Consider the following 115343-nt stretch of genomic DNA (forward strand, 5'->3'; position numbering starts at 1 on the left):
CAAATCCGACTGTCATCATCCATTCGATACTCAAAGCGACCTGGATTGAGAGTCTCAATCACTCGCCGAACTGATTCTTCTGCATTGTCTTGAATGTACTGCATATAGTTCTGTACCGTTTCAAGCCCATAGGCGTGAACAATGCGACGAAGTTCTTGTACTCCTCGCTCATTCGCTGCAATTTGAGCTTGCAGATCGGCTAAGTTCTGAACCGAATTACGAACTGGATAGGGATGATTCGTAAATACTTCTAGTAGTTCTGCTTCTAGAAAGCGTCCTTGATCTACGATTTGTAGATTATCGAGAAGGATGCCTTCTTGTTCGATCGATTGACTATGCGGTGGCATCGAACCGGGTGTGATACCGCCAATATCCGCATGGTGCCCGCGTGAAGCCACATAAAACATCGGAGTAGAGCGATCGGCCACAAAGACTGGAGTGATGACTGTGATGTCAGGTAAATGAGTCCCGCCATTGTAGGGATTGTTGGAAGCATAAGCATCTCCAGGCTTGAGAGTTGTGCCTCTTGCCTGAATGAGACTACTCACACTTTCACTCATCGAGCCTAAATGTACGGGAATGTGCGGTGCATTGGCGACCAGTTGCCCAGAGTGATCAAAGATGGCACAAGAGAAGTCGAGCCGCTCTTTGATGTTGACGGAATAGCTTGTATTTTGCAGGGTGATGCCCATTTCTTCTGCGATCGCACGAACCAGATTGTTAAAAATCTCCAGCATCACGGGATCAGGCATCGCAGCAGGCAATGAGAGAGCAGCACCTTGAGTCTCTTCTACCTTGCTCAAAATCAGATAGTTCTGCTGCGTCAGTTCCGCACACCATCCGGGTTCAACGACGTTTGTTCCTGTGGGTTCGAGAATCAGGGCGGCTCCTGTAATGCGATCGCCCGGTCTGAGATCTTGACGACGATAGACCGGAGTTTGATGCCGAGCCTCTTTGGTGTAAATCGGAACGGTTGCAATTGCGATGAGTGGCGTGATTCTCTGATCGGAGAGCAACGGTTCTGCGATTGGGTTTGCGTGGGCGATGGCTTCGACAGAAACTGCCTCTACAATCAAGCTTTTTTCGGGCATTGAAAAGCCATAGCGCTGCTCGTAAATTGCCTCAAATTGCGATCGCATTGCTTCGACTTGATCGAAATCAACGCTCAATGCAGAATCCGTCCCTTGATAGCGCAGCCTTGCTTTGAAGACCGTTTGAATCTGATCGGCACTCACGCCCTGAGCAATAATTTCTGCTCGACTGTCTAAATCGAGTGCGGCTAAAGCTTTTTCTAGTTCAGGCATCTTCGTTTCGTCCAGATTCGCTTCGATCGCGCGATCTTTCAACGTTCGCACATCGGCTAACCCAATCCCGTAAGCGGATAAAACGCCTGCAAACGGATGAATGAAAATCTTGGTCATGCCCAATGCTTCTGCAATCAAGCAGGCATGTTGTCCACCTGCTCCCCCAAAGCAACAGAGCGTGTACTGGGTCACGTCATAGCCGCGTTGAACGGAGATTTTTTTAATCGCATTTGCCATTTTGTCGATCGCAATTGCCAGAAAGCCAGCCGCGACCTGTTCATCGGTGCGATTGTCCCCGGTAGCCGTCCGAATTTCTGCACTGAGCGCTGCAAATTTTTGTTCAACGATCGTGCGATCGAGCGGCAGATTTCCTTCCACTCCAAACACCTGCGGAAAGAACTCAGGCTGAACTTTTCCTAGACGAACATTGCAATCGGTCACGGTTAGCGGTCCACCCTTGCGATAGCACGCAGGACCCGGATTAGCACCCGCCGATTCAGGTCCAACTCGATAGCGCGACCCATCAAACCGCAGGATTGATCCCCCTCCGGCTGCGACCGTGTGAATCGACATCATCGGCGCACACAGTCTAACTCCTGCGACTTCAGTTTCTAAGGTTCGCTCGTACTCGCCATTGTAGTGAGACACATCGGTGGAAGTGCCGCCCATATCAAAACCAATAATTTTGTCAAACCCTGCTGTGGTACTGGTTTTCACAGCCCCGACAATGCCCCCCGCAGGGCCTGAGAGAATACTATCTTTCCCTTGAAATCGCGCTGCTTCAGTCAGTCCACCATCTGATTTCATAAACTCTAGCTTGGTTGTCGAGCGAGGCAATGCCGTGCCCACTTGCTCGACATAGCGCCGTAGAATCGGAGAAAGGTAGGCATCGACGACAGTTGTATCGCCTCGACGAATCAGCTTCATCAATGGACTGACTTCATGAGAAATAGAAACCTGCTGGAAGCCTACTTTACGGGCGAGACCTGCAATCTGTTGTTCGTGTTTTGGGTAGCGGTAACTATGCAGTAGTGCGATCGCAACTGCCCGAATTCCATCTTGGTAAGCCTGTTGAAGAAGAGTGGTCAATCGCAGTTCTTCCTCAGAGGTGATGGAGACCAGTTCTTCTCCTTGTGCCGTGTAGCGTTCTTGAACCTCAATCACTCGTTCATAGACTCGCTCAGGTAAAACGATCTGACGCGCAAAAATATTCGGTCGATTTTGATAGCCGATCGCGAGCGCATCCCGAAAGCCTTGAGTCGTCAGCAGTAAAGTTCGCTCTCCTTTGCGCTCTAGTAGGGCGTTCGTCGCAACTGTCGTGCCCATTTTTACGACTTCAACTGTTCCCGGCGGAATCGCGCGATCGCTCGATAGTCCCAGGATGTCTCGAATGCCTTGAATCACGGCATCTTGATACTGTTCGGGCTGCTCTGAAAGTAGCTTATAAATAATAATCCAGGAGCGATCGGCAAGGGGAGTGACCTGGAAGCGACCCGCAATCATTGAGAGGCGATCGACGATTCCTTGATCATCGGTCACTGCAACTAAATCGGTAAACGTCCCCCCTCGGTCTGCAAATACTTTTAGCATAATTGCCTCGACTAACCCATTGAGTTTAGGTGTTGCTTGTATTTTAGGATTGCCATATCCTACAGGATGAAAATTGAATGACAAAATATCTTTTAGGATATAGTTGACAATGCAGTTTCAAGAACTCAGCGAGATTGAGCTTCGACAGATTTGCTACTTCATGGAAGTTGTGCAGAACCACAACAACTTCACCGAAGCAGCAAAGCGCATCGGCATTAAGCAACCACCACTGAGCAAGCGGATTCAGGCGCTAGAAGCATTTCTCAGCCGCAATCAACCGAATCCAGTGAAGTTATTCGATCGCAGCAAGCGTCCCATCGAGTTAACCGAAGCAGGTCAAGTCTTTCGTTCTGAAGTGCAGCAAGCATTGAGGCATCTAGAGCAAGCAATGTCTACTGCCCGACAAGCGAGCCAAGGAAAGATTGGACGATTAAGCATTGGAATGAATAATGCCATTGCCAATACAACTTTGCCTGAAATTGTGCAAGCCTTCGCCCAACGGTTTCCCAATGTAGAACTAGAACTGCATGAGATCACGATCCAGCAAGAAGTTCAGATGCTGAAGCAGCATCAATTGGATGTCATCTTTCAGCGTTTTTCGAGTTTTGAAGAGACCGATCCCGCATTGAGCGTTCAGCCGATTCTGGAGGAATATTTTGTCGTGGCGCTACCCATTCATCATGTGCTGGCAAATCAGCCGACCGTTCCATTGACGGCGATCGCAAATGAATCGATCCTCTTACCTTCCCTGGATGTGCTGCCTTTTTATGAAAAAATCATCACGCTTTGCCGCGAGGCAGGATTTGAACCGAAAATTAATCCGACCGTAAGTGTAACAGGTGTCGTCACTCTGCTCAGCCTCATCGCATCAGGGGTTGGCGTGTCTATCCTGCCCAATCATGTACAAACGCTCCAGCGAGAAGGTGTCGTATATCGAGCGATCCAGAATGCAACGCTGAACCGACAGATCGCGATCGTGTGGCGACAAGAGGATTCATCGATTGTTTTACGTCAATTTCTCAAAGTCGTACAGGAGGTCATGAATTTGTCGCTGCAAGATTCTTGGTAATCCAGGCAAGTCATCCAAAATCGAGCGGTGGAGTCGTGCTGCATAACGCTCGATCGTCTTCCCTAACAGTACAGTGTAGTCCAGACAGGAAGATTTCCATGAACGCTCGTACCCTTTTGAACTTGGCTTTGTCTATCGCGATCGCAACTCCAATCGCACTGCCTGCATCGGCTGAAGTCGTTATCTCTAGCACAACTTCAGTCACGAGATCCCAACAAGGCGCATTGATTCCTCAAACTGCCGGGGTAATTATTAAGCTGCCAGGAGCAGTCAATGTGGATGTTGGACAAAAGCAGGACTTTCCGCTTACCGTTCCGCTCGCGCAGCCGTTGATGGATTTGCAAGGGAATGAAGTCGTGCCAGCGAATACACCCGTTTCTATCAAGCTGAAGCCCGAAAATGGTGGAGCGCGAATTGTCGCAGAGGCGATTGTTGTACGGGGTCAGATTGTTCCGATTCAAGCGACAACTGCGATCATTCCAGGAACCACGATCGAACAAGTCAGCGGCGCAGAACGGGCACGCGAAAATAGCGGCATGATGGGCAATTTATTTGGCTCAGTTTTGGGTGCGACCGCTCGCAGCAGCCGCAAAGCAGAAATGTTTGATCAAGGAGGCATGATTGGTGGTGCGATCGGCATTCTCAGTGGGATGAGTTCTCCAAAGAACATTCGAGTCGTGCAATTGCCCGCAGATAGCGTGTATGTTTTATCACTGCAAGCACCGATTTCATTACCAATGATCGCGATCGCTCCACAACCTGCACCCCAAGCAGAACAGCCAGAATTTAACTTTCGTAATAGTTCAGAATATCATCAAGGAATTGAGAGTGTGATCGCTGGATTCAAGCAAGGAAAGCTGTCTCAGGCAGAAGCGCGTCGCGTTATTGCGGCAGTCGATCACTATGCAACCCATCAATTAACCCCAAAACTTTATCCACTTGCAGGCTTACGTCGCCAAGTCGGGCAACTGTTCGATTATACTTACGCAATTGATCAAAAATGATCAGGTGCTGTGTCGCGATCTACTCTTTGAAATACTTATCCTATGCCTCGCGCTGTTAATCGTTCAACGGTTTTAGAAACTGGACAAGCTAAACTTTGGATCTTGCTGATTGGGATCAATCGATATCGAGATTCAAGACTGCCCTCTTTACAATATTCCGCGATCGACTGTCAGGGTCTCGCCGAAGCCTTAATTGATGCTACGCAGGCATTTCCTCAGCGATCGATGCAGATCCGACACGATTTTGGGGTGCCAGCGACGCTCCAGCAAGTTCGAGACAGTTTAGCGGCGATCGTGGAATCTGCTCAAAGCCGGGATACGGTGCTGATTTACTTTTCTGGGCATGGGATTTTAGAGGACGAACAGCCTGTCCTATGCTTAGCTGATACTCAGAAAGATGACTTGCTCAATACAGGGTTGAGTATTGCTGAGCTTTTAGAACAGCTAGGTCAGTGTCAAGCTCAGCAGCAGATTGTCTGGTTAGATGCGTGTCACAGTGGAGGCATGACGCTCAGAGGCGCAACACTTCCTAATCCAACGGCTCAGATGATGGGATTGCTCGGACAGCGCGCGGTGCAAAGTCAGGGATTTTATGCGTTGCTCTCTTGTGATCAGTCTCAGCAGTCTTGGGAGTTTCCAGAGTTGGGGCATGGCGTATTTACTTACTTTCTGATGCAAGGATTACGAGGCGCGGCAGCAGATGCCAGTGGCGCGATCGATGCAGATGGATTGTATAAATATGTTTATCATCAGACGCTTCAGTACATCGATAAAAGCAATCAACAACTGCGATTGATCAATCAGCAGAAGCGAGGACGCGGTGAAACGCACTTACAGCCTGAATATCCCTTGCAAACTCCGAAGCGAATCGTTGAGGGGTTTGGGCAGTTTACGTTAGGCGTGAAATCGACCTCGATCGCGCTTTTGCCTTCTCGACAAGCCATCATCATTGATGTGTTGCGCGATCATCGCCTGACTTTGCAATTTAGTAAGTTGCTCAGTAGTGTGGGTGGGTTTGAACTGGTGTATCAATCGAGCGATTGGGAAACGGTGCGATCGCAAATTCAATTCAAGCTCGAAACCCCCGAAGCAACAAGCGTTTTAGTCTACATCCGTGGCAGAATTGCCATCGTGCAAGATGAGCCTTGTGTGATTTTGGGAGAAGGAGAGCGGATTACGCGATCGTGGTTGCGAACGGCTTTGCGTCAGAGTGAAATTGCTCAGCAGATTGTGATCCTCGATTGTCCTGGGGCAGATACTTTACCAGAGTGGGTTGAAGAATTACGACGAGAGCAAGGGCAATGTTTGATCGCAGCAGCAGCGCCTCGGAATGAACCGGAACTATTTACGCGATCGCTGATTGAGACGTTAAATCGCGCCGAAAATCAGAGCGGCTTTCCTGTTGCAGCTTGGATTACTCAGCTTCAATTAGCGCTTGCAGGCAAGATGTCGCTGCATGTCTGGTTATCGGGCACTCAGGGCGTAATTGATATCTTTCCAGAACAGCAGACAGTCAAACCTTCAGAGATTGGAGTGTGTCCGTATCGAGGGCTGCAAGCGTTTAGCGAAGACGATGCAGAGTTCTTCTATGGTCGGGAAGCTCTGACTCAGCAGCTTTTACAAGCCGTTCAGCAGGATGCTTGCCTCGCAGTCGTCGGGGCTTCGGGCAGTGGAAAATCTTCGGTTGTGCAAGCCGGATTAATTGCACAGTTGCGACAAGGAAAGCGAATTCCGGGAAGCGAACAATGGTGGATTGGGCGGATGCGTCCGGGCGATCAACCGTTTGAGTCATTGGTGAAATGCTTGGCACAACCCGGAGAACAAGACCAGATCGAAGGCTTGATGTATCAGGGAACAGAAGGCTTTGTGCAATGGTTACGAACTCGCACTGAGCCGATGGTGTTACTGGTGATCGATCAGTTTGAGGAGATATTTACGCTGGCTTCAGACTACGATCGTCAGGATTTTCTCAACATCATTTTAGAAGCGCTGGAATATACTTCCGATCGCTTTAAACTGGTGCTAACGCTGAGAGCCGACTTTGTAGCCGCCGCATTGGAAATTCCTAAACTTGCCGCGATCCTACAGCGATCGAGCATTTTGGTTCCGCCTTGTTTGAGTGATGAAGACTATCGGCAAGTCATTGTCCGTCCCGCTGAACAGGTTGGCTTAAAAGTCGAGCCGAGCTTAGTCGAAGTCTTGCTCCAAGAGCTTGATCGCACCCCCGGAGATTTACCACTGTTAGAATTCGTTTTAGAACAACTGTGGCAGAAGCGCAAAACAGGAGAATTAACCCTCAAAACTTATCAGTCTGAGATTGGAGGCTTGCAAGGCGCGTTAGAAAACAAAGCACAAGCAACTTATGATCAGTTGCGTACTGATGAACAAGACTGTGCGCGCTGGATTTTTCTATCGTTAACTCAGTTAGGCGAAGGGACAGAAGATACGCGCCGTCGAGTTTTGAAAGCAGATCTCGAAGTTGCAAAATATCCGCCGAATTTAGTCGATCGCACGTTACACGCGCTCAGTGATGCCAAATTAATTGTCATTAACACCGAAGAACTGCCGACGAGTCGAGGAGAGTTAACGACAACTGAAATTCCGCCTGTAGTCACGATCGAAGTGGCTCACGAAATTCTCATTCGTCATTGGTCTACCTTACGCTGGTGGCTGACTGAGAACCGCAAACGGCTGCAAGTACAACGCCCAATCGAGCAATCCGCGATCGATTGGCATAGCAACAATCGCCCGTCTGATCTCCTGCTGCGAGGAATGCGCTTAGCAGAAGCAGAAGAACTCTATGTGAAATACACCGATGAACTGACGCGAGAAACCCAGGAGTTTATTGCAGCCAGTCTTGATGCGCGGCAGGGCGAACAACTTGCACTCAAGCGCCGTTTGCGTCGCGCTCAGCAGGCAATTCTCGCGATCGCATCTTTAGCAATTGCAGCGATCGGTTTCGGAAGCCTCGCTGCTTGGAACCAGCGGAATGCTCAAATTCGTGAAATTCAAGCGCTCTCAGCCTCTTCAGCAGCCTTATTAAACTCAAATCAGCAGCTCGAATCACTAGCAGATGGAATCAAAGCAGGACACCAATTACAACGACTCGATCGACCTTGGAATTTTCTACCTTTCGATGTGAAAACGACTGCGATCGCAACGCTGCAACAAGCAATTTCTCAAACTCAAGAATCCAATCGTCTCGAAGGTCATGCTCAACAAGTCAATGATGTGCAGATGAGTGCAGATGGGCAGCTCATTGCAACCGTGAGCAATGATAATGTAGTAAAACTTTGGTCACGGGAAGGGGCAGCGATTCAAACGCTAACAGATCATCGCGATCGCGTTTTAGCTGTGACATTCAGTTCTGACAATCAACAGATTGCAACGGCAAGTGCTGATAGAACCATCAAAATTTGGAATCGGGATGGAAAATTAATCCACACCTTGAATGGACATCGAGACTGGGTGACTGATGTGCAATTTAGCGAGAATGGTCGATCGCTGATTTCTAGTAGCCGAGATGGAACCATTAAGCTCTGGAACTTGGATCAAAAGAAAGAAGTTCAGACCTTTAGAGGGCATCGAGGATGGGTGAATCAAATTGCATTCGGACAAAGCGATCGCCAAATTCTCTCTGGCGGTGAGGACGGAACGATCAAGATTTGGGAAGTTGGAAAATCTGGAGCGATTAGGAGTTTTAATGCTCATCGAGAGCGAGTGACGAGCGTGAGCATCGCTCCAAATCGGCAATCGATTCTCAGCAGTGGCGACAATCTAGCAAAGCTTTGGACATTGAGCGGCAAAGAGATTGCTACTTTTGAGGGACATCGCGATCAGGTGAATACAGCCATTTACAGTCCTGACGGGCGGACGATCGCGACTGGCTCCATCGATCAGACCATTCGACTCTGGAATTTAGAAGGCGCACTGCTCGCAACCATTCAAGGGCACGGTGCAGCCGTAATGAATCTCAGTTTTAGTCCGGCTGGAACTCAGCTTTTAAGTGCCAGTGCAGACAAGACTGCGCGAGTTTGGCAAGTCAGTACGCTCGCAAAATTGAATACTGGATTTTCTGCCTTAGCAGTGAATGGATCGATGATTGCGATCGCGACTCCAGACCAAACGATTCAAGTCCAACAAGACGGCAATCTTCGCATTCTCAAAGGTCATACGGCTCCCATTACTCAACTTCGGTTCAGCGGCGATACCTTAATCTCAGCGAGTGCAGATAAAACCATTCGGATTTGGAATGCCAAAACAGGCGAACCGATCAAAACGATTGCCGCACATGGCGATCGCGTCACTGCCTTGAGCGTTGATCACGCGCGTAAGACCTTTGCTTCAGGCAGTGCCGATAAAACCATCAAGATTTGGTCAATAGATGGCAATGCGATCGCAACGTTGCAAGGTCACACCGATGAAGTAACCGCCCTCAGTTTTCTTGCAGATGGACGCTTAGCTTCTGGCAGTATCGATAAAAGCATTCGATTGTGGAATGTGGATCAAAAAACCTCAACGGTGCTTGGAGAACATCGATTAGCCATTTCTGATCTCGCTGTAAATGGTGATACTCTAGCTTCAGCCAGTTGGGATAATACGATTCAGCTTTGGTCAATCCAAGAAGCCCGCTCAAAATATACGCTGATTGGACACAACAACGGAGTGACCTCTTTAAGCTTTCACAATTCAGTACTCGCATCAGGCAGTAGTGATAGCACAATTAAGCTCTGGAATGCGGAAACTGGGGAATTGATCAAAACCTTAAATGGCACTCAGGATAGGGTTGCGAGCGTGGCATTTCAGGGCAATACTCTGCTGAGCACAAGCGATCGAGCCGGATTGACGACTTGGGATTTCGATTTAGAGCGCTTGATGAAGCAGAGTTGCGATCGCGTGCAGTTTTTTGCGCGATCGCACTCTGATTTAGCGAAGCTATGTAATTGATAGAGCAGTCCTAAGTAGATGGACGTGATTAAGTATCAGTCCAGCGCGTCCTCTCACTTCGTTGCTCACCCGCCCCGGAATGAATTCGGGGCTAACTCTGCGAAGTCCACTGAACTGGACTAACAGCCAATCGCAACGTCTTCTTCAGTGGGTTTCAACCTACTTCGCACAGCTAGCCCGAACTTCCAGTTCAGGGCGAGACGCAAACGCAGCGACTATCTTGCGACTATCTGCTTAAATTGGTAAGGAGTAGGATGTTTGTTGCCTTGCTAGCTCCCCACTCCCTACCTCTTACAAAATCTGCGCCGAATCATACAACTGACGCAAAATCGTACTAATCTTCTGCCCATACTGCGGATCAGCCGACCATCTCCCGGTCAATTGTTCAATCAAGGGCGCAATTCCGCGCGTCACAAACCGAAATCGCGGAGTGACTACATCCTGCACCAAAGGTTCTGTACTCGCATACGCTTTCAATAGCTGAATATGCGCTCTTACCCCAATTTGAGCATTTGGGAAACTTGCTCCTTCAGGTCCTCCACCCACATCACCTAATCCAGCGAAATTATTCTGAGATGGCTTCACATCCCCGCCAAATCGTAAATAATTGGTCTCTAGTAACATCTGACTAAAGGCAATATCATAGTTCACCCCTTCGATCGCGCCTTCTTGACGATACAAATCCGCGATCGTCGGAAACTGTGCGACCGCAGCTTCATTATTTCTTCTCAGGAACGTGATGAGTTGCGAACTCAAAGTATTGCCATTGCCCATAATGCGATCGAGCGATCCCGCACAGACCCGCAAAATCGATCGCAACGTCACCGTTCTTGTCTTCGCATCCCACCCGATCACAACATTAAACTTTGCCAAATCCGTCGCTCGAATAAAGACGACTTGACGATAGTTAATCCGAGAAATCCCCGGTTCTTTGGACAAATCAAGCCCTAAGCGATCGATAAGATCCAGTGGCACAAAAGAATTTCCATTTACCAAAATTCCTTTCTCACCATAAGTCTGACCATTCAGATTAATCGCAATTTCTGGATACTGATTCGGATCAGGCGGTAAAGCAGTTCCTCGCACCCAAGCCACTAATCCATCCGAAATGCCCAGCGACACATCTCGACGCTGATTTTGAATAATAAAGCGATCGTCTGGATTCGTCAGAAACCCGATCGTCATTAGCAACGATCCACAATTGATTTGACGACAAAAGGGCAGACTCCCTAATCCCGTATCGGTGTCGGGTCGTGCGCCTCGACTAGGAAGTTGCGGCACACGACGAATTAAAGCTTGTAAAAGCAATTCGGCATTGCGTCGTCGCTGATCATTATTCGCAATGAAGTAGACCGTCGAGCCGCGCACACTGGGATTACTGAAGGCATCGGCTCGAATTTCTAGGGCAACATCATCTCTCCGGGCGCGCGCATTAATCCAGTCAATCGCTTGTGCAGCACTCAGCGCATCCGGGACAGATAAAACTTCGACTCCGCGCGATCGCAATTCTGTGACGATCAAATCGCGCGTCAGAATCATTTCTCTGGCTTCGGTTGTCCCGGCAACGACTGCACCCGGATCTGTGACTCCATTGATGCGATTGCCATGCCCTGCGGAAATAAAGATACGTCCCATCAGCTTTACGAATAACGAATTTATAGGTTGAATCGTCAGTCGCCCATTTTATCTCTTTTTCAGGGAATGACCCATTTCCAAGGAGATTGCGATCGCGGTTTATCCAACTGATTGCAGGTGCGATCGCACTCGTCACCGATCAAAGCTCACTCAAATGCTTACTCATTCGTCCTTTGCACTTCTCCTGCGGGTTGCTTCGGCTTTCCGCCTGAATTTCGCACATTCACAACCTTCCCTAATAAATCAAACCAAAACGGCGCACCCATCGCGATCGCAATTCCGCTCACAATCCAGCCCGACAACATCCGTAAAACCCCGAGCGGGCGATTGACCATAATCTGCGCGACCTGCAACGGAACTGGCGCATTCGATGATTGATCCGTATTCAAACAGCCCTTATACAAATTGTCCCATTGCGCCTTGAGCTGATTCGCTTCAGTATTTGCGACATCTTGAGGGGGTGCAGACGAGATTGCACTGGATGGACAGCCCAACTGTCGCCCGAGATTACTCGAATTCCAGCTAATCGGAAACGAAATCTCTCGTAACACTGCATCCGTCTCATTCTTCAACTCCTCAAGCTGAGCCGAAAACCTCGGCGATCGCTGAGCATCCAAATTCAACTGCGAAGCTCGCTCAGTGACTAATCGACGCAAACTATCATCACTCGACAACCGATTGAAAATATGAAACGTATCCGAGTTCGTCGCCGCCGCTAATGTTAACCCAATGAGAATCGCCACCCCTTTTGCATTGCGTTTATACACGCCTGAAGCCCGCGACATCGAGCGATCGAACCAGACCGAAATCTCATCGCGAAACTGATTGACCTGATTTTCCGCTTGATCCACGCGAGCCTGCGACCGTTTTGCCAAAATCGCAATGCTCTCTTTTACAGAATCCGGCAGACGGCTCAACCCATTGCGAATCGTTTTATAGGTTTGATAGTCCTCATACAGTTGCCGTTCTTCGGGCGTGAGATTGGCGAGTGCATTCGCTAGGAAAATTTGCTGCAAATCATAGTCTAGATCCTCGAATTTTGTCGGGTGATCCAGAGCGTTCGCATCCAGTCCCAATCGATAGTCGTTGATTTGCGTCTGAATCGTTGAATTGACTTGAGCGTCAATCGGACGAGCTTGATTCGCAATCCGATCGTACGCTCTCGCCACTTCTTGATGAGTACTACTGCCTTGATGCACCAAGTCTGCAACTTCTGCAATGCTCGGTTTCAACCCACCAGAACTGAATGCTCGCTCATAATTCTGACCAAACACACTCGCCTTGTACGACTGTAATCGCCGGACAAACAGTGCCGTTTCTGGAGACGATTGATCGAAGTTTGCACAGGCTGCAATATACGCATCTAAGCTTTCTCCTAAGCGCTCGACACTCGTTTCTAAGGTCGCTGTACGCACCCGATACGCATTGAGAATTTGATCGTACTCTTCGACAAGCACCCGAAAATTTTGATCAGCACTGAGGCTCGATCGCTCTGATTTTTCCGCGATCGTGCGAATGGCTCCCCGCTCCCACCCATCTTGGAATTGATCATCATCCGGCAATCCCACCTCGCCGAATTCATTGACCCAATAATGTCCTACAATCCGGTGAACGAATTTCTCAAACCGCACCTCGGACAGTTTATCCACCATAGAAGTAATGCCCAACTGCTCAATCAGCGAAGTCGCAAATGTCTCTGGTGCAATGTAAGACGGTCCCGAAGATTGATTATGACCAAACGCGCCAGGTCGATTGCCTGGAAACAGGATTCTGGTAAGTTTCCGAAATGCTTGAGGCACCGCTCCTTTCGCTGCTTGATTGACGTTTTTGAGCAAGGGATCATCATAGAGTCGTCCGACCAAATCCTTGACTCGCTGTTCTTCGGGCGTATTAATCCCGCCTCCTAAGAGTACTTCGATCGAATCTTTCAAATGTTTTGCCCGCCATTGCAGCACTGTTGCCAGTAATTCTTGTAGTTCTGAAGCTAGCAGACTCAGAATTAAGTAAGTAAAGATTAATCCAATAGCAACATCTAAAACAAAAGGTAAATTCATCGATCCAGTTCTCCCTGACGCTGAGTGAAGCGCCTAACATCATACACAGAGCAGTGAAAGTGTAGCGATTTCTTCCTTTTATCTCGTAAAAATTAAGAAAAACATAACTCTGGTATTGCGAATTGGTTACGATTTCTGAATCTTGACCTGATACGCTTAAGGGAGAAGGCGCAGGATCGGGACATGAAACGTCGATCGCTACTACAAGCAGGTATTTTTCTCGGAGTCTGGGGAGCCAGTTCATGCACTCGGACAGCACAAGTTCTCGCTGCGCCGACTGCTCGAAAACTCGCGCTTTTAGTGGGAATTAATCAATATCGCAATGCGGCACTGAATGGCTGTTTGACCGATATTGAATTACAAAAAGAATTGCTGATTCATCGCTTCGGATTTCAGCCCAATGACATTCTGACTTTAACGGATCAGCAAGCAACGCGATCGCGCATTGAAACAGCTTTTATAGAACACCTCATTCGACAAGCCCAACCGAATGATGTGATTGTTTTTCACTTTAGCGGCTTCGGAAGTTTACAAAAACTCGGCACAACGGCAGATGACATTCAGCCAATTTTGATCACAGCCGATGAACCGCAAGATAACGTAATCGCGAACGGAATTTCTCAAGATACTCTGCTGCTGCTTTTGCGATCGCTGCCGACTCAGCAAGTCACCACGATCATTGATGCGGGTTATCTCTATCCGGGCTATCCTTTGCGGGGAAATTTGAAACTGCGATCGCGATCCAGCGATCCAGCGACTCAATTGATTGACGAAGAAATCGAATTTCAAGAACGGCTACTTGCTAATACAAAACTCGATCGCACTCGAACAAAAGTGCAATGGCGATCAGGACAGATGCCAGGAGTGGTTCTATCTGCTGCCGATGCTCAACAATTTGCGACAGAATCCCCTTGGAATGGATTTAGTGCAGGACTGTTTACTTACGCACTGACGCAGCAACTCTGGCGATCGATGCCCGAAACCACGCTGAGAGTCGATCTTAGAGGAGCCTCCGAACTGATTGCAAGGCAGTCTGATGCCAAGCAACAACCCATTTTAATCGGGCAAAAAAGCCGCGAGCGACCGCTCAAACCTTACCAAGTGCCCATAACTCAACCGTCCGCTGATGGAGTTATTACCGCGATCGAAGACAATGGCAAAATCGCATACTTATGGCTCGGAGGTTTACCTCCCCAGGTTCTAGAAGCTTACAGTCTGGGCGGATTATTCAGGACAGATCACTCAGTGCTTCAAGTGTATGAACGCAATGGATTAGTAGCGAAAGCGAAAGCGATAGAATTTCCTGTGCAAGTCGGTCAACCGATTCGAGAAGCGATCCGAACTTTGCCGAAAGATCTGAGCTTAGCGATCGCGATCGATGCGACCTTAAATCGAGTCGAGCGAGTCGATGCCGTGAGTGCTTTTTCGGGACTGCCAAGAGTTGTAGCAGCGATCGCAGGCGAACAAGCAGCCGACTATTTATTTAGCAAAGTTGAAGAACCGACACAAGTTGCTTCACTGACAACAGAAGCGATGAAAGGAACGATTTCACCCGCTGGATATGGATTATTTTCACAAGGGCGAGAAGCGATTCCAAGTACAGCAGGCGAGTCTGGAGAAGCCGTAAAGTTAGCAGTCAAAAGGCTTACGCCACAGTTGCAAACGCGCTTAGGTGCAAAGTTACTCAGCTTAACAGCGAATTCAGATTCATCTCAGCTACCCGTGCGCGCGACTCTCGTCAATGCTGACGCAAAGATTGCCGTCCAGCAGACGAGCCGGGTTGCCGAGCCTGCGAGTGATGTCGTGCCTTCTAATGGAAAAGTTCTCTCACTTCCAATTGGGACTTCGATTCAGATCCGGCTTGAGAATCATGATGCTGAATTGATTCACTTTCTCGTTCTAGGATTAGACAATAATGGAACGGGTGTAGTACTCAGCCCAAGAGAAAATGAGCAAGTAAAATCCACGATCGCTCCCGGCGAAACCTTCACCCTGCCTCAAGCTCAATCCGATTGGATTGTACGTTTGCCCGCGGGTCTATCTGAAGCTTATGTGATTTGTAGCCGTACTCCATTTCAGCAAACTGAAGCTTTAGTAGGAACTCGAGAAAAGTTTATCCGCTCTCTTCCCAATTTCCTTGATGTTGCTCAAGCAGTGCTACAAGATGTGCATCAAGCAAGTAGTACAATCCCTGCAATTACGCCTCCTGAACTCTTCGCTCTGAATGTCAATGCATGGGCAACGTTTCGCTTCTTCTATCAGGTGGTTTAGAGAATAAAATTCAGCGTGCGATCGTAAATAGGCAATTTTGCGAATCAACATTGATGCAGTTCTGGAATACGATCGCAGTAAATTGAATCTAAACTTCGATTTCTGAGTTTCCTTCTACTTCATTCATCGTTATGCAAATGCAACGCGTATTGTTATCTTTAACGGCTGCTCTTGGAATTGGGTTCAGCCTCAATTCCTGGTTTCAAGCTCCCACAGCAGCACAATCTTCTAAAGTTGCACAAAATTCAGAGTCCCCCTTAGAAACACTCCCAAACGTCGATAACATTCGCTTTCGCGCGCTAACTTATCAGCGATCGCAAACTCAAAGTAATTCAGCAATAGAAGCAGCGATTCGCCGAGAGCTTTCTGGAGATGTAGCTGACGTTCGCTATCTTTATAACTCGATCGATTTAGATGGCGATGGTCGCGATGAGAAAATTGTATATTTAGTTTCTCAATCGACCTGTGGCACAGGCGGCTGTACAATGCTGATTCTCAAACCAGCAGGAAACGGTTACAGTTTGCTTTCGCGACATACGATCGTCAATTCTCCGATCGTTGTAAGCAACACCCGCACAAAAGGCTGGCGCGATATTATTCTGTTCGTTGCAGGTGGAGGCATACAACCGAGCTATCGCAGCTTAAAATTTAACGGTTCTACTTATCCGAGCAATCCTTCAAGTGCTCCAAAATTAGCTCCTAGCACGATCGTAACGGGAACTGCTCTCATCTCGAATCAGATTCGCCCAGGCGTTGGCATTCCGCTCACGGCTCAGACAGGAACACCTCAACTGACACCTCAGCAGCAAGCTTCGCTGAAGTCTTTGAAAATTGCGATCGCAGTTCCAAGCTCTGTTCCTGCTGGCTATACGGTGAGCAAAGTGGATGTGAAACCTTGTGCAGGTAGATGCCGATTTGGGCCAGACTATGGCATCGTTTACCGCCATGCACAGCAGGATAAATGTTTTGCGATCGAGGCAACGGGTGGCGGAGTGGGTGGTGTACCTGGAGGGTATGAATTTCCAGTAGAAACGAAGCTTTTCGGGCGAGTCTCTCTGCTGTTTGGTGAGCAAACTGGAGACTTTAAAACCCCATCCGCTCAGCAGCTTTCTACACCTCAGCCCAATTTACTCAATGATTGGGCGACTGCACCAGGTTCGACTTCTCCGTTTTATCGAATTCTTGGTGCTGATTTTGTTCGTCGAACCTACTACGGTGGCAAAACAAATCAATGCCGAAATACGATTACTCCAAATGAAGCGGCAGGAATTTTACGATCGCTGTCCTGGTTAAAGTAACGTTTTGACTCACTGAACCAATTTCGCCAAGCTGCGCTTCTGAGTGTCCAATAATTCATCGACTAAAACGAGATTCATTGTTCTCGGAAGCGCCTGCTAGAGTATTCAAACAGCTTTTTGTCCATTGATCCGATCTGCCCAAAGCTGATTCTGATCTACACTGAGCACAATCCGCCGATAAAACTCGTTCTCAAGCTCCAAAGTCAAATATCGTCCCAACCGTGTCACATACCAAAACTCTTTACCCCGATCGGTATAGTAAGTTCCCGCCTTAATCACCCCTGGCAAAAACGTCCCTGGCATCCTAACATCCGTCCAGCTATGTCGAGGCTCCTCAGTTGATACCTGAGTAATATGACTCAACGGAATGTACAAATCCGCATTAAAGTAAAACGCCCAAATACGTTCCCAACCATCAAGATCGATTTTGAACTGATCATCTGAAATAGATAATTGCATAGCTTTTACTGCGAGGATGTTCTAAAGATATCAAAAGACTTTTCGCTCACATTGCCATCCCACCCCGGCATAGAATTTCGGAGCTAGTAAAACGAAGCCTCCTAACCGGGACTAACCAAAAGATTGAGCGACCCAGTCCTTTTAAGGACTTCGCACCGTTAGCCCTGGAATTCTATTCCGGGGCGGGTGAATGCGTCTCAACGACGACTTTCTAAATCATCCTCTTAAACTGGTTCATAAAAGACCGATCGATAAAATCCTTCGCCCACCACACCCACGGAGCGCGCCACCCAACGCTCCCATAAGATGCCACTGCAACCCTGTCTCCCGTTCCAATCAAACTCAGATAGCGTTTCTGAGGACGATAAGGCTTCAACGCCCGGTTTTCCAACGTAGCAGAGAGATTGTGATACAAAGGCTTGCCCTGCCTCACCGCAAATACCCCTGCCTTCGGTCGATCGTAGTGCATCATTGTGGCAATATCACCCGCTGCAAACACCTCAGGATGAGACACCGACTGTAAAAATTCGTTCACCAAAACGAATCCTTGCGCGTCTACTGCCAGCCCAGACTGCTTGACCCAAGGCGCAGCCGAGGCATGAGTCACCCAAACCGTTGCATCACAATCCGTCGCACGTTCCACAGCTTGCCCAACGTGAAGTTGAATCCCTCTCTGCGTCAAAATCTTTTGAAATTGCTGCCGCACCCAAGCGTTATGACTTGGCAACAACTCGCGATCGCGTTGAAACAAATGAATCTTTAACTCAGGCATCTTCGCCTGCATATTCAACGCCAACTCGACCCCGCCTGTTCCACCGCCTACGATCGCCACACTCTTACCGTCAAACTGATTCCACCATTTGAGAAACTGAGCAATCGGCTTTGCCCCAATTCCCGCCGCTCCTGCTGGCATCATCGGCGTACTGCCAATATCGAGCGACACGAGATCAAACTCAACCTCTCCTGCCTCACATAAGACTTGATGCCGAGCCAAATCCAACCCAATTGCGCGATCGATTCTCAATTCAGCCTTAGCGAATTCACACAGCGATCGCAAATCGATATGACACTCCTCATACGAGTAGAAGCCTGCTACATGTCCCGGCAACAGCCCTGAATAAGGCGTATTTTCTGCCTCACTAATCAACGTAATTTCGACATTAGACAGCGGATGCAATCCGAATTGTCGAAGTGCGATCGCGTGACTATGTCCTCCTCCCACCAAAACCAATTTTTGCATTCCGGTAATTTCTTCAGGTTAGCGATCGACAACCGCGAGAACGCCCACGTATAACTACTAATTTTTACGAAAAATCCGTTAAAACCGATAGCTCAAACGGCAGATAAAACCGTGCGCTCCGTAAACTCATGGCTATTCTGTATAAATGTAAACGACTGGGGTATCCGTATGAGCAAACGACACTGGATGATGAGCGCTGCAACCGGAACAGCACTCTTACTCACAAGTTGCGCGACCAACCGTACCAATACTCAATCTACACCGCCCACCCCCCAAGCCTTCCCGCAACCTGTCGTACCCGCCAAATCGCTCACCCTGCCTCCGGTCAAAATCGCAGGCATGATTCCAACGACCAATAGCAAACTCCCATTAATGCCCGTTGCTGTCGGAAGCAATCGCGATCCCTTCGCAGCGCCTCAAATGCCAACCGACCTGAGAGCCACGATCAAACCAGCCCACACAAAAACGATCGCAGCAAAATCCTCAACCATCAGCACTTCACCTGCCGTTGCTTTACCTCAGCCTCAACCCATTCGGCTCACTTCTACCCCGATGCCTCCGCTCTCAGTCGGCACACTGCCGACCGTCCAACCTGCTCTGCCTGTGATCCCACCCCCTCCTATCTCTCGCCCAAATTTGGCAGACGCGATCGTCTTAAGCGGCGTGATTCAAACTGGCTCAAACATAAGCGCGATCGTTCAAGATACCGACGGAACCTCGCGCTATGTGCAAGTTGGAGAACGCCTCGCAGGTGGAGAAGTGACGGTAAAACGAATCAACCCAAATCCGGCAGGAACTCCCTCGATCGTCTTCCTGGAAAATGGCAAAGAATGGGTCAAATCCGTCGGCAGTTCAGAAAGCTCGATCGCACTTTAGAACTTGCAGAATTGCTACATTGGAGAAATCTGTGATTGCAATTAAAATCGTAGATTCACGATGCAACGATTACTGCGGAAATCGCCATGAAGCTTTCTAAAAAGACACTCGAACAGCGACTTGACCATGTTTACGATGTAATTATTGTAGGCGGCGGAGCGGGTGGACTCTCTGCTGCAATTTATTTACAACGCTATCGGCTGTCGTGTCTGGTGATCGAAAAAGGTCGCGGTCGATCGTTCTGGATGCAAGAACTGCAAAATTATCTCGGTCTGCCCCCTGGCACTCCTGGTCGCACCATGCTCCAGCAGGGGCAAAATCATTTTCTCTCGCTAAATGGCGATTACCTCATGGGCTTTGTCGAAGAGGTGCAAGATGAAGGAGAAACCTTCGCTGTCAAAGTCAAAGTCGGCAAACAAGATAGCATTCACCCAGTTTTTCGCTCTAAATATGTGATTGCTGCGAGTGGGATCATCGACCACTTGCCCAAGCTCGACGATATGCAGAACGTATTCGACTACGCTGGGCACAACCTGCATGTCTGCATGATCTGCGACGGTTGGGAAATGGCGGACAAAAAATGTGGCTTGTTTGTCGGCAGCGAAGGCGCGATTAACACCGCATTTGTGTTGAATTGGTTTACGCCTTACATCACCGTTTTTACCCAGGGCTTATTTGAAGTCAGCGACGAGATGCGAGAAAAATTAAAATCTCACGGATATCCACTCATCGAAACGCCGTTAAAGCGATTCGTTGGACATGATCATGAGATGACAGGCGTAGAACTCGCGGACGGACGGACGATCGAATTACAGACGGGCTTAGTGGCAATGGGTTCGCATTATTACAATGCCTACTTAAAAGGGATTGAACTCGACTGGAAAGGCGGAAACCTCCTAACTGACGACATGTGTAGGACATCGCATCCGAGAATTTTTGCACTGGGAGATTTAAAAGAGGGATTAAATCAGGTATCAATTGCGGTTGCAGATGGTACATTGGCGGCAACTGCAATTTGGCGAGACATTCGTCGATCGTCTCCTCCGCGATTATGGGAGGAAAACCTTAACGTCATAACCCAAGAGGGAGTACCTATCTCGTGATGCAACTTGACGCTTCTCAAGCTCAGCAAATCTTTGCTGAAAATGCCCGTCTCCAAGAAGAACTGCAAATGCGCGATCAGCTCGTGCAGCAGCTCTCGCAGGAATTATTCCGCCTGGTTAAAGGCAATGCGAGTGCGCCCATCCCCGCTTCAGATGAGCCGTCCGATCGACAAGTCGCTGAAGTCCGGGCGCTACGCGAACAGCTTCAGACCGTAGAGGAACAAGTCACGTTCTACCAAGAGCAAATTACGCAACGCGATGAAGAAATGCGCCAGTTACGGCAAACGGCTCAGGAATTAACTGAGCGATCGAAGATGCTCGAACAAGTCGTGCAAGAATTGCCTAAAGTGTATCGGCAGAAATTTGCCGAGCGGATGCAGCCTGTGCGAGAAAAGGTGGCAATGATTCAGCGCGAAAATCGTCAACTTCACGCGGAACTCCAAAGCGTCAATTATCGCTTAGCTGTACAAAATCGCAGAAATGGGCATCTCGATTTGCCGAGTTTTCCGCGCGGTGAAGGTGAAATTTCACTCCCCACGTTTGGGAATGCTTAGATCAAGAATCTCTAACGCATAATCGAACAACTAAGCCCCCACAAGTTCAATCTTGCGAGGGCTTTTTGCTTAGAATGATTTGCTGGAGTGAGGTTTCGACTTCGCTCAACTCGCGCAGACATTGGATCTAGAGCGATTGAAAGCGCCGAACGAGGTCGAAACGCAATGAATAAATTGATTCTGATAAATTAAGCGACTTGTAGCACTTCTTGAACCCGACCGAAAGAATGCTCGATCGCTTCATAATTTTCAAAAATCGAAAACGCCTGATCCAATTGCGTAATCTCAAAGACTAACCGAGTCGAGGGACGCAATCCACATAGAACAAGCTGCGTACCTGACTGTGTCGCAACTTTTAATCCTGAGACCAACGAAACTAACCCCGAACTATCAATAAACTCGACACGCGACAGGTCGATCACCCAAGCCTTATATTGCCGAGGTGCGAGGGTTCCCAACTGTTCGTGTAATGCTGCGCCACCCACTGCATCTAATCGACCTTGGGGCTGTAGCACAACCTCTTCGTGCCGCTCAATTAACGCCATTTCCAATCCCCACATAACTTTCGTTCACTCTCACGTTTATGCTTTGTCCGACAGACTTGATCGGCGCAAGGCTGGTTCCTTCGATAAGTAGTTGTACGCATTACTTAGTGCTTCAACTATAAGGAGTCTGTTTCCGGATGCGCCAAACGACTATCGTAGTTTCATCGAATCTTTATTTTTCTCAGTATCTCAGCGCAATTTTAATAAAGATTTCCCGATTGTTATAGAAAAATACGGATGACAGTTGTGAAAAGATGCTATCGACGCTCCCCTGAATCGCCAAATTGGAGAAACTGTCGATCGATTGATTGACACTTGAGGCGAAACCACGTCAAGATCGAAAGAAGATGAAGGTTTGTAAAGGTTATTGCAATGTCACTTGACTTCATTTCGCCGGAAGCGATCGAGCAGATTGCTCAGCAGTATGGTTATTGGGCGATTTTTTTCGGGATTTTGTTAGAGAATTTAGGGCTGCCCATTCCCGGTGAAACGGTGACGCTTGCGGGTGGCTTTTTGGCAGGAAGCGATCAGTTAAATTATTTCTGGGTAGTGGGCGATGCAGCGCTCGGCGCAACGATCGGTGGCAATATTGGCTACTGGATTGGGCGTTACGGCGGTTGGGCATTGCTGGTCAACTTGGGCAAAGTGTTCCGCATTCAAGAGACTCAAATCGAAGAACTAAAGCGTCAGTTTGGTGAGAATGCTGGCAAGGCAGTTTTCTTGGGTCGATTTGTGGCATTGTTGCGGATTTTTGCCAGTCCACTCGCTGGAATCGCAGAAATGCCCTACTGGAAGTTTACGCTGTACAACACTGCCGGAGCGCTGACTTGGGCAACGGTCATGGTGTCGTTGTCGTATTTTGCGGGTCAGGTTTTCCCCCTAGAGAAGCTGTTTACGCTGGCTTCTCAGTTTGGATTGGTGGCACTCTTGCTCGTGGTGGCTTGGCTCGTGGTTCCGTTTTGGTTGGAGTCTCGGAAATCGAAACAGTTGGTGTCTGAAACGCTAGAAGCCAATGCGCTGCCAACGGTATCAGATGACTCTTCTCAAAGCCAGTAATCTTGTTCAAGTTGCATGAATTTGCGGGAGCCAAATTTGGCTCCTTTTTTGTGGCTTGATTTGAGCGATCGCTTTAGGAGAGTTTCAGGCTTTAATCATTGACGAATTCCTCTCAAAATGAGAGTATTAAATAAAGGATCTTTATTTAATTGAACTTCACTATTTATGAAAAGCTTCTATTACTTGAATGCATTTAATCCACATTCGCAATTTACGCGCTGAGACTGAACGTTATCCAGATGTCACTTCTCAGATAGAAAGTTGGTATACCACGGTCAAAAAAGCAACTTGGCAAAACTTGGAAGAAGTTCGCTTGATCTACCGGGACGCTGAATCTGTCGGGAACTTCACGGTCTTTAATATCAAAGGGAATGCTTATCGTCTTATCGTTTCCATCGACTACGAAGACGGAACGATTTTCTATAAGTACTTCCTCACACACTCCGAATACGACAAGGACAAGTGGAAGAATGACCCTTACTTTTGATGTAGAAAAATACAGCCAGCTTCTCACCCAATCGACTCCTCAAGTTATCGAAAGTCCTGAGGAGTACGATCGCATTATCACGATCGTAGAGAATTTGCATTTCAAGAAAGGTAAGTCCGCTGAGGAGCGTAAGTTATACAAGCTCCTCGTAGCACTTGTCGAACTTTACGAAACTGAACATTTTCCGATTCTGGCTGCCACACCTCGCGAAGTTCTGTTACACATTATGGAAGCGAGCGGAACTCGTCAAGCCGATCTGGTCGGGGTGCTTGGTTCTAGTGGTGTTGTCAGCGAAGTGGTGAATGGCAAGCGGGCAATTAGTAAGGCTCAAGCCAAAGCGCTAGCGGCACGATTTAGAGTGTCTCCTGATCTCTTTCTTTAAGTGAATCGTGCAAGTCTGAGAAAACTTGATTTGCGCGATCGCCTAATGTAGAATAAGAACTCCTCGGGCGATTGGCACAGGGGTAGCGCATTCCCTTCACACGGGAGAGGTCACTGGTTCAAATCCAGTATCGCCCATATTTTAGAAACGAGTTTCGGAGAGAAATTTCACTATGAAGCCGGAAGTCGCGATCGCAATTCTCTATCAGCATCAGACTTTCCTGCTTCAACTCCGAGATAACATTCCAAACATTGCTTATCCAGGACATTGGGGACTGTTTGGGGGACATTTAGACCCAGGCGAGACTCCTGAAGTGGCAGTCGTTCGAGAATTGCAAGAAGAGATTTGCTATACAGCGACGGATCTCGTGAAATTTGGAGTGTACGAAGACGATCGAGCGACTCGCCACGTCTTTGCGGCTCCACTGAGCGTGGATGTTGCTGAACTCAAGCTGATGGAAGGTTGGGACTTGGGGCTATTTACAATCTCAGAGATTCAGCAAGGAGAGCGATTCAGCGATCGAGCCAATCAAATTAGACCCTTGGGCGCAATTCACCAGCGAATTTTGCTAGACTTCATCAATGCAAAAGGGTGAGATGATTTCACATCATGGATTTGGTGCGACTACAAAAGGCGCTTTCGGTCGAAGCTGATCGCGGATTTAATGATCTGGAGGGCAATCAGTTCCGCTTCAGCGAATTTTTGCATCTCACATTGACCGAAGGGACTCCCGCACTCCCGGCAGCTGAGCAAGCACGCTGTCAGACGATCGCGAATCAATTCGCGAAATATTCCGATTTAGAATTTTCACAACGCCAGCATTTAGTTGCTGAAACTCGACGCTTCCTCTATCAAGTCAAAAAATCTGAAGAAAAACCGACGGAGAAAGCCTCGACTAAACCCACTGCAAAAGTTACTCCGAAAGTTACTCCGAAACCGATCGAAGTCGCTACACAAGACATTCCGCTGACACAAGCTATTACTTATCTGCCAGGAATTGGTCCAAAAAGTGCCGAAAAGCTTGCCAAACTTGGACTTTACTTTGTTCGCGATCTACTTTACTACTATCCGCGTGATTATATTGACTATGCTCGCCAAGCCAAAATTCGCGAACTCAAAGTCGGCGAAACGGTCACAATCGTCGCCATTATTAAAAGCTGCAACTGTTTCACCAGTCCGCGAAATAGTAAGCTGACGATTTTAGACTTAAGCATTCAAGACTCTAGCGGTTCGATGAAAATCAGCCGTTTCTATATGGGGAGCCGTTTTGCAAGTCGCGGCTGGCAAGAACAACAGAAAAGACTATATCCGAAAGGAGTCTCGATCGCGGCTTCTGGCTTAGTCAAACAGACAAAATATGGCATTTCACTTGAAGATCCAGAGATCGAAGTGTTGGATCAAGAAGGCGAAACCCTTGATTCTTCAAACATTGGGCGGATTGTTCCGGTCTATCCCTTAACTGAAGGAGTTGGGGCAGATCTAGTCCGTCGGGCAGTGACTGCATCCTTACCTGCGATTAAGAATTTGCATGAACCGATGCCGAAAGGGTTACTCGCAGAATATGGATTAATTGGTATTCAAGACGCGATCGCGAATATTCACTTTCCGACTGATTCGGAGACATTAGAATCGGCTCGACGACGCTTAGTATTTGATGAGTTCTTTTACTTACAGCTTGGCTTACTCAAACGGCGCAGAGAACAGCAGCAAACTCAAGCCAGCGCAGTACTCGCACCCACTGGAGAATTAATCGATCGCTTCCATCAGTTACTTCCTTTTAGCTTAACGAATGCTCAAAGCCGCGTTGTCAATGACATTCTCAATGATCTTCAGAAACAGACTCCGATGAATCGGCTCGTGCAAGGCGATGTCGGCTCAGGGAAAACGGTTGTTGCTGTTATTTCGATCCTAGCAGCGATTCAATCGGGCTATCAGGCAGCGTTTATGGCTCCAACTGAAGTTTTAGCAGAGCAGCACTATCGAAAATTAGTGAGTTGGTTTAATCAACTTCATTTGCCAGTGGAATTGCTCACAGGTTCGACCAAAGCAGCCAAGCGGCGAGAGATTCACAGTGGATTGCAAACCGGGGAACTTCCTTTGCTGGTTGGAACTCATGCTTTGATTCAAGATACAGTCAGCTTCGATCGCTTAGGCTTAGTCGTGATTGATGAACAACATCGCTTTGGCGTTGAACAACGCGCCCGACTTCAGCAGAAAGGCGAACATCCTCATGTGCTTACGATGACTGCAACGCCCATTCCGCGAACCCTTGCTTTAACGCTGCACGGAGACTTAGATGTGAGTCAAATCGATGAATTGCCGCCTGGAAGAAAAGCGATTCAAACAACTGCATTGACCGGTCGCGATCGTCAACAAGCCTACGACCTGATGAAGCGTGAAATTGCACAGGGACGGCAGGTTTACATCGTCTTACCCTTGGTCGAAGAGTCAGAGAAATTGGATCTCAAATCTGCGATCGACGAACATCAACATCTGAGTGAGAATGTTTTTCCAGATTTCAAAGTAGGGTTACTGCATGGTCGCATGACTTCTGCTGAGAAAGACGATGCCATTACTCAGTTTCGAGATAACAAAACCCAGATCCTCGTCTCTACAACCGTTGTAGAAGTCGGTGTCGATGTCCCGAATGCCACCGTGATGATGATTGAACATGCGGAACGATTTGGATTATCACAATTGCACCAGCTTCGAGGTCGAGTCGGACGGGGCGGATCGCAGTCGTTCTGTCTATTGATGAGCAATTCTAAGAGTGAAACCTCAGTTCAGCGCTTGAAAGTGCTCGAACAATCTCAGGATGGTTTCTTTATTTCTGAGATGGATTTGCGATTTAGAGGGCCAGGAGCAGTGTTAGGGACGCGGCAATCCGGCTTGCCAGATTTTGCCTTAGCAAGCTTGGTCGAGGATCAAGAAGTCCTTGTGCTAGCAAGAGAGGCAGCAGAGCGAACGATCGAGAAAGATCCAACGATCGAGAAATGGAATGCAATGAAAGCGGAATTAGAATATCGCTATCAAAGACTGATGGGTGGCGCAATTCTTACTTAAGGCGGGACGCAACCATCGCGGTTAGTGTATAACATATTAGTTTCGACAGAATCACAATCATTGAGGCGACACGAATGCCACGCACGAATGCTCGAAAAACTGAAGCAACCGACCCAGAATTGCTGAAAGAGCTAGGTTTAGAAGAGATCGAAGAGACTGAAGCAGACTCTGAGCCACCTGAAGAGGATGCAGAGGCTCAAGAAGTCGAAGAGCCTCAAGAGGTCGATGCGGTTCAAGATATCGACGAGATTTTGAACTCCTTGAAGACCTTGCTGAGCACAGTTGAGAAGTTGCAAAAAGTTCGGCAAGATGTTGGCGATATTAAGTCGCTACTGGTCAGAATGCTCGATGGCGAACTGATGGCTGGAGAAGAACTTGAGCAACTTAAAACAGGTGTAGCAGGACTATTGCGCCTAGTCCGTGCTCATAGCGATCATCAAGCAGCGTTGGCGAAAGCGCAGGCAGCGAGAGATTTATTAGACGAAGTGCTGAAGTAGGATTATGGCGATGCGGGTTGAGTTGTGAATGTTAATAGGAGTGGGGGGTAGGGAGTAGAGAGCTACTTAAGAAAACAACTCCCCCTCCCCACCTTACGTATCAAATTCATACTTATAAACAGAGCATTAATTCCGATCCAGTTTGAGTCTTAGTGACTTCAATGCGAGCTTGGAAAGCTTCCCGGAAGTGAGGCATATGTGTAATCGTCAAAATGCAGGCAAACTCAGGCGCGATCGCATTAATCGCAGCAATTAAGCGATCGCATCCTTCTTGATCCTGAGTTCCAAAGCCTTCATCGACAATCAGCATTTGCAAGGCTGTTCCTGAGCGTTGAGCCAGTAATCGCGCTAGAGCGAGCCGAATCGCAAAATTGACTCGAAACGCTTCTCCTCCTGAATATGTCTCATAGGGTCGCGTTCCATAGGCATCTGCAATCAAAATGTCTAAAGTTTCCATTGCTTTCGCAGACGTGGATTTAGATTTGCGATTGCGTTGGGTGACGAATTGGACGTGTAATTGATTCGCGCTGAGACGGGACAGAATTTGATTCGTCGTCGCTTCGAGTTGCGGCAAGATGTTCTCAATCATCAAGGCTTGAATTCCATTCTTGCCGAAAGCTTGGGTCAGTTCTTGATAGATTCGAGTCTGCTGACGAGCCGTTTTAAGCTGAGCATTAATCTGTTGGAATTGCTGGCTGAGCGCTTCTTGCTGTTTCTGCTGTTGCTGAAGTCTGCCCAACTTCGATAAATGCTCATCAAGCTGAGTTCGATGATGTTGGATTTGCTGCTCTAAGGCTTGAATATGCGGTGCGAGATCAGGCGTGCGCTCTAAGGCTTGGATCAACTCTTGACAGTGATATGTGATCGTTTGCAAATCGGTGAATCGTGCTTGCGCTGTGTCTGCAAGTTCTTGTAAACGTTGCTGAACATGGGGATAGTTTTGCTTAGCTTGTTGAAGCTCTTGATAGCGAAGTTGCCAAGGTTGAGCTTGACGAATCGCAGCCCGAATTGCATTGTGCTGTTCCAGGTTGTATCCAATTTCTGCAATTTGTCGATCGTAGTATTTCAATCCGCGATCGAGTTCCTGACTCAACTGTTCGAGTTGCTGCTCGATCTGCTCAATTTGCGCTTCTAATTCGGGTTGTCGCTTCAATAAAGTTGCTTGTCGGCGTTTCGCTTGTTTGATTTCTGCTTGACGGATTTCTGCCCAACGCCAGCGATCGACACTTCCGCGAGCCAAAGCATGATTACGATCGTCATAATCGATCTGTTGCAAATGTCGATCGAGCAGTTGCAATTCCTCATGAAGCGGCAACTCAAATTGTCCGGTCTTGAGTTGTTCTTCTAACTTGGCAGATTCAGCCGTAATTTGAGCCAGTTTTTCTTGAACGGCAGCAGTATTTTGTAATTGTTCTTGTAACTGTCCTCGTCGCTCTAACGTTCCGCCATATTGCGCTAATTTCTTTTCAATGTCGGTGTACTCTTGGCGCAAGACTTGAATTTCACGCTCAGAAGTCGTCAACTGTTCACGGATCACCCAAATTTCCGAGAGAATTTCTTCACGCTGTTGTTGTTGCTTTTCGAGAACGAGATGCCAATGATGTTCATCTAAAGGTCGATCGCATAAGGGGCAAGGCGGAAAAGATTGTTGTTTGAGTTGAACAAGTGTATTGCCTTCAGAGTGCTCTGCTTCAGATGCGATCACAGTTGCCTTCTCTTGCTCTAGCATCCGAATCTTCTGATCAATCTCTGCTAGCTGTGCTTCATAGTTGCGTTGATGGGCTTGCAGTTGATCGACAAAACCACGTCGCTCTAAGCCTTTTTCAAGCACTTGGTCTTGATAGGCGCGGAGTTTTTCGAGTTCTTCAATTTTGACTGCAACCTCGACGGCTGCTTTTTTTAAGCTCGGTTGTCGTTGCTGTTGAGTTTGAAGTTGTCGAGCAGAGGTGCGGAGTTCTTCTAGACGAGCAGAAAGACGAGTCGAAGCACGATCGAGTTCTTTTTGCAATTGTTGTCGCCGTTGCAGAAGCGGAGAAGCCTGCAACTGAAGCTGATCGAGTTGCTGAAGTTCTTGACGTGCGGCAATCAGATTTTGAACTGCTGCTTCAACGTCAGCTTCTTTTGTGAGCGCTTTTTCAACTTCTTGAAGCTGTTCTTGTAAAGTAATTTCTTGAGCTTGAACTTTTTGCAGTTGATTCTGAAGCTGTTGAATCTTTTCGGATTGTTGTTGTTCGTGCTGTTGGCGTTGGGACTGTGCGACCTGATGCGCCTGGAATTTTGCTGAGAATGCTTCCTCTTGGGCTTGCAACGCTTGCCAATGACGATATCCGGCAATGATCGTCGTTTCTTGTTGCAGTAATTTTTCTAAGGTTTGACGCTGCTGATCGGTTTGCGATCGCTCTTTCTGCAATCGCTGACAGTCTTGATCCAAATTGCGCTGCTGTTGTTGCTGCCAGCTTAATTGCTGCTGCCAAGTTTGTCGCTGATGCTGAACGGCTTGCAGTTGTTGAAGTTGTTCATTACTGGCAGCTTGTTGGGCTTGCATTTGGGTGAGAAGTGCTTCAAGTTCGGCACGTTCTTGCTCGATCGCGTCTCGTTGCTGAAGCTGTTCTCGAATTGCTTCTAAATTTCGCTCTAGTAGATCAACTTGTCCTTTAAACTGACGCGATTTATCTTTTGCCTGTTCTGCAAGCGTGTCGTATTGGTGAAGTTTCAAAAGATCGGCAAGAATTTGCTTACGTTCCGCAGGACGTTTCAGCATAAATTCATCGGCTCGACCTTGGCGCAGGTAAGCCGAATTTACAAACGTATCGTAATCAATTTTGAGATGGCTCAGGATCAATTGCTGCGTGGATCGAATGCCTTTGGCGGTTAGCGATCGAAACCCACCGTCCTGCATAATTTGAAATTCCAGCGAGATGCCTTGCCCACGTTGGCGAGTTCTGAGCACGCGATAGATCTGCTGATGCATTCCGAAGATAAATTCAACTTGCGCTTCTTTTGCGCCCATATGAATCACATCATCTTCTGAAGCTGCTCGGCTTTCACCCCAAATCACCCAGGAAATTGCTTCTAGTAGCGAAGATTTTCCTGCCCCATTTGCCCCACAAACGCACGCAGTATGAAGCCCCCGGAAGTCAAGCGTGGCTTCCTGGTAGCTCAGAAAATTCCGAAGAGTCAGGCGTTGCGGAATCATAGCGAAACGAGCGGACGGGACAGTACTGATGCACGAAAGTACAATCGCACTTGTACTATTGAGTGTAATCGCAACTGGAACGAATTTGCTAAAAATCGTGGAAGAATTAAGAGCGATTGTCACTTTCTCACATCATGTCTACCCAAAAAATCATTCTCGATACTGATCCAGGCGGTGATGATATCTTTGCTCTATTTTGGCTACAGAGTCTGGTGAAACGGGGGTTTGCTGAACTGATCGCAGTGACGACTGCGGCAGGAAATGTAAGCTCTCGCCAAACATTTTCGAGTGCCAGCCAAATTTTAAGCTTAGGCGGATTGCCAGATGTTGAAGTGGGACGCGGCATTGAAACTTCAGACGCATCTGAAGATGCAGCGCATATTCATGGCAATGATGGCATGGGAAATTTATCGACCCTTTTACCCAGTCCAATCCATTCGTATGAGACAGCGAGATATTCGGACGAGATTTTGATCGATCGCTTAAACGCCATGCCTGGAGAAATTACAATCATTGCGATCGCACCGCTCACCAATCTCGCCGCTGCCGAAATCAAACAGCCCGGAATTTTGCAGAAAGCAAAAGAAATCATTGTCATGGGCGGTGCGTTCCGTTGCCCTGGCAACATTACTTCACATGCAGAATTTAATTTCTGGTTTAACCCTGAAGCAGTTGAGCAAGTTCTCAACAGTCGGAATGATGTCGTCATTACATCGCTCGACATCACACGCCATTTGATTTTTACAAAAGAAATGGCTCTCCAGATCTATCAGACCAATCCAGAAAGCCAGCTTGCTCAGTTCCTGATGAAACTCTGTGAGTTTATGATTGGAACAGCTTTACAGTATCGAGAGACTCAAGGCATCCCAGGCTTCTTAGTTCACGATGCGGCAACTTTAGGGTATTTGTTCTATCCAGAAACGATGCTGTGGCAGCGATCGCGCATTCAAATCGAAACGCAAGGCAAATGGACACGCGGACAGACTTTGATCGACGATCGACTAACAACAAAGCCATCTGCCAATGCTTGGATTGCAACTCAAGTCAATGCAACTCAGTTTTTTACAAGTTTCATCGAAGACTTGAAAGTGCTAGTTCGCTGATTGGCGTGCTTTGATTGCTTTGCGAATTCTGGAAATTCCGAACAAACCGAAACCAAACAAAGGATTGAAAGCAAAGGGGACAGGAACGATCGCCGAAGAAGAATACGCAACCTGATTCAACCGAAACTGCGCGCTTGCAGAAGTAGTGTTATCCCCAATAAAGATTGTGTTCGCAGTGGTATATGGATTAACTGGAGTCACTACTTCTGCCGTGTAATTGCGCAAAAGCCCTGTCAGCAGTGGCGTAGTGTAGTTGCCATTAGTGTAGAGAAAGTAGTTATTGCCCAGAATCGACAAGTCATACTGATTCACATTAGTTTTTGTGTCGAATGCTGCCCCTTCTGCTTGGGTAAACCGAGGTGGTTTTGTAGCGCCCCCTTCCTGTGCCCAAATACGATCGACAAAAAAGCCTAACTCAATTGCCTTCGTTGTATTCGTACTTACAACGATAATGCTCAAGCCCGCGCGATCGTCTTTCCCATCTGCATTCGTGTCGGCTGGATTAATTGGGTCGTTTGAAGCATTCCGAAGCTCTTGTAGCAGTTGCAAATCAAATCGCAAGTTGAAGCCCGTTGTTGAATCTAACGGTGTATTCGTACGACCAAAGCCATACATTATATTGTTGTTGCTTGTTGTATTGAGTGTTATGCCTGCGGCATCGATAGTCCGAGGCGGTGAAGCAGGAAATGGTGGAATGGAAGATGGACTGTTCCAACCTTGGGATTCAGGGGAAGAACCCCCCGTGTAGAGTGCGGTTGCTTTAGCATGACCGAGTAGAAGCAATGCACCAGTTAGGGCAGTTGTTAGTAGGATTTTCATCGATATTACTTAGCCGTAATCAACTTAGGGGCTTGAGTCAAACAGAGTATTACCAAATTACTCGCATTTCTATCAGTTGGCACAGTTTTGAGTTGCGGTCACTCAACCCGTTTTTTAGTCTTCTGCTATCGAAAAATTTAAAAGTACGATCAAAGCTTACTGAGTTATTTTCATCAAAAGTGGGGACAGTAGTTTTTGAATCAGAGATCAGGAGTAATCATTCGATCGATTTGAATCGAATAGCAGAAGCGATCGCCCCGTGAAATTGATTCTCCATGTACGATCGCGCCTGCCTCGGTAAAAGCCGTATGCCGATAAACAATCAAAGGATGTCCCAACGAGACTTCTAATTGCTCACCCGTTTCATAATCCGCTTGCGTACATTCAATCACAGCGTCAATTTTTTTAATGCAGATGCCGTACTGTTCTAAAGTTGTAAAAGTTAATTTTTGACGTAATTCTTTTCCATAAGCTTTTGCTAGCTCTGGCACAATATAAGTAATATCAACACAGCTTGGAACATTATTAAATAAAAGGACTTTCTTTTGCAGATAAGCGATCGCGCAATTCAAGATTTTCTGAACATGAACAGGTGCAGTCACTCGCTCAAAGCTCAAAGTCTGCACAGTAATTTCAATATCCTGTCGTGCTAGATCCGCTTCGAGTAACAGCGGACTAGACAGCGAATACACGACTTTCTGTTGAATGGAAACGAATGCACCTTTTCCCCGTTGTACATTGACTAATCCTTGTTGTGTGAGATTCGCGATCGCACGTCGAGCCGTAATTCGGCTCACCTCAAACTCAGCCATCAATTGATGTTCACTCGGAAGTTGATCGCCAGGTCGATAGATGCCTGCTCGAATACGATCGCGCAACTTCTCAGAAATAGCTAAGTGTAGAGGGAATGTCATTTTTCAGTTTGGTAGCCTCAAGTACAGATCCAGAAATGCTCTAAAACTAGGCTTGTTATAACAAGTTGAAAGATGAGCCATGAACCCGACTATTTCTGAGTCTAACCTGTCAGGAGACAGAACAGTTCTCACGACTGCTACTCTGAAAGAATTGAATACTCGATCGACCCTGAAAGGATTAATCCGTTTTACTGCTCACCTGCTAATTCTGGGAGTGAGCGGATACCTATGGGGAACTAACTTTGGTCACAATTGGGCAATTGCTGTGCCAGCTTTGGTGATCTATGGTTATAGCTTGGCTGCAATGTTTGCTCCGCTGCATGAATGTTCACATCGAACTGCTTTTGAAAACAATACATTGAACGATTTCGTGTGCTGGTTTGCTGGAGTGTTGTCGTTTTATAACAGCGCATTCTATCGGCGCTATCATAAATGGCATCATCGCTATGTGCAAAATCTAGAAAAAGATCCAGAACTCAGCGATCCAATGCCGAAGAATTTAGGAGAGTACTTGTGGACAATGAGTGGATTGCCTTGGTGGTGGAGTAAGCTCACCACTCATATTCGAGTTGCTTTAGGACAAGTCGAAGACTATCCCTACATTTCCGAAGAAGCGCGTGCAGATGTGATTCGCTCAACTCGGCTTCAGCTTGCGGTTTATGGTGTCGCGATTTTAGTGTCGATCGCAGTTCAAAAACCCTGGTTTGTGATGTATTGGCTTTTCCCGCTGTTTGTAGCACAGCCGATTCTGAGAGGCTATCTCTTCGCAGAACATACCGGATGCAGTCATGATGATAATCCATTGACGAATACTCGATCGGTCATGACCTTATTCCCGATGCAATTCATCATGTGGAATATGCCGTTTCATGCGGAACATCACATGTATCCCTCAATCCCATTCCACCAACTGCCAGCAGCACACGAGCACATGAAGCAGCATCTTGCTCACGTTGATTCAGGCTATATCAAAGTCAACCTCGATATTGCAGCAAAGCTTGTATGAGTGAGTGTTTTACGCTGAAAAATTTTGAGCTTTACTGTGGGAAAACGCTCAGTGAAGCTCAGATCGTGTATCAAACTTATGGAGCGTTGAATGACGATCGCTCAAATGCAATTCTCTATCCAACCTCTTACGGCGCGCAGCATTCAGACATTGACTGGTTGATTCGTCCAGATAGCATCTTAGATCCCACAAAGTACTTTGTGATCATTCCCAATATGTTTGGCAATGGTCTTTCAACTTCGCCAAGTAACAGCGATTGGGGGATTTTTAGCCATTTCGATAATGTTCGTGCCCAGAAGCAACTTCTAGAAGAAGTGTTTCAAATCGATCAACTAGCTTTAATTTACGGTTGGTCAATGGGCGCACAGCAAGCTTATCACTGGGGCGCGCTGTATCCTGAGAAGGTGCTACGCATTGCTGCATTATGTGGAACGGCTCGAACCACCGATCACAATCGCATCTTTCTGCAAAGTTTGCGGAGTGCATTAACGGCTGATCCGGCTTGGAATGGAACGAGATTTGAAGCCGTTCCCGATCGAGGATTTCAAGCCTTTGCTCGGATCTATGCAAGTTGGGCAGCTTCTCAAGCCTTTTACCGAGAAAAACTCTACTATCCACTAGGCTATACGTCGCTTGACGACTATCTTGTACGATTTTGGGAAGCGAGCTATCGCAAGCGTGATCCGCATAACCTTTTAGCCATGATTCAGACTTGGTTAGACTGCGATGTGAGTGACAATCCTATCTACCAAGGAGATTATCAAAAGGCGCTTGGCGCGATTCAAGCGAAAACACTGGTCATGCCTGCGACCACAGATTTGTATTTCACGCCAGAAGATTGTGCAGCAGAAGCAGAATTGCTCCCCAATGCAGAGTATCATCCGATTCGATCAATCTGGGGGCATCGCGCAGGCAATCCTTATCAAAGTCCAGACGACGAAACCTTTATTCGATCGCACATTTCCACTCTATTAAGCCACTGACCTATGCTTTCTCAAATCGCTCGTGATCAAGGAATTCGCTACTTTCTGATTTCATTTACTGATCTCTTTGGCGTTCAGCGATCGAAGTTGGTTCCGGCTGAAAGTATCGATCAAATGGCATCCGACGGCGCAGGATTTGCAGGGTTTGCGGCTTGGTTAGACATGACTCCGGCTGATCCTGATATTTTAGCAATTCCTGATCCGGATCAATTGATCCAGCTTCCCTGGCAACCTGATGTCGCTTGGATGCCTGCGGATTTGCATACGATTACTGGAGAACCTTTAGAACAAGCTCCACGAGTCGTCTTGAAACGAGTTCTAAAACAAGCTGAGGATCTAGGCTATCGAGTCAAGACTGGCGTGGAATGTGAGTATTTTTTGCTGAGTGCAGATGGAGAAGACATTTCCGATAAGCTCGATCGGCAAAGTAAGCCTTGCTATGATCAGCAGTCTTTAATGCGTCGATATGAAGTGATTCGCGAAATTTGTGACGTGATGCTATCGCTCGGTTGGGGAGCTTACCAAAATGATCATGAAGATGGCAATGGTCAATTTGAGATGAATTGGAAGTACGCAGATGCTCTCGTCACAGCCGATCGACATGCCTTTTTTAAGTACATGGTCAAAGCGATCGCTGAAAAACACGGACTACGAGCCACCTTCATGCCTAAACCCTTTGCACATTTAACGGGAAATGGTTGCCATACTCATCTTTCAATTTGGGATAGTAGCGACAAAGAGAATCTTTTCTATGACCCACAAGGAGAATTAGGACTTTCGCAACTGGGGTATCAATTCATTGCAGGAGTGTTGAATTCAGCCGAAGCGCTTTGTGCGATTACGAATCCGACTATAAATTCTTACAAGCGAATCAATGCCCCTGCAACGCTATCAGGCGCAACCTGGTCACCTAATACTGTAAGTTATAGCGGGAACAATCGAACTCATACCATTCGGATTCCCGATGCAGGACGGTTTGAATGCCGACTACCAGATGGGTCTGCAAACCCTTACTTACTGCCTGCTGCTTTGATCGCGGCAGGACTGGATGGAATTAATCAGAAGCTTGATCCAGGGGTTCGACGCGATAACAATAGCTATACTGATCCGCTACCTGCTGGCGAGGCTAAGACTCTACCTGCAAACTTGTTAGATGCGTTGCGGTGTTTGGAGAAGAGTGAGGTAATTGGTAAATCTTTGGGTAAGTCTTTTACTTCTGCATATCTCAAACTTAAATATCAAGAATGGCAACAAGCAAATGCTGCCATTACGCCTTGGGAACTGGACAACACATTGGACTGCTAGTATAAGCTAAGTGTCAAAAAGAGTCCCCAGGATCGATCGATTGCATCAGGAAACTTATCGATCGACTGATCCCATCACCAAATCAATACTCGCTAAAATCACAAAAATGTCCGCCACCTTCCGCCCTTGAATCAATTTCGGCAGCACTTGCAGATTGTTGAAATCTCCAGGGCGGATCTTCCAACGCCACGGAAACACATTGTCATCGCCAATGATAAAAATTCCTAGCTCTCCTCGACCTGACTCAACCCGAACATAATGCTCACCCTTCGGAATCTTGAAAGTTGGAGCAATTTTTCTCGCAATAAACTGATAGTCAAACCCATTCCATTCAGATTTCGGGCCTGCCTGAATTCGCTGAGCTTCTAAATTCTCATAAGCTCCACCTGGCAAAGCTTTTAATGCCTGCTGAATTATCTTGATCGATTCTCGCATTTCCCGTATCCGTACCGCATATCGAGCATAGCAATCGCCCGCCGTATCCCACTGAATCTCCCAATCTAGCTCGTCATAGCACTCATAATGATCCACCTTTCGCAAATCCCATTTCACGCCAGATGCCCGTAGCATGGGTCCTGTCATACCCCAATTGATGGCATCTTCACTCGTGAGGACTCCGATCCCTTCTAACCGTCGTCGAAAGATAGGATTATCACTCATCAGTCGCTCATACTCATCTAAGGTCGGCAACATGTAAGTGCAGAAATCAGCACATTTATCGACCCAACCATACGGCAGATCAGCAGCCACTCCACCCACTCGAAAGTAATTGTGATTCACCATGCGATAGCCTGAAACCGCTTCAAATAAATCAAGAATCATTTCGCGATCGCGCATCGTTGGAAAGAATAAAGCCTGCGTTCCCACATCTCCCACAAACGGGCCAAGCCATAGCAAATGATTCACAATTCGCGTCAGTTCGAGCATGATCATCCGAATATAGCTCGCTCGTCTCGGAACTTCGATTTGAGCTAATTTCTCAACTGCATTCACGGTCACTGCTTCATTGAACATTCCACCATAGTAGTCCCAGCGACTCGTATAGGGAATGAACATTGTATTCGTGCGGTTTTCTGCAATCTTTTCCATGCCACGATGCAGATAGCCAATCACAGGTTCACAGTCTAGAACATCTTCGCCATCCAATGTGACAATAATTCGGAAGCAGCCATGCATCGCTGGATGGTGAGGACCCATATTGATCACCATCGGCTCTGTTTTCGTTTCAATCCATCCCATGAGTTGAATTCCTGAAGTGCGCTTGCCTCCACTATCCACAACTCATTCGCACAGATCTTGTAGATTCTTCCGTTTTTTGTAGATTGTTACGCCTGGTTTTGGATCATTCTTGGGGTCACACCGAGCAAGCGCTTACAGTGACGATGTAAATGGCTCTGATCCACGAATCCAACCATTTTGGCAACTTCAGCGATCGACCATTTTCGAGTCATCAACAATTCTCTCGCACGCTCAACCCTTGCTCGAATTACAAACTGATGCGGAGTCACGCCAGTCGATTGTTTGAACAATTGAGAAAAGTAATGCGGACTCATTTGAGCGATCGTAGCAAGTTCATTTAAGCTCAGATCCTGCTCTAAATGAGCCTGAATATACTCAATCACATGCCGCAATCGATAGTGAGAAAGCCCGTTTTCGTAGGTTTGCAGTAAAGGGCGACGATTTGAATAATGCTGGATCGTATGCACAATCAAAGCATTTGAGATCGCTTCACCATAGAGCCGACTTGCACTTCCTTCCTGCTCTAGTACAGATTTCAAAGCAACAGCCGCTTGATAAACGAACGGATCAGCCGTAGCAAATTGGGGAAGTAGCTCAATCCGATCAGAATTTCCTACTTCATGCACAGCATGAGCAATCACTGAAGACTCAACGCTAAAAAAGATCACACCACCATAATCAAACCAGCGACTTTGGCAACTCGTATGAGCTGGAACAATTACCATATTGCCGTCTGCTACTTGTTCGCATCGGAATTGACCATTCAGCGATCGCTCTGCAACTTGAGATTTACCTGTATTCGTAAAAATCGCAATCCCATTTTGCGTAGAAATGACTTCAGGCGTTTCTCCAGGAGGCATGAAATCGTATGCAAAGTAAATCCCTTGCCATCCCGCCTGCAAACTTGTCAACTGAGGCGATCGCCGAAACACCCGTTCATATGCAGCCACTTTCTCTTCAGCAATGTTGATCTTTAACATGCGTTTGATTTTAATTCCTGCAATTTAATTGTGACTCATGCTTGCACACAGTTAATCATTTCTTAAGCTGAAAGCGCGATCGAATTCGCTTGAATAATGGTATTCAGTGTTACAGGGATTAACATGCAGCATCAGAAGATTTTAAGAATCACAACGCAGGGGAAGTCTTTGCTAAAAATTACTTCGCAGGTGAATGCGATCGTAGCTGAATCAGGCATTAAGACTGGATTGTGCAGCTTGTTTTTAAGACATACTTCTGCAAGTTTGATTATTCAGGAAAATGCTGATCCTGATGTGTTGCAAGATCTAGAGAATTTCTTTGCCAAGCTTGTTCCAGAGTGGGAAAACTACATTCATAGTACAGAAGGCCCAGACGATATGCCCGCCCATATTCGGACAGTATTAACTCATTCTTCCGAGCAGATCCCAATTTCTCAGGGTCGGCTCGTGCTCGGAACTTGGCAAGGAATTTATCTATGGGAGCATCGGCAGCATCGGCACACTAGAGAGCTAGTTGTGCATGTGATGGGTGAATAGTGGAGAACAAACCATGAGGCGATGGGCGGTTTCAGTTTTGATCATGGGAAGTCTGGCGCTAGGAGGCTGTAGTGTCGAGAAAGCACGGGCACTTCAGGGAGCAGCACTTCAGTTTCGCAATGAGTCCTTGAGCGCGATCGAAGCCATTGACACCATGCGAAAACGAGAATTGGAAGCGCCGACTCGATCGAGTGCTGAAATCCGTCAGGCTTTTGTAAATCGAATTTTGAACTCTAAGGTTGAAGTGAGTGGGGAGATTATTGATTTAGCGATCGACCCATTCCAACCGCCGAAAGTTGCAGAATGGGATACATTCATTGCAGACTTGCGAAACCAGTATGAAGGCTTTTCAGAGATTTTCACCAAACTCGATAGTAGAAGTACAGTGAGCCGAGATGAAGTGAAAAAATCAGCAGAGTATGCAAAGACTTTAACCGTACAGATGGCAGTGTTAGCAAAAGCAATTAGTGACAATCCGCCTGTGCTAGTACAGCATCGAACCACCGCGATCGTCAAACTACAAGCGATCAAAAAAGAGTATCAATCGATTCAAGCCAGAATTAAAGCAGGCGAAACAGCCTTAATTGCACGAAAAGCCGAGCTAGAAAATCAAGCAGGCGAGGTTCTAGGCGAGTGGCAACAGATTAAACAAGAAGAACAGCGAATTCTAGAACTCACCGTTGCTCAATGTATGCGGGCAGCAGCAATGGGCAAAGAAGTGATTGAAGCTGCAAATCACTATGACGATTTGGATCTCAATCAGATGAATGCTTTGATTCCCAGAATTTTGACGACTGCATCTACCTTTACAGGACGAGACTATACAACCCTCAGAACGAAAGCAACGCGAATTGTCTCGGACATTCAAACTGACCCCTTGTGGCGTGGGGTAGCGCAGAAATTACTCGATCGAGCCAATGCTGCCGCTGGAAGTCGAATTCCCGATCGCGGTGCAGAAGTTGGGATTCGGAATTTGGAGAAATAGAGATGTCCGAGAAAAATGAGCTTTTCTTTCAGCAAGCATCTGAGCTGTTGAGTAAAATCGAGATTCGTTATCGACAAGCAGATTTTGATGAGCAGGTGCAGTTAAAGAAGGAACGCGATCGCGCAATGGCTCTGTTTTCTAAAGCTAGATTAGCAATCTTGAAAGAGGGGATAATTTGTACAGATGCGGACGTGGAACAGATGCAGCAATTGAAGCAGCAGATCGATAGTTCAACAGAGATCCTACAAGTCGTGGCAACCATTGCAAAATTTACTTCATTTGTACGATTGAGATTTCTGCTTTGAGATAAGGAAGTTCAAGTTTGCTGATCGATAAACTCAAAGATTCGATTTCATTGCAAGCCTATCAATTCCTATCGACAACTGCACAATGCTCAAGAAACTGTAGCAGCGAGCACCGCCCCCTGACGAATCGGAATCTCAAGGAAAAACTCTGTTCCTTTGCCCACTTCAGACACACAGTACAATTTGCCTTGATGTCGTTCAGTCACAATCTGATAGCTAATCGACATCCCCATTCCCGTTCCTTTACCGATCGATTTTGTCGTAAAAAACGGATCAAAGATACGGGGCTGAACTTCTGGAGGAATTCCGGGGCCATTGTCTGCGATCGCGATCTGAACTCTCCCGTGCTCCAGCTTTTTCGTCTTAATCCGAATCGTACAAGGCTGAGAGTGAGACAGACCGCGCTGGTCTTCCATCGCATCTAGTGCATTTGCCAAAATGTTCATAAAAACCTGATTCAGTTGGCTCGCATAGCAATCAACGAATGGCAAATCTCCATAGTCCTTCACCACTTCTACAGCAGCTTGATCCGGTGTTGCTTTTAAGCGATGTTGCAAAATCAGTAAAGTACTATCAATTCCGTCATGCAGATTGACGGGTTTGACTTCTGCTTCATCTAACCGTGAGAAATTACGCAGAGAAAGCACAATTTCTTTAATGCGATCGGTTCCGATCCGCATAGAAGCTAGGGTCTTCTCTAAATCCTGCGCGAGAAACTCAAAATCAATTTCTGCTAAATACTCTTGAATCGACTTAGACCCATCGGGAAACTGCTCTTGATAAAGCTGAATCAAGTGCAAGAGAGCTTGAGTATACTCATCCACATAAGTAATATTGCCGTGAATAAAATTGACAGGGTTATTAATCTCATGCGCCACCCCTGCGACTAAATTACCCAGTGCAGACATCTTCTCGCTCTGAATCATCCGCAGTTGCGACTGCTGAAGCTTTGTCATTGCATCCGATAACTCTTTAGTACGTGCTTCTACTCGCTTTTCGAGAAGTTCATTGGATTTCTTAAGATGTCTTTGCTCCATCGCCTGCACCTGCACCAGAATGGCTAACAGAGCCACTGCCATTCCCGCCACAATTAGAGCAATCATGTCGAGAAAGTGCACCTGCGACTCGATATCTTCTCTAGGAATGACCAATGCCAATGCCCACTCTACCTCCTGAAGGGGGAGATAAGCCAGATAGTACATCTGATTGGCGACCTTTACCAACTCAACGCTCTCCTTGCTTTTGCTCATCTGAGGGAGCGCTTTCAACAACTCACTCTCATGAAAGTGCACATGAGCGTGATTATCAGTATGGCTCGTATGCGTAACAATCTGCCCTTGAGAGTCGATCGCAAAAGCATAGCTGTGATTGCCATATTTCACGCTGCTTACCACTCGATTAACGCGATCTAAGCGGACTAGAGTGTGAATCTCTCCGATCGGCGTACTATTCGTATCAAATCCCTGGCGAATGGGAGCGGCAATCGCCAAGGTAGGGGTATTGTTTGCTCGGCTGATAATCGGATCACTGACATTTGTAATCCCTTGCATCACTTTCTGAAAATATGCGCGATCGGATACATTAGCAGGCTTACCTCCCACAACATTGCGCCATCCGTCCGGTTTACCCACTGCGATCGCGTAGACATCACTTAATCGTAATGTTTCCGCCTTTAAGTAAGGTTCAGTCGTTTCCCAATTCATCGATTTCACTTGCTCCGTATTTGCCAGAGTTTCAATGTGAATTTTCTGATTGGAGAGCCAGTGATCGAGGCTATCTCGCCCCTGCGATAGTTCGAGAAAAACATTTTTCTTCAAACTTTCGAGCATCGAATTGCGCACTAATTGATAGCTGTAGTACGCTCCACTACTCACAAGGAGTATCACGCTAGCAATCAATAAGCGAACCAGTAAATTGCGTTGATGAGCAGCTAGATTTGGGGGATTAAAACGCATGAGGAATAAGACAAGGAAGAGTGCGAATTCAGACAGGAAGAGATTTTATGAGATGGGGCGATCGCCAGGTAACAAAGGAACAGTGGGAAGGTTTTCAAATGTCATTTTGAACCAGTCTTGCTGGAGCTTTTTCAGTTCTCCCTGCTGCTGTTGCTGTTGTAAAAATTGGTTCAAAAAATCTAGTAATTCTCGATCGCCTTTCTTCACTGCCCAAGCTGCATATGATTTGCGCCCAACTCGCTCTCCCATCTCAAAAATGGCAGGTTTTTCATCGACGAGTAGAGACAACGACACAATATTGTGCAGCACTGCATCTAATTTTTGATTAACCAAATCCTGATATGCTTCTGTAAATCCTCGATACTCTTTAACTTGTCCGATCTTGCCGCCTTGTTTTTCTAACTCGGCTGATAAGTCGGGCACAGCCGCCGCCGAGATTCCTCCTTGTTGTACTCCCAGGGTTTTCCCAGAGAGGGAGCGAAGACTTTGAATCGAGGAGTCTCCTTTACGTTTGATATAGGCGATCGTGGATTCTGCGATCGGGATTGTAAAGTCGAGAAATCTGGCGCGTTCGTCAGTGATCCCAACGGCGGTGAGTGCGACATCGTATTTGCCATAATTCACGCCAGGCAGAATACCCTGCCAGGGCACAATACTTTGTTGAATTTTAAAAGGCACAAGTTGCTGAAGCCGTGCAAACAGTGCGTGGTTAAAGCCCGCTGGTTTACCGTTGAGTAAAAACTCGAAAGGAGCATAATTGTCCTCAGTCGCAACTTGGAGATAGCCTCGACGCTGGATCTGATGGGTGAGCGCTTGACTAATTTTGAGCGTGGGCTGACCTTGTAGCGGGTTTTGAGAAGTCTGAAGACAGCCCTGCACGCCTGTGGTCATGAGAAAACTGGTTCCAGTCTGAAGAATAAACCGTCTACGAACTGTCATAACAGATCCCAGGGAATTTACTCTTTATAGATTGCCCGGAACTGATTTGCAATTTGACAAACTCAGGCTTGATCGGCAATAGGGGCTTTGTTCTGGGTTTTGAAGGGGGCGGGGGTAAGCGCATTCAGTTTGGGGAGTAGGGAGATGGGGAGTGGGGGATGAACTAGTAGCAGATCGTCTTCTCAGATTTTATTGGGGTACAACGGCTCGATCGCGTTTCTGAACGTGATGTACTGGATTCATACGTCGCTCCAGATAGCTAAAGAGTTGAGATGACAGTAAGGTCAAGGCAAGATAGATCAAAGACACGATCGCATAAAGCTCAAAGGGTCGATAGTTCTCAGCAACAATCAACTGTCCTTGGCGAAAAAGCTCCTCAAATCCAATAATCGCGACCAAAGTTGTGTCCTTGAGCAACGAGATAAACGTATTTCCCAAGGGCGGTAACATCCGACGCAAGGCTTGCGGAAAGATCACATACCGTAGAGTTTGAGTAGTATCCAGCCCTAAAGACGCTGCTGCTTCGGTTTGTCCTACCTCGATCGAGACAATTCCAGCGCGTACAATTTCAGCAATGTAAGCGGCACTATTCAAACTCAAGGCAACGACAGCAGCAATAAAGCGATCGAAGCTAAACTCTATCCCCAGTTCTTGAATCAAAGCCGGAATGCCGAAATAGATCATAAAAATCTGAACCAGCAACGGTGTACCTCGAAAGAAATCAACATAAGCTCTGGCTAACCACCGAACTGGCTTTGTTTTTGAAAGACGAGCAATCCCAATCAATGAACCAGCAACTAAACCAATGGCAATCGAAATCACAGCCAGTTGCAGCGTAATCAACGTTCCTGCTAAAAGAAGCGGAAGTGCGCTCGTAATGGTTGTAAACCAGTTCGACTGGGTCTGATTCGTCGCATTTGGAACTGCTTCGGGTAAAGCAGGTGGCTCTGTATTAAACCATTTGCGATAAATCGTTCGGTATGTTCCATTGCTGAGAATCGTGCCTAACCCTTGATTGATTCGCTCTAAGTTCGGGGAGTTTTTCGGAGTTGGAATGCCCAAGTACTCCTCGGTCAAAAGCTGACCACTGACCTGAATATTTTGCAAGTTCCCCGTTTTGAGCGCGTATTGCAGAATCGGCGCATCATGAACCACAGCCGCAACATTGCCATTTTTCAGTTCTTGCAGAGCTATCACGGAGGCATCAAACGTCCGAATCTGAGCATTCGGAATCTTCTGTGCAGTTTGCGCTCCTGTCGTTCCGATTTGCACTGCGATCGCTTTGCCGTTCAGTTCTTCTAGCGAACTAATGGGCTGATTTTTCGGAGACGCGATCGCGAGTCCTGCCTTAAAGTAAGGGCGCGAGAATGAAACGACCTCTGACCTTGCAGGTGTAATCGTCATCGCCCCAACGGCTGCATCAACTGTTCCCGCCTGTAAAGATGGAATGATTCCATCAAAGGAAATGTTCTGAAATCGCACCCCAAACCCGGCGACTTTACCAATCTCTCGAATCAAATCAATATCAAATCCTTGAAGCTCTCCCGCTCCGTTACGAAACTCAAATGGGGCATACACAGGCTCGACCGCAATATTGAGGACGGGCTGACTGAGCGATCGCAGCGGATTCAAGACAACGAACAATGTACAAATCAGAGCTAAAGCAATTGCACGCCATTTCATAGGAAGTACGTTTAGTTTTTTCCTATATATTAATGAATGATTCTCAATCGCGATAATTCTGTCTGGAGGGACATGTCAGCCTTCTCGATCGCGTTTTATTTTACTCCCATGAAGCACGCAATTCAGTTTGACAACCTAGAGAAGAGTTTCGGATCGCTGCCTGTACTGCAAGGTATCAGTGGCTATGTGGATGCGGGTGAAGTTCTATCGATTATTGGTTCGTCGGGATGCGGTAAAAGTACTCTGCTGCGATGTTTGAATCGATTGGAAACGGTCGATCGCGGAAAGATTGTGATCAGTGATTTAGAAATTTCTAAGCCACAGCTTTCATCACGGGAGTTGAAAGAGGTGCGATCGCGAATCGGGATGGTCTTTCAACAGTTCAATCTCTTCCCACATTTGAGTGTGCTAGACAATCTCACCTTAGCTCCTCAACAAGTTCTCAAGATTTCTCGAAGCGAGAGCAAAGAGCGGGCAAAGTACTATCTTCAAGAAGTTGGCTTAGCAGACAAAGCAGAAATGTATCCCGAACAGCTTTCAGGCGGACAACGGCAGCGAGTTGCGATCGCCAGAAGTCTCTGTATGGAGCCTCAAATTATGCTCTTTGATGAGCCAACGAGCGCCCTTGATCCTGAGCTAGTCGGTGAAGTCCTAGCAGTGATGCGTCGATTAGCTGAAGAAGGCATGACAATGGTGGTTGTGACTCATGAAATCCAGTTTGCGCGAGATGTCGCGAATCGAGTAATGTTCCTTGATCAAGGTCGAGTTGTTGAAGAAGGACTAGCACGGGAAGTTTTGACAAATCCAAACAGCGATCGACTACATACTTTTCTCAGCCGTATGCGGCAAGCTCAAATGATTTAGCTTTTACTAGTCAACCGCTTCCCTTCTCCCTACCAAATTTATTCCGAGACGTTAAGAACACCTTAAGAGAACGGGATTTCGGAATTTCTTTGGTTAAGGTGAAGGCTATATAGATACCTCCTAACTGCGTCTTTTGCCCCGTTGCGTCCTTCTGGAAAGCGGGGTTTTGTTTTATCGCTGAATTGGGACAGCCGAGAACCAGGCTCGGAACATTAGTGCCCCGACTAATCCCATCAAAACAAAGCAGATCAACATCATGCTTCGCTTCAGCCGAACAAAACGGCTATGAGCTTGATTCTTAGTTAGTTCAATTTGTGCCTCTTTCTCCTGCAAAGCTTGCTTGAGTGCGGCGATCTGAGACTGAGCGATCGCTAAATCCCGTTCTTTTGTTTCTACAGTGCGATGAGCGATCGCCAAGGATTGACGCAACTCATCACCTTTTTGCTCTGCAACTGAGAGAGATTGATTCAGCGATCGTTGTTCAGCTTGTAATTGTTCGACTTGCTGGCGAGCAAGAACGAGAACTTGACTCAGTTGTTGTACTTCTTGTTCTTTCTCAGCCAAGGCTCCCTGCTGACAATCATCGACAAACCGCTGCATGGTCTGTTCGCACTCGTCTAGACAATCACTTTCGTATTGATCGATTCTTTTTTGCAGTTCTTCCAACTTTCGGTGAGCTTTCAACGAAAAATCCGCTTCACACTGGGCGAGCACACTTTCTAGCTGATTAATCGTCTGTCTCAATCTTTCTTGTCGTTCCGCATCTTCTGCAGCGCGATCTAATGCGGGTTGATAGATTTCAGTCAATCTTCGCCGCGTCACAATCCGATTACAATCCGCTCCTTCTTGATGGCACTTAAAAGTGATGTGCCCATAGCTCGGCTCATCTGGATAGATAAAAACCCGATGACCACCCTCACTGCGATCTTCCCGCCATCCTTCTTTTTCTGCAATCCGCATCAATGCGCCAGAAGTGAGAACAGGAGGGTAGCTATCAATCGCGGCTCTAATCTCATCCAAGGTCGCCATAACAGTTCTCCTTTCATCTTGAGGATTGAGGAAGCGCCTATGTCGGCAATTGCCCTTGAGGATAACAAATTCTGACGAGTGCTGTCGCGAACGTTAAGGGAAAATGAAGGTCAGGAAGATAGAGAGAAAGATAGAACTTCCAAAATTCATCTCCCCATCTCCCTAATTGCCCAACTTATTGCCCCAACTCTCTCGATCGCTCTGTCGCCACCTTCACTGCCTGAATAAACGCCGATCGCACCCCATTTCTCTCTAACTCTCCAATTCCCGCGATCGTCGTTCCACCTGGACTCGTCACTCGATCTTTCAAGACTCCCGGATGAATTCCCTCTTCGTCTAAAAGCTGCGCGGTTCCTTTGACGGTTTGAATTGCCAATTCCATCGCGATCGCTCTGGGCAATCCTGCTGCCACACCACCATCTGCTAACGCTTCAATCACGATCGCAATATATCCCGGCCCCGATCCCGATAATCCTGTGACTGCATCCAGCATCGACTCTGGCACTTCTACGACTTTGCCAACGGTGCTTAAAATCTCAGTGGCTTGCTCTAGATGATGTTTCTCAGCATGTTGACCGCCCGCGATCGCAGTCATGCCCGCTCCAACTGCGGCTGGCGTATTCGGCATCGCTCGAATCACAGGCTGCCCTGGAAACGCTTTCTCTAACTGCTTTAAGGTTGTGCCTGCCAAAATCGAAATCACTAACGCCGATCGCGTTTGTCCTGCTAACTCCTGAGCAACTTTGGGAAAAATCTGAGGCTTAACTGCCAGCAGAACGATCTCCGACTCTGCCGCTTGCCGATTCTCATTCGTGACGTGAACGTTGTACTGTTGCGCTAAAAGTTCCTGTCTCGCTTGAGAAGGCTCACTCACAACGATCGCATCCGCCTCAAACACCTTTTGAGCAACAAGGCGGGACAAGAGCGCTTCGCCCATCATCCCGCCGCCAATCATGCCAAATTTTTTAGCCAATCTACCGTCCTCGCACGAAATGGATAAGAGGGCTACAGATCTACCATATCTTTCGCCCTTGATCCAGTGCTGCAATTAACCTTGAACAGCTCTTGGTTCAGCCCCCCAAGCCGGAGTCGGAGTCGAGGTACGCGGGCGAGCCGGAGCAGGCTGAGGCACTTCATTCAAGACACCTGCTTGCGTACTGACTTGCACACAGCTTGGCGTAAACAAGAAGATGCTTTCGCCAATGCGCTCTTGATGACCGTCGATCGCGTAAGTTCCACCTGCCACGAAGTCAACTGCGCGTTGAGCTTGATCCGGATCCATAATGGTCAAATTCAGCACCACAGACTTGCGCTCACGCAAAGCCTGAATCACTTGCGGCATTTCTTCAAACGTGCGGGGTTCAACCACCACAACTTCCGAAATTCCATTCGCAGCACCGGGCATTCCAATCACATTGTTCATAGCAGTTCCTACACCAGTTGTTTCATTACCAATTCCCACAGCTCGACTGCGAAAACGATCCCGTCGCGATTGGGGTTCTTCAGCTGCTGCTGTAGGAGCAGGCGCGGGAGCCGCCTCTTCTTGATAGAGAGACTGATACTCTTGCCCGTCCATCTCGTCATATTCGTATTCGTACTCAACCGGTTCGTTGAGTCCGACAAAATCACGTAATTTGCTGAAAATACTCACTGTTCACGCTCCATCCGAATAAGTTCGAGTTTTCTGAAAAGTTACGGTCAAATCATTGAGAGTAGCAGAGTCACCACTGAATTCAATTTGATTACTGGATTGTCATTTCCAAGCTGCTTTGCCGGAAAGCAAATTCAATTTTGTTGTTTGACAGCTTAGATAAGTTCTTATACTGCTGCACAAATAACGAGATTGATGAATTAGTATACATCCAGCCATCAGAGTTGCATACTTTCCTTGGAGTTTTTTGCCCTCCGGGTGCAATTGTATCGATACTTTTGAAAGTTGGATCAATTTTCCGAAATTTTCTTTGAATTTTGTTGCAATTCGGAGCCGTAAACCCTTCCAGCCACTCCAAACTGTTGAGATTTACGCATTGATCGCCTAGCACCAAGAATTTTCCTGATCGAAAAAGCGATCGCTTTTCATTAGAATTCCGGCGTATATATCCAGTCTGATGTAACCTAGCCAATTAAAATACAAGCCAAATTTATCGCTTCACTTTGCGAGAATTCACCAGAAGGCTTAGTAGTATTTGTTACTAGCCGGAATCATATATTTGCAGTTTCAATTCGTTAGGCATGATTTCACTGCTCGCGGACTATATACGCTCTCATAGATATTGAAAATTGGCACAACATTTTAGCGTCTTGCCCCGAATAAGATCCGTCCTGGGCGAATCATTGTTGCACCTGCTTGTAGGGCTAAACCATAGTCATCTGACATGCCCATTGAAAGCTGATCCAGTTGAAGATGGCTCTGAATCTGAATCTTTTCTGCCAACTCTTTTGCCTGCTGAAAGACTTTCAATGTTTCAGATGGCTCTAGATCAAGGGGCGGAATAACCATTAAGCCCCGAATCTGCAAATTCGGTAAAGCAGCAAGCTGGGGCAACGCTTGCCAAAGTTCCTCCACAGAGAATCCTGCTTTATTGGGATCGCTTAACAGCTTCACTTGCAAACAAATCTGCGGATGACGATTTTGTTCTTGCGCCAAACGATCGAGCCTTTGTGCCAATTTCAAGCTATCCACTGATTGAATCCAGTCAAACAACTCGATCGCGCTTTTCGCCTTATTACTCTGTAAGTGCCCAATCAAATGCCAAGTCACATCAGTGAGATCAGCCAGTGCTGCGCGTTTTACTTCCGCTTCCTGCACGCGATTCTCGCCAAAATCTCGAATTCCGGCAGCATAGGCTGCTCGCATTGCCTCAATCGAAACCGTTTTCGTCACGGCAATGACTCGAACCTGGGGTGGAATTGAGGCGCGAAATTGGGCAATACGATCGATCAAATCGGTCATTGGAAGGTGCGTTTATGGATTATCTGAAGTTGATCGTACTCCTTGTTCATCCCGGTTCGTCGTAAGATTCTCATGCGAGCTTCAACGAGCATCTTCGCATCGGTGCGTCCGATCGGCTCAAATTCCAATCCGTCAGAACTGTTAAACACCAAGAAGAATAATCTTTGCGCGTAAAGCGTACTGAATAATTCTCGATTCTCTTCCACCAAACACACCCGGAAGAGCAACCCAAATGTTGGGTGATTTAGATAATTCTCTGTATCCATTTACAGTCCATAAGAAACAAGTGGATAATTTGCTATAGGATTCACAGATTGTAATCATCAATTGCAACAATTTATCTCGTTTGTGATGAATTGAGTAAATTATCGACCGCAAAACCAGGTGGAAAAGCGTCGTAGTGAATAGACCCAAATCTGTTAGATGTCTGAAATTATCTTGATTGCCGCGATCGCGCAAACCAATGGGGTCATTGGCGATCGTGGTCAACTCCCGTGGTCAATTCCTGAAGATCTCAAACGGTTCCGACAACTCACGCTGCATCATACCGTTATTATGGGTCGAAAAACTTGGGAATTTGATCTCCGAAAACGTCCCCTCCCTGACCGTCGAAATATTATCATCTCTTCGCAGAGTTTACAGGCAGATGGAGTGGAATTTGTGCGATCGCTGTCGCAAGCCTTGGAATGTACAGATGCGAAACGATTTATCATCGGTGGTGCATCGATTTATCGACAGGCTTTAGCTGTGGTCGATCGTATGGAGTTAACGATCGTCGAAGGCAATTATTCCGGTGATGTGTTCTTTTGCGAATGGCGCGATCGTCTTTCAGATTTTGAATTGCTGAACCTCGATCAGCAAGATGGATATCGCTTTGAAACCTATCAGCGCCTCGTACCCACTTGAAAATATTTGTGTAATACCGAATCAATTTATTAGCGCGACAGATCCTTTGCCTCCTAACTCCCCAATAAAAAAGCCCGATGACCAATGCCATCGGGCTTGCAACCAAAGAACTTTAAACCTTATCGAATGTATTCCTTCAGAACGCTATTCCGATTCGGGTGACGTAGTTTTCTCAACGCCTTCGCCTCGATTTGACGAATCCGTTCGCGAGTCACATTGAAGATTTGACCGATTTCTTCGAGGGTCTTCATCCGACCGTCGTCTAAACCGTAACGCAGGCGCAACACGTCTTTCTCACGGGGGCTGAGTGTTGCCAAAACGCCTTCGAGATCTTCACGGAGCAAATTCTTAGAAACTTGATCTTCCGGAGTTTCGCCATCCGATTCGATAAAGTCACCCAAGCGAGAATCTTCTTCTTTCCCGATCGGCGTTTCCAACGAAATCGGCAACTGAGCAGACTTAGCAATGAAACGCAGCTTCTCAATGGTCATTTCCATCCGAGTTGCGATTTCTTCTTCAGTCGGCTTGCGTCCCATTTCTTGAGACAACAATTTCGTTGTCTTCTTAATTCTAGAAATGGTTTCGTACAAGTGAACCGGAAGGCGAATCGTTCTCGACTGATCCGCGATCGCTCGCGTAATCGCCTGACGAATCCACCAAGTTGCGTAGGTCGAGAATTTGTACCCTTTTTCGTGGTCAAACTTCTCAGCCGCACGAATCAGACCCAAGCTGCCTTCTTGAATCAAATCTTGGAACGACAGGCCGCGATTCATATACTTCTTCGCGATCGACACAACCAGTCGTAGGTTTGACTGCACCATCTTATCTTTGGCGCGACGACCTAAATGCAGGCGATGTCGGAACTGTTGCAGCGGCATTTTTACTTCTTGTGCCCAATCTGCGTCGGTTGGTTCGCGATCTAACTTATCTGCAAGTCGGAACCGAATCCGCTCGAGTTCGAGCAAATCAGCAATCTTCCGTGCCAATTCGATCTCTTCGTCGGCGCGCAACAGGCGAATCCGACCGATTTCTTGCAAATACAACCGGATCGAATCTTCGGTGTAATGCTTTTTCTTAGCTTGAGTCCGGCGACGAGTGGCACGTCCCTTACCGGGTTTCCCCTCTTCATCGTCATCCGCTTGATCGGAATCGTCGAGATCCTCAAGGTCGTCTAGATCTACGTCTACGTCTAGCACTTCTGAAGGGTCGAATGCTTCTTCAACAAGTAAGTCTTTGGCTTGGGTCATGCCGCGTTCCTCATGCTCCTTAAGTAATGAAGTAAAATGTCCCAGCACTGAAATTCCAGAGGCTGATCTGGTCGATGCAGTCTAACTGACCAGAGGCGACGACTTTCGCGAGAAACCTCTCACGATTCAATCTGGCTGGTATGCAGTAGAGCGATCGCGTCAATGATCATTCAAAATCTCTTGCCACTTTTATTTTCCGAGGAAATACGGTTGGCATCTCGCGATTTTTTGAGATCATTATTTCTAAATGTTTGGAATGTCTCCCCGATTGTAGCCTTTCTCACAAAAGTTGCACCCTCTTTCTGATTTCTTTATTTGCAATTTTGGTTAAATGTGCTGTGCTTGGCGTTCACGTTGCCATTTCGATAGAGCGCATTACCGTTGATGTAGCGGCTCTTTTGTTGGGTTTGCACAGGCATTCTCCAGATTGCAGAAGATTGGGGTCTCTTGCAGGGGGCATCGAATCTAATTTAAATCTAGCGCAAAATCTTGATGTAATCTCCGCTTAATTTCTTGATGCGTCCTCCAAAAGATGTAAATCTATCTATCTCTGTTGATAACGGTAGCCGATCTTTTGAAGACTGAAACATACCAAAGATTAGCTTAATTAATCAGGGTACTCACCAGAATTGGGGATTGAATTCGACGAAAAGCGTGAAATTACCGAGATCTGATGCCACTTAATTATAGATAACGAGGATTTATTGTTCGTCAGCTTTCTCTGATGAACAGGGACAGAGAATCAGATATTTTTATACCTTTCTAAAGATAAATTAGAGAAATCTGTCAATGGGCAGATCTCAAACAGGATGACAGTAGTGTCGGGCAGAGGCGGAGTGAATTAAGGAGAACAGAACCTCAGTACTGAGGGGTTTGACCAAGAACCCATCTACGTCTGGTCGTTGTTCTTGATGGAGCCAGCTTGGAGAATCGGTTTCGGTGACGATGACAAGGGTTGTGCGATCGGCATTAGAAAGCAGTCTGAGTTGATGAATGACGGTTTCGGAGCGGAGATGCTCTTGCAAAATGATCAAGCAAGGGGGATTCTGAGTAACCTTCGCAAGCGCTTGATCGGCGTTCTCTACAATTTCAACGTCGAGTACTACTTGTTGAAGTAACGATTCCAATCCGTCTAATTCTTCAAGTTGAGGAGCTAACAGTAGGATATAAGTGGACGGAAAAACCATGACAGAGTTACAAAGCTAGAGTTTTAATATAGCGGCTGCCGAATTGGGTTCTTTTTAGATGAAATTCGCTGAAAATCTTTCAAGGATTGGGTTTGAATCCTCATTTATTGTTTTTTATGCTTCGGTTTTTCTTAGCTTTTAAGCTTTTAGAAATCTTTCCTGTAAACTTTATAGAACGAATCTTCAATTTCCTTAGAAACACTCAGACTGGTGATTCACTAAAAAAGATGAATTCTGAAGGTTACCTGCGCTACAAATGTCTTACACCAATACTTTCAAGAATCGTTGAGCAAAAATCTAGTCGATCTTAGATGCAATCGACGATCCATTTTTTTAGATTTCATCACAACTTTATTCATCAATGAATGGAAGATTACTTTCATTTAGATTTAAGCTTTTATTCATGATTTCAAGCACTTATTTTGAATTGTTTTCTTAATAGTTTTGATAGAATTCTCTTCCTGATGCTGTTGCGAATTTTGGATAGCCTGCTTCGATCAAGGCGCGATCGCGAATTCGGCAAGAGTCACAGATTCCACAAGGTTCGGTTTCGCCTTGATAGCATGACCAAGTTTTCTCGATCGGCACGCCTAATTTCACCGCCCGTTTCACAATGTCGGTCTTGGAATCGGTAATCAAGGGTGCAATTAATTTCGGCGCATTCCCTTCTAATCCTGCTTTAGACGAGAGTTGAGCGAGCGTCTGAAACGCGGCAAGATATTCAGGGCGGCAATCTGGATAACCTGAATAATCGACAGCATTAATGCCTAAATAGATTGCCTCTGCGTTTTGAGCTTCTGCCAAAGACAGCGCGATCGCAATAAACACCGTGTTTCGTCCGGGGACATAAGTAATCGGAATCTCATCGGGCTGAACACCTGCGATCGGAACTTCAATGGCTGAATCTGTTAAGGCTGATCCTCCCCACTGAGCAAGGTTGACATCCACAATGAAGTGCTGCGGGAGGTGCAAATGTTGAGCAATGTCCTGAGCAGATTGGAGTTCGCGATCGTGGCGCTGACCATAGCGAAATGAAAGCGCGATCACATCATATCCATCTGCGATCGCTTGGGCAGCGACGGTTGCTGAATCTAGACCACCGGACAATAAAACAACGGCTTTCGGCATCGCGACTGATTGAACAACGACTTACGTCCTTTTTACCATTCCGTCTCTCTGTTGCCTGCCTGCTCACATGTTTGCTTAATCTTGCTCACCGTTTTTATGAACAGCTCGATTCATCGAGCGGGATAGATGCGGATTGAGCTGCCAGTGCGGAAGGAGTCGTGAACTCAAAACTAGGACGCAACTGATAGGCATGAAGTTGCTCCTGTAGCGATTGAGCGACGGAAGAGACAAATAAGTCTGGACAGCGAAAGGAAATGTAATCTAACGCGATCGCGATCTGTAAACTTGCTACATCTGGTCGCTGTTGGGCTGAAAAGCTCGGTAAATCTTGAACCGATAAAGTTTGTAAGACTCGCGTCAGTCCTCGTTCCGTCTGTTCAATCAAAGGATGGGGAGGCAGATCCGCTGGAGCATAGCGTTTTAGACTGGTATGACGAAAAGCAGTTTCCAGCAGCATTTTACCCAAGGCTAATCGCTGCAATTCTTGTAAAGAGGACGATTGTGCGATCGAGGCTGGAATCAGATAGCGAACAATAATACTACTTTCATATAAAGCTTCAGTTTGATTCATCTGCAACACTGGAACCGTAGAGAATGGATTCACTCTAGTTAGCGTTTCGGGAGTATCCCACGGGTTGACCCAGATTAATTCCAAATCGGGAACTGCATATTCTAGAGCGCAAACTAATACCCATCGGGCAAAGGGAGAAGTCGTATTCAGATAAAGTTTCATCGCTTAAATGGACTCTGGAGCGCGAATCGAAGCGGGTTGAGGAATACACAGGATACAAACCGTCGAGATGACCAGCGCGATCGCACTGATCGCATAGAGAGGAAGATAAGAACTCACTTGACGCAGTAGAATTGCCATCCCCATACCCGCGATCGCCTGCGTCAAAGCAAACGAGAACGTCATCGCTCCCCAAGCCCGATGATGTTCCTGTGTACCCACTAACTGCAAACAATACGTCGAAACCAGTGTCACAATCCCTGGCGTAAACATCCCAACTAAAAACGCAGAACCATGCAACATCCAAAGCTTTTGTGTCAACAGAGGTATCATAACCCCCAGTGCTTTCAGCCCAAAACCTAGCACCAAGCACCGACGCACTCCCAACCGATCTCCCATCACTCCGGTCAAGAGCGGGCCGACAGCCGCACCAATGCCGAATAATGCCCAGGACAGTCCTCCTGATGCCAGTGAGAACCCTAAATCTCGAACTAGAAAATCAACCCAGAACAAGGTATGCGGCAAAAAACCGACCGCATTCAGCGCATAGGCAATCAAGAGACACCCGATTCCCCGGTTCAGAGAGTGCGATTTCATCACAGGCGGAGTCACCGTGGAGGGATTTGGAGCAACATCCAGTTCAGCCCAGGTTTTCCAGGTCATCAGTGTTAGCCCAGCGCAAGCTAGCCCCATCGCCACCCAAGCAACCTTGATATGAATCTGTACCAATACTGGAATCAGCAGTCCAGACAAGGCAGCACCTAACCCAATCCCCGAAAAGATGACTCCAGCAACGCGACTCCGCCTGTCCTGGCGAACGTGGGGAAGAACCATAGGAGCAGCCAAAATCATCAAGATCGCTCCACCCACGCCTGAAAGAAATCGCCAACTATAAAACCATCCAAACCCCATTTGCGGAAAAGCACAGGCAAAGTAGCTGCTAGAACAACACAGCATCGCTATCCGCATCAAAGTTGCACGGTTTACTTGCGAGCCAAAACGCCGAATCAGGAAAGGACCCAATAGATAACCTAATAATGCTGCAACGCCAAATTGGGCTGCTTCTTCTTGAGAAAACCAGTTAGCTTGAATCAGCACAGGCATCAGTGTGATGTAAGCAAATCGCCCAATACCGTTACCTGTAAAGGTTGCCGCTAAACCAGCGAACCAAAAGTTCGATCGATAAAAACTCTTCACTTGATGACTGGAGGTATAGAGTGCAATCAAATTAACGCTGATACAGCGACTGAACCTGACTTGGTGGCTGTGAGTTGATCACGCAGTGCTTGGACAACGCGATCGGCATCTAAGAGCGCTGTCGAATTGACAAACGGACGCGGCAAGATGAACGTGTAAAATTTAGGTCCTTCGATCGGCGTGCCTAAAACCCAAAAGTTCGGATATACAACATTCGCTGGACTAATCAGATTCAGATCGCTGGAGACATCTAAGCCACCCGGATGAAACTGCCCATTCATAAAAGGTCGAGAGATTCCATCTGCAATCAACTGGCGAAGCAGGGGGTTCGCACTGGCTTGAGGAGGAGGCATCGCAATTCGAGAACGAATTAACGCGTGGGCTTCAACCTGCTCAAACATGCCTTGAATCACGAATCGCCGCCGAGTTTGATCAAACTGACAGCGTGGATGAGGTCCTAAATCAAGTTTGAGAATTCCGGCGGATTGCAGGGCAAGCATTTCTTCAAGTCTTGCTTTGGGTGGACCAACTGCTAGGCGATTCATAACAGGAAGAAAGGTCTGGACAAACCAACGGTGACTGTCTTCAGTCAGTCCCCCAAAATCAACGACGTAGCGCAAATTATCTCGCAGATCTCGCAGCACATCGCAAGCTGCTTTAAACGGGTTCGAGAGATTGCCTTCGTTCGCGGAACTTAAATCCTCGTGCAAGTAGCTGTCTAACCAGGTTTTGTAGTGCTCATATGTCGATAAGCTTTGAGAGGGAATTGGATTGACTAAGCGCTGCCAGTCAAAGTGCTGATGCAATGGAATCTCAGCAGCGATCAGCGATCGCCGTTGTCTCTGTGTGGCAGCAAGATAGGAATTCGAGAACTGATGAGCAGCAGTAAAACCTTTGTGTTTTTGCACATAAGTTCTGCTGTATACGAATTCCATATCTGCTAAGAGCAATGGGAGAACTTGCGTTTGAAAATCGAGTTGTCCATGTTTTGCTTTGAGTTGAGCGATCGCTGATCGGTTGAGAAAGCGAGCTTGATACTGCTCACGCACTTCTTTCTCATTCCGGGCGCGCGCCGTAATCGGCAGCCCGGATCTGGCAAAGCCAATCATTTTTGGTTCCTGACCCGAAGCTTGATAGCAGACTTGACCATTTTGCTCGCGATTAAATTTACCGCCTCGTCCGATCGTCAGCATCGAGATCACATCACACGCTGAGAGTCCTAGACCTTCGATCGCGACCGTTTCATCAGGCTGAATTCCTTGAACCGCTGGATCTAGAGGATAGACCGGAAACAATCGCTGTTCGCATTGCTCTGGAGTTAATGGCTCCTGCTCATGACCTGTGGTGAGAAAAGTGTATCGAACAAAATGAGTGTCACCCGACTCATCTTTTAATTTCCAGATTGTCCCTTCTGAAGCTGCGATCGGCGATGCTGCGACGACATACTTTGAAACTGTGACAATCTTAACGGTGGTGGGTGCTAGGCTGCACAAGTAGTCAAAGCTCCAGGCTAAATACTCTCCCAGTCGCTTTCTTGGATAGTAGGCATTTGGATCAGAGGGAGAACTAGAGCGATCTCGATCGCAAAGCCATTCATAGAAGGAAGGACCTGCAAGCTGAAATCCTGAGCCTTGAACAGTTGGATCAGAAAAGACAGTGATTTGACTGGCAATTGTATTCACCAACAAATGTTCGGGCTGATGGACTGAGTGGCAGCCCGAACCAAAGGGATCACGATCGAAAACCTTAACAACAATCGGAGCTAAAAACTGATCGGCTCTGGCGAATGCAACAATTCGTTCTAAAACACTTAAGCCTCTAGCGCCTGCACCAATAATCGCAATCAGATCTCCCGTGGTATCTGCCTGATTCAGTGAGTTTATCTTCATTCGATCGTCTTACGGTTGTTAGACATCCTATGGCTCAATCGGGAACTGCTCTCATCTTTAGCTCGAACTCAATAATGCCCACGCCAGGGATGCTTTAACCAGGTGATCTATGTATTTAGTATAAAGAAGTACTTCTAATACAAGGTGTCCTCATGATGGTTAAGTAGAAGATTTGCCTGATAAATTATGGTGATTACAATTCTGGAACCCAGAGTATAATTCGTTGAATTCAGTACTCATTTGGTATATTCAAATGCTTCAAACTCCTCCTACCATTGCAGAACTAAAGCAAGGTGACTTAGCGGTGGTTGTTGCCGATCAGCAAGGAAATGTGGTTGATGTCAATTCACACTTTGAACGCATTTTTGGGTGGACATCAACAGAAATTATTGGACAACCGCTCACCGTAATTCTCCCACCATTTTTTCAAGATGCTCACAACTTAGGATTTGCACGCTTTTCAGCAACGGGACACTCAAAAGTCCTGAATCACCCCTTAAACCTAAAGGCTGTCACGAAAGACAATCAAGAAATTGAGTCTGAGCATTTTATCGTTGCAGAAAAGCAGGGCGAACAATGGTTATTTGCAGCAACTTTGCGTCCACTATAACGATCATCGAGCCTGAGTGTAGAAGTAGATGTTGGGGGAGAAAATCCTTGCTGCAATGCACTTAAGCATCCTTAACACGGAATTAAAGTAGATGGCTAACGAAGATTATCAGTTGAGACACCTTCGTTCTACCCTCAGTAAGATGGAAATCGCTCTTAGTGCTGTTAAGGAGTGCATTGTCTGGACAGATGGTAAGGGGCGAATTAAGTGGTGCAATGAAGCATTAGAGGTGCTTTTGGGTCAACCGAGGTTGATGCTGTTGAGTGCTTCACTTGCGTATAAGCTTCCACTCTGGCTAGAAGGCGAAGCCGTGGAAATGAGCCAGCATCCTGTCACGATCGCTTTAGAAACCCATCAAAGTGGAACACAGTGTTATGAATTTCAAGCTTCTGAGCAAACGCATATTCTAGAGATTTCCTGGGCATTTGTTGAAATCGATCAGCAGGGTATCTTGGAGCATGAAGAGGGGTCAGTATTAGTTTTGCGAGATGTAACTCAGCAATATCTAGCAGAGCGTCAACTCCAAGGCAGCAAAAAACACCTAGAAGAACAGGTCGCTCAGCGAACTCAAGAATTACGTGAAACCAATACTCGTTTGCAAAGAGAGTCAGAACAATTACAACGATTGCTGAGAGAATTACAGGACACGCAGGCTCAACTGATTCAAGCTGAAAAAATGTCTTCTTTAGGGCAGCTCGTAGCAGGCGTTGCTCATGAAATTAACAACCCGGTTTCTTTTATCTACGGCAATCTCTCGCACTTACAAGGATACATCGCTGATATTCTCCACATCTTGCATCTCTATCAACAGCATTATCCAAATCCTGTCATAGAAATTCAGGAGGCTTCAGATGACGCAGACCTTGACTTTATTCAAATAGATTTGCTGAAGATTCTAGACTCGATGCAGATTGGAACAGATCGGATTCAAGAAATCGTTTTGTCGCTCCGTAATTTTTCTCGACTTGATGAAGCTGAGTTCAAAAGAGTCGATCTGCATGAGGGAATTGAAAGTACGCTCTTAATTTTGCAGCATCGCTTGAAACAACAGCCCAACCGTCCAGAAATTCAAATCGTGCGCCACTACGGGCAACTCCCTCAGGTTGAATGTTTGGCAGGGCAACTCAATCAAGTCTTTATGAATCTTCTCAGTAATGCGATCGATGCTTTAGAAGAAGTCAGCCAACCTCAAATTACAATTCAAACCTGCGTGATCGGAGATTCAGTGGAAATTACGATCGCAGATAATGGTTCTGGCATCTCTGAAACAGTTCGAGCAAAAATCTTCAATCCGTTTTTCACAACCAAACCGATTGGCAAAGGTACAGGCATGGGACTGTCAATTAGCTATCAGTTGATTGTAGAAAAACATCACGGGAAGCTAGAGTGTTTCTCCCGTGAAGGAGAAGGCGCTGAGTTTTTGATCCGAGTTCCAATTCACCAGCGGATTCACTCTCAAATCTAATTTTTCAAAGCTATGGTTATCGTTGGGCAAGTTGGGGAGCACGTCCTGTTAAGCCGGACATGATGCGAAAGACCAGCGATCGTATCGGCGGGATATTCTGCAAAAACCATAAGCTAAACCGACGGAGTTGAACAATCGGAAAAATCTGATTCGAGAATGTCCGATTGAGGATGTCGGTAATGCTCAAGATGATGAGATTTTCCCACTGTCGCCAGCGCTCATATCGCCGCAACACTTTCAAACTGGCAATGTCTTCACCGCGTTTTTGTGCAGTTTGTAGAACTTGAGCCAGCGCTGCCGCGTCTCGAATTCCCATGTTGATGCCTTGCCCTCCTAAGGGATGACAACTATGGGCTGCATCGCCAATTAATGCGAGTTGCGGCAGGACATAGCGCCGACTGTGCATGAGTTGAATCGGAAATAGATAGCGATTTCCTTCGATTTGGGGTGTGCCAAATTTTGAGCCGTAGCGCTGTTGGAACGTTTCGATAAATTGACGATCGTCTAATGCCACTAACTTCTCAGCTTCGGCTCTGTTGGTTGTCCAAACAATTCGATAGCGATCGTCAGTCAGCGGCAAAATTCCAGAAGGACCTGTACTCCAGAACCATTCGTAAGCTGTGTTGTCGTGAGGTGATTCGAGTTTGAGCGTGGCGACGACGCAGGCTTGCCCATATTGCCAGCCGAATGTTTTGATTCCGGCTTGTTGACGGAGGGGCGATCGTGATCCATCCGCTGCAATAACTAAATGCGATCGGATCTGCTGGATCTCTCCATTTAGCATCACATCAAGGGTTGCTCCGTTCGGTTGAAATTCAGTTTTCACGACTTTAGCAGGGCAGAACAACTCGACATTCGAGCAAGACTTGAGCAATTGATGCAGTGCGGAAATTAATACGCGATGCTCAGCGACATAGCCGAGCGTTTCTGTCCCAATGTCATTGGGTGCAAACTTCACAGCATTGGGAGAATTTGCATCGGTTAACTGAACCCGCTTGTAGGTTTCGACCTGAGAGCGAATTTCTTGCCAAATGCCCATACCTTCAAAAATTCGACTGGAGAGGAGCGAAATTGAGTAGGCTTGAGCACGGGATACAGCTTGCGATGTGAGTTCGGCTTCGATCAGTGCAACTCGGAATCCGGAGTCTTTCAAGGCACAAGCGAAGGTTGTCCCGACAACTCCGCCTCCGACGATCGCAATATCAAATTCAGGCAATTGCATATCTGAGCGCACGATACGAAACTTTACATCCTATTGTCGCGTAGAGTTCCAAGACGAGCAAGTGCGATCGGCAATTTCTTCCGCCTCACATTTTAGGGAAAATTCCGTAATTGCGCTGAGATACGATTTGAGTAATTTTGAGAATCACCCAGTCAGGCGAACGTTGTGGGCGAAGTGCAGGAGAGGGTAAAACTTTATTCTATTCATCGAATAGAGCACAGATACCCCGAAGGGCGATGGATGGGGGCATCCAAATCTCCATCGGGGCTTTTTTTTAGAAGTTGAGAGTTCACAGGGCTGCCAACATCAGGTCTTCAGCAATGTCGAAGTTGGCGGTGGCGTTCTGAACGTCATCTAAGCTATCGAGTGCGTCCATGAGTTTGAGGAGCGATCGCGCATGATCGGGGTCGGTAACTTCGATCGTATTCTGAGGAATCCAACGCAGTTCGACCTGGGCTACGGTGTATCCTTGTTCTTTCAAAGCTTGGCTGAGCGCTTCTAAATTTCCGACTTCGGTAAACACTTCTGCAGCTTGACCGTCTTCGGTTTCAATCAATTCATAGGCATCTGCACCGCCTTCAAGACAGGCTTCGAGGAGCGCATCTTCGTCAATTTCTACTGCTTCGAGCTTACGACCTCGTTTCTGAGGAGCAAAGGACAGTTCGACAATTCCCTTTTGCTCAAACATCCAGTTCACGCAGCCAGTTTCACCTAAGTTTCCGCCGTTTTTGCTAAATGCCTCTCTCAAATCAGCCGCAGTTCGATTGCGGTTATCGGTTAGCGCTTCGATTAAGACAGCAACTCCGCCTGCCCCGTAACCTTCATACTGAATTGCTTCGAGTGGCGCATCTGTCCCGAGTTTGCCAGCACCTTTAGCGATCGCTCGTTCAATATTGTCGTTTGGGATTCCGGCGGCTTTGGCTTTCTCGATCGCAGTTCTCAACTGAAAATTGCCTGCGGGGTCAGGTACACCATTTCGGGCCGCTACAATAATTTCGCGCGAAACCTTGGTAAAGACATTGGCTCTTTTCGCGTCTACTCTCGCTTTTTGCCGCTTAATATTTGCCCACTTACTATGTCCTGCCATAACCTGAAAATCGAAACGGTGCGATTCTTAGGATATCGGATGAGCAGAAATTTCGGCTAGGATTTGCCGCCTGTGAAGGTGACACCTTGAATGAAATAGCGATTGAAAAAGGCATAGATTGCGAGAGCAGGTAGAGTGAATATCATTGAGGCTGCCATGATGTAATTCCAGTAGGTAATGTATTGACCTTTGAAGGCATTTAGACCGATTGGTAAAGTAAACATTTCGGGGTTAGACATGACGACCAGTGGAAGCAGAAATTCATTCCACGACCCCATAAAAATAAAAATAGTTTGTGCCGCAAGTGCAGGTTTTGCAAGCGGTAAAACAATTTGAAAGAATGTCTCAAATCGATTCAGTCCGTCCAGTTCAGCAGCTTCTTCTAACTCTTTTGGAAAGTTAATAAAAAACTGTCGCATCATGAAAATGAATGTGGCATTAACGGCGGTTGGAATAATTAAACCCTGGTAGGAATTCAGCCAGCCTAATGATTTGAGAATGAGAAATTTTGGTAAGAGTGTAATTTGAGCCGGGACAACTAATACAGCCAGAATTAGAAAGAAAAATAAGCGATTTCCTGGAAATCGAATTCGAGCCAGGGCATAGCCTGCCATTGAATTAAATAAAAGATTGAAAGCTGTGACTATCGCAGCTACGATCGCGCTATTTAATAGCCATCTTCCGAACAAAGGTTCGCGCGAAAAAATCTGCTGATAATTCTCGAATGTGAAATTATTTGGGATAAAGTTTGAGCCGCTCCCGGAAATTTCAGCGAGGGGTTTGAATGAAGCGGAAAGCGCCCAGAGAAAGGGAATAAAAGTGACGATCGCATAAAGAATGAGTCCCGCATACATTACCCAAATTAGCCATTTTGTTTTCATGAATCTAATCTCTCTTCTTTGAATAAAGCGCGCTGAATCAAAGTTGCAGTCATGATCACCAAAGCAAGAATTAGAGTTAATGCCAGCGCATATCCCATGTCTAAACTTTTGAAGGCGTACTGATAAATCAAAAGAACAATGGTTAAAGTTGCATTGTCAGGGCCACCCGATCCGTTTGAGAAAATATAAGACTGATCAAATAGTTGAAATGTCCCAATAATTCCCATCGTGATCACAAAGAATGTGACAGGTTTTAGAAAGGGCAATGTGATACACCAAAACTTCTCCCAAGCTGTTGCTCCATCAATTGAAGCGGCTTCATATAAGCTCTCCGGGATGTCTTGAAGTGCGGCTAAATAAATCACCATAAATAGCGGAGCAGTTGCCCAAATATTCATCAACATGATGCCTTTGAGTGCAACTTGTGGATCGCCTAACCAGTTGTAAGTCGGCAGCCCGATCGCGCTTAGAAATCCATTTAGTAATCCGTTCGAGTTGTAAATCCACATGAAAATCAGTGTGAGAACGGCTGATGATGTGACGGTGGGCAGAAAAAAAGCAACTCGAAACCAGCTTTTACCTCGGATCTTTGCATTCAATAACAGTGCTAAAACGAGTGCGAGAATTGTTTGGATCGGTACAACGATCGAGACGTATTGAATCGTATTGAGTAAAGCAATCCGAACTCTTTCATCATCTTGAATTCGGATGAAATTCTTCAATCCTGTAAAGTTGTAATTGACTTCGCCGAGCAATTGAACTTTGTAGAAAGCAAGAACGATCGCGTAAATGACAGGCAGCATCAAAAAGACACCCAAGATAATAATCGTTGGGGTCATAAATGCGTAACCCGATATCGCTTCTCTAAGTTTCTTAGTTTGATAAATAGATTTCACGGTTGGCAGTTTCCTGGGCGCGCTTCATTGCATTGGGCAAAGTTTGTTGTCCTAATAGGGCACTAACAAACTGATTATCAAAATTGGTCATAATCGTTGGCAGAGTTTCGCCTGCTTGCCAGATTGTTCCATATTTTGCGCCTGCGACAAGTGGTGCATAAATTGGATTACGATCGTATTTTAATTCTGCTAAAACTGAGCGACGAGAAGGCAGCGCAACGCCTTGATTTGCCCAGGCTTTCATTCCGGATTGATTCGTTAAATATTGAATCAATTTCCAAGCTGCATCTTTATGCTTGGATTGGCGATTCATTACATATCCGACTGTGAAAATCATTGTTCCATTTCGGTTATTAATCGTAGGAATCTCTGCAGTTTGAAATTTCAGATTTGGGAATGTTTCTTTTAAGTAAGGGACTGCCCAAGCGCCCTCGATCGCCATTGCGACTCGACCTTGCCCAAAGGCTTCGCTGTTTGAGTTTGCGCCGACATCGGAGGGTTGAGCAGCAGAGCGATCGCGGCGATACTGATCGATTACAAGCTGCAAGCCTTGAATGCCATTTGAACTTGCAAATGCAGCGTTATTATTCTGATCAACGAGACTGCCGCCAAAGGCTTTGATCATAAAAGCTTGGCGCGGCAATTCTGGAGCGATTCCGATTCCGTACTGATCGATTTTGCCATCTTTGTTTTTATCGATCGTTAATTTCTTCGCATAATCTGTCAACTCGCTCCAAGTTTTTGGAGGTTTCGAGAATCCAGCATTTTTTAGCTCAGTTGAATTATAAAAAAGAGCGAGTGTTGAAAAGTCTTTTGGGATTCCGTAAACGGTATTACCTTGCTTAAATGCGTTTAATAGATTGGGTTCAAAATCGTCCAGTTTAAAATCTGGTTTGATATATGAATTGAGCGGTTCTAATACGCCATATTTAATTAATGTCGGTGCTTCAAATGCTTCGAGATAAAAGACATCTGGCGCAACTTCACCAATTAAACGAGTTCGGATTACATCCATATATTGGCTATTAATCACTTCTCGTTTGACTCGAATCGTTGGATTCTTCGCCTCAAATTCTCGAATAACTTTGTCGAGTAATTTCCCTTCATTCGGATTACTTTGCCATCCGCTTAATGTAATTTCAATTTTGCGATCCGACTGCGATCGACAGCCTAACGTGAAGAAAACTAAACTGATCGCGATCGAACAAGAAAGCAATTTCCTCATACACTTGTAATCTGAAGTCATTCTTTCATCCTAATCATGCCGTCTCGGTTTGCAAGCCTGCTGAAATCAATCTTCTTCATGGGAATGGTCTGTCTCAGTCTGTGCCTCAGCAGTTGCCAATCGACTCAGGCATCGGGCGTGATTCACCTGACTTTGTGGCAAGGCGTGAATCCGCCTCCGAATCGGGATGTGCTGCAAAAACTCGTCGATCGCTTTAATCAGCAAAATCCCAAGATCCAAGTCGAATCACTCTACGTCGGACAAGGCGACCAACAAATGCCCAAAATTCTGGCGGCAGTCGTTGGCAATGCGGCTCCTGATATGTTGTGGTTTGCGCCGATGATTACCGGGCAATTGGTTGAACTCAATGCACTGCGATCGCTTGATGACTTCGATCCTCCTGTCAAATCTGAACTCGACCCCACGCTCAAAGAAACAACAAACTACGAGGGTAAAACCTGGTCGATTCCATTTAGCACGAATAATGTTGGCATCTACTATCGCCCTAGTCTGTTCAAAGCAGCAGGCATCAAAGACCTGCCAAAAACTTGGACAGAGTTTCGCTCCGTCGCAAAACAACTGACTCGCGATACAAACGGAGATGGAAAAGCAGATCGATTCGGAATGCTTTTACCGCTAGGCAAAGGTGAATGGACAGTTTTTACTTGGCTTCCCTTTATGTTTAGCGGCGGTGGGGAACTGGCAACTCCTCAAATTGCTGAAGTCGTTTTGAAAAAATTAAATGAAACAACAAAGCAGCAATCCTCAAACTCTTCATCAAATATCGGTCAACAGATGATGATGGATGGACGAGCAGATGTGAGTTCAGTTCATTTAAGGCAGTTAAATATTGTAAATTCGGGAGCGATCGCTGCTCTCAACTTCTGGCGCGACTTAATGCAAGATGGTTCCGCAATTCTCTCTCAACCCGAACGCGGCTATGAGCTAGACAGCTTCCTTGCTGGCAAAGTCGCAATGCAGCTTTCAGGGCCTTGGACACTTGGGCAACTGCAAGCTACAAAAGTTGATTTCGGAGTGTTACCGATTCCGTCTGAAAAGCAACCTGCAACCGTTATTGGAGGCGAGAATTTATTCCTCTTCAAATCCAAGCCAGAACGAGAACAAGCCGCATTAAAATTTGCCGAATTTGTCATGAGCGAAGCGTTTCAGACCGAATGGGCGATCGGGACTGGCTATCTTCCAACTAATTTAAAATCCCGTGAAAGCCAAGCTTATAAGGAGTTTCGAGCGAAACAGCCTGCGGTTGATGTCTTCCTAAATCAAGCAAAATTTGGTAAATCTCGTCCGATTTTCCCCGGTTACAATCGCATTTCTGACAACTTGGGACGCGCGATCGAAGCGACATTACTCGATCGTGCTACTCCTGAAGCTGCTCTCAAATCCTCACAACAACGACTCGATTTGATCTTTAAGTAAGCGCATATTTCACGACCCAACGCCGAAAGAGTTCGACTTTGATGCACCAAGTTTGATTCACTTCGTGAACGACATCGTGACGGCGAAGGGCTTCGATCGCGGTATCAAATTGGGCGGGGTCGAATTGTTGTAAAAGAACGTCGCGGGATAGACCTTGGTGAGCGATCGCTTTGAGGATGTCTTGCTGTCCGGGGGGAGATTGGGCGGTTTGTTGCCAGACTCCGGTGAAGTAGTAGCGTCCGTTGTCGTAGAGGTCGGAGCTTTCGGTGATGGTGGTGAGATCGTCGATCGAGAATTGGTGGGATCTGTCGCGCCCTTGCTCGAAGACTTGGGCGTTGTAGCGGCGGACGAGTTGAAAGCCGAGGAGTTGGACGAGGTAGGGCTGTCCGGCGGTGAGGTCGAAGATTTCGTCGTAGAGGTCGGGGGCGTAGTCGAGGGGGAAGTCGTCGGAGGGGTTGGCGAGGAGTTGGCGGGTGGAAGCTCGATCGAGGAAGCTCAAACGGATCGGGATGACGCTGGCAAAGAAGGGGCTGAAGTAGTCTTCGGTCATTTCTTCGAGGGTGTGGAGTCCGGCGAAGGCGAAGGCGATTTTGGGACTCATTTGGACGAGTCCGCGCAGGTAGCTGAGAAAGTCGGGGCTGAGTTTTTCGGCTGTGATCAGGTCTTCGAGTTTTTCAAATTCGTCGAGGGCGATGATTAGTCCTTTGGAGTCGGGGGATTGGATGAGGGATTGCAGGTAGCGGCGGAAGGTGGGATAGGGGAGATTGATCAGATCGGTGTCAGAGGGAGCGGGGTGGTTGGTGGCTTGGGCGATTTCGTCGCAGATGGAGAGGAGGACTTCGCCTGCGCCTTGGGTGACTTCGCCGAGGTTGAGGAGGTTGACGTAGATCAGTTGGGTGTTGGAGCCGAGGCGATCGTTGATGTTGCGAAGCAGTGAGGTTTTGCCCATGCGGCGATGACCATAGAGGACGACGGATTGGAGTCGATCGCTCATGAACCAGAGTTCTTCGAGTTGTTTGAGGATGTCATCGCGTCCGACGAAGAGGCTGCCTTCTACGGGGTCGCCTGCGATATAGGGATTTTGGACGGGTTTGAGGATTTCGATTCTGCCGATTTCGCCAACGGACTTGAGGAGAGAATCGCGCCAGGTTCGGGCGATCGATAAAATCAGTTTTCGCTCTGCTTTGGGGAGTTGGTCGGGGGCTTCGAGGATGGAGTTGAGATCGCCTAAAGCGCGGTTTGAGGCGAAAGCTCTAGCGGTTCGAGATGCGGCATTGCAGACGACTCGGATATCTTCGGAGGCGCGGCGGATAGCGGCGATCGCGTTCCAGCTTTCGGGGCGGAGGAGTGGGGGGTGGGGAGTGGGGGGAAGGTTTAAGGTTGCGATTTGCTGAAGGTCTGAGACTTGAGCACGATCGAGAATCGTGGCGAGCAGGAGCATTTCTTTGCCGTGGGGAAGATCTTCGACGACTTGGAAAGCTTCGATCGCGATTTTGGCATCTTCTTGGTAAAGAAACCAAAAACCAGCGGCAGCAGCGCGAGTTGGTGAATTAAACCGAAAGTTCGTATTTACTTTTTCGGGAAATATCTGCTTGATGATTTTTGGCAGAATCAGGAGAGTATCAATGCATTCGGCTTTTATAGCTGTGTTAAGAGAGACAGAAGCGTATTTGACAATTTCTTGATTCCGAATGAGATCAGAAAGAGAAGCAACTTGAGAGATCGCGCTGTTAGGAGGAGTTTTTGCAAGAACCGAATTAACTGCTTGAATAACGATAGTAAATTGTAGTGTGTATGTTAGTAGTTCATTGGCAATCTTCAAGCCAGCTTCCCAATCTTGCTGCATCCAAGCAAATATCCGCTGTTCAACTGAAGGAATCGGTAAAAGCGTGATGCGAGGAAGTAGCCATTGCTGCTGTTGAAACCTTCGTATTCCAGGATGCAACCCCCAGAGCCAGTTCTCAGGACGTAATATAGCGACGCCAAAAGCCGCGACCATCAGCACGCCAAAAGCCGCGATAACCACCGCACCAACAACTCTGCCAGAAATTACGCCAACACTTATGCCAATAGCCACAAAAAAAGATGCGCTAACCACCATGCTAAAAGCTGTGTCTGAAGCTGCGTCTGAAGGTATGTCAGAAGTTACACCAAAAGCCACACCAAGAGCCACACCAGAAGCCACACCAAAAGCTGAGATTATCAGCACGCTAAAAGCCGTGTAAGAAGCTAAGGCAATGCCTAAACTAATGCCTAAAGCAACGCCTGAAGGTATGCTAGAAGCTATGCCAGAAGCTATGCCAGAAGCCACACCAGAAGTTATGTTAGAAGCAAGAGTTGCACCTAAAGCAGCACCTAAAGTTGTACCTAAAGCTACACGAAACCAACTTACAGATAATCCTGCCACCTCAAGCAAGTAGCAGATTAGAAAAGGAGTCGCAATTTGCAGAATTAACCCTTGCAGGTACAGTTTTGCTTGAACTGGATTATTAAAAACCCATTGGAGCTTCTCATGCCAAGACTTGATATCATCAAAGGCTGTCTCACGCCATGCAAATTCATTCACATACCATCGGAGTGCCTGCGGAAAGTAGAACACCCAGTACAGCAAGCGCACGTAATCTAACGGGTTCCACAGCGAGAGCGGACGACGCAGCTTTGGGGCGAGATCAAGCTTAGGGACGGGCTGGCTCATAGATTGGGCGATCGAGATTGATAGAAGTGTTAGGCTGTCTGAATGACGACTAGGAGAATTGTATATGTCCTCTGATGCTCAAGAGGATTACAACAAAATTATTCAAGCGCTCTCTCCAACGGCTCAAAAAGTCTATGACGAGATTGTTCAAACGCTCTCTCCAACTGAATAACTCCGACTCGCTACAAGGGTTCTGAATCGATTTGTGCGCGAGATTTTACCTGCGATCGAGCAACGCGACTACTGGACTGAGCAAGACCAAATCGATGCCGCTAATTTTTCAATGCAGTATGCTGAGTCGTAACGTTCTCCTAATTCGTTCTTGAGATATTGTTCGTAGAGGTTTCGCTCGTAGGGAAAAGCTTTGCGAAGTGAAATAATTCGGGTAGTTTCCTTGTTTGGTTCTGTAGCTCCGTTCTAGCTCGCCCCGGACTGAAAGTCGGGGCTAACAGTGCGAAGTCCTTTGAAAAGGACTGAAGACCCCATTCTAATTGGCTGTTAGTCCCTTCAGTAGACTTTATTCAACTAGCCCCGAATTTTATTCCGGGGGCGGGTGAATGCGATGAACGAAACGTTTCAAACATCCTCTTGAGCCTTCTCTGACAAACATCTTCTCGATTCAACAAACTATACGATCGACACTCAGAACATCATCTCTGTCATCACGACGATCGCAACATTCTCCGTGAACCCCGCAATCTTCTCAACGACGATCGCGCAATTCGTCACGAACCTTCCAACCTTACCGACGAACGCTAAGCCATTCATCACAAATCTCGTCATCTTCTCAGCAAAAACACTCCCCTACCTGTATTGATACTGCCGAAATAACTCGTACCCTCCCCGCATCAGCCGTTTCGGATACCCCCCACTCTCCTCAATCAATCGCTCAATCTCCTCCGACGTAAACTGAAGCGGCAATCCCCGCAACTTTCTCGCCACAAATTCCCCCATCTCCCTATCTCCCCATCTCTCCACCCTCTCCTCCAAACAAATCCCCGCCAACGGCGAAGTCATCCCATCCTGCCCATCTGGAAACAACCGATCCAGCGAACTCCCCGCCGCCAAAACCAACCGCAACGGCGCATCCGCCCCCTCTGCTAATCCCCGCAACTGCGATCGCAGTCCATGCGTAAACCCCTGCCAGGTCATCTTCTCCACCTCATCCAGCAGCAAGACCAGCCGCTTAGCGGAAAGAGATCGCTTCAACCGCGCCCCCTGACAAGTCGCCACCCCTGCTTGATGACATAACTCCTCATAAAAATCCTCATCACTCTCGATCGAATTCAAATCCAGATAAATCGGCACTCGCCCCAACCGTGTCTGACAATCGCGATAAACCGCCCGCAGCAAAGACGATTTGCCAATTTCTCGATCGCCAATTACCGCCACACTATTACGACTTTCCAACAATTCAAAAATTCGCTGCAATTCCCGATCGCGTCCAAAAAACTGCATCGGATCATCGACCCTGCCACTCAACGGCTCAAACGGATTTTTCAGCGATCGCACCGCTTTGCGTTCCTGAATTCGCTGAACAACTGCCCGAATTCCAGTCACGACATTCAAAAACGCCTCATCCTGATTGTCCCAAGTCGTCACAGGCTTAAAATTCTTCGGCAATCCTTGAATCTCAGCAAACGGTAGCCCTGTACAATCTGCCGGACGAAGCGCAATCGGAATCACGATCGCTTCCTTTGCCTTATGTCGCTCGATCGCCCGCTTCATTTCCAACTCAAAACAATAGTCCGACGCAATAAAGTCAGAGCTAATCAGCAACAGAATAATTTCTGCTGCCTCCAAATTCTCATCAATCTTTCCCGCCCATTTCTCACCCGGCAAAATCTTACGATCGTGCCACTGCTGAATCAAATTTTGCCGCTTCAGCGTTGCAAGATGCGCCTCAAGTCGATCGCGCAAATCCTCATCCTTGTGAGAATAGGAATAAAACAATGAAAGGGGTGAAGTCATCGGGGCAGTTCATCGTCTGGGGCAAACGTCGAGTGGAATCCACCTGCTTATTATCCACGAGAAATTTAGCGATCGCGTCAAACGACACGCCAATCCTAAATCCTAATTAGCGCTTTCGTCTAAGGTTTAGAGTCTGCAACTCTGGGAACACTAACGGCGTTGTTTGCTAGCCCCGTTATGACTCAGCCCTTTATCTCGGTCGTCATTCCCACGTATGGGCGTGAAGAACCTCTGCGCGACACAATCATTGATGTTCTAAAACAAAATTATCCTCACTACGAAGTGCTAGTCGTCGATCAAACTCCTGTACATGAACCCGATGTGCAGAAGTTCCTCGAAGACCTAGCAGAAGTGGGGAAAATCCATTGGTTTAAGCTTGATTGGGCAAGCTTACCAGGGGCGAGAAACTATGCAGTACGGCGATCGCAAGGTGAAATCCTTCTCTTCATTGATGATGATGTGCAGTTAGAGCCGGGATATTTAGCCGCACATGCCAAGAACTATCAGAGAGCAGAGATTGGTGCAGTTGCGGGCAGAGTCTTTGATCGCATGAAGCTCGCTGATTTTGCACCAGGGCTAGAGATTCAAGACTTACCACCCGAAGCACACGATCCTGGAATCGCTTGGTATCACTTAAATCTAGTCCATACGGTAAAACCGCAGCAGGTTTTAAGCGCGCGCGGGTGCAATATGTCTTATCGCCGCGAAATATTTGAGAAACATAATGTTTGGTTTGATGAGCGGTTTCGGGGAAGTGCAGTTCGGGAAGAGTCTGACTTCTGTTTGAAGTTGCGGAAGACGGGCTTGATGATTTGGTATGACCCAGAAGCTTCATTAGTCCATTTGGGTGAGGAAACGGGCGGCTGTCACGATATCAGTACGAAGTCGCTGAAATATCAGATGACCTTCTATCACAATCATTTTTTGATGGGATTGAACAATCTAACCGTTTCGCAAGCAGCACGTTTCTTTTTCCGATTGTTTGACTGTCATGTGTTGGGTCGTCCGCCTTGTCACAAAAGCGGTTCGCCACTCAAAATCCTCACGAGATTTTGCTTTTATTCATTGGGATTTTTCAGCGCGATCGTGACACTCATTCGATCTCTCTGGGATGACGGACAAATTTATAGCCGACGAGATGAGGTGAAACGATGAAAATTCTAGTTGCGAGTCATTCTTATATCGTCGATCTCAATTGTGAAAAGCTCCGAGCTTTAGCGAATTTAGAACCTAGTATTGAAGTCACGATCGTCGTTCCCAAACGTTGGAAACCGGGTGGCGTGATGAAAGATACAATCGAAACTCGCTATCGCGAAGAAGGATCGTTTCGAGTTGTTCCTATTTCTAATTTCAGTCAAAATAATCAGGGCTTACTTACATTTGGAGCCGATTTAATTTCGCTACTGAAGTCGTTTCGACCCGATATTATTCAAGTTGAGCAAGGGTCTAAGTCTTTTGCATATGCACAGTTTATTACTGCGAATCGGCTCTTAAATTTGAAAGCCAAGAATCTCTTTTTTACGTGGTGGAATTTGCCTTATACGTTGCAGTTTCCGGTGTCATTACTTGAGACATACAATCTCAAAAATACAGACGGAATCGTGGTTGGAAATCAGGACGGAGCTAAGATTTTACGCGATCGCGGTTACACAAAAAAAATGAGCATCATGCCGCAGCTTGGTGTTGATGAATCTCTCTTTTGCCCTCAGTCTCAGCCGGAACTTTCTGCAAAATTCGGGATTCAGCCGGACGACTTTGTCGTGGGATTTGTTGGGCGATTTGTGCCTGAGAAAGGGATTTTGACGTTAGTGAAAGCATTGGAGAAATTGCGCGATCGCAATTGGAAACTGCTTCTACTCGGACGAGGTGAACTCAAAGCAGAAATCCAACAACAAGCTGAAAAATTCGGATTTAGCGACCGCTTGATTTGGATTGAAAGTGTTCCTCATGCCGAGGTTTATCGCTACATCAATTTGATGAATACCTTAGTTTTACCTTCTGAAACAACGTATCAGTTCAAAACATTAACTTCAGTCGGCTGGAAGGAACAATTCGGACATGTCTTGATCGAAGCAATGGCTTGTCAGGTTCCAGTGATTGGATCAGATTCAGGCGAGATTCCGAATGTGATTGCAGATTCAGGCTTGGTGTTTCCAGAAGGAAATGTCGAGGAATTGAGCGATCGACTAGCACGATTAATGGACGATCGTGAGTTCGCTACGGATTTGGGACAGCGAGGGTATCAGAGAGCAATGGCGAAATATACGAATCGGGCGTTAGCGAAGGAGTTGTTGGAGTTTTATCGATCGCTTTGAAAAATAGGATCGGTAGAATGAATCCCATAGATGACCAAGTTTTAGCATATGAAGAACCTAGAAGAAATCGAACTGGCTGTGCGTCAATTGTCCGCCGAAGAACTTGCTGCTTTTCGGATCTGGTTTGCTGAATTTGATGCAGAACTGTGGGATCGGCAATTTGAAGAAGATGTAGCAGCCGGAAAGCTCAATCACTTAGCTGAACGAGCGCGACAACATTTACGAGAAGAGAACTGTACTGACCTGTGAGATATCGCGCGACCCCTGATTTCTGGTACTACTATCGACAACTGCCCGAAGAAATTCAGGAACTTGCCGATCGCTGTTACGAATTACTCAAGCAGGATTCTCGCTATCCATCATTGCACTTCAAAAAAGTCGGGCAATTCTGGTCAGTCAGAATCGGGCTACACTATCGCGCACTAGCACTTGAAGAAGGTGACGACATTGCATGGTTTTGGATTGGAACCCATGCGGAATATGACCAACTCCTGCGGGGTTAAAAATCACATGAAAATCTTACAAATCGTTCCATCAATCTCTTTAGTTTATGGCGGGCCTAGTCAAATGGTGCTGGGGCTGTCAAGCGCATTGGCAAAAGCTGGTGTCGAGATTACAATCGCGACAACCAACTCTAACGGTGATGTCGGACAAGCTCCACTGGATGTTCCTTTAGGCGTTCCTATTGCTCAAAACGGCTATGAAATTTACTACTTTCGATGCTCCCCATTTCGACGGTATAAATTCTCGATCGAGCTTCTCCAATGGCTTCACAAAAACGCCAAAGCTTACGATCTTGCACACATTCACGCACTCTTCTCTCCTGTAAGTTCATGCTCAGCAGCTATTGCGCGATCGCAGCAGCTACCTTACATTCTTCGACCTCTCGGAACCCTCGATCCGGCTGACTTACAGAAAAAACGCCAGCTCAAGCGTCTTTATGCAGCAGTGCTAGAACGTCCCAACTTAGCCGGAGCCGCAGCAATTCATTTCACCAGCGAGCAAGAAGCGAAAACTTCAGAGCGATTCAATACAGTGACTCGCGATGTCGTGTTGCCATTAGGAGTCAGCTTGCCGCTTTCTGCATCGAGTTCAATTCATGAAAAATATGGCATTCCCACAAACAAGCCAATTCTGCTTTTCATGTCTCGAATCGATCCCAAGAAAGGATTAGATCTCTTACTCCCCGCGCTGGAAAATCTCGACTCAAACTTTCACTTTGTCCTAGCTGGCGGCAACCCTCAAGATCCAAGCTACGAAGCAACGATTCGCGATCGCATTCAATACTCTCAACTCAAAGATAAAACCTCGATCGTCGGCTTCGTCACAGGCGGTGAGAAAACGGCACTGCTCGAAGCAGCAGATTTGTTTGTCTTACCGTCTTACTACGAAAATTTTGGAATCGCAGTCGCAGAAGCAATGAGTGTTGGAACGCCTGTTGTGATTTCAGATCAGGTTCATATCTGGCAAGACATTGAGCGATCGCGCTCTGGTTGGATCGCTCAATGCAATGTGGAGAGCCTAACGCAAGCTTTAAAAGAAGCACTAGCAAATCGCGTAGAACAAATCCAACGCGGTAAAAACGCCCAAATTTTTGCACAACAAAATTACAGTTGGGATGCGATCGCCCAACAAGTGATCAAAACCTACCAAGACTTGATATGAATTCGCGCGGTCAAAGGCGCGAATTATCTTGCAAACAGCAAATCCGCAAACCCGTACAAGCTCACTCCTAACAGCAAAGTCGCCATTACCTGCGTTGGACGCGGACGTACTGCTGGAATCAACGCCTCGCGCACCAAAATCGACGCACAAGCTCCCACCGTAAACACTAATCCCAACAACAAATACGCCAATTCTGAATTAAAAATCCAGACACTAAACAGCAGCATCGATAACGCCAACATCAACGTTTCAACTAATTGAGGCGGATTATCCTGACTCATAAACTCGATCGTGTGCCAAAAACTGCGCCACTGCCGCATCTGTCTCCCTCGCGTCAAAGAGTTAGTCATCACTAACTTTTATCAGCTTTGCAAAGTTCTTTTCAAGTCCGCGATCGCACTTTCCATCTCCACCTGCGGAAACGATCGATAAAATCGACTCACACTTAAAAACGGTTCCGGGGTTGCCAGTACTAAAACGCGATCGCAAATCCCCTCAAGTTGCTGAATCATCACTTGCGGTGCAACTGGCGCACAGATCCAAATCTCTTTTGGCTCTTGTTTTCGTAGCGATTTCGCTGCGACTGAAATCGTCATTCCTGTCGCAATCCCGTCATCGACGAGCAGCGCAATTTTTCCCGTTGCCGTGACATTCGGACGATCGCGAAATTGCTCAAACTGACCTTTTGCTTTCGCCAAAGCGCGATTTAGCGCATCCTCCCACCCTGGAATTCTCGAATGAACCGACCTTAAGACTTGTCCATCTGCGGTCACTGCCCCGATCGCTAATTCTGGATTTTCAGGTCGCGTAATCTTCTTCGCGACTAAAATATCGAGTGGACAATGTAAAACCTGCGCGATCGCCGCACCAATTTCCACCCCGCCTCGGGGCAACGCATAAACGATAAATGATCCATCGACCGACTGCGCTTGTTCCAACACCAAATGCGCCAGCTGTTCCCCCGCATCTTTGCGATCGTCAAATAAAACGGTATCCGAAGACAATTGAGAAGAAAACATCGGTTCCTCCTGCCTGAAGGATATCTTCAGCATAGATCCAGAATTTCAACTCTGTCTTCTTTCTTTCGATTGCCGCAATCCGATCGCAATTCCCTTTAGAATTTATGGGTTAATAAATTTCTGCGCGATCCGATTCATGGCGAACGACGAACAAATTAGCCTGTTTGATATCCCTGCGGCTGAACCTTCTGCTCCACCCAGTTTTGACCCGGAGTTGATTCCGACGAGTGCCAAGATTCCGATTCCAACAGGGACGTATCAAACGATGGAAGCGATGAGCGCACATTGTAATCGCTGTCATCGCTGCGACTTGGGTGCGTCTCGAACTCATGCAGTGATTGGACGCGGCAATTTGAAAGCGCCGATTATGATTGTTGGGGAAGGGCCTGGACAGACTGAGGATGAGACGGGAATGCCCTTTGTCGGAAAATCGGGGCAGTTGCTCGATCGCATTCTGGCTTCAGTGAATCTCACGACCGAAGAAGATGTCTTTATCTGTAACGTCGTCAAATGTCGTCCCCCTGAGAATCGCACGCCAACGACTGACGAGGCAGCAGCTTGCAGTGGCTACTTAGCCGAACAAATTCGCATGGTTGATCCAAAAATTATTCTCTTAACTGGGGCAACAGCGATGAAAGCCCTAGTCGGAATCAAACAGGGAATCACCAAAGTTCGCGGGCAGTGGATCGAAAAAGACGATCGCTTTTACATGCCAATCTTCCACCCGGCTTATCTGCTCAGAAACCAATCTCGTGAGAAAGGTCAACCGAAATGGCTGATGTGGCAAGATATTCAGGCAGTGCGAGCAAAACTCGATCAACTCAGAGGTGCAGATTAGTTTCGTCTCAATCTGCGCGCTTCATCGTCGAGCCGACTTCGAGTTTCTAAATTTGCCAACCCTGTAACTCGCAATCCGTAACGGGCTTGGAATTGTCGGACTGCGGCTTGAGTCGCTGGATCGTAATATTGTGCGATCGCAAAATCACTCCGCAAAATCGCTTTCAAATTATTCCGCAGATTTCGCATCACGCTCGAAAGCTTTTCTTCAGTGGCACGATTGACCAATCCCGTTTCAGAAAGCCCATAAATTTGCTGAAGCTCTCGAATAGCTCGCCGAGTTGGGGCATCAGTTAACGGAGCTTTCTGATTGATGTCATAGCCAAACCCCGCCAGGATGGCTTTAATTTGTGCATCAGTATAAATGCTCAGCGCTGGAGATTGGAGTGCAGGTTGAGAAGGTGGCGAGTTTTGGGATTCTGTTCTTGGAACTGCATCATTGAGCAGGTCATTCAATCGCCGTCGAGTTTCAAGATTGGCAATTCCAGTCGCAGGTAAGCGATTTTGCTGCTGAAACTTTTTCACCGCTTCTTCGGTTTGTTTACCGTAAAACTGGCTCCCCGGAAGCTCGGGACTAGGACGAACCGTCCGATTTAAGCCAAGTTGCAGCGTGCGTACAATATCTGCTGCTTTGTCTTGAGTGGGAATATTCAATGTTTCATCAACTGGGAGTTGAAACTGAAACTGAAACTCACGAATGCCTTGCCGAACTCTCGGATCGTCGATTGGCGCATTCAGTGGAACCGCATACCCTAATCCATTGAGAACTGAGAGAAATTGTGCCACGGTGTAGTCTTGCGATCGCGCTGCATTAACCGCTGGACATAGAATCATTCCTGACACCAAGCTCCCCATCACCCATCCAGAAATCCGTCTCACGTTTTACATTCCCTTACGTTTTATCTGAAGAAATTATCGCTTGTTCTGCTAGTGTCTCATTGTATTTACCGTCAGGGATTAATGAAGAAATTGTGATATTTCGCGGTTCATGACGTATTCAATTCGGATTGCTGACCTACCAGAGAGTGAACGCCCTCGCGAACGCCTGATCGCTCAAGGTGCAAAAACACTTGCAACGGCTGAACTTCTAGCAATTTTGCTGAGTACAGGGTCAGGGAAACTGTCCGCTGTGGGGCTAGGGCAATATATTTTGCAAACCCTGAGCCAGCATCAGCGCGATCCGTTGAGTGCATTGCGAGAAGTGACAATTTCAGAGCTGACGAAAGTGTCAGGAGTTGGAACTGCGAAGGCGACAACGATCTTAGCCGCGATCGAACTTGGCAAACGAGTCTATCAATCTCGACCTCCCGAAAAAACAGTCATTGATGATCCGAATGTAGCTGCTGCTGCTTTGAGTCATGAATTGATGTGGCAGTCTCAAGAGCGATTTGCCGTGCTGATTCTCGATGTGAAGCATCGCTTAATTGCAACTCAAGTGATTACGATCGGGACTGCAACCGAGACGTTAGCACATCCGCGTGAGATTTTTCGAGAAGTAATTCGGCAAGGGGGAACACGGTTAATCGTGGCGCACAATCATCCGTCGGGTAATACGGAACCGAGTGCAGAGGATATCAATTTGACACGCCAATTGCTCGAAGGTGCTCGATTTTTGGGAATTCCATTGCTCGATCATCTCATTCTCGGAAATGGCAATCATCTGAGTTTGAGACAGACCACATCGTTGTGGGATGAAGTCGCACAAGAGGTTTGATTTTTGATGTGAATGATTGTCTTTCTTCACGCCATTGGCTCGATTTGGCGCAACTATCTACAATCTTTGTTTGAAACGGAAAGGCTCACTCTAAGGGGAGATTTGTAAGGAAGCGCACCTCGGATTTAATAAAGTACGCCGTTTACGCCTACGGATGACTCTTTATGAAGCGCGATGCTACCGGTAAGTTTGTTCAAAATTGGGATGCAGAAACCAAACAACGCATTAGCATTTCTCTTACCCGTACAGCTTGGCGATCGCTCGATAAAGAAGCACAAAAACGGGGAATGTCTCGCTCTGAAGTCATTGAACACTTTGCTCGCAGTCTAGAAGCAGAGCATTCTAACGAATCTACCTATGCAAACGCTCCAACGGCGTTGCTTCCAGCTCAAATTTTTGAGCAACAGCAGGAAATTGCTGCTCTGAAATGTCAGAAGCAGGAGTTAGAGGCACGCTTAGAAGGCTTGCTCAATACAAGTGCCCAAACCAATGAACGCAAGGTAGAAACCATTCTAGAAAGTATTGCCGATGCTTTCGTTGCTTTCGATCGAGACTGGCGCTACACCTATGTCAATCGGGCAGCGGCTCGAATTCTGCACCGATTACCCGAAGAATTGCTGGGTAAAAATGTTTGGAATGAAGTTTTTCCTGAACTCATTGGCGGAATCGCCTATCGAGCAATGCATCAAGCCGTAGCAGAACAAGTCGCACTGACCTGGGAAGAGTTTGGCGAACCCGTTCAATCCTGGCTAGAAGTCAATGCTTATCCCTCGCAAGAAGGACTCGCCGTTTATTTTCGGGATGTGACAGAACGCAAGCAAGCAGAGGCAGAACGGGAACGATTACTCCAAGCGTTGGAAACGGAAAGGGCGCAATTTGAAGCAGTTCTGCACCAGATGCCTGCGGGAGTTTTCATCGCGGATGCTACTACTGGTAAGTTGGTGCTTGCAAACGAACAAGCCAAACAAATTGTCAAATATGACTTTGAACAGTCCCATGAGCTAGAGGACTATGTTCCCGTGACTCCATTTGCAGCATTTCGCCCGAATGGACAAATTTATGCACCAGATGAGTATCCATTGGTGCGATCGCTCAAAACCGGGGAAGTCATTACGCAAGAGAAAATGGAGCTACGCCAGGAAGATGGTAGCTATAGCATTATTTCAGTCAGTTCCAGTCCAATCTTAGATAAGCAGCAGCGAACTCTAGCAGCCGTTGTGGTCTTTCAAGATGTCACTCACCTCAAACAGGTTGAAGAAAACCTGCGGCAGACAGAAGAACGCTTACAGCTTGCCCTCGTATCCGCCGCAATGATTGCTTGGGATATCGATTTGGAGACCAATCAAGTGGTGTGTTCTCCAAATGCGCTGGAGATTTTTGGGATGCATGTAGGCACCGCAGAAGCATTTCGTGCAGTAATTCATCCCGACGATCGACAACTTGTCAGGCAAGCGATGGAACAGGCAATCGCAAGTGACCACTCCTTTTCTCAGGAATACCGAGTGATCAGTCCCGGTGGTGCAATTCGCTGGCTCAAAAGTCAGGGGCGCGTCTATCTCAATGACGCGGGACATGCGATTCGGATGCTAGGGGTCTCGCTCAACATTACCGAACGCAAGCAAATCGAAGCTGAACGCGATCGACTTCTCAAACAAGAGCAGGCTAGCCGTCGATTAGCTGAAAATGAACGTCAGCGACTGCGAGACATTCTGATGCAAGTGCCTGCTATGTTTGCCGTGTTGTCGGGTTCTGATCACGTCTTTGAACTGGCAAACTCTAAGTTTCTGGCTGTCTCCGGACGTTCCGAAGACATTTTGGGGAAGAGAGCACACGAAGTATTTCCTGAAATGGCAGCTCAGGGATATTCTGAGATTTACGATCGGGTCTATCAGACTGGGGAAATTATTCAAGGAGATGAGTACTTGTCTCGTTGGAACCCGAATGGGGACGGCAATGTCGTCGAAGGATTTTTCAATTTCGTGTTTCTGCCGCTAAGAGACATTGATGGTTGTATCGATAGCATCTTGATTCATGGAATCGAAGTTACGGCTCAAGTACAAGCCCGTCAGCAGGCAGAAGCCTTACTGGTAGAACTTCAGCGCAAAGAAAGACAACAGCAGTTCTTGATCGAATTGAATGATGCAATTCGTGCCCTGCAAGACTCTGAAGAAATTATGTGGCAGGTGGTTAGCTCCACCGGGCATCATTTCAATGTCACTCGCTGTACTTATGGTGAAATTGATCCAACCCAGGAATATGTTCTTGTCGATCGCGACTACTGCAATGAAGTCAGGAGCGTCGTTGGTAGACTGCCGATGAGTTTGTTTGGGTCTGAGATTATTGCTGAATTGCAGCAAGGCAAAACGATTGTGATTGATGATGTCGATCGCGATTCTCGAACTGCTGGAGCAAGAGCCGCTGCTTTTGCTGAAATACAAACCAAATCGTTGCTGTGCGTCCCCTTCGTGAAGGCAGGACGGTTCCTTGCATTGTTGATGTTGCACCATGCTACTCCTCGGCAGTGGACATCAGAAGACGGGAAATTACTGGAACGTATCGCTGAAAAAACCTGGCTAGCTGTAGAGCGATCGCGAGCAGAAGCAGAATTGCGAGAGCGTGAAGCTCACCTACAACTTGCGCTGAAAGTGGGACGGATGGGCACTTGGCATTGGGATTTGCAAGCAGATACGCTCCTCTGGTCATCAGGACATTTCACGATTCTGGGGCTACAGCCTGATGAGGATAAGCCTAGCTACGAACTTTGGGCAAGTCGCGTGCATCCGGATGACTTGGGAGAAACAGAGACAAAGTGGCAGCAAGCGATCGCGGAACGAACCGAGTACCATCACGAATATCGCCTGCGCTTGCCAGATGGCTTGATTCACTGGGTCGATGTGAGAGGACAGTTCTCCTATGATGCGCAAGGACAACCGAAGCACTCGATTGGCGTTGTGATTGACATTACAGAGCGCAAGCAAGCGGAAGAGACCTTGCATCAAACGCTACAAAAGCTCAATTTCCATGTCGAAAATACGCCGATGGCAGTCGTGGAATGGGACGATAACTTTCGAGTCCTTCGGTGGTCTGCTGGTGCAGAACGTATTTTGGGCTGGAAAGCTGAAGAAATACTGGGTAAACCTTTAATGGAGATTCCGTTTGTCTTTGAAGAAGACCTGGAATCGGTTGCTGATGTCTGTCAGCGATTAGTTTATGGTGAGGAACCGCATATTCTCTCGTACAACCGCAATTATACGAAAGACCGCAACGTGGTGCATTGCGAGTGGTACAACTCCAGCCTCAGAGATAAATCGGGACGAATGACTTCGGTTTTGTCACTCGTGTTGGATGTCACGCAACGCAAGCAAGCCGAACAGGAACGAGAACAGTTGTTAGAGCGCGAACGCCTTGCTCGTGCCCAATCCGAAGCGGCACAGCAGCAATTGGCGACTATCTTTGAAACCTCTCCGATTGGCTTAGCTTTACTGGATGCCGAGCAACGATATGTTGCCATCAATGAAGCCTTAGCTGAAATTAACGGATTAACCCGTGAGCAACATTTAGGCAATTCAATTTCGACGCTGTTTGGTCAAACCGACCCCAGATTAGTGGAAATCTTTGAGCGAATTTACACGACGGGAGATCCCTTCATTTCACCTAACTTTGCCGTAAATCCTCCGGGGCGCAACGATCGTCGTCCCGGTTACTACAACGTTTACTATCTACCGACTGTCAACGCGAGTCACCAGGTGGAAAGCGTCTTGATCTATGTGGTCGATGTCACGGAACGCGTTAGGTTAGAATGTGCCCAACAGTTTCTCTCCGAAACTAGTGCAGTGCTAGCGTCTTCCCTAGATTATCAAACGACGTTGGAGCGAGTCGCACAGCTAACCGTCCCGGAATTAGCCGACTGGTGTACGGTTCACATCGTTGAGGAGGATGGCACCATTGACCAGATTGCCGTTGCTCACATCAATCCTACCAAACTGGAATGGGCACATCAGCATTGACCAGATTGCCGTTGCTCACATCAATCCTACCAAACTGGAATGGGCACATCAGCTGCAAGAAAAGTATCCACTCGACCCGAATGCGGCTCGTGGTGCAGCCTTAACCCTGCGAACTGGAGAGCCTGATTTTGTGCCAGAGATCCTAGATGAAATGCTCGTTCAGGCTGCTCGTAATCCAGAGCATTTAGAGATTCTACGGCAGGTCGGGTTTAGTTCTGTGATGGCTGTGCCGCTCCGAACTCAGGCGAGAATTATTGGGGTCATCTCTTTTATCTCGGCTGAGTCTGGACGACGCTACACGATGACAGATTTGCAATTAGCTGAGGAATTGGCGCGTCGTGCCTCGCTCGCGATCGACAATGCCCAACTCTATCAAGCCGCCCAACGCGATCGCGCCAAAGCAGAATCGGCGAACCGGATCAAGGATGAATTTCTTGCGGTGTTGTCGCATGAATTGCGATCGCCCCTCAATCCCATTCTCGGTTGGACAAAAATGCTGCGGTGCAAACGGTTAGATGCCACGAAAACGAACCAAGCTTTGGAAACGATCGAACGCAATGCGAAACTGCAAGCGCAATTAATCGAAGACTTGCTCGATGTCTCCCGCATTTTGCAAGGAAAAATGACGTTAAACATTGCGCCTGTCAATCTGGCGACGACGGTTGAGGCGGCTTTAGAAACCGTCCACCTAGCGGCTGAAGCGAAACAGATTCACATTCAAACCCTGCTCAATCCGATTTCAGGAGCAGTTTTAGGCGACACAAACCGTCTCCAACAGATCGTTTGGAATCTCTTGTCGAATGCTGTGAAGTTCACGCCATCGGGCGGGCAAGTCGAGGTGCGCTTAGAGCAGGTTGGCGCTCATGTGCACATTCAAGTTCAAGATACGGGCAGAGGCATTCATCCAGAGTTTCTCCCTTATGTATTTGATTACTTCCGCCAAGAAGATGGCAGCACGACTCGAAAATTTGGGGGATTGGGGTTGGGGCTGGCGATCGTGCGTCAGCTCGTTGAATTGCATGGTGGAAGCGTTTGGGCAGAGAGTCCCGGATCTAATCTAGGCGCGACTTTCGTTGTTCGTCTGCCGCTCAACCACATCGAGCACACCCCTTCTGAGATCGAGAATATAGAAGCTGCGGCAGATTTAACCGGGATTTGCGTCTTGGTGGTGGATGATGATGCAGACATGCGAGAGTTGGCATCATTTGTCTTGATCCAAGCAGGCGCAAAAGTGACAGTCGCAGCTTCGGCAGCAGAGGCACTGTGTCTCATGAGCCAATCGATTCCTGATCTCTTGTTATGCGATATTGGGATGCCAGAAATGAATGGCTATTCTCTGATTCAGCAAATTAGAAAGCAGTCACTGGAGCAAGGAGGGACGATTAAAGCGATCGCGCTAACGGCTTACGCTGGCGAGGTCAATCAGCAGCAAGCCTTAGCCGCAGGTTTTCAAATGCACCTCTCAAAGCCAACGGAACCGGATGTATTGGTCAAAGCCGTCTCATCCCTGATCGCGACTCCTGCGGCTTGAGAGGAAAACTAGCGCCTTTAGCAAGCTTGGGCAACCAAAGTCCGATGGCGCGGAGTGTTGCAGGTCAAAGTCGGTTTAGAGAAACCTGCTTCAACGATTTCTTTCTCCAAATCCAACCCAAAATACTGATCCAAATAGGGTTCTGTACTCTTGAGTAATGTCAAAATGTACGGGGGCATTTTGGCATAAATTTCCGAGTTGGGATTCATATCCATGATGGCAAGATGTCCACCCGGACGAAGTAATCTTCTGGCTTCTTTGAGAATGTCGATCGCTGCACTTTTCGGCAACTCATGAAACAACAAGCAAGCCGAAACTAAGTCATACGAGCCAGAGGATAAACCTGTTGCTGCGGCATCGGCATGTACCCAGTTAATGTTTTCCCGTTCTCCGACTCGATGCTTCGCAACGGCTAAGAAATAAGGGGAAAGGTCAACTCCGGTGAGCGTTGCACCTGGGAAAGCGTCTTGTAGCGCAACGGTGCTCATTCCCACGCTGCATCCGAGATCCACGATCGCTGTCGGAGATTCAGAAATTTCAGCTTGCAAAACGTTGTGATAGCTCTGACGCAATCGGGGATCGCCATCTTTTCCCGAATCACTCCAAATCCTTGCATGAACCGCATAGGCAGCCACTTCTACTTCAGTAGCAGGCTCCCACCCTAAATTCCCTTCTTCGTAGGCGTGAAAAGAACGCACATAATACTCTGGATATTTCAAATCAGGATTATTGACTTGATTAAATTCCGTTGACCAATCGCGAGCTTGCAAATCAGCCACAATCTTCGTCCAGGGAACCCCGATCGATTCTGCCCGTTTGATCATCATCGTTCGAGCACGATATCTCGCCAAATCAAACACAGGTTTGATCGATAAAATTCCATTCACAAGCCGAGAAGCGAGTCTGAGCTTGGGTTCACTGGTTACGGTCATATCAAAAACTAAGTTTATGAACAGTCTTAATTTTACCGTTAGCGATCGCTCGACGAATCAATCCATGAAATCTCTGTCGCATCAGTGGGGAGTGGGGAATTGTTTCCTAATTAGCTCCCTACTCCCTACCCCCCACTCTCAAACCCGATCGCAATTAACCTCTAAGTCTGCGAGTGTTCTCTACTAAACTCTGAGCAAATGCATCAAACCGCTGCGAAAGGTCTTCATCGAGTAACTTGCCATCTTCCCCAAATGCCTGCCAAGCTTGCCCAATTGCAATCTGCTCGGGAATTGTCCAGGCATGAATCGCCCGCAAAATCACTCGCAAATCATTGAGCGAATTACTATTCGACTGCCCGCCCAAGACACTAATCGCACCCGTTACCTTGCCCGTAAACTCGACAAACCCCATCAGATCCAGCGCATTCTTGAGCACGCCACTAATACTGCCGTGGTATTCAGGAGTCGCTAAAATAATCGCATCCGCTTCGCTGACGACCTGCTTCATTTTTGCCACATCAGGATAGTCCGAATAGTCCTTCCCACCATCACAGAACGGTAAATTCAGCGATCGTAAATCCAAAATTTCTACCTCTGCTCCCAAAGCGGCAACCCGTTGAATCGCAACTTTCAGAGCGAGTTGACTGTAAGAACCCGATCTTAAACTTCCAGCAATGCCAACAACTTTGACCATCAGATGAAATTCCTTGAATAACCTCCCTATCATAACCAAGTTGAATTCATTATGACTACGCTTTAAGAGAGGTATCTCTGTGAAATGTTTAAAAGCATTATGAAAAAGCCAAGAATTCGAGCTATCCGTGGGATAATTCCCGAAATAGTCCACTGGTAAAGGGTTCTACCCTAGGTGAGGAGTTTAATACGATGAAATTAAATCTTTGGCAGCATTCGGTTTCCGCCCTAACAATTGCTGGACTGACAGCCCCTTTCATCATGCCTGCTGCTCAAGCACAACTCGTCGGTCAAGTTCGGTGTGCAAAGCAGTCTACTGCCATTTTCGCAGAGCGTTCTGCTGCTAGTCCTGTTGTTCGCGCTGTCCCTGAAAACCAAAGAATGACGATCGCGGAAAATACAGCTGAAAATGGTTTTCTTGCTGTGAGCGCTCCCTCTAAAGGCTTTGTGCAAACGGTAACGCTGAGACTCTGCCCTGGTGGTAATCCAAATCCGAACCCGAATCCAAATCCGAATCCGAATCCTTCCCCATCGACCTGCCGCCGTGTCACTCAAACGCAAGGTTTAATCGTGCGTCAAGGACCCGATGTGTCAACTGCGGTTGTAGGGAGTGTTGCGTTCAATTCTCAAGTTAATGTCTCAACCACGCCAACGACATCCAAGACAGATGCAAGTGGACGGGTATGGGTGCAGATTGCAAAACCCGTTTCAGGTTGGGTTTCTAACGGATTTGTGAATGTTCCTGGCAGTAATCTTCTGAATTGTCAGTAAACGTCCGGTTATTTCTCGAATGTTTCAAATCTGTGGCTTGAACGAGTGATTAGACTCGTTCAAGCCGTTTTTATCTGAGCTAATTCAAACTCTAATCTCTGGCTCAAGTCCCTTCATAAAGCTTAGGGAGTTGCCGTCTCAGAATGCAAATCTCGCCAAAGCCAAATTCCATCCGTTCCCGCTGCCACGATCGCTTGTCCCTTTAAGGCAAACTCCACAAACAAACTACTAAAGGACGTTGCATACAACGATCCCAACGATTGTTCTGTAAATAGATGCCACAGATGCACCGATCCCCCCGATGAAGTCGCTAAAGTCTGTCCATCCGGGCTGAGTACCATATCCGAAGCTCCCGCATCAAACTCATGCAGCAGTTTGCCATTCCGCAAATCCCAGAGTTTGAGCTTACTACTTCCTGTAATCAATGTTTGTCCATCTTGGCAGAAGACTAGCCCTGTCACCTCGCCTGAATTCAGAGTCTGCAGTCGTTCGCCATCTCGAACCTGCCAGAGTTCTGTCTTCATCCGATCTCCTGCCGCTAACAGATGCCCATCTGGACTAAACGCGATCGCGCGGACTGGCTGAGTCCCCAAACCATACACCCGTTGCCGCGACGCAATGTCCCACATCTGCACCCCCAGTGGACTAAATACCCCATCTGCCCAACGATGCACTCCACTCGAACTCGCTAACATGCGCCCATCCGGGCTAAACGCTAAATTAGAAGCCCGTCCCGCATTCAGGGTCGAAACTAAACGATGATGGGGTAAATCCCAGAGCTTGATCGTTCCATCTAAACTACTGCTTGCCAAAATTTTCTCATCTGGGCTAATCGCGATCGCGCTGACTAAATCCGTGTGATCCTGTAACCTGGGTAGGGCTTTGCCAGTCTTGAGATCCCATAGCTCGATCTCTCTTTCATAACCTGCTGCTAAAATTCCACCCAGAGGACTGACGGTGATCGTCGTCGGCTTATGTGAAGTCATCAATTGTCGCTGTCCGTAACACATCACATCTGCCGCATAGATTGGCATGCAGACCTTGGCGACTCCACGAGAACTCGTCGCCTGCCATAGTAGCAAAAACATTGCAGCTAGAAACGCAATCAATGCAACGCCAGCAATGCTCAACTTCTGTACCCAGCGATTTTGTGTCACGTTTGTCTGACTCCTAAGCTCACAATTCTAAAACGCGATGCCACCAAATTCGTGAAGTAGTATATTAAGGAGAATTTACTCGATCTTAAAATTCCGTGAATAAAACTAGAATACTAACGGCGATCGCGTTAATCCTTACAACCTTTTTAAGTGTTGTTCTTTTATACCTAGGAATTGATAAATTCTATTACGTTCTGGCGGGTGGGCGAAAATTCGCAACGTTTCCAGACCTCAAAACGCAACTCGCGATCGGCGGTAGTTATCTGGCACTTTCGATTATTTATCTGATCTGGCTGGCAAATCTTCTCAGTACCTCGTGGATACATTCCACTTGGAGCTTTCGCCAAATCTTAATTCGGACTTCTGCCTTCTGGATGCTTGCCTTCATTGCCTATCCGCTCGGCAATGATACTTATCTCTATTTGCATTCGGGATTGATGAATCTCAATGGAGCCAATCCCTATTTGATCCGAGCCGGGGCATACGTTACCGAACTGTCGCCTTATGTCGATTGGGCACAAACTTCGACGTATGGACTGATTTCTCAAGCTGTTTTCACTTTCTCAGCCGTCTTTGTCACGATGAGTCCGATCGTGGCACTTTATATTTTTAAGCTAATTTGCTTACTGCTGCATCTCTTGAATGGCTATTTAATTTGGCGTTGGTTGCCGATTCCGGAGCGTGGCAGGATTACGATCGCCTATCTACTCCACCCCTTGCTGTTGATGGAACAGGTGAGTTCGGCGCATGTTGATATTTTTGTCTCGACGAGCATCGTGCTGTTTGCGGTTTCCTATGCAAGACAGCAATACTGGATGGCGTTTGTCGCCCTTTGGGGTGGCTTTTTAAGTAAAACGCTACCAATAATTTGGACTCCCTGGGTGGCTGTAACCTTACTGCGTCAAGGACATTGGCGGTGGCTGCTCGGCATGATTGTGGCATCTGGTGCAATTGTCACGGGGCTGGTGTTCACGGTCATGCCGAATCTAGCGGCTTGGCAAAGTATCCTCAATCCGGGTGTGTCGGGGCAGTATCAGTCTTCGCTGATGGCGATCGCGAAATTTTTCCTCGATCTCGTTCGCATTTTTCATCCAGATCGCTTAGATCTTACTCAGCAGCGCGTGATTCTCGCCCTGTTGTCCAATCTGACGCTGGCGGGATTTTTTGGCTTTTATGGTTGGCAGCTCCATCGCAGCGACAAACGCTGGAACAATACGCCACAGATGTTGTTAGAAGATATGGGCTGGACAACTTTAGTCCTCATGCTTCTTGCGACCTCGTGGTTAATGCCTTGGTATTGTTCGATTTTGATTACATTTGCTGCCTTGATCCCGAAAGCGCGACTGTTTGGACTAACAACTCTGGCGTTTGGGTTGGCAAGTAGCGCTCAATATTTACTGGGGATGAATAGTAGCTTGAAGAGTGTGGTGTCGATCGGCATACCCATTTTGACGCTGATCATTGGGGCTATCGTTCTACGATCGCAGTCTCTGCCTCCAACTGAGCCGCCGACGATCGCGCTCAAACCTCTGCAAGGGCAAGATGTACAAACTGAGCTTAATTAAAGCGAAGCGAGAATTTCTGAACCTTGTCTACAACGCACTTCGTGTAATAAAGCGTTGCAGACCTGACTGAATCAATCATTTTTGGTGATAATTACGATATCCGTTTTGGATACGACAGTCTGTCAAAGTTATGCAACGCTTTTGTGCATACAGACCCCTATGGCGTTAAAATTCCTCTACTCAGCGTTTAGCTGTTTAACGGCTACGGTCTGCCCTTGATGTCTGACGCTCCGATTTTTGCACCCCAAGTCCATCCCTTAATCCAGCGCTTTTTAGTTTAGTTAACATCAATGATTTCTTCCCAGGTTGAACCGATCCCAATGCATCTCAAATGCCTGCTTGCCCCGCACGGAATTGGCTATCGTATCAAACTACTATCACAACTCGCAAATCGCAAGTTTCAGGAGCGTCTTGACCCCTATAAGCTTACGCCGTTTCATTGGATTGTTCTGTGCTGCCTCTGGCAAGAAGACGGGCAAGCGACTTCGAGTATTGGCGATCGCTTACAGCAAGTTGGCGGCACACTGACCGGAGTTCTGGATCGCATGAGTGAGCGAGGGCTAATTCGGCGAGAGCGTGATGCTCAGGATCGGCGCATTTGGCGCATTTGGCTCACCGATGCTGGACGAAAATTTGAAGAAATTCTGCCGCCTCTTGCAACTGAGCTTCGCGATGCGGCGCTGCAAGGGATTTCGATACCAAATCGCGAACAGTTGTCAACGATTGTCGATCGCATGATTGCAAATCTCGGAGAGTCACCGATCATCCATCCGGCTGAAGGGTGGGAAGCGATTTTTGCGCCGAATAATTTGGGATATCGGATGAAGCTCATTGCTCAATTGGGCACTCGTCGGTTTCAAGATCTTCTTGAACCCTTTGGTCTGACTCCATTTCATTGGGTCGTGCTGTGCTGTCTGTGGCAAGAGGATGGACAAGCGACCTCCAGCATTGGCGAGAATTTGCAACAAGTCGGTGGCACACTCACCGGGGTACTCGATCGCATGAGTGAGCGGGGGCTAATCCGGCGTGAGCGTGACGCTCAGGATCGGCGCATTTGGCGCATTTGGCTCACTGATGCTGGGCTAGAACTCAGACAAACTTTGCCGATGGCTGCCTTGGAATTATTACAGATGATGATGCAGGATATCTCAGAAGACGAGCAAACGTTGTTGTCAAAATGCGTGGATCGTTTGATCGCAAACCTGGCTGAGGTGTAAGAAAGAGGCGTAAAAAAACTGGGTAATGTCTTACCCAGCTTGAAAATCACAGCGATCAAAGCTTATTTGTTCGGTTGTGGAGTCATTCTCAGATAAGGCTTCACTTCAGTGACACCTTTCGGGAATTTCTCACGAGCCTGATCGGTTGGGATCGAAGGCACAACCACACAGTCATTGCCATCTACCCAGTTTGCAGGCGTAGCTACACTGTAGTTATCAGTCAATTGCAGCGAATCAATCACCCGCAGCAATTCGTCAAAGTTCCGTCCGGTGCTTGCCGGATAGGTGAAGGTCAGACGCAACTTCTTGTTGTTGTCGATGATGAAAACAGAGCGAACAGTCAGCGTCGAACCCGTGCTGGAGTTCGGGTGAATCATGTCGTACAGTTCGGAAACTTTCTTGTCGCCATCTGCCAAAATGGGATAGTTGACGCTGCAGGCTTGCGTTTCATTGATGTCACTAATCCAGCCTTTGTGGGATTCTGCATCATCGACGCTGAGGGCAATCACTTTGACGTTGCGCTTGTCAAACTCAGGCTTGATTTTTGCAACTTGACCGAGTTCGGTGGTGCAAACCGGGGTGTAATCAGCGGGGTGCGAGAAGAGGACAACCCAGCTATCCCCTGCCCAGTCGTAAAAATTGATCGTTCCCTCAGACGAGTCTTGGGTAAAGTTGGGAACTGTGTCGCCTAAACGGAGAGCCATAATCTTTTATATTTCCTGTCGATCGCAGATAGGTACTGATTGATCATGCCACAAAACCCGGTTTTCCGGTCGGACTTTAGATCTTTTTATGATTTTACCGCGATCGTGATTGTGATGAAGAATGGACACGTGAAATTTTGCCGATGTAGGGTTCCCTACTCTGCGTATTTTTTTAAAGTTTCATGGATTGGGGCAGGGAATTAGTTGAAATTGCGGACTCTAGATGAACAAAGTTTTAGTTTAATCGCAATGGTTTGCGGTAAATCGCTGAGATTTTACGGACTTGCGGCAAAATTTCAGTAGATTTAGGCACGTTACCATCGATTTGGATATTGCATCAGCACGGATTACCTTATGGAAAATAACGCATTTCTGACGATCGATGAGCAGTCTCTCAGCCTCCGAGAGTGCCTTCGCTATTTACAAACCTCCGGTAAGCTGCAAGGCTTTATTGGTGATATCCTCCGGCAATATGTCTTGGAAACCGAGGTAAAAAATCGAGATGATCTGGAGATCAATCCAGCCGTGATCGAGCAAGCTGTGGTCGATTTTCGCCTCCAACAGAAACTGACCGATCCGAACGTTTTTCAAGAATGGCTCAGTCGCAACGGGTTGGATTACACCACGTTCCATCAGCAAATTGCGACCAATTTCAAGAATGAAAAGCTGAAGATCGTGGCAACCGAGCCAAGACTGCAAGAGTATTTTATTGAGCGCAAAGTGTTTCTCGATCGCGTCGTGCTGTCTCGGATTATTGTCGAAAGCAAAGAAATTGCAGAAGAGTTAAAGCTGCAAATTAGCGAGGGAGAAAACTTTGAAGCGTTAGCGCGCGAGCATTCAATTGCCGATGATCGTATTGCAAATGGCATGATGGGTCCGGTCAGTCGTGGGACAATGCCGGATACAGTCAGGGCTGTGATCGATTCATCTGAAAAAGGTGATTTAGTCGGCCCGATTGAATTAGAGGGACGCTGGGCTTTGTTTCGGGTTGAAGATATTCTCCCGGCAACGCTCGACAATCCTCAACTCAAGCAAATGCTGACGACGGAATTATTCGATCGTTGGATTGCAGAAAAAATTCAAAAAATGACGGTGAAACTTCAGGTTAGCGACTAGACTGACTTGAATAAATAAACGGCTCTTTTCGGATAGATTAGAGTGCCTTGCCGACGGTTTCAGCCCCTAAAATTCATTTGCGCTCATGCTGACGAACGATATTGCTGCCAATCTGCCCTGGGAATCTCCACCCTTATGTTTTCTCAATCCTGAACAACAGGTGCAATTTAAATCAAGAGCCGAAGTCCGTCACTACAAGTTAGGAGACGTGCTTTGGTCGAGTGAGGATGCGGGCATTCAATTGCTAATCCTGGCTGGAAAAGTGCGCCTAGTTGGAGAAGACAACAGTTCACGAGTCTTAAATCCGGGTGAATGGATTGGGGATTTGTTGGATTTGTCAGGCTGGAAAGCTCGTGCTGCTAGCAGTGAGGTGCAGGCGGTGTTGTGGAGCGCTCAGATGTGGGAGGGGTTACAAACTCCTGATATCGATCGCTTTTGGGCAATTCAACGTGCGCGCTACGTGCCCCAAACGGATCTTTCTCCGCAGACGATAACGGGTTTCCCGTTTGTGCCTGGGATGAATAGTGCGGCGGCTTGTCTGACGATGGTGGCAAACCATTTGCAGAATCCAGTTCAGATGGAGTGGGTGCAGCGACAGTTGCGGGGGCAGCGTCCGACAAATGTGGTCGATGCGGCGGAGAAACTCGGGCTGCAATTGCGCCGGATTCAGTCGAGTTGGCAAGATGCGCGCTTGTTGGATTTTCCGGCGCTGATGCTGTGGGGTGATAGTGAAGAGCCGCATTGGGTCGTCGTGTATGGCGTGCGGGGCGATCGCTTTGTGATCTCTGATCCGCATGATCCGATCATGTCACCGCAAGCGATTCATCGATCGACCGTGGAGCAGTTCTGGGACGGGCAACTCTGGCAGGTCGAGACGGTTCAGAAGCAAGAGCGCTTTAATCTCGCTTGGTTTTTGCCTGCGGTTTGGAAGTATAAGGTGCTGCTTGGCGAGGTGTTGTTTGCTTCGTTTACGTTGCAGCTATTGGGCTTGGCGACTCCGCTAATTACGCAGGTCGTCATTGATAAGGTGATGGTGCAGGGCAGCATTCCGACACTAGATGTGATGGCGATGGCGCTGCTGGCGGTGGCGTTGTTTGAAGCAGTTCTTGGTATTCTGCGGCTATTTATTTTTACGCACACGGCTCGACGATTAGATTTAAGTCTGTCGGCTCAGTTGTTCCGTCACTTGATGCGGTTGCCTTTGGCATACTTTGAGTCGCGACGGGTCGGAGATACAGTTGCGCGGGTTCAGGAACTTGAGAATATTCGGCAATTTTTGACGGGGACAGCTTTAACGGTTGTGCTTGATTCGATTTTTGCTGTGGTGTATCTAGCCTTAATGTTTTTCTACAGCATTCCGTTAACTGGGGTCGCTTTAGCGGTGTTGCCGTTGTATGCAGCGTTAACGTTAACGACGACTCCAATCTTGCGGAATTGGTTGAATGAGACGTTTAACCGCAATGCGGATAGTCAGTCGTTTCTCGTGGAGACGGTGACGGGGATTCACTCGGTGAAAGCGCATAGTGCCGAGAAGCCTTCGCGCGATCGCTGGGAGGGGTTATTTGCCCGCTATATTCGCACGAGTTTCAAAGCTTCTACCACCTCGAACATTAGTAATAATTTGGGAGATTTTCTCACGAATTTCTCGTATTTACTGATTCTCTGGGTGGGGGCGCATTTAGTTATTAAGCAAGAACTCACGGTCGGTCAGTTGGTGGCGTTTCAGATGTTGTCTGGACGGGTGACAGGTCCATTGTTGCGATTAGTTCAGCTTTGGCAGAATTTGCAGCAGGTGTTGCTCTCAGTCGATCGAATTGGCGACATTCTTAATGTTGCTCCGGAAGCAGAACCGGGTTCGGGATTGGTGTTACCGACGTTGCAAGGGCAAGTTTCATTTGATCAAGTCTTTTTCCGCTATAACCCAAATCAAGAGCCTGTGCTGAAAGGAATTTCCTTTGATGTTCAGCCGGGAATGCTGGTTGGCGTTGTAGGACGAAGTGGTTCTGGTAAGAGTACGCTGTCAAAGCTTTTGCAGCGGTTGTATTTACCAGAAGCCGGACGGATTCTCGTCGATGGCTTTGATATCAAGAGTGCCGATCTGCACTCGCTGCGGAGTCAGATGGGAGTTGTGTTGCAGGAAGATTTTCTTTTCAATGGCAACATTATCGACAACATTAGTTTGGGTCGTCCTGATATTACGGCTGAACAGGTTGTAGCTGCGGCACGAATGGCAGCGGCGCATGATTTTGTGAGTGAGTTGCCGCAGGGCTATGAGACGAATGTAGGAGAGCGGGGAACTGCACTGTCGGGGGGACAACGACAGCGGATTGCTTTGGCGCGATTGTTCTTATCGAATAGCCCGATCTTGGTACTCGATGAAGCGACCAGTGCTTTAGATAGTGAAACCGAGCAACAGGTTTTACAGAGTTTGCAGTCGATTTCGGACAATCGAACGGTCTTCTTAATTGCTCACCGATTTGCGCCTTTGAAGAAAGCAGATTTAATTCTGGTGATGGAGAAGGGCGTAATTGCTGAGAAAGGCACGCACGAAGAATTACTGCGCAAGAAAGGTTTGTATTGGTCGTTGTATCAGCGACAGCAAGCTTCGGTGTAGTTAGGTTGGATTGAGTAAAGGTTAGCGATCGCTTCATTTGTGGAGCGATCGTTTTTTTATTGATTGCTAAGTTACGAAAGACTTACGATCGTCCAGATAAGCTACTTCGATTCTCATTCGCAGATTGCTCAGCATAAGCTTTGAACTCGATCGCATCATGACTGCAAAAGAGTTTGGCATCGTTACTTAAGGCGAGCTGACGCAGGCGATCTTGATTGAGCAATCTCGCTTTACGATCGACTTCCATCATCCATTGATAAGCCTTTAAACCAGGTGTGCAGTGATACTCTGGCTTCATTTCATCGCGATAAAAGTAAGCATCGCCTGCATGTAACAGCCAACCTTCGGAAGTCTCGATCGCAACTCCAGCATGACCTCGTGTATGTCCTGTTAAGGGGATCAATAGAATTTCTGGTGGCAATCCTTCTAAGTCTCTGACTGCTTCAAATCCAAACCAAGACTCGCCGTTCGCCGCATAGAATTTCCAGGATTTTACTTCATCCCATTGACCGGGGCGATAGCGACGATGAGCAATAAAACCTTGGCGATCGCGAGTTGCATCGATTTCAGTTTGCATCACATGCACTGTTGCATTGGGAAAATCTTCTAAGCCGCCTGCATGATCAAAATCGAGATGCGTCAGAATAATGTGACGAACATCTTGTGGCGAAAATCCTAGACGTTCGATTTGGTCGATCGCGCTGAGTTGACGATCGAATTGAATGTTATTGAACGCTATAAAAAATGGACTGAGCCGACTGCGAGGTGCTTGAATATCGCGAAGACCGAATCCAGTATCCACCAAAACCAATCCCTGATTCGTTTCGATCAACAAACAGTGACAGACAAGATGTGACGTTAAACCTCGACTGAAGCCATCAAACAATGCTCCACCGACAGGACACATACAGCCGCAGTTAAGATGATGAATTCGCATAGGTCGTTGGGTGCGATCGACGATTTCAAGCCTAGAAAATCTGCGATCGCACACCGTCTTCCTAACGAGAGAGTTGAAGTCCTGAAAGTCTTTTGACAATCTGTAGTGCTAAAGATTTTGAGCACTTAAAGGGATAATTCCACCAGGATTGAGTGGGAATAAGTTGCCGTAATAGTCTCGTTTGACAGATTCTAAGTCACAGGTTTCTGCTACGCCTGGAAGCTGATAGAAATCATTGAGATAAACACTTAAGTGATCATAATCTTGAATGCGGCGAATACTACACTTGAACAGACTATAGTAAACAACATCGAAACGAAACAGAGTCGTGAAGAGGCGAACATCTGCAAGGGTTAAAGTATCGATGCAGAGATATCGACGAGTAGAAAGCGTTTCATTGATCGTATCTAACATTGTAAATAACTCTCGACACGCAGTTTCATAAGCTGCTTGAGTTTGAGCAAATCCGCAACGATACACGCCATTGTTGACTGCGTGATAGATTTTCTCATTCCAGCTATCGATTTCTGGCTGTAAGGCTTCTGGATATAGATCAAGTTCTGGATGCTTTGCAAATTCGTTAAAGGCTGAGTTGAGGATGACGATAATTTCAGAACTTTCGTTATTGACGATCGTATTGGTTTCACAGTCCCATAAGACCGGAACTGTCGATCGACCTTGATAGCCTGGCTTTGCTCGTCGATATAGCTCTGCCAACGTGGTGCAGCCTAGCTCAGGTTTTTCTAAAATCCAGCCTCCATTCTCCGGAGAAGGAATCACGATCGAGACTGAAATAACGTCTTCTAATCCTTTCAAGGCGCGAGTCACTAACGTTCGATGTGCCCAAGGACAACCTAGACCTACGAACAATCGATAACGTCCTGGCGCAGCGGTCAGGCTTTGACTCCGAAATTCGCTCTCAGGACGAATGTAAGCGCCTGATGTGTCTCTTGGCGCAAGCTTGGACATCATGATTCGCCATAGAGTTGTCCAGCCAAAACGAACCAGTTGAATGAGCAATTTTGGAGGCATGATTTTACTGAAGCTTTTTCTGAATTTTAGCGATGATTCGCTGAAGAGCGAGTTTCGCTAAGCGCGATCGCGTTAATGGTTCGATCGTAGCGGGATGCGTCTGTTTGTGATCAAAAAACTCGTTCACTTCGCGCAAAATGACTGCTAAGCGATCCAGAATATTTTGACCGCGATATTCTGCCAAAAAGCTTTCAGGAATTACAGGCGCAGGTCGCTCGATCGCGCTTAAAATTCGCTGCACATCAAACTCAGTCGAATAAGCCGCGATCTTATAGCAGTTAAATCCTGGATCGAGATAGTCTGATAAACCACCGTTGACGCTGGAAAACACTTGGCAACCACACGCGATCGCTTCCATCGGTTGGAGTCCAAATCCTTCGCTGACTTTCTGCTGTGCCCAATACTCCGCAGAATCATATAAGTAAACTTTCGTTCGATTGAAAACGGCTGCAAGACTATCAACGTGAGTATTAATGATTTCTACTTTGCAGCGTTTCTGAAGCGCAGGAATCAACTGCTTTAATAGATACTCTGATGATTTTCGAGTATGAATTAGAACATCAATATCGCGATCCAAATTCTGATTACTAAACTCATCAGAGATCTGATTTGGTAAGTAGTAAATTAGTGAATGCGGTGCATGTTGTCCCCAGTAACCTAATGTGTTACGACTGACAGTCACAATCGGGACGCTTGATGGAACTGTAAACCCATATCCTGCACTATGTGCGTGATAAATAGCATTATGTTTTTTCAAGCGTTTTGCGAGTTTCGCAACATCGAATCCCCAACTCATCACAAAGATGACATCCTTGAGATCTTCTTGAAGGACATCATCTAAAAAACGTGTATTTTGCTCACGCTGGCGGTATGTGACGATTTCAGCCGGGCAAATCTGCTTGGCAAGCTCAAACGCCTTTAACTCCGCCCACAGACCCCCGCAGGCAAAACGTTTTCCGGTTCCAGGAAGGAGAAAATAAAGCGATCGCATGACAGCCGCCAAGAGTTGAAGGTAAGATGTGAGCCATCATATCAGCCGAAAGATCATTCTGATCTGAATCATCCGCTCTGCCGACTGAGCGATCGCGCAAATTGATATTGATAAAGCTGTTGCAGTGTTGCTAATACTTCTTCTGCATAGGAAGGATCAGAAGAGTAGTAAAAGCTCAACTGCTGAATTCGCGGGGCACTGCCACGGATGATAAAGCGGAATCGGGGAGTCACAACGTCTTGGCTGAATGGCTCTAAACTGGCATAAGCTTTCAACAATTGAATATGAGCACGTACTCCGGTGCGAGCATTCGGAAAGGCTGCACTTTCCCAAGGACTGCCAACTTCTCGCAAAGTGGCAAAGTTATTTTGAGTCGGCTGAAGGGTTTTCCCAAAACGAAAAAAATCGGTTTCGATGAGGGCTTGTGTAAACGCAATATCAGAGTTGACATCCTCGATCGCAGCTTCTTCTAAATACAATTCGGCAATGTTAGGGAAGGTTTGGAGAGCTTGAGGATTGTGCTGCTGTAAAAAGGCTTCTAACGTATTTTTTGAAAGATAACCCTGTCCCATAATGCTGCTGATTTTATTCGGATTCAAAGGCAGCATGTTTCGCAAAATCACTCCTCGATCGCTGGAATTCCAGCCGACAAAAACGCCGACTTTGCGGAGATCGATCGCTCTAATGTAGGTTTGATTGTTGTAAATTATCAATCGAGCATTTTGAGGACGTTTGACTCGAATGGCAAGCTGATCTAACAGATCAATAGGAATGTATGAGTTTCCTTCCACAATCACACCTTGCTGATCAGAAGCTTGCCCATTCAAATTGATACTCATCGGCACGATCGTTTGATTCCAGAGTGCTAACCCTTGGGCAATGCCTTGTGCGATCGCTTGAGAGCGATTCAGAATAATGGCTCGATCTTCTGGGCTAGAAGTAAACCCGACCGTTAATACGATCGCAGGAATCTTCATTTGGCGAATAAAATCAAGGCTCCCCAATGCTGTTTCAGTATCCGGCTTTGTGCCCCGATTCATCCAAGCGGGAACATTGACCAGAATTTGATCCAGCAGTTGTTGTGCTTTCTGTCGGCGGTTCTCATCTCCTGCACGATAAAAAGCAGTCACGCCTCTCGTATTCGGGTTCAAGAAAGCATCCGTTCGGATCGATAACGCGATGTCTCCCGGTTTGGCGCGGCGATTGATCCAAGCGATCGCTTCAGCGGGTTCTAAATTGGCTGGCACAATGACAACCGGAAAGCCCTGCGTTTTTAACTCTGTGGCTGCTTGATTGCGAATCTTAACCAATGCTGCTGAGATCGGTTGATTGGCAAATTGAATTGGATTTGCGACCAGAAAAACTTGCTTGACTTGTTGCGTGTCTTGTCGAATCGTTTCTAAGCGATCAGATAAAACCGTGGTCAGGCGTTCTGGCGCGATACTACGACGATCGTTGAGTTGAGTTTTAGATTGAGCAAGCAATTTTTTGCAGGGTTTGATTTCTACACCCCCGCAATCCGGGCAGCAATTCGATGCGAAGATCATGGTCTAACTTTTATGATGCAGGCATAATTTTTTCACCTCGGTAGATACGCAAGTCATCATATCAAACGAAACCGCGTTAACAAATACACCCTGACTGGCTCGGACAGCACGATTTACACCTAGCGCATTGCTAGGTGCTGGAATATCTTGCCAATCTTTTACTCGATCGATAATTCAGCCTTTGCTAGAATACATCGTCGTCTGAACACGATAGGAAAACGGATTAAAAGACCTTGGTTCTATGACTTCAGTGATTGCCACTTGTTCCAGTCAGAAAATTGAGTACAGCTTGATTGAACCGGGCTGGATGCTCCAAATGCGGATAGTGTCCACACCGATCGAGCAATAATGGTTGTTCTGCATTGGGCAGTCGCTTCGCTGCAACATGGGCATGAGCGACCGGAAGAATGCGATCCTGTTTTCCCCAGATAATCAGTGCAGGCGCAATGATGTTTTTCAGATTTTCAACGATCGGCTGATAGACAGTTTCTCTAACCCCTCGCAAACATAGATTGGTTCGCGCCATTTGGATCAAGGGTTCCTTACGTCCTGGAAGCGCGAAAATTGGATAGCGCAAATCAATCCACTCTTGTGGAATCGTATCGACATCAAAGACATTCTGCTTCAACATCGGACGCATGACCTTCGGACTTGGCTGGAGCGATCTCACGGCAAAAGGTAAGGTTGCTAACCGGGCTGAAAACGTCACTTCTCGCCCTAATCCAAAACTGCCAACGAGCACTAATTTCTCAACCCGCTTGGGAGCCATGAATGCAAGCTGTAAAGCCGCTCCACCGGACATCGAATGTCCTACTAAAACTGCCGATGAAATCGACATCGCATCCATGAACCCCAAAATAAATTCTGCCTGGTAAGCCAGCGAATACGAAGCGGAGGGTTTATCAGAGCGTCCTGATCCGACCATATCGATCGCGATCACACGATGCTGTCGAGCTAAACCCGGAAGATTGTAATACCAGAACTCCGCAGATCCTCCTGCCCCATGTAACAGCAGAATCGTATGTTTTCCTTCTCCCGCCTGCCAAAATCGAGTTCTAACAGAACCAACCTGCACATATTGATCCGAAAGAGTCTGGGTTAGAAGCATGAATTCACCGTCTCAAGACACACCGCGATCGCATGTAAAGCAATTTCTACACGATCGTTACAAACTGAAAATGAGTATAGCTGCGGTTTTAAATTTCGCTCAGGAAGTTGTTCGGCTGATTTTATTTTGAGAGTTGGGCTTGAAATTCCGGATCAAACTCTGCGCTCTGCCAATTTCTTGCTTCTTTGATTTGATCGACAGTTAGCCCGATCGCACCTCGAAAGTCAGCATTCTCTAAATCCGCCCCAATCAGTCTGGTCTGCTGTAGGTTCGCCTGATATAGAGAAGCTTCGACTAGAACTGCATAGCTCAGATTTGCACCCCTAAAATCAACTTGGGTTAAATAGGCTCCGCTGAGATTGGAGTTTAACAGTAAAGCTCTGCTCAGATTTGCCCCACTTAATTCAGCCTTGCACAAGTGCGTTTCAATTAAATTCAAGCGAGTTGCAGAGCTAGAAGGATTGTAAGGCGGATCGAACTCGATGCGACGACGAGCGATGACTGATAGGCAAGCTTGAATGTCTCTTGCAATTTTCGAGGAAGCTGAATTTATGGGCGATCGCGCTTGAATATAAGACGTTAGCACTTGCATGATTGTCCAATGTTCTTGCAGCGATTCTTGAGCGATTCTTTCGAGCACATGGATGCCACCAAATCGAGTCTCTAAGCTTGAACTACCGAGGTGATTAATCGCTTGGCTATAGCGTTCTGCGACTTGCTTTTCAGCCGCGATCGCAACATTCTTTTGAGTCGCTTTGAGATTCTTCCAAGAAATGAATGCAGTTAAAAATAGTAAAAAACCACCGCCAGTCTGAACGATGCTACTATGAATCGCATTTTCTAAAACAATGCGGTCTTTTTCGAGTGCTAGTAAGTCTTTCTGGAGGGTTGGATTCGCTTGTGTCGTCTTTCTCAATCCGTTGATTTGGTCTTGAAGTTGATGCAGATTTGCCCGTTGTTGTTGCCAGTAAAACCCAGTCCCTAGAACAATTGCTGCACCCATCAACGCACCGACTATCAATTCCGATCGACGAAAAGATTGAGATAAACGATGCTGCATAAGTTAACTCAACTTAGATTTAGTCATAAAAATAAACAAGCGAAAGCTAAGGGGTGAGAAGAAGATGAGGTCTAGCACCTGCGTAAGCGCAACGATCAATTTCGTTCATCTAATCTAGGATTTCCCTACAGTAAACCAAAATAGGGTGTTATGGTTTTACTCAAATCCCTAGAAAATACAGAGGAGACATATTTTTTTGCACTTTAACAATTGGAATTGAATCTTTTTTTAACAATCACACAATTTAGTCCTTTTAAATCATGCTTCTGAGAGATGCCGAGTAAGAAATATTTAGCAAGCGATTCTGATCAAAGTTGTTTTGCACCTCAGTTTTACTGTGATTACCCTCGACAACCGACGTTCCCTGAACGCGATCTGCAATATCCAACAGAGGAGAGAAGAGATTTCCCATTGATTGCGAGTGGCTGTAATACATTCGATCTTGCTTATGCCAATCTAGCAGGAGCAAATCTGGCTGGGGTGAATCTAGCAGGAGCCAATTTGGTTGGGGCGAATCTAGCAGGAGCGAATCTCGCTGAAGCAAATTTGCGAGGTGCAGTGATGCGCAGTGCTAACCTTCAGAAAGCGATTTTACGTCGAGCGAATCTCCCACGTACCGATCTCGTCAGAGCCGATCTGAGCGATGCAGACTTAGAAGAAGCTGATTTAGGAGGGGCAAGGCTAGTAGAAGGCATTTTGTGTGGGGCAATCCTTAAAGGTACCTGTCTGCGAAGAACCAACCTAAGTAAAGCAAATTTAAGCCATGCCTGTTTATCCGAAGCAGACTTGACAGGCTCGAAGCTCTCTGAAGCTCATTTTGAAAACACAGATCTGAGCCATGCCATCTTAGAACGGGTTGATCTCTGCAATGCTCAGATGCAACATACGATCGAGCTATTCAAAGCCGATCTGAAAAATGCAGTGTTAAGGAAGGCAGATCTGAGCCACGCTAATCTGACGGAAGCCGATCTCAGTGGCAGCGATCTCACCGATGCGATTCTCCATCAGGCAAAGTTAAATCGCACCGTCCTCAATGGCGCTTCGCTCAAATACGCAAAGATGCAAGGTGCAGAGTTTAAGAATGCTTCGCTATTTGGGGCAGATTTAACCGGGGCGAATTTGCAACATGCATTTTTGAAAAAAGCAATTTTACGGCGATCGCAGTTAAGCCAAGCTGATCTCAGTTATGCACATCTAGAACAAGTTCAACTCAATTCTGCTGTGATTCGTCGTGCTAAGCTCGTCTCTGCTAATCTCTACAAAGCGAGGCTCGATGGTGCAAGTTTACGCGGCTCTGATCTGAGCAATGCCAATCTAGAGCAGGCTTCTCTGAGTCGCTCGAACTTCTCCTTTGCCAATCTGTCCCGCGCTATACTGACCGATGCCAATCTTAGAAATGCTGAATTAAACGGCGCAAATCTGACGCAGGCAACTTTAATTCGAGCTAGGCTCAGCAGTGCACGAGTCATGATGGCAACTTTAACGGATGCTAATTTAACTGGAGCAACTTTAACTCGTGCCTCATTTCGAGATTCTGACTTGCGACATTGTACGCTCACAGGTGCAACGCTCAATCGAGCTTACTGCTGTGCAGTCGATCTGACAGCAGCGCAGGTATCATTTGCTGAAATGAGCGGTGTGAATCTGCTGCGAGCTTGCTTACAGCAAACCAATCTCCATACTGCTTTACTGCGGCGAGCTTACATGAGTAATGCCATTCTGACTGAAACGGATCTGACGAGGGCTGAGCTAGCAGGTGCAGATTTATCGAGTGTTAATTTGAGCAGTGCGATCGTAGACCATGCAAGATTTGAGCACAACTTGGGATTGAGCGCGGATCAGATTCCTGAATTACAAGAAAAGCTTGCGATCGTGCTGCGTCAAGCTGGAGGAGAACGGGACGGACTTGCAGATGGGCAGCAACGCATGGAGGAAATTCGAGGAGACTTAGAATTTCGATTTTCCGATTTGGAAGAAACTCTGCGATTGTTTCAAGAAGCGATCGAAATTTTCAAAGATGGCTTAGATGAGCAGCAAGAAATCGGTCGAACCTCTGGCTCGCCTAATTTTTATCAACTGCATCTAGTCCTTGAGCGCAAGGCAGAACAGTTTACTAAAAACATTCAAGCCTATCGTGAAGACATGTTTCAGTCTTTGGAAAATATGACGGCACAACAGCGGGATCTCTGGATTCAAGAAGAATTTCACGCTGTTCTAGACCATATCCAAGAACAAATTCTAAACCTTCTCAAACATGCAAAGTTGATTCATAGAATTTGGTTTACTTTGGATGATGATGCCTGAGGAGGACACGAAGTGCTCTGAATCCGAGCCGTTGCATAGCCAAGCCAGAACATGAGCACCATGGCACAGATATAGAGCAGCACAAATCTTTTAGGGAGCGCAAATCTTTTAGGGGTAGAGATTCTGCGGCGTGGAGACGGTTCGACGATCTCGTCAATGTCTTGAATTTTCAGGCTACCTTTGCCAATGTTATGTTCACGTTCTAACCAGCGATCGAGAGAGAGGGGCGTTTTGTCATCTTCATTGTTCAAGCCCTGCTGTTGACCCATTGTTGCCCCTCCTGCAATCGTCAAAAATTAGGATGTTGTAATCTCTTGAATCACTTTTTCTTGATGGACAATTCCAAGCGTCAAGCCTGTTTTATTCGCTTCTTGTGCAACGCTGTACAGTGCTAATCCCATCTGCAGCACCTCAGCCATGTTCTTCCCTGATTCTGCTGATAAGGTTTGCAAGAGGGCATAAGCCTCCTGGCTCAAATCCAAGTTCAACTGTTTTCGATAACGACTGTCTATCTCGTCATCGGCTTCATTACTTTGTTCTGACCTAAACATATAAAAATCTCCTGAATTACAACTCCGATGCTTTGAGAGTGCCGATGTTGAAATCTACAACTCTCAGAGTAGCTTCTAAATCTATACTATCATTTCCACAAATTATACATATTTTTTATACAAAATCCTCGATTTTTCGCTCTGCCCCTCATTCTTCGCGCGGTGTTATGATGTAGGAAAGTTAACTTATGTAAACGAGCGTGACTGCGACCTTTCGATCCTCCGATAGCGCAACGTTGCCAACGACCTGGCACTGTCTTGACCCCATCTGGGAGGCAAGCGAACTTGAGATTCAGCAAGGACTACCGCACAGCCAGCTTTCTCCAGCTTGGCAAATGATGTTACTAGGAGATGGGTCTCCGACGCGGCATTTACAGCTTTTAACGGGCGAGCCGACTGAGGTAGATGTCATCGATATGTCGTCGATCGGGTTTTCGTTAGATCATGCACCGAGCGCGATCGAGCAAATTCCAGGTAGTCGGTTGCGGCGACAGATTTGGTTAAGAACAGCTTCAGGTCAGCGGTTAGGCTATGCGGCTTCGTGGTGGGAGTCGAGCCATATCGATGAGTATTTGCAGAATCGATCGCAGCCCATCTGGTCGAATTTATCGCGATCGCGCATGGAGCTATACCGCGAGATTAAAGGATTGCATTACGGACGGTCAGCGGCATTAGAGGCAGCATTTGGGGTTTCTGCTCCACTGTGGGGACGGCATTATTTGTTCTGGCATCATGGCAAACCGTTTACGCTGATTTATGAGGTGTTTTCGCCTTATTTGGAGCGATATTTGGGTAAGGCGCGTTGACGCTCAACGAAGACGCTGACTTCTAAAAATCCGCCTCAAAGCCTGAATATTTCCGAATTCGATTCGCCAGGATATTCATGCAGACCGTCTGTTCAATCTGGTCAATCTTCCGACAATGCAAAGAAGAATGGTTCGAGTAGAGGAAATTAAATCCGGTTTTGCCCTAAAATAGCGGATTATGTCAACAGATCCAGCGAGGAATTCTTCGGATAAAGGCAGCTCCGTCTGGCATGAAGCTGCAGCCCATGTAGTGGATTTATTAATTCACTACGGTTTTGATTTGGGCGAAGAACGGGTGCGGCAACTCGTCGATCGTTGGCAAACTACCTATTCTGTCAGTTGGGTGCGTTGGGCGGTGATCGAAGCCCTTTACCAGGGACGCTACAAAGTGGTCTCCGTCGAGCAGATTTTGCAACTCTGGCAGCGTCGGCAGCAACCTTGCTATCACTTCAACTACGAATTTGAACGCCTAGTCTGCAATAAATTCCCTCGCGATCTGTCCCAACCGAACCGACCTCAAGAGCCTGTGGATGTTGCCGCGCTTCCAGCTTTGCCAGCCCCCAGTCGATCGCCCGTTCCCGTTAGCGAAGATCCCCCCGCTTGGGCAGAACTTGCTGAGCAGATTCAAAAAGAACCCGAAGTCGTCGAGCCTGGGATTCCACCCTTAGAACTCGATCACTTAGCTCCTCCTGAAATGCTGCTGAATCGAGTGGCTCGTCTGCAAGCAGGTGTAGATGCTTTAATCGAACAAGCGACCTCCAGCCTGAATGCATCCCACGAAGCGATGAGAATCAAATGGCAGGATGACACACAGCCAACTGAACAATCGATTGAAAATGGGCAAGCTGCACCCGAATCTGTTTTAGAACTTCCAGAAGAAGTGCATCCTCCCATTCATCAATTTATGCCAACGGCGGTGGGCACTGAGTTTCATAGCAAGTTAAAAGCGGTTGCAGAACAAGAAGAACCCGCAGCTAGCGAGTGATCCCGGCAAGCGTGCTAATTGACCCAAAATCTAAAGATATTCCGCAGGGCAGGCGATTTACTGCCAGATTGCGGGGATACTCGAAGATATCCAATCTCCTGGAGGCGGCTTGAATGTCGTACCAAAGTAATCGTGAACTACCGGATAGTGTTCGCGATCGCCTTTCTGAACCGGCTCAACACTTTTATCGAGTAGCATTTAACTCTGCCCTTCAATGGTATGGAGAGGAGTCTAAGGCTCATCAAATTGCTTGGAGCGCGATTAGAAGCCAAGCATTCAGCCCAAATAGTGAAATTGCTGAAGTCCTGTAATTAAGCTCAACTGAATCCGAAGCCTTCGCTTGTGCAAACAGGTGAGGGCTTTTTGCATTGATTTAGTTTTGTTCACAAAATTTAAAAATATTTCGCTTTATATCGAATAACACCTTCGTCCGTATTTTTTAGATTCATTGCGTAACTCTATCAATGGAGAGATGAAGGTAGACATTTTGCGAGTTAATCACTCCTAGAATCGATAGCCGCATAACCGACTCGTGATCTGTTCGATCGCTCCATCTACCCCAAGCGTGCGATTTATTGTCCTGCAAGTTCAAAGGTCTTCGGTTATGCCTACGGTTTCAATGTCGCAATTGAATACAGCTCAGTTTGATCACGTCACTTCAGATACAGAGAGTTGGAACATTCTCGAAACAGCGCTCAATCCTGAAAAACTTCATGCTCAGGAAACTGTCTTTACGATCGGGAATGGATATTTAGGAACACGGGGGAGCTTTGAAGAAGGATTTCCTGGCGATCAGTCCGCAACTTTAATTCATGGGATGTTTGATAATGCTCCGATCGTGCAAACGGAATTAGTCAACTGTCCAAATTGGTTGCCTTTGGTCATCAAGTTAGACGGTGAAAAGTTTCAACTTGATCATGGAGCAATTCTCAACTACGAGCGACGCTTGAATTTGAAAGCAGGCTTGCTGACGCGTACGGTGCAATGGCGTAGTCCAAGCGGTCATCACTTTGCATTTCGATTTGAGCGGTTTTGTAGTCTGTCTGATCGACATGTCATGGCAATGCGGGTACATGTTACCTCGATCGACTTTTCCGGTTCAGTAGAAATCGAGGCTGGATTTGAAGCGCATCCGACGACGGTGACCATTCCGCATTGGATGACCCTGAAAACGGGCAGTCTGAACAATTTAATGTGGTTATCGACCCAGACGTTGCATACTGGGCTGCAATTAGGACTAGCCGCAAAACTAACCGTCACGAAAGCTGATGAAACGATTCCAGTTCGTGATTGCGCGAACACATTAATGGCTGCAACGACGATCGCACCGAATCAAACTGTGATTGCTGAAAAAGTCGTTTCGATCTATACCTCGCGTGATATAGAATTTCCGCTGACGGTAGCACTTCGACGACTAGCAAAGTCGCCCAGTTATCAAACGCTCTTTGCAGCACATCTGCTGGCTTGGGGAATCACTTGGCAGAACAGTGATGTGGTCATTGAAGGCGATTTAACAGCGCAGATTAGTATTCGCTACAATCTTTTTCAACTCATGATTGCAGCTCCGCGTCACGATAATCGTGTGAGCATTCCTGCAAAAACGCTGTCGGGCTTTGCATACCGAGGGCACGTTTTTTGGGACACAGAGATTTTTATCGTGCCGTTTTTTGCCTTGACGCAGCCCGCGATCGCAGAAAATCTTCTGACCTATCGCTATAACACGTTAGCAGGAGCACGCCGGAAAGCGAGAGAAGCAGGCTATCAAGGTGCAATGTATGCGTGGGAGAGCGCAGCAACAGGCGATGAAGTAACCCCGCGATGGGTTCCGGGTGCGAAAGGAGAATTGATTCGGATTTGGTGTGGTGACATTGAACATCACATTACTGCGGATGTTGCTTATGCGGTTTGGCAATACTGGCAGATCACAGGCGATCACGATTGGATGAGGAACTGTGGAGCAGAGATTCTCATTGAAACGGCAAAGTTCTGGGCAAGTGCTGTCAAATGGACGGGGAGACGCTATGAGCTTTTAGATGTGATTGGTCCTGATGAAAATCATGAGCATTGCAACAATAATGCGTTTACGAATGCAATGGCGCAATTTAATTTACGCTCTGCGCGAATGGTGTGGGATTGGCTCGCGAAATCGTATCCGGAAACAGCATTGCGATTGCGTCAGAAGTTAAATTTGACTCTAGAGGAGCTTAAAACTTGGGGTACGATCGCGCAATCTCTAACAATTTATCCTGACCCTGAAACCAAGCTGATCGAGCAGTTTGACGGGTTCTTCGATTTGATCGATGTGAATCTTCAAGAGTACGAACCGCGATCGCAATCGATGCAAGCATTATTAGGCATTGAACCGACCAATCAGCGTCAGATTCTCAAGCAGCCTGATGTGTTGATGATGTTGTATCTCTTGCGGCAGCAGTTTGATCATGAGACGTTGCAGGCAAACTGGAATTACTATGTGCCGCGTACTGACCATACCTATGGCTCATCTCTGGGACCAGCCGTCCATGCGATTTTAGCGTGTGGTTTGTCTCACGTGGATGAAGCGTATCAGCATTTTATGCAAGCAGCATTAGTGGATCTCGAAGATGTGCGAGGCAATGCTTCAGAAGGAGTTCATGCGGCTTCAGCAGGTGGGCTTTGGCAAGCGATCGTGTTTGGATTTGCAGGAATTCGCTTAACAGACTTAGGTCCTGTCGCTTGTCCGAGTTTGCCTGCTCATTGGACAAGATTGAAGTTCCGCCTCTGTTGGCAAGACCAATGGTATGAATTCGATTTGTCGCAGACAGGTGTGCTGTGTGAAGCGGTTGAGCAATCGATGCAGAGCCATTTTGCTTCTGCGTAACGATTGAGTTGAACTGCACCGAGTTAATCAAGCAACACTCACTTTAGTGAGTTGTGCGGTTAACCTTACGACTATTTTCAGCGTGTCGGTTCCAGCGAAATGTTCTACAGAACTGGGCGGATGTAGTGTTTCCAATAGATAACATGTATATATATCCAGTTCTCGTGGAACTATTATTTGGACTGAAAGCTTCCGCCTAAGATCCCATTTTGAGGCACTTAGCCCGAATCTTTCCACCTAAGTCACGTCAGTTCGGGTTAAGCCGGAATCAGGAGATTGTGGTCAAGTGCAATGGACGGCTTCTTGGGTTGATGGCAATACGCAATCAATCCGCTTCCATTGCGGTTCAAAGCTTGTGCAGAAGTCATCGACGGAGCAGAACAGTTCTTCTAGACTAGGCATGAGGGCAAACTGGGCGTGAAGTTTTAGCATTTTCAGCCTATCAAGTTTGCCCCTTTCTTGGCTTATGCCTTATCCCGAACTTAGGTAAGCTTAGTAATTATGCCTAGGAACCAAAGTTTTCCGCTTACTTAAACATTGGTATTTACAGATATGCTTTCAACTACACCTAACCGAAGATGAACAATCTAACGGCAAAACACAGCGGCGATAAGATAACCTTGGCAACTCCATAAGCGACTTTTGTCCGTCTGCTAACGTGAAGTGTTAGCTTGCATAGGGATTAATCTAGAGACTTCAAAAGGGATACCAATCTGGATTTTTCAACGACATACACCTTACGCAATTGGTTAGATGATACAGATACCTTAGCTTCAGAAAACGCTATGATTGGGGTCACAAATTTTAAGTTCTTTTGCTTTTTTACCTGTAAAGCTTGCTTCATCGCTTGGCTAATAAAGTCTTTCTCAAACGGATAGCTTGTCTTTCCCATTCGACGGCAAAGTTGTTCGCCATCAACGCTCACTTCACCTCTATGAGATTTCACATCAATCACATATGCTTTTTCTTGAGGTGAGATACACACAATATCAGCATCACCAAGTCTATTCCCTAAACGCATACCGTACTCGATTTCCCATCCCTCGTACTTAAGTTGAGACAATTCCCTGCTAACATCTTCTTCTCCTTGAGCACCTTGATCAGCATGATTTGCTCGCTTCCATAGAGAAATTCCATTCACTATGAGACCTAAAGCACTGGCAATCAGCATTACATAGAAGATAAGAAGTATATTGAATGCTGGCTGTGACTGAGGAAGATTATTAGATGTAATTGCCTTTACAAAGTTATCCAAGGGTCGAACTAATAAAAGTGGCACGAATATGAAGAGTCCTGCTTCAACAAAAGAGATAACTGCTTTGCCTCGCCTTTTTCGTGCAAGTTCACGTATATTTTGCCCTGCCCGCCGACCCCGTTTTGACATAGAACCTTAGTTGGAGCTTTGAGAATTTTATAATCAGACAAACCTATGACAGATTTGCTAGTGGATTATTAGATCGACTCACATTCCGCATATTACCCCTCCTCAGACTCAGAGTAACTAGACAGAATTTTTCAGTATTTTTTGCTTGTACTCCTCTATCTCAGATCCTGTTCAACCACACTTACCGGATAAGCATTGAACCAGATGCATTCAAATAAGGCTTTCAGTGCCTTGCTGTTTCTGTACCAGCAGGTATTGCGCTTGAATCAATTCATGCAATTCGTGCCAAGTGATTTAACCAAAAGGATGTCAAGATGACAATGATTTACACTTATGTTTTAAATCAGGGTAGTAGAGGAGTACGAAATCCGCTTGATCCTTAAGACGCGATCGCACTCCTCTAGCTTTCTCAAAAGATAAAAGATTTTGAGCAACATCCTGGGCAGTTTGATTACGCTGTCTAAAGAACACGTAGAACACTAGCGACTTTTTCGATCTCCTTCATCTCCTCAATTTCTTTCAGCGCATTGCGGAAATTTCCTTCTTGAACTTCATGCGTTACAACCACAATTTCTGCGGCTCCATCTCGGAACCCTGCTTGCACCACTGATTCCAAGCTGACTTCGTGATCGCCAAAGCAAGTTCCAATCTTCCCAATCACCCCTGGATAATCCCGAGTCAGAAAACGAGCATAAAAGCGCGTATAGAGATCTGACATGGGTGCGATCGCACAGTAATGCTGATGCGCACAAGCGATTAAAGGATCAAGAATTGGAGGCTGACCTGCTAGCTCTGATAGATCGGTCTTCAACAAGGCAGCAATGTTCAAGACATCTGCAACTACAGCACTTGCTGTCGGTCCTGCGCCCGCACCCCGCCCGAAAAACATCACCTGTCCAACCGGATCGCCTTCGATCAAGATTGCGTTATATACATCATTTACACTTGCCAAGGGGTGAGCTTTTGGAACTAACGTTGGATGAACTCTTACCTCAAGCTCCTCTTCACTCGCTTTCCGTTTCGCGATCGCCAACAGTTTAATCACAAACCCTAACTTCTCGGCATAGCCAATCTCGATCGCGCTCACATGGCGAATCCCTTCACAATAGACCTCTGGCAATTTGATCCGTCCGCCAAACGCCAAAGATGCCAAAATCGCGATCTTATCCGCTGCATCTAATCCATCGACATCGGCAGTCGGATCAGCCTCAGCATATCCAAGCTTTTGGGCATCCGCGAGAATTTCAGCAAAATCGCCGCCCTCAAGCTGCATCCGCGTCAGAATATAGTTCGTGGTTCCATTGATGATACCTGTGACCGTGCGAATCCGATTCGAGCAAAGCGACTGTTTAATCGGAGCAATCACAGGAATTCCGCCCCCAACTGCGGCTTCTAACAAGACATGCACTCCTGCTTCTGTCGCTGCTGTAAAAATCTCATCGCCGAATTTTGCGATCGCGGCTTTGTTTGCCGTCACAACATGCTTTTTGTGCTGAATTGCTTTCAGCATTAACGATCGAGCAGGCTCTAACCCACCCATCACTTCGATCACAATATCAATTTCTGGATCGGTCACGATCGACTCTAAATCCGTTGTGAGAATTTCTTTAGGAATCCGAGGATCACGAGGCTTATCGAGCGATCGCACGCCCACTTTATGAATGACTAATTCTTGTACTAAAGGGTGACGCTGAGCCGGATCGCTCAGAATTTCGACTGTTCCAAGTCCGACTGTTCCCAATCCTAATAAACCGACTTTAAACGCCACAGCTTTTTTCCCACTACAACAGATCTTCCATTTTATGGGAAGGGAAGACCCTGAAGAAACCGCGATCGCGCTTTAGGCGATCGCGCTATTTTCATCAACTGGGCTAAAAACGAATTAATCAGGTAAGTCTACTCGATTGCCGCTGTTATCTTCGTAATAGATCGGTGGCTCAACTGCGAAATTGTTGATTTGACCCGATTCAGTAATCACATAGCCGTCTGTCGTTTTCAAATCAGTCTCCGCCTCAGCTTCGACTGCTGCCTCAAGATCATGCACATTCCGCTCTACATCTACTCCAGACGGAATCCGCTCATCGGGTGGATTGACATCGGTCGGCTGTGCAGTCTGAACTGCCCAATGGTCGTTTCCTGCTGCCCCTTTTCCTGGTTCTGCTGCTTTTGGATCGGTTGCCATATCGATTCGCCCCAAAAATGTTATCTGTTTCTGACAGTAGCTCGATCAAGGTCGGCAAAATTCCCTCGATCGAGGTAGCCCGACGGTACCTTAAGGTAGAAAAGCACGAGCAATCTACGGCATGATGAGAGCAGTTTGTCTACGATCGCTCATGGCAAGAAATTTTTTCACAACCGGGTGCGCTTTATCCCTAAGTTTGCTAGTTCTCTGGATTGCACCCGCTTGTGCTCAACCCATTTCTACTGAGGTTTCCGTTAGTACTCCAACTCAATCACAGCTTGACCCTCAAACCGTGATCCAGCAACTCGCCAAGTCGAGAGTGATATATCTAGGCGAAACTCATGACAGCAAGGAAGATCACCAAGCTCAAATAGAATTGCTGAAAGCTTTACATCAGCAGAATCCTAAGTTAGCGATCGGTCTCGAAATGTTTCAACGCCCATTTCAATCAGGCTTAGATCGCTATCTTGCAGGAGCGATAACCGAGGAAGCGCTGCGAGAATCCACCGAATACGATCAGCGATGGGGGTTCCCCTGGGAGTTTTATGCGCCGATCGTTGCCTTCGCCAAAGAAAACCAGCTCCCGATCGTGGCTTTGAATGCGCCGACTGAAGTGACTCGCAAAGTTTCGCGTCAAGGGCTGAACAGTCTGACACCGCAAGAGCAGCGCTACATTGCCCCCATTGCTGAAATTCGCCTTGAGCCAACTCGATATCGCGATCGCCTCCGCACAATATTCGATAGCTTTCACAGCCGAAAAGGCAACAATCGCGGATTTGAACGATTTTTTGAAGCTCAAGTTTTATGGGACGAAACGATGGCAGACGCGATCGCGCAATTTTTGAGAAAAAATCCCGATCGACAAATGGTCGTCCTCGCAGGTCAAGGTCATGTCGTTTATGGAGATGGAATTCCTAACCGCGTCGCACGCCGTCTGCCGAATATCAAGCAATCGATTGTTCTCTTGAATCCTTCAGAAGAGCTTTTGCAAGAAAGTGCGATCGCAGACTATTTCTGGAAAAACTAAATGAATATATAAAGCTGAACGCTGAGAATTCTAATTGCGCGCTCTTGTAAGAACGATTTCTCCTTGGGGAAAGCTTGTAAAAGTGCAAGTTATTACCAAAACCCGCTGAATGCAGAATTTACCTGTGCCCGATCAACACTTTAGCGCTCTCAAACAAGCCGCTTATCAACTCTCCACCTGTACAGATCAAATCTTTCAGCAGATTGAACAAGCGGAAGTATTAAACGGCATTATTGATCGAATCCGTTCCTCGCTTGATTTAGAAGAGATTTTCAACACTACGGCGATAGAGATTCGACAGTTACTTAATGTCGATCGGGTTGGTGTATTACGGTTCTTCGCAGACAATGAGGTAAACAAAGGCAAGTTTGTGGCAGAAGATGTCGCGGCAGGATTTCCCTCAGCCCTTGCTGCTCAAGCCTATGATTCCTGTTTCATCTCCCAATTTGCTGCTCACCATACTCAGAGCACAGTGCAAGCAGTTGCCGATATTTACACGGCTGAATTTAGTGATTGTCATATTAAGCTTCTTGAGCAATTTCAAGTGCGTGCCAAACTCATCGTCCCTGTGCTCAAAGGGATGGAACTCTGGGGATTTCTCTGTGTTCATCAATGCAGTGGCCCTCGTCGTTGGCAACTTTCAGAAATCGAATTTGTTCGTAAAATTGCCAATCACTTTGCGATCGCCTTACAACAGGCAGAACAACTCGAAC

General features: G+C 47.0%; 98 protein-coding genes and 1 tRNA gene (2 of these 99 only partly in view). 48 read left to right on the plus strand and 51 right to left on the minus strand.

Going from position 1 to position 115343, the window contains the following annotated elements; all coding sequences use genetic code 11:
• Nucleotides 1–2978, minus strand: partial view of a hydantoinase B/oxoprolinase family protein gene (locus tag ACMUEV_RS04280; protein WP_415354734.1) — the 5' portion only. 796 nt of this gene lie to the left of the window's left edge; the window shows 2978 of its 3774 coding nt (coding positions 1–2978); the start codon lies at nucleotides 2976–2978; its stop codon lies beyond the left edge, outside the window.
• Between the two features lie 25 nt (nucleotides 2979–3003).
• Here ACMUEV_RS04280 and ACMUEV_RS04285 point away from each other — a divergent pair, with 25 nt between their 5' ends.
• The 3 genes from ACMUEV_RS04285 to ACMUEV_RS04295 all read left to right on the plus strand — a co-directional run bounded on the left by ACMUEV_RS04285 (nucleotide 3004) and on the right by ACMUEV_RS04295 (nucleotide 9914).
• Nucleotides 3004–3963 carry a LysR family transcriptional regulator gene (locus ACMUEV_RS04285; protein ID WP_190653524.1) on the plus strand — a complete coding sequence of 320 codons (960 nt, stop codon included), beginning with the start codon at nucleotides 3004–3006 and terminating at the stop codon, nucleotides 3961–3963.
• Nucleotides 3964–4061: 98 nt separating this feature from the next.
• Nucleotides 4062–4967, plus strand: coding sequence for a hypothetical protein (locus ACMUEV_RS04290; RefSeq protein ID WP_190653523.1), 906 nt, complete (start codon nucleotides 4062–4064; stop codon nucleotides 4965–4967).
• Nucleotides 4968–5009: 42 nt separating this feature from the next.
• Nucleotides 5010–9914 carry a caspase family protein gene (locus tag ACMUEV_RS04295; RefSeq protein WP_190653522.1) on the plus strand — a complete coding sequence of 1635 codons (4905 nt, stop codon included), beginning with the start codon at nucleotides 5010–5012 and terminating at the stop codon, nucleotides 9912–9914.
• A gap of 291 nt (nucleotides 9915–10205) precedes the next feature.
• On the opposite strand, the gene ACMUEV_RS04300 is transcribed toward ACMUEV_RS04295, so the two are convergent.
• Both ACMUEV_RS04300 and ACMUEV_RS04305 read right to left on the minus strand, forming a co-directional pair.
• A complete protein-coding gene (locus tag ACMUEV_RS04300) occupies nucleotides 10206–11549 on the minus strand; it encodes an N-acetylmuramoyl-L-alanine amidase (protein ID WP_017290513.1) in 1344 nt (447 codons plus the stop codon).
• Nucleotides 11550–11707: 158 nt separating this feature from the next.
• Nucleotides 11708–13603 (minus strand): hypothetical protein, encoded by a 1896-nt coding sequence (locus tag ACMUEV_RS04305; RefSeq protein ID WP_017290512.1) that lies wholly within the window; start codon nucleotides 13601–13603, stop codon nucleotides 11708–11710.
• A 183-nt stretch (nucleotides 13604–13786) separates the two neighbouring features.
• Between ACMUEV_RS04305 and ACMUEV_RS04310 the strand changes: the two genes are divergently transcribed.
• Complete coding sequence (locus tag ACMUEV_RS04310) at nucleotides 13787–15874, plus strand: caspase family protein (RefSeq protein WP_190653521.1); 2088 nt, start codon at nucleotides 13787–13789, stop codon at nucleotides 15872–15874.
• A 131-nt stretch (nucleotides 15875–16005) separates the two neighbouring features.
• Nucleotides 16006–17172: a hypothetical protein gene (locus ACMUEV_RS04315; RefSeq protein WP_190653520.1), complete on the plus strand. Its 1167-nt coding sequence runs from the start codon at nucleotides 16006–16008 to the stop codon at nucleotides 17170–17172.
• 105 nt (nucleotides 17173–17277) lie between these two features.
• Here ACMUEV_RS04315 and ACMUEV_RS04320 read toward each other — a convergent pair whose 3' ends face one another.
• Together ACMUEV_RS04320 and ACMUEV_RS04325 are read right to left on the minus strand one after the other, a co-directional pair.
• Nucleotides 17278–17631 carry a hypothetical protein gene (locus ACMUEV_RS04320; RefSeq protein WP_017290509.1) on the minus strand — a complete coding sequence of 118 codons (354 nt, stop codon included), beginning with the start codon at nucleotides 17629–17631 and terminating at the stop codon, nucleotides 17278–17280.
• A gap of 211 nt (nucleotides 17632–17842) precedes the next feature.
• Entirely contained in the window at nucleotides 17843–18871 is a 1029-nt protein-coding gene (locus ACMUEV_RS04325) for an FAD-dependent oxidoreductase (RefSeq protein ID WP_190653519.1), read from the minus strand.
• Between the two features lie 168 nt (nucleotides 18872–19039).
• Here ACMUEV_RS04325 and ACMUEV_RS04330 point away from each other — a divergent pair, with 168 nt between their 5' ends.
• The 3 genes from ACMUEV_RS04330 to ACMUEV_RS04340 all read left to right on the plus strand — a co-directional run bounded on the left by ACMUEV_RS04330 (nucleotide 19040) and on the right by ACMUEV_RS04340 (nucleotide 21404).
• The gene (locus ACMUEV_RS04330; RefSeq protein ID WP_190653518.1) at nucleotides 19040–19747 is read left to right on the plus strand and encodes a hypothetical protein; all 708 of its coding nucleotides are present in this window, start codon (nucleotides 19040–19042) and stop codon (nucleotides 19745–19747) included.
• Nucleotides 19748–19833: 86 nt separating this feature from the next.
• Nucleotides 19834–20850, plus strand: a complete 1017-nt coding sequence (locus ACMUEV_RS04335; protein WP_017290506.1) for an NAD(P)/FAD-dependent oxidoreductase — start codon at nucleotides 19834–19836, stop codon at nucleotides 20848–20850.
• Complete coding sequence (locus tag ACMUEV_RS04340; RefSeq protein WP_017290505.1) at nucleotides 20850–21404, plus strand: Npun_F5560 family protein; 555 nt, start codon at nucleotides 20850–20852, stop codon at nucleotides 21402–21404. The genes ACMUEV_RS04335 and ACMUEV_RS04340 overlap by 1 nt, the downstream gene beginning before the upstream one ends.
• A 188-nt stretch (nucleotides 21405–21592) precedes the next feature.
• Here the strand turns inward: ACMUEV_RS04340 and ACMUEV_RS04345 are convergent, their stop codons facing one another.
• Nucleotides 21593–21964, minus strand: coding sequence for an STAS domain-containing protein (locus ACMUEV_RS04345; protein WP_242044847.1), 372 nt, complete (start codon nucleotides 21962–21964; stop codon nucleotides 21593–21595).
• A gap of 357 nt (nucleotides 21965–22321) precedes the next feature.
• Between ACMUEV_RS04345 and ACMUEV_RS04350 the strand changes: the two genes are divergently transcribed.
• The 7 genes from ACMUEV_RS04350 to ACMUEV_RS04380 all read left to right on the plus strand — a co-directional run bounded on the left by ACMUEV_RS04350 (nucleotide 22322) and on the right by ACMUEV_RS04380 (nucleotide 27434).
• Nucleotides 22322–23005: a DedA family protein gene (locus tag ACMUEV_RS04350; RefSeq protein ID WP_190653517.1), complete on the plus strand. Its 684-nt coding sequence runs from the start codon at nucleotides 22322–22324 to the stop codon at nucleotides 23003–23005.
• 187 nt (nucleotides 23006–23192) lie between these two features.
• Nucleotides 23193–23492, plus strand: a complete 300-nt coding sequence (locus tag ACMUEV_RS04355; protein ID WP_190653516.1) for a type II toxin-antitoxin system HigB family toxin — start codon at nucleotides 23193–23195, stop codon at nucleotides 23490–23492.
• Nucleotides 23476–23874 (plus strand): helix-turn-helix domain-containing protein, encoded by a 399-nt coding sequence (locus ACMUEV_RS04360; RefSeq protein WP_190653515.1) that lies wholly within the window; start codon nucleotides 23476–23478, stop codon nucleotides 23872–23874. The genes ACMUEV_RS04355 and ACMUEV_RS04360 overlap by 17 nt, the downstream gene beginning before the upstream one ends.
• 65 nt (nucleotides 23875–23939) lie before the next feature.
• Nucleotides 23940–24011: transfer RNA gene (locus tag ACMUEV_RS04365), tRNA-Val, on the plus strand.
• Nucleotides 24012–24046: 35 nt separating this feature from the next.
• Nucleotides 24047–24469, plus strand: a complete 423-nt coding sequence (locus tag ACMUEV_RS04370) for an NUDIX hydrolase (protein ID WP_190653514.1) — start codon at nucleotides 24047–24049, stop codon at nucleotides 24467–24469.
• A gap of 14 nt (nucleotides 24470–24483) precedes the next feature.
• Nucleotides 24484–26937 (plus strand): ATP-dependent DNA helicase RecG, encoded by a 2454-nt coding sequence (gene recG / locus ACMUEV_RS04375; RefSeq protein WP_190653513.1) that lies wholly within the window; start codon nucleotides 24484–24486, stop codon nucleotides 26935–26937.
• Between the two features lie 74 nt (nucleotides 26938–27011).
• On the plus strand, nucleotides 27012–27434 hold the full coding sequence (locus ACMUEV_RS04380; RefSeq protein WP_190653512.1) for a hypothetical protein: 423 nt from the start codon (nucleotides 27012–27014) through the stop codon (nucleotides 27432–27434).
• A 112-nt stretch (nucleotides 27435–27546) separates the two neighbouring features.
• On the opposite strand, the gene sbcC is transcribed toward ACMUEV_RS04380, so the two are convergent.
• Nucleotides 27547–30630, minus strand: a complete 3084-nt coding sequence (gene sbcC / locus ACMUEV_RS04385; protein ID WP_190653511.1) for an exonuclease subunit SbcC — start codon at nucleotides 30628–30630, stop codon at nucleotides 27547–27549.
• 134 nt (nucleotides 30631–30764) lie between these two features.
• Between sbcC and ACMUEV_RS04390 the strand changes: the two genes are divergently transcribed.
• On the plus strand, nucleotides 30765–31733 hold the full coding sequence (locus ACMUEV_RS04390; RefSeq protein ID WP_190653510.1) for a nucleoside hydrolase: 969 nt from the start codon (nucleotides 30765–30767) through the stop codon (nucleotides 31731–31733).
• Here the strand turns inward: ACMUEV_RS04390 and ACMUEV_RS04395 are convergent.
• Nucleotides 31722–32552, minus strand: coding sequence for a hypothetical protein (locus ACMUEV_RS04395; protein WP_144056274.1), 831 nt, complete (start codon nucleotides 32550–32552; stop codon nucleotides 31722–31724). The genes ACMUEV_RS04390 and ACMUEV_RS04395 overlap by 12 nt on opposite strands.
• Nucleotides 32553–32752: 200 nt before the next feature.
• A complete protein-coding gene (locus ACMUEV_RS04400; protein WP_190653509.1) occupies nucleotides 32753–33466 on the minus strand; it encodes a GntR family transcriptional regulator in 714 nt (237 codons plus the stop codon).
• Between the two features lie 79 nt (nucleotides 33467–33545).
• Here ACMUEV_RS04400 and ACMUEV_RS04405 point away from each other — a divergent pair, with 79 nt between their 5' ends.
• The 3 genes from ACMUEV_RS04405 to glnT are packed head-to-tail and all read left to right on the plus strand — an operon-like array spanning nucleotide 33546 to nucleotide 36760.
• Nucleotides 33546–34472 carry a fatty acid desaturase family protein gene (locus tag ACMUEV_RS04405; RefSeq protein ID WP_190653508.1) on the plus strand — a complete coding sequence of 309 codons (927 nt, stop codon included), beginning with the start codon at nucleotides 33546–33548 and terminating at the stop codon, nucleotides 34470–34472.
• Nucleotides 34469–35455: an alpha/beta fold hydrolase gene (locus ACMUEV_RS04410; protein WP_190653507.1), complete on the plus strand. Its 987-nt coding sequence runs from the start codon at nucleotides 34469–34471 to the stop codon at nucleotides 35453–35455. Before ACMUEV_RS04405 ends, ACMUEV_RS04410 begins: the two co-directional genes overlap by 4 nt.
• A gap of 3 nt (nucleotides 35456–35458) precedes the next feature.
• Nucleotides 35459–36760 (plus strand): type III glutamate--ammonia ligase, encoded by a 1302-nt coding sequence (glnT, locus tag ACMUEV_RS04415; RefSeq protein ID WP_190653506.1) that lies wholly within the window; start codon nucleotides 35459–35461, stop codon nucleotides 36758–36760.
• A 54-nt stretch (nucleotides 36761–36814) separates the two neighbouring features.
• On the opposite strand, the gene ACMUEV_RS04420 is transcribed toward glnT, so the two are convergent.
• Nucleotides 36815–37999 carry an NAD(P)H-quinone oxidoreductase subunit H gene (locus ACMUEV_RS04420; protein WP_190653505.1) on the minus strand — a complete coding sequence of 395 codons (1185 nt, stop codon included), beginning with the start codon at nucleotides 37997–37999 and terminating at the stop codon, nucleotides 36815–36817.
• A gap of 86 nt (nucleotides 38000–38085) precedes the next feature.
• A complete protein-coding gene (locus ACMUEV_RS04425) occupies nucleotides 38086–38979 on the minus strand; it encodes a helix-turn-helix domain-containing protein (protein WP_190653504.1) in 894 nt (297 codons plus the stop codon).
• A 123-nt stretch (nucleotides 38980–39102) separates the two neighbouring features.
• Between ACMUEV_RS04425 and ACMUEV_RS04430 the strand changes: the two genes are divergently transcribed.
• The 3 genes from ACMUEV_RS04430 to ACMUEV_RS04440 are packed head-to-tail and all read left to right on the plus strand — an operon-like array spanning nucleotide 39103 to nucleotide 40806.
• Nucleotides 39103–39516 carry a secondary thiamine-phosphate synthase enzyme YjbQ gene (locus tag ACMUEV_RS04430; protein ID WP_190653503.1) on the plus strand — a complete coding sequence of 138 codons (414 nt, stop codon included), beginning with the start codon at nucleotides 39103–39105 and terminating at the stop codon, nucleotides 39514–39516.
• Nucleotides 39517–39529: 13 nt separating this feature from the next.
• Complete coding sequence (locus tag ACMUEV_RS04435; RefSeq protein ID WP_190653502.1) at nucleotides 39530–40501, plus strand: hypothetical protein; 972 nt, start codon at nucleotides 39530–39532, stop codon at nucleotides 40499–40501.
• A gap of 2 nt (nucleotides 40502–40503) precedes the next feature.
• Nucleotides 40504–40806: a hypothetical protein gene (locus tag ACMUEV_RS04440; RefSeq protein ID WP_017290488.1), complete on the plus strand. Its 303-nt coding sequence runs from the start codon at nucleotides 40504–40506 to the stop codon at nucleotides 40804–40806.
• An 89-nt stretch (nucleotides 40807–40895) separates the two neighbouring features.
• Here ACMUEV_RS04440 and ACMUEV_RS04445 read toward each other — a convergent pair whose 3' ends face one another.
• From ACMUEV_RS04445 to ACMUEV_RS04455, 3 genes are all read right to left on the minus strand, one after another.
• The gene (locus ACMUEV_RS04445) at nucleotides 40896–42761 is read right to left on the minus strand and encodes a sensor histidine kinase (RefSeq protein ID WP_242044845.1); all 1866 of its coding nucleotides are present in this window, start codon (nucleotides 42759–42761) and stop codon (nucleotides 40896–40898) included.
• A 45-nt stretch (nucleotides 42762–42806) separates the two neighbouring features.
• A complete protein-coding gene (locus ACMUEV_RS04450; RefSeq protein ID WP_190653501.1) occupies nucleotides 42807–43700 on the minus strand; it encodes a transporter substrate-binding domain-containing protein in 894 nt (297 codons plus the stop codon).
• 189 nt (nucleotides 43701–43889) lie between these two features.
• Nucleotides 43890–45383 (minus strand): ABC transporter permease subunit, encoded by a 1494-nt coding sequence (locus ACMUEV_RS04455; RefSeq protein ID WP_190653500.1) that lies wholly within the window; start codon nucleotides 45381–45383, stop codon nucleotides 43890–43892.
• 108 nt (nucleotides 45384–45491) lie between these two features.
• Between ACMUEV_RS04455 and ACMUEV_RS04460 the strand changes: the two genes are divergently transcribed.
• The gene (locus ACMUEV_RS04460) at nucleotides 45492–46247 is read left to right on the plus strand and encodes an amino acid ABC transporter ATP-binding protein (protein ID WP_190653499.1); all 756 of its coding nucleotides are present in this window, start codon (nucleotides 45492–45494) and stop codon (nucleotides 46245–46247) included.
• A 171-nt stretch (nucleotides 46248–46418) separates the two neighbouring features.
• Here ACMUEV_RS04460 and ACMUEV_RS04465 read toward each other — a convergent pair whose 3' ends face one another.
• The 5 genes from ACMUEV_RS04465 to pipX form a co-directional block, all read right to left on the minus strand.
• Nucleotides 46419–47276, minus strand: a complete 858-nt coding sequence (locus ACMUEV_RS04465) for a type II toxin-antitoxin system HicA family toxin (protein WP_190653498.1) — start codon at nucleotides 47274–47276, stop codon at nucleotides 46419–46421.
• A 175-nt stretch (nucleotides 47277–47451) separates the two neighbouring features.
• Nucleotides 47452–48249: a pyrroline-5-carboxylate reductase gene (gene proC, locus ACMUEV_RS04470; RefSeq protein WP_199329730.1), complete on the minus strand. Its 798-nt coding sequence runs from the start codon at nucleotides 48247–48249 to the stop codon at nucleotides 47452–47454.
• A 75-nt stretch (nucleotides 48250–48324) separates the two neighbouring features.
• Entirely contained in the window at nucleotides 48325–48927 is a 603-nt protein-coding gene (locus ACMUEV_RS04475) for a cell division protein SepF (protein ID WP_017290481.1), read from the minus strand.
• A gap of 642 nt (nucleotides 48928–49569) precedes the next feature.
• Nucleotides 49570–50229, minus strand: coding sequence for a YggS family pyridoxal phosphate-dependent enzyme (locus tag ACMUEV_RS04480; RefSeq protein WP_190653497.1), 660 nt, complete (start codon nucleotides 50227–50229; stop codon nucleotides 49570–49572).
• Nucleotides 50226–50495, minus strand: a complete 270-nt coding sequence (pipX, locus tag ACMUEV_RS04485; RefSeq protein WP_017290478.1) for a transcriptional coactivator PipX — start codon at nucleotides 50493–50495, stop codon at nucleotides 50226–50228. The genes ACMUEV_RS04480 and pipX overlap by 4 nt, the downstream gene beginning before the upstream one ends.
• 157 nt (nucleotides 50496–50652) lie before the next feature.
• On the opposite strand from pipX, the gene ACMUEV_RS04490 reads away from it, so the two are divergent.
• A complete protein-coding gene (locus ACMUEV_RS04490) occupies nucleotides 50653–51135 on the plus strand; it encodes a dihydrofolate reductase (RefSeq protein WP_190653496.1) in 483 nt (160 codons plus the stop codon).
• A 119-nt stretch (nucleotides 51136–51254) separates the two neighbouring features.
• On the opposite strand, the gene rpoD is transcribed toward ACMUEV_RS04490, so the two are convergent.
• The 6 genes from rpoD to ACMUEV_RS04520 all read right to left on the minus strand — a co-directional run bounded on the left by rpoD (nucleotide 51255) and on the right by ACMUEV_RS04520 (nucleotide 58513).
• Entirely contained in the window at nucleotides 51255–52382 is a 1128-nt protein-coding gene (rpoD, locus tag ACMUEV_RS04495; RefSeq protein ID WP_017290476.1) for an RNA polymerase sigma factor RpoD, read from the minus strand.
• A gap of 800 nt (nucleotides 52383–53182) precedes the next feature.
• Nucleotides 53183–53569, minus strand: coding sequence for a two-component system response regulator (locus ACMUEV_RS04500; protein WP_017290475.1), 387 nt, complete (start codon nucleotides 53567–53569; stop codon nucleotides 53183–53185).
• A 435-nt stretch (nucleotides 53570–54004) separates the two neighbouring features.
• Complete coding sequence (gene queC, locus ACMUEV_RS04505; protein ID WP_190653495.1) at nucleotides 54005–54697, minus strand: 7-cyano-7-deazaguanine synthase QueC; 693 nt, start codon at nucleotides 54695–54697, stop codon at nucleotides 54005–54007.
• Between the two features lie 94 nt (nucleotides 54698–54791).
• On the minus strand, nucleotides 54792–55430 hold the full coding sequence (locus ACMUEV_RS04510) for a glutathione S-transferase family protein (protein ID WP_190653494.1): 639 nt from the start codon (nucleotides 55428–55430) through the stop codon (nucleotides 54792–54794).
• 3 nt (nucleotides 55431–55433) lie between these two features.
• Entirely contained in the window at nucleotides 55434–56624 is a 1191-nt protein-coding gene (locus tag ACMUEV_RS04515; RefSeq protein ID WP_347277635.1) for a YbfB/YjiJ family MFS transporter, read from the minus strand.
• A 26-nt stretch (nucleotides 56625–56650) separates the two neighbouring features.
• Entirely contained in the window at nucleotides 56651–58513 is a 1863-nt protein-coding gene (locus tag ACMUEV_RS04520; RefSeq protein WP_190653492.1) for an FAD/NAD(P)-binding protein, read from the minus strand.
• Between the two features lie 253 nt (nucleotides 58514–58766).
• Here ACMUEV_RS04520 and ACMUEV_RS04525 point away from each other — a divergent pair, with 253 nt between their 5' ends.
• Nucleotides 58767–59123, plus strand: a complete 357-nt coding sequence (locus tag ACMUEV_RS04525; RefSeq protein ID WP_017290470.1) for a PAS domain S-box protein — start codon at nucleotides 58767–58769, stop codon at nucleotides 59121–59123.
• A gap of 91 nt (nucleotides 59124–59214) precedes the next feature.
• The gene (locus tag ACMUEV_RS04530; protein ID WP_190653491.1) at nucleotides 59215–60588 is read left to right on the plus strand and encodes an ATP-binding protein; all 1374 of its coding nucleotides are present in this window, start codon (nucleotides 59215–59217) and stop codon (nucleotides 60586–60588) included.
• 16 nt (nucleotides 60589–60604) lie between these two features.
• On the opposite strand, the gene ACMUEV_RS04535 is transcribed toward ACMUEV_RS04530, so the two are convergent.
• The 5 genes from ACMUEV_RS04535 to ACMUEV_RS04555 form a co-directional block, all read right to left on the minus strand.
• Entirely contained in the window at nucleotides 60605–61810 is a 1206-nt protein-coding gene (locus tag ACMUEV_RS04535) for an FAD-dependent hydroxylase (RefSeq protein ID WP_190653490.1), read from the minus strand.
• Between the two features lie 289 nt (nucleotides 61811–62099).
• A complete protein-coding gene (locus tag ACMUEV_RS04540) occupies nucleotides 62100–62897 on the minus strand; it encodes a YebC/PmpR family DNA-binding transcriptional regulator (RefSeq protein WP_017290467.1) in 798 nt (265 codons plus the stop codon).
• 56 nt (nucleotides 62898–62953) lie between these two features.
• Nucleotides 62954–63778 carry a carbohydrate ABC transporter permease gene (locus ACMUEV_RS04545; protein WP_190653489.1) on the minus strand — a complete coding sequence of 275 codons (825 nt, stop codon included), beginning with the start codon at nucleotides 63776–63778 and terminating at the stop codon, nucleotides 62954–62956.
• Nucleotides 63775–64617 carry a carbohydrate ABC transporter permease gene (locus tag ACMUEV_RS04550; RefSeq protein WP_199329729.1) on the minus strand — a complete coding sequence of 281 codons (843 nt, stop codon included), beginning with the start codon at nucleotides 64615–64617 and terminating at the stop codon, nucleotides 63775–63777. Before ACMUEV_RS04550 ends, ACMUEV_RS04545 begins: the two co-directional genes overlap by 4 nt.
• A 34-nt stretch (nucleotides 64618–64651) precedes the next feature.
• Nucleotides 64652–65899: an ABC transporter substrate-binding protein gene (locus ACMUEV_RS04555; protein ID WP_190653487.1), complete on the minus strand. Its 1248-nt coding sequence runs from the start codon at nucleotides 65897–65899 to the stop codon at nucleotides 64652–64654.
• Between the two features lie 36 nt (nucleotides 65900–65935).
• On the opposite strand from ACMUEV_RS04555, the gene ACMUEV_RS04560 reads away from it, so the two are divergent.
• Nucleotides 65936–67336 (plus strand): ABC transporter substrate-binding protein, encoded by a 1401-nt coding sequence (locus tag ACMUEV_RS04560; protein ID WP_242044843.1) that lies wholly within the window; start codon nucleotides 65936–65938, stop codon nucleotides 67334–67336.
• Here the strand turns inward: ACMUEV_RS04560 and ACMUEV_RS04565 are convergent.
• From ACMUEV_RS04565 to ACMUEV_RS04575, 3 genes are all read right to left on the minus strand, one after another.
• Nucleotides 67329–70031: an AAA family ATPase gene (locus ACMUEV_RS04565; protein ID WP_190653486.1), complete on the minus strand. Its 2703-nt coding sequence runs from the start codon at nucleotides 70029–70031 to the stop codon at nucleotides 67329–67331. The two genes, ACMUEV_RS04560 and ACMUEV_RS04565, sit on opposite strands and share 8 nt — an antisense overlap.
• Nucleotides 70032–70673: 642 nt before the next feature.
• Nucleotides 70674–70814, minus strand: coding sequence for a hypothetical protein (locus ACMUEV_RS04570; protein WP_190653485.1), 141 nt, complete (start codon nucleotides 70812–70814; stop codon nucleotides 70674–70676).
• Nucleotides 70815–70835: 21 nt separating this feature from the next.
• Nucleotides 70836–72002 (minus strand): TIR domain-containing protein, encoded by a 1167-nt coding sequence (locus ACMUEV_RS04575; RefSeq protein ID WP_190653484.1) that lies wholly within the window; start codon nucleotides 72000–72002, stop codon nucleotides 70836–70838.
• Nucleotides 72003–72179: 177 nt separating this feature from the next.
• Here ACMUEV_RS04575 and hpsN point away from each other — a divergent pair, with 177 nt between their 5' ends.
• The 5 genes from hpsN to hpsP are packed head-to-tail and all read left to right on the plus strand — an operon-like array spanning nucleotide 72180 to nucleotide 75982.
• Nucleotides 72180–73157, plus strand: coding sequence for a hormogonium polysaccharide biosynthesis glycosyltransferase HpsN (hpsN, locus tag ACMUEV_RS04580; protein WP_190653483.1), 978 nt, complete (start codon nucleotides 72180–72182; stop codon nucleotides 73155–73157).
• Complete coding sequence (hpsO, locus tag ACMUEV_RS04585; protein WP_190653482.1) at nucleotides 73154–74317, plus strand: hormogonium polysaccharide biosynthesis glycosyltransferase HpsO; 1164 nt, start codon at nucleotides 73154–73156, stop codon at nucleotides 74315–74317. The genes hpsN and hpsO overlap by 4 nt, the downstream gene beginning before the upstream one ends.
• A 48-nt stretch (nucleotides 74318–74365) precedes the next feature.
• A complete protein-coding gene (locus ACMUEV_RS04590; RefSeq protein ID WP_026148921.1) occupies nucleotides 74366–74566 on the plus strand; it encodes a hypothetical protein in 201 nt (66 codons plus the stop codon).
• The gene (locus ACMUEV_RS04595) at nucleotides 74563–74820 is read left to right on the plus strand and encodes a hypothetical protein (RefSeq protein WP_190653481.1); all 258 of its coding nucleotides are present in this window, start codon (nucleotides 74563–74565) and stop codon (nucleotides 74818–74820) included. Before ACMUEV_RS04590 ends, ACMUEV_RS04595 begins: the two co-directional genes overlap by 4 nt.
• 7 nt (nucleotides 74821–74827) lie before the next feature.
• Nucleotides 74828–75982 (plus strand): hormogonium polysaccharide biosynthesis glycosyltransferase HpsP, encoded by a 1155-nt coding sequence (hpsP, locus tag ACMUEV_RS04600; protein WP_190653480.1) that lies wholly within the window; start codon nucleotides 74828–74830, stop codon nucleotides 75980–75982.
• Between the two features lie 23 nt (nucleotides 75983–76005).
• On the opposite strand, the gene ACMUEV_RS04605 is transcribed toward hpsP, so the two are convergent.
• Nucleotides 76006–76332, minus strand: coding sequence for a hypothetical protein (locus ACMUEV_RS04605; protein WP_197693235.1), 327 nt, complete (start codon nucleotides 76330–76332; stop codon nucleotides 76006–76008).
• Nucleotides 76333–76344: 12 nt separating this feature from the next.
• Entirely contained in the window at nucleotides 76345–77001 is a 657-nt protein-coding gene (locus ACMUEV_RS04610; RefSeq protein WP_190653479.1) for a phosphoribosyltransferase, read from the minus strand.
• 136 nt (nucleotides 77002–77137) lie between these two features.
• On the opposite strand from ACMUEV_RS04610, the gene ACMUEV_RS04615 reads away from it, so the two are divergent.
• Entirely contained in the window at nucleotides 77138–77839 is a 702-nt protein-coding gene (locus tag ACMUEV_RS04615; protein WP_190653478.1) for a uracil-DNA glycosylase, read from the plus strand.
• Here the strand turns inward: ACMUEV_RS04615 and ACMUEV_RS04620 are convergent.
• Nucleotides 77836–78717, minus strand: coding sequence for a peptidoglycan-binding protein (locus tag ACMUEV_RS04620; protein ID WP_190653477.1), 882 nt, complete (start codon nucleotides 78715–78717; stop codon nucleotides 77836–77838). The two genes, ACMUEV_RS04615 and ACMUEV_RS04620, sit on opposite strands and share 4 nt — an antisense overlap.
• A 109-nt stretch (nucleotides 78718–78826) precedes the next feature.
• Here ACMUEV_RS04620 and radC point away from each other — a divergent pair, with 109 nt between their 5' ends.
• From radC to ACMUEV_RS04635, 3 genes are all read left to right on the plus strand, one after another.
• Nucleotides 78827–79552, plus strand: coding sequence for a RadC family protein (radC, locus tag ACMUEV_RS04625; RefSeq protein WP_190653476.1), 726 nt, complete (start codon nucleotides 78827–78829; stop codon nucleotides 79550–79552).
• Between the two features lie 164 nt (nucleotides 79553–79716).
• A complete protein-coding gene (locus ACMUEV_RS04630) occupies nucleotides 79717–83559 on the plus strand; it encodes a PAS domain S-box protein (RefSeq protein ID WP_199329728.1) in 3843 nt (1280 codons plus the stop codon).
• Nucleotides 83489–85090, plus strand: coding sequence for an ATP-binding protein (locus tag ACMUEV_RS04635; RefSeq protein ID WP_199329727.1), 1602 nt, complete (start codon nucleotides 83489–83491; stop codon nucleotides 85088–85090). Before ACMUEV_RS04630 ends, ACMUEV_RS04635 begins: the two co-directional genes overlap by 71 nt.
• A gap of 17 nt (nucleotides 85091–85107) precedes the next feature.
• Here ACMUEV_RS04635 and ACMUEV_RS04640 read toward each other — a convergent pair whose 3' ends face one another.
• Together ACMUEV_RS04640 and ACMUEV_RS04645 are read right to left on the minus strand one after the other, a co-directional pair.
• Nucleotides 85108–86022: a methyltransferase domain-containing protein gene (locus ACMUEV_RS04640; protein ID WP_190653475.1), complete on the minus strand. Its 915-nt coding sequence runs from the start codon at nucleotides 86020–86022 to the stop codon at nucleotides 85108–85110.
• A gap of 154 nt (nucleotides 86023–86176) precedes the next feature.
• On the minus strand, nucleotides 86177–86716 hold the full coding sequence (locus ACMUEV_RS04645) for an NADPH-dependent FMN reductase (RefSeq protein ID WP_190653474.1): 540 nt from the start codon (nucleotides 86714–86716) through the stop codon (nucleotides 86177–86179).
• A 191-nt stretch (nucleotides 86717–86907) separates the two neighbouring features.
• Between ACMUEV_RS04645 and ACMUEV_RS04650 the strand changes: the two genes are divergently transcribed.
• Nucleotides 86908–87486 carry an SH3 domain-containing protein gene (locus tag ACMUEV_RS04650; protein ID WP_190653473.1) on the plus strand — a complete coding sequence of 193 codons (579 nt, stop codon included), beginning with the start codon at nucleotides 86908–86910 and terminating at the stop codon, nucleotides 87484–87486.
• Between the two features lie 122 nt (nucleotides 87487–87608).
• Here the strand turns inward: ACMUEV_RS04650 and ACMUEV_RS04655 are convergent, their stop codons facing one another.
• Nucleotides 87609–88643, minus strand: a complete 1035-nt coding sequence (locus ACMUEV_RS04655) for a WD40 repeat domain-containing protein (protein WP_190653472.1) — start codon at nucleotides 88641–88643, stop codon at nucleotides 87609–87611.
• Between the two features lie 95 nt (nucleotides 88644–88738).
• Here ACMUEV_RS04655 and ACMUEV_RS04660 point away from each other — a divergent pair, with 95 nt between their 5' ends.
• Both ACMUEV_RS04660 and ACMUEV_RS04665 read left to right on the plus strand, forming a co-directional pair.
• Complete coding sequence (locus tag ACMUEV_RS04660) at nucleotides 88739–90208, plus strand: hypothetical protein (RefSeq protein ID WP_190653471.1); 1470 nt, start codon at nucleotides 88739–88741, stop codon at nucleotides 90206–90208.
• A 290-nt stretch (nucleotides 90209–90498) separates the two neighbouring features.
• Nucleotides 90499–91425 carry a MarR family winged helix-turn-helix transcriptional regulator gene (locus tag ACMUEV_RS04665; RefSeq protein ID WP_071596188.1) on the plus strand — a complete coding sequence of 309 codons (927 nt, stop codon included), beginning with the start codon at nucleotides 90499–90501 and terminating at the stop codon, nucleotides 91423–91425.
• Between the two features lie 62 nt (nucleotides 91426–91487).
• On the opposite strand, the gene ACMUEV_RS04670 is transcribed toward ACMUEV_RS04665, so the two are convergent.
• Nucleotides 91488–92129, minus strand: a complete 642-nt coding sequence (locus ACMUEV_RS04670; RefSeq protein WP_017290438.1) for a peroxiredoxin — start codon at nucleotides 92127–92129, stop codon at nucleotides 91488–91490.
• 354 nt (nucleotides 92130–92483) lie between these two features.
• Between ACMUEV_RS04670 and ACMUEV_RS04675 the strand changes: the two genes are divergently transcribed.
• Nucleotides 92484–93245, plus strand: a complete 762-nt coding sequence (locus ACMUEV_RS04675; protein ID WP_017290437.1) for a peptidylprolyl isomerase — start codon at nucleotides 92484–92486, stop codon at nucleotides 93243–93245.
• A gap of 85 nt (nucleotides 93246–93330) precedes the next feature.
• Nucleotides 93331–95859: a type I secretion system permease/ATPase gene (locus ACMUEV_RS04680; protein ID WP_190653470.1), complete on the plus strand. Its 2529-nt coding sequence runs from the start codon at nucleotides 93331–93333 to the stop codon at nucleotides 95857–95859.
• Nucleotides 95860–95941: 82 nt separating this feature from the next.
• On the opposite strand, the gene ACMUEV_RS04685 is transcribed toward ACMUEV_RS04680, so the two are convergent.
• The 6 genes from ACMUEV_RS04685 to ACMUEV_RS04710 form a co-directional block, all read right to left on the minus strand.
• The gene (locus ACMUEV_RS04685; protein ID WP_190653469.1) at nucleotides 95942–96796 is read right to left on the minus strand and encodes an MBL fold metallo-hydrolase; all 855 of its coding nucleotides are present in this window, start codon (nucleotides 96794–96796) and stop codon (nucleotides 95942–95944) included.
• Nucleotides 96797–96904: 108 nt separating this feature from the next.
• Nucleotides 96905–97828: a glutathione S-transferase family protein gene (locus ACMUEV_RS04690; protein WP_190653468.1), complete on the minus strand. Its 924-nt coding sequence runs from the start codon at nucleotides 97826–97828 to the stop codon at nucleotides 96905–96907.
• A gap of 4 nt (nucleotides 97829–97832) precedes the next feature.
• On the minus strand, nucleotides 97833–98819 hold the full coding sequence (locus ACMUEV_RS04695) for a glycosyltransferase (protein ID WP_190653467.1): 987 nt from the start codon (nucleotides 98817–98819) through the stop codon (nucleotides 97833–97835).
• Nucleotides 98820–98887: 68 nt separating this feature from the next.
• Entirely contained in the window at nucleotides 98888–100366 is a 1479-nt protein-coding gene (locus ACMUEV_RS04700) for an N-acetylmuramoyl-L-alanine amidase (RefSeq protein ID WP_190653466.1), read from the minus strand.
• A 247-nt stretch (nucleotides 100367–100613) separates the two neighbouring features.
• Nucleotides 100614–101474: an alpha/beta fold hydrolase gene (locus ACMUEV_RS04705; protein WP_190653465.1), complete on the minus strand. Its 861-nt coding sequence runs from the start codon at nucleotides 101472–101474 to the stop codon at nucleotides 100614–100616.
• A gap of 121 nt (nucleotides 101475–101595) precedes the next feature.
• Nucleotides 101596–102534, minus strand: coding sequence for a pentapeptide repeat-containing protein (locus ACMUEV_RS04710; protein WP_017290430.1), 939 nt, complete (start codon nucleotides 102532–102534; stop codon nucleotides 101596–101598).
• A gap of 273 nt (nucleotides 102535–102807) precedes the next feature.
• Between ACMUEV_RS04710 and ACMUEV_RS04715 the strand changes: the two genes are divergently transcribed.
• Entirely contained in the window at nucleotides 102808–104838 is a 2031-nt protein-coding gene (locus ACMUEV_RS04715) for a pentapeptide repeat-containing protein (RefSeq protein ID WP_190653464.1), read from the plus strand.
• On the opposite strand, the gene ACMUEV_RS04720 is transcribed toward ACMUEV_RS04715, so the two are convergent.
• The gene (locus ACMUEV_RS04720) at nucleotides 104802–105107 is read right to left on the minus strand and encodes a hypothetical protein (RefSeq protein WP_190653463.1); all 306 of its coding nucleotides are present in this window, start codon (nucleotides 105105–105107) and stop codon (nucleotides 104802–104804) included. The genes ACMUEV_RS04715 and ACMUEV_RS04720 overlap by 37 nt on opposite strands.
• A 27-nt stretch (nucleotides 105108–105134) precedes the next feature.
• Nucleotides 105135–105389, minus strand: a complete 255-nt coding sequence (locus ACMUEV_RS04725) for a hypothetical protein (protein WP_017290427.1) — start codon at nucleotides 105387–105389, stop codon at nucleotides 105135–105137.
• A gap of 200 nt (nucleotides 105390–105589) precedes the next feature.
• Here ACMUEV_RS04725 and ACMUEV_RS04730 point away from each other — a divergent pair, with 200 nt between their 5' ends.
• The 4 genes from ACMUEV_RS04730 to ACMUEV_RS04745 all read left to right on the plus strand — a co-directional run bounded on the left by ACMUEV_RS04730 (nucleotide 105590) and on the right by ACMUEV_RS04745 (nucleotide 110037).
• A complete protein-coding gene (locus ACMUEV_RS04730) occupies nucleotides 105590–106195 on the plus strand; it encodes a chorismate lyase (RefSeq protein ID WP_017290426.1) in 606 nt (201 codons plus the stop codon).
• A 178-nt stretch (nucleotides 106196–106373) separates the two neighbouring features.
• On the plus strand, nucleotides 106374–107180 hold the full coding sequence (locus ACMUEV_RS04735; protein WP_190653462.1) for a hypothetical protein: 807 nt from the start codon (nucleotides 106374–106376) through the stop codon (nucleotides 107178–107180).
• A gap of 113 nt (nucleotides 107181–107293) precedes the next feature.
• Nucleotides 107294–107491 (plus strand): ChaB family protein, encoded by a 198-nt coding sequence (locus ACMUEV_RS04740; protein WP_017290424.1) that lies wholly within the window; start codon nucleotides 107294–107296, stop codon nucleotides 107489–107491.
• A gap of 293 nt (nucleotides 107492–107784) precedes the next feature.
• Nucleotides 107785–110037, plus strand: a complete 2253-nt coding sequence (locus ACMUEV_RS04745; RefSeq protein ID WP_242044841.1) for a glycoside hydrolase family 65 protein — start codon at nucleotides 107785–107787, stop codon at nucleotides 110035–110037.
• Between the two features lie 682 nt (nucleotides 110038–110719).
• Here ACMUEV_RS04745 and ACMUEV_RS04750 read toward each other — a convergent pair.
• The 3 genes from ACMUEV_RS04750 to ACMUEV_RS04760 form a co-directional block, all read right to left on the minus strand.
• Entirely contained in the window at nucleotides 110720–111421 is a 702-nt protein-coding gene (locus ACMUEV_RS04750) for a nuclease-related domain-containing protein (protein ID WP_190653461.1), read from the minus strand.
• Between the two features lie 460 nt (nucleotides 111422–111881).
• Nucleotides 111882–113189 (minus strand): homoserine dehydrogenase, encoded by a 1308-nt coding sequence (locus ACMUEV_RS04755; protein ID WP_190653460.1) that lies wholly within the window; start codon nucleotides 113187–113189, stop codon nucleotides 111882–111884.
• Between the two features lie 114 nt (nucleotides 113190–113303).
• Nucleotides 113304–113603, minus strand: coding sequence for a hypothetical protein (locus ACMUEV_RS04760; protein ID WP_017290419.1), 300 nt, complete (start codon nucleotides 113601–113603; stop codon nucleotides 113304–113306).
• Between the two features lie 121 nt (nucleotides 113604–113724).
• Between ACMUEV_RS04760 and ACMUEV_RS04765 the strand changes: the two genes are divergently transcribed.
• Both ACMUEV_RS04765 and ACMUEV_RS04770 read left to right on the plus strand, forming a co-directional pair.
• Nucleotides 113725–114630 carry a ChaN family lipoprotein gene (locus tag ACMUEV_RS04765; RefSeq protein ID WP_242044839.1) on the plus strand — a complete coding sequence of 302 codons (906 nt, stop codon included), beginning with the start codon at nucleotides 113725–113727 and terminating at the stop codon, nucleotides 114628–114630.
• A gap of 109 nt (nucleotides 114631–114739) precedes the next feature.
• A protein-coding gene (locus tag ACMUEV_RS04770) for a GAF domain-containing protein (RefSeq protein WP_190653459.1) crosses the window boundary here: on the plus strand, nucleotides 114740–115343 show its start. The gene runs 1469 nt beyond the window's last position; only the first 604 of its 2073 coding nucleotides appear in the window; the start codon lies at nucleotides 114740–114742; its stop codon lies beyond the right edge, outside the window.

The sequence above is a fragment of the Leptolyngbya sp. FACHB-1624 genome, from assembly GCF_047649235.1.
In the GTDB taxonomy this organism is placed as follows: Bacteria; Cyanobacteriota; Cyanobacteriia; order Leptolyngbyales; family Leptolyngbyaceae; genus Leptolyngbya; species Leptolyngbya boryana.

What these genes read in the sequence shown, in the direction of transcription:
- ACMUEV_RS04765 (WP_242044839.1), top strand. Translation starts at nt 113,725, where the DNA reads ATGATGAGAGCAGTTTGTCTACGATCGCTCATGGCAAGAAATTTTTTC.
- ACMUEV_RS04465 (WP_190653498.1), bottom strand. Translation starts at nt 47,276, where the DNA reads ATGGCGACCTTGGATGAGATTAGAGCCGCGATTGATAGCTACCCTCCT.
- queC (WP_190653495.1), bottom strand. Translation starts at nt 54,697, where the DNA reads ATGCCGAAAGCCGTTGTTTTATTGTCCGGTGGTCTAGATTCAGCAACC.
- ACMUEV_RS04520 (WP_190653492.1), bottom strand. Translation starts at nt 58,513, where the DNA reads ATGAAGATAAACTCACTGAATCAGGCAGATACCACGGGAGATCTGATT.
- hpsN (WP_190653483.1), top strand. Translation starts at nt 72,180, where the DNA reads ATGACTCAGCCCTTTATCTCGGTCGTCATTCCCACGTATGGGCGTGAA.
- hpsP (WP_190653480.1), top strand. Translation starts at nt 74,828, where the DNA reads ATGAAAATCTTACAAATCGTTCCATCAATCTCTTTAGTTTATGGCGGG.
- ACMUEV_RS04590 (WP_026148921.1), top strand. Translation starts at nt 74,366, where the DNA reads ATGAAGAACCTAGAAGAAATCGAACTGGCTGTGCGTCAATTGTCCGCC.
- ACMUEV_RS04450 (WP_190653501.1), bottom strand. Translation starts at nt 43,700, where the DNA reads ATGACAGTTCGTAGACGGTTTATTCTTCAGACTGGAACCAGTTTTCTC.
- radC (WP_190653476.1), top strand. Translation starts at nt 78,827, where the DNA reads ATGACGTATTCAATTCGGATTGCTGACCTACCAGAGAGTGAACGCCCT.
- ACMUEV_RS04350 (WP_190653517.1), top strand. Translation starts at nt 22,322, where the DNA reads ATGTCACTTGACTTCATTTCGCCGGAAGCGATCGAGCAGATTGCTCAG.
- hpsO (WP_190653482.1), top strand. Translation starts at nt 73,154, where the DNA reads ATGAAAATTCTAGTTGCGAGTCATTCTTATATCGTCGATCTCAATTGT.
- ACMUEV_RS04525 (WP_017290470.1), top strand. Translation starts at nt 58,767, where the DNA reads ATGCTTCAAACTCCTCCTACCATTGCAGAACTAAAGCAAGGTGACTTA.
- ACMUEV_RS04530 (WP_190653491.1), top strand. Translation starts at nt 59,215, where the DNA reads ATGGCTAACGAAGATTATCAGTTGAGACACCTTCGTTCTACCCTCAGT.
- ACMUEV_RS04325 (WP_190653519.1), bottom strand. Translation starts at nt 18,871, where the DNA reads ATGCAAAAATTGGTTTTGGTGGGAGGAGGACATAGTCACGCGATCGCA.
- ACMUEV_RS04335 (WP_017290506.1), top strand. Translation starts at nt 19,834, where the DNA reads ATGAAGCTTTCTAAAAAGACACTCGAACAGCGACTTGACCATGTTTAC.
- ACMUEV_RS04535 (WP_190653490.1), bottom strand. Translation starts at nt 61,810, where the DNA reads ATGCAATTGCCTGAATTTGATATTGCGATCGTCGGAGGCGGAGTTGTC.
- ACMUEV_RS04630 (WP_199329728.1), top strand. Translation starts at nt 79,717, where the DNA reads ATGAAGCGCGATGCTACCGGTAAGTTTGTTCAAAATTGGGATGCAGAA.
- ACMUEV_RS04645 (WP_190653474.1), bottom strand. Translation starts at nt 86,716, where the DNA reads ATGGTCAAAGTTGTTGGCATTGCTGGAAGTTTAAGATCGGGTTCTTAC.
- ACMUEV_RS04650 (WP_190653473.1), top strand. Translation starts at nt 86,908, where the DNA reads ATGAAATTAAATCTTTGGCAGCATTCGGTTTCCGCCCTAACAATTGCT.
- ACMUEV_RS04360 (WP_190653515.1), top strand. Translation starts at nt 23,476, where the DNA reads ATGACCCTTACTTTTGATGTAGAAAAATACAGCCAGCTTCTCACCCAA.
- ACMUEV_RS04305 (WP_017290512.1), bottom strand. Translation starts at nt 13,603, where the DNA reads ATGAATTTACCTTTTGTTTTAGATGTTGCTATTGGATTAATCTTTACT.
- ACMUEV_RS04550 (WP_199329729.1), bottom strand. Translation starts at nt 64,617, where the DNA reads ATGACCCCAACGATTATTATCTTGGGTGTCTTTTTGATGCTGCCTGTC.
- ACMUEV_RS04720 (WP_190653463.1), bottom strand. Translation starts at nt 105,107, where the DNA reads ATGGGTCAACAGCAGGGCTTGAACAATGAAGATGACAAAACGCCCCTC.
- ACMUEV_RS04510 (WP_190653494.1), bottom strand. Translation starts at nt 55,430, where the DNA reads ATGAAACTTTATCTGAATACGACTTCTCCCTTTGCCCGATGGGTATTA.
- ACMUEV_RS04455 (WP_190653500.1), bottom strand. Translation starts at nt 45,383, where the DNA reads ATGAAATGGCGTGCAATTGCTTTAGCTCTGATTTGTACATTGTTCGTT.
- ACMUEV_RS04460 (WP_190653499.1), top strand. Translation starts at nt 45,492, where the DNA reads ATGAAGCACGCAATTCAGTTTGACAACCTAGAGAAGAGTTTCGGATCG.
- ACMUEV_RS04300 (WP_017290513.1), bottom strand. Translation starts at nt 11,549, where the DNA reads ATGGGACGTATCTTTATTTCCGCAGGGCATGGCAATCGCATCAATGGA.
- rpoD (WP_017290476.1), bottom strand. Translation starts at nt 52,382, where the DNA reads ATGACCCAAGCCAAAGACTTACTTGTTGAAGAAGCATTCGACCCTTCA.
- ACMUEV_RS04545 (WP_190653489.1), bottom strand. Translation starts at nt 63,778, where the DNA reads ATGAAAACAAAATGGCTAATTTGGGTAATGTATGCGGGACTCATTCTT.
- ACMUEV_RS04560 (WP_242044843.1), top strand. Translation starts at nt 65,936, where the DNA reads ATGCCGTCTCGGTTTGCAAGCCTGCTGAAATCAATCTTCTTCATGGGA.
- ACMUEV_RS04290 (WP_190653523.1), top strand. Translation starts at nt 4,062, where the DNA reads ATGAACGCTCGTACCCTTTTGAACTTGGCTTTGTCTATCGCGATCGCA.
- sbcC (WP_190653511.1), bottom strand. Translation starts at nt 30,630, where the DNA reads ATGATTCCGCAACGCCTGACTCTTCGGAATTTTCTGAGCTACCAGGAA.
- ACMUEV_RS04555 (WP_190653487.1), bottom strand. Translation starts at nt 65,899, where the DNA reads ATGAGGAAATTGCTTTCTTGTTCGATCGCGATCAGTTTAGTTTTCTTC.
- ACMUEV_RS04615 (WP_190653478.1), top strand. Translation starts at nt 77,138, where the DNA reads ATGGCGAACGACGAACAAATTAGCCTGTTTGATATCCCTGCGGCTGAA.
- ACMUEV_RS04295 (WP_190653522.1), top strand. Translation starts at nt 5,010, where the DNA reads ATGCCTCGCGCTGTTAATCGTTCAACGGTTTTAGAAACTGGACAAGCT.
- ACMUEV_RS04690 (WP_190653468.1), bottom strand. Translation starts at nt 97,828, where the DNA reads ATGCCTCCAAAATTGCTCATTCAACTGGTTCGTTTTGGCTGGACAACT.
- ACMUEV_RS04355 (WP_190653516.1), top strand. Translation starts at nt 23,193, where the DNA reads ATGCATTTAATCCACATTCGCAATTTACGCGCTGAGACTGAACGTTAT.
- ACMUEV_RS04410 (WP_190653507.1), top strand. Translation starts at nt 34,469, where the DNA reads ATGAGTGAGTGTTTTACGCTGAAAAATTTTGAGCTTTACTGTGGGAAA.
- ACMUEV_RS04445 (WP_242044845.1), bottom strand. Translation starts at nt 42,761, where the DNA reads ATGCGTTTTAATCCCCCAAATCTAGCTGCTCATCAACGCAATTTACTG.
- ACMUEV_RS04750 (WP_190653461.1), bottom strand. Translation starts at nt 111,421, where the DNA reads ATGTCAAAACGGGGTCGGCGGGCAGGGCAAAATATACGTGAACTTGCA.
- ACMUEV_RS04565 (WP_190653486.1), bottom strand. Translation starts at nt 70,031, where the DNA reads ATGAGCCAGCCCGTCCCTAAGCTTGATCTCGCCCCAAAGCTGCGTCGT.
- ACMUEV_RS04315 (WP_190653520.1), top strand. Translation starts at nt 16,006, where the DNA reads ATGCAAATGCAACGCGTATTGTTATCTTTAACGGCTGCTCTTGGAATT.
- ACMUEV_RS04425 (WP_190653504.1), bottom strand. Translation starts at nt 38,979, where the DNA reads ATGTTAAAGATCAACATTGCTGAAGAGAAAGTGGCTGCATATGAACGG.
- ACMUEV_RS04640 (WP_190653475.1), bottom strand. Translation starts at nt 86,022, where the DNA reads ATGACCGTAACCAGTGAACCCAAGCTCAGACTCGCTTCTCGGCTTGTG.
- ACMUEV_RS04680 (WP_190653470.1), top strand. Translation starts at nt 93,331, where the DNA reads ATGCTGACGAACGATATTGCTGCCAATCTGCCCTGGGAATCTCCACCC.
- ACMUEV_RS04735 (WP_190653462.1), top strand. Translation starts at nt 106,374, where the DNA reads ATGTCAACAGATCCAGCGAGGAATTCTTCGGATAAAGGCAGCTCCGTC.
- ACMUEV_RS04715 (WP_190653464.1), top strand. Translation starts at nt 102,808, where the DNA reads ATGCCGAGTAAGAAATATTTAGCAAGCGATTCTGATCAAAGTTGTTTT.
- ACMUEV_RS04370 (WP_190653514.1), top strand. Translation starts at nt 24,047, where the DNA reads ATGAAGCCGGAAGTCGCGATCGCAATTCTCTATCAGCATCAGACTTTC.
- ACMUEV_RS04405 (WP_190653508.1), top strand. Translation starts at nt 33,546, where the DNA reads ATGAACCCGACTATTTCTGAGTCTAACCTGTCAGGAGACAGAACAGTT.
- ACMUEV_RS04745 (WP_242044841.1), top strand. Translation starts at nt 107,785, where the DNA reads ATGCCTACGGTTTCAATGTCGCAATTGAATACAGCTCAGTTTGATCAC.
- ACMUEV_RS04675 (WP_017290437.1), top strand. Translation starts at nt 92,484, where the DNA reads ATGGAAAATAACGCATTTCTGACGATCGATGAGCAGTCTCTCAGCCTC.
- ACMUEV_RS04390 (WP_190653510.1), top strand. Translation starts at nt 30,765, where the DNA reads ATGTCTACCCAAAAAATCATTCTCGATACTGATCCAGGCGGTGATGAT.
- ACMUEV_RS04440 (WP_017290488.1), top strand. Translation starts at nt 40,504, where the DNA reads ATGTCCGAGAAAAATGAGCTTTTCTTTCAGCAAGCATCTGAGCTGTTG.
- ACMUEV_RS04490 (WP_190653496.1), top strand. Translation starts at nt 50,653, where the DNA reads ATGTCTGAAATTATCTTGATTGCCGCGATCGCGCAAACCAATGGGGTC.
- ACMUEV_RS04670 (WP_017290438.1), bottom strand. Translation starts at nt 92,129, where the DNA reads ATGGCTCTCCGTTTAGGCGACACAGTTCCCAACTTTACCCAAGACTCG.
- ACMUEV_RS04430 (WP_190653503.1), top strand. Translation starts at nt 39,103, where the DNA reads ATGCAGCATCAGAAGATTTTAAGAATCACAACGCAGGGGAAGTCTTTG.
- ACMUEV_RS04710 (WP_017290430.1), bottom strand. Translation starts at nt 102,534, where the DNA reads ATGCAGCATCGTTTATCTCAATCTTTTCGTCGATCGGAATTGATAGTC.
- ACMUEV_RS04760 (WP_017290419.1), bottom strand. Translation starts at nt 113,603, where the DNA reads ATGGCAACCGATCCAAAAGCAGCAGAACCAGGAAAAGGGGCAGCAGGA.
- ACMUEV_RS04420 (WP_190653505.1), bottom strand. Translation starts at nt 37,999, where the DNA reads ATGGGATGGATTGAAACGAAAACAGAGCCGATGGTGATCAATATGGGT.
- ACMUEV_RS04310 (WP_190653521.1), top strand. Translation starts at nt 13,787, where the DNA reads ATGAAACGTCGATCGCTACTACAAGCAGGTATTTTTCTCGGAGTCTGG.
- ACMUEV_RS04695 (WP_190653467.1), bottom strand. Translation starts at nt 98,819, where the DNA reads ATGCGATCGCTTTATTTTCTCCTTCCTGGAACCGGAAAACGTTTTGCC.
- ACMUEV_RS04575 (WP_190653484.1), bottom strand. Translation starts at nt 72,002, where the DNA reads ATGACTTCACCCCTTTCATTGTTTTATTCCTATTCTCACAAGGATGAG.
- ACMUEV_RS04725 (WP_017290427.1), bottom strand. Translation starts at nt 105,389, where the DNA reads ATGTTTAGGTCAGAACAAAGTAATGAAGCCGATGACGAGATAGACAGT.
- recG (WP_190653513.1), top strand. Translation starts at nt 24,484, where the DNA reads ATGGATTTGGTGCGACTACAAAAGGCGCTTTCGGTCGAAGCTGATCGC.
- ACMUEV_RS04345 (WP_242044847.1), bottom strand. Translation starts at nt 21,964, where the DNA reads ATGTGGGGATTGGAAATGGCGTTAATTGAGCGGCACGAAGAGGTTGTG.
- ACMUEV_RS04395 (WP_144056274.1), bottom strand. Translation starts at nt 32,552, where the DNA reads ATGAAAATCCTACTAACAACTGCCCTAACTGGTGCATTGCTTCTACTC.
- ACMUEV_RS04480 (WP_190653497.1), bottom strand. Translation starts at nt 50,229, where the DNA reads ATGACCGATTTGATCGATCGTATTGCCCAATTTCGCGCCTCAATTCCA.
- ACMUEV_RS04285 (WP_190653524.1), top strand. Translation starts at nt 3,004, where the DNA reads ATGCAGTTTCAAGAACTCAGCGAGATTGAGCTTCGACAGATTTGCTAC.
- ACMUEV_RS04330 (WP_190653518.1), top strand. Translation starts at nt 19,040, where the DNA reads ATGAGCAAACGACACTGGATGATGAGCGCTGCAACCGGAACAGCACTC.
- ACMUEV_RS04340 (WP_017290505.1), top strand. Translation starts at nt 20,850, where the DNA reads ATGCAACTTGACGCTTCTCAAGCTCAGCAAATCTTTGCTGAAAATGCC.
- ACMUEV_RS04500 (WP_017290475.1), bottom strand. Translation starts at nt 53,569, where the DNA reads ATGGTTTTTCCGTCCACTTATATCCTACTGTTAGCTCCTCAACTTGAA.
- glnT (WP_190653506.1), top strand. Translation starts at nt 35,459, where the DNA reads ATGCTTTCTCAAATCGCTCGTGATCAAGGAATTCGCTACTTTCTGATT.
- ACMUEV_RS04380 (WP_190653512.1), top strand. Translation starts at nt 27,012, where the DNA reads ATGCCACGCACGAATGCTCGAAAAACTGAAGCAACCGACCCAGAATTG.
- ACMUEV_RS04435 (WP_190653502.1), top strand. Translation starts at nt 39,530, where the DNA reads ATGAGGCGATGGGCGGTTTCAGTTTTGATCATGGGAAGTCTGGCGCTA.
- ACMUEV_RS04740 (WP_017290424.1), top strand. Translation starts at nt 107,294, where the DNA reads ATGTCGTACCAAAGTAATCGTGAACTACCGGATAGTGTTCGCGATCGC.
- ACMUEV_RS04685 (WP_190653469.1), bottom strand. Translation starts at nt 96,796, where the DNA reads ATGCGAATTCATCATCTTAACTGCGGCTGTATGTGTCCTGTCGGTGGA.
- ACMUEV_RS04320 (WP_017290509.1), bottom strand. Translation starts at nt 17,631, where the DNA reads ATGCAATTATCTATTTCAGATGATCAGTTCAAAATCGATCTTGATGGT.
- pipX (WP_017290478.1), bottom strand. Translation starts at nt 50,495, where the DNA reads ATGGATACAGAGAATTATCTAAATCACCCAACATTTGGGTTGCTCTTC.
- ACMUEV_RS04400 (WP_190653509.1), bottom strand. Translation starts at nt 33,466, where the DNA reads ATGACATTCCCTCTACACTTAGCTATTTCTGAGAAGTTGCGCGATCGT.
- ACMUEV_RS04635 (WP_199329727.1), top strand. Translation starts at nt 83,489, where the DNA reads ATGGCACCATTGACCAGATTGCCGTTGCTCACATCAATCCTACCAAAC.
- ACMUEV_RS04605 (WP_197693235.1), bottom strand. Translation starts at nt 76,332, where the DNA reads ATGACTAACTCTTTGACGCGAGGGAGACAGATGCGGCAGTGGCGCAGT.
- ACMUEV_RS04700 (WP_190653466.1), bottom strand. Translation starts at nt 100,366, where the DNA reads ATGATCTTCGCATCGAATTGCTGCCCGGATTGCGGGGGTGTAGAAATC.
- ACMUEV_RS04665 (WP_071596188.1), top strand. Translation starts at nt 90,499, where the DNA reads ATGATTTCTTCCCAGGTTGAACCGATCCCAATGCATCTCAAATGCCTG.
- ACMUEV_RS04540 (WP_017290467.1), bottom strand. Translation starts at nt 62,897, where the DNA reads ATGGCAGGACATAGTAAGTGGGCAAATATTAAGCGGCAAAAAGCGAGA.
- ACMUEV_RS04610 (WP_190653479.1), bottom strand. Translation starts at nt 77,001, where the DNA reads ATGTTTTCTTCTCAATTGTCTTCGGATACCGTTTTATTTGACGATCGC.
- ACMUEV_RS04705 (WP_190653465.1), bottom strand. Translation starts at nt 101,474, where the DNA reads ATGCTTCTAACCCAGACTCTTTCGGATCAATATGTGCAGGTTGGTTCT.
- ACMUEV_RS04570 (WP_190653485.1), bottom strand. Translation starts at nt 70,814, where the DNA reads ATGACGAGATTTGTGATGAATGGCTTAGCGTTCGTCGGTAAGGTTGGA.